Source organism: Marinobacter manganoxydans MnI7-9 (genome assembly GCF_000235625.1).
Taxonomy (GTDB): Bacteria; Pseudomonadota; Gammaproteobacteria; order Pseudomonadales; family Oleiphilaceae; genus Marinobacter; species Marinobacter manganoxydans.
The window spans coordinates 111,596-222,427 of record NZ_AGTR01000053.1 but is presented as its reverse complement, the minus strand read 5'-3'; the positions used below and the strand labels follow the sequence as shown (position 1 = coordinate 222,427).

General features: G+C 57.8%; 100 protein-coding genes and 1 pseudogene (1 of these 101 running past the window's edge). 51 read left to right on the top strand and 50 right to left on the bottom strand.

What is annotated here, in order from left to right:
• Positions 1-144: 144 nt before the first annotated feature.
• A complete protein-coding gene (locus KYE_RS13055) occupies positions 145-1,698 on the bottom strand; it encodes a bifunctional ADP-dependent NAD(P)H-hydrate dehydratase/NAD(P)H-hydrate epimerase (RefSeq protein WP_008174132.1) in 1,554 nt (517 codons plus the stop codon).
• Between the two features lie 147 nt (positions 1,699-1,845).
• Here KYE_RS13055 and queG point away from each other — a divergent pair, with 147 nt between their 5' ends.
• Entirely contained in the window at positions 1,846-2,925 is a 1,080-nt protein-coding gene (queG, locus tag KYE_RS13050) for a tRNA epoxyqueuosine(34) reductase QueG (protein ID WP_008174130.1), read from the top strand.
• Here queG and orn read toward each other — a convergent pair.
• Positions 2,920-3,462 (bottom strand): oligoribonuclease, encoded by a 543-nt coding sequence (orn, locus tag KYE_RS13045; RefSeq protein WP_008174128.1) that lies wholly within the window; start codon positions 3,460-3,462, stop codon positions 2,920-2,922. The genes queG and orn overlap by 6 nt on opposite strands.
• Before the next feature lie 253 nt (positions 3,463-3,715).
• Between orn and rsgA the strand changes: the two are divergent.
• Positions 3,716-4,772, top strand: a pseudogene (rsgA, locus tag KYE_RS13040) (small ribosomal subunit biogenesis GTPase RsgA).
• A 15-nt stretch (positions 4,773-4,787) separates the two neighbouring features.
• Here the strand turns inward: rsgA and KYE_RS13035 are convergent.
• Genes KYE_RS13035 through motA form a run of 3 tightly spaced genes read right to left on the bottom strand, consistent with a single transcriptional unit; the run spans position 4,788 to position 6,629 of the window.
• The gene (locus KYE_RS13035) at positions 4,788-5,480 is read right to left on the bottom strand and encodes an OmpA family protein (protein ID WP_413540229.1); all 693 of its coding nucleotides are present in this window, start codon (positions 5,478-5,480) and stop codon (positions 4,788-4,790) included.
• A complete protein-coding gene (locus KYE_RS22365; RefSeq protein WP_413540228.1) occupies positions 5,384-5,746 on the bottom strand; it encodes a flagellar motor protein MotB in 363 nt (120 codons plus the stop codon). The genes KYE_RS13035 and KYE_RS22365 overlap by 97 nt, the downstream gene beginning before the upstream one ends.
• Before the next feature lie 31 nt (positions 5,747-5,777).
• On the bottom strand, positions 5,778-6,629 hold the full coding sequence (gene motA, locus KYE_RS13030; protein ID WP_008174118.1) for a flagellar motor stator protein MotA: 852 nt from the start codon (positions 6,627-6,629) through the stop codon (positions 5,778-5,780).
• A gap of 174 nt (positions 6,630-6,803) precedes the next feature.
• Between motA and asd the strand changes: the two genes are divergently transcribed.
• Positions 6,804-7,658 (top strand): archaetidylserine decarboxylase, encoded by an 855-nt coding sequence (gene asd, locus KYE_RS13025; RefSeq protein WP_008174116.1) that lies wholly within the window; start codon positions 6,804-6,806, stop codon positions 7,656-7,658.
• 15 nt (positions 7,659-7,673) lie between these two features.
• Here the strand turns inward: asd and epmA are convergent, their stop codons facing one another.
• Together epmA and efp are read right to left on the bottom strand one after the other, a co-directional pair.
• The gene (gene epmA / locus KYE_RS13020) at positions 7,674-8,642 is read right to left on the bottom strand and encodes an EF-P lysine aminoacylase EpmA (protein WP_008174115.1); all 969 of its coding nucleotides are present in this window, start codon (positions 8,640-8,642) and stop codon (positions 7,674-7,676) included.
• Between the two features lie 7 nt (positions 8,643-8,649).
• Positions 8,650-9,225, bottom strand: coding sequence for an elongation factor P (efp, locus tag KYE_RS13015; protein ID WP_008174112.1), 576 nt, complete (start codon positions 9,223-9,225; stop codon positions 8,650-8,652).
• A 45-nt stretch (positions 9,226-9,270) separates the two neighbouring features.
• Here efp and epmB point away from each other — a divergent pair, with 45 nt between their 5' ends.
• From epmB to KYE_RS13000, 3 genes are all read left to right on the top strand, one after another.
• Entirely contained in the window at positions 9,271-10,311 is a 1,041-nt protein-coding gene (epmB, locus tag KYE_RS13010) for an EF-P beta-lysylation protein EpmB (protein ID WP_008174110.1), read from the top strand.
• 222 nt (positions 10,312-10,533) lie between these two features.
• Positions 10,534-12,339 carry a hypothetical protein gene (locus KYE_RS13005; RefSeq protein ID WP_008174108.1) on the top strand — a complete coding sequence of 602 codons (1,806 nt, stop codon included), beginning with the start codon at positions 10,534-10,536 and terminating at the stop codon, positions 12,337-12,339.
• Positions 12,340-12,447: 108 nt separating this feature from the next.
• Positions 12,448-14,532, top strand: coding sequence for an EAL domain-containing protein (locus tag KYE_RS13000; protein WP_008174106.1), 2,085 nt, complete (start codon positions 12,448-12,450; stop codon positions 14,530-14,532).
• A gap of 11 nt (positions 14,533-14,543) precedes the next feature.
• On the opposite strand, the gene serB is transcribed toward KYE_RS13000, so the two are convergent.
• Together serB and parC are read right to left on the bottom strand one after the other, a co-directional pair.
• Positions 14,544-15,776: a phosphoserine phosphatase SerB gene (serB, locus tag KYE_RS12995; RefSeq protein ID WP_008174104.1), complete on the bottom strand. Its 1,233-nt coding sequence runs from the start codon at positions 15,774-15,776 to the stop codon at positions 14,544-14,546.
• On the bottom strand, positions 15,769-18,078 hold the full coding sequence (parC, locus tag KYE_RS12990; protein WP_008174102.1) for a DNA topoisomerase IV subunit A: 2,310 nt from the start codon (positions 18,076-18,078) through the stop codon (positions 15,769-15,771). Before parC ends, serB begins: the two co-directional genes overlap by 8 nt.
• 279 nt (positions 18,079-18,357) lie before the next feature.
• On the opposite strand from parC, the gene KYE_RS12985 reads away from it, so the two are divergent.
• Positions 18,358-18,615, top strand: coding sequence for a hypothetical protein (locus KYE_RS12985; protein ID WP_008174098.1), 258 nt, complete (start codon positions 18,358-18,360; stop codon positions 18,613-18,615).
• Between the two features lie 116 nt (positions 18,616-18,731).
• Here KYE_RS12985 and KYE_RS12980 read toward each other — a convergent pair whose 3' ends face one another.
• Positions 18,732-19,313, bottom strand: coding sequence for a YceI family protein (locus KYE_RS12980; protein WP_008174095.1), 582 nt, complete (start codon positions 19,311-19,313; stop codon positions 18,732-18,734).
• A gap of 66 nt (positions 19,314-19,379) precedes the next feature.
• Positions 19,380-19,925 (bottom strand): cytochrome b, encoded by a 546-nt coding sequence (locus tag KYE_RS12975; RefSeq protein WP_008174094.1) that lies wholly within the window; start codon positions 19,923-19,925, stop codon positions 19,380-19,382.
• Positions 19,926-20,450: 525 nt separating this feature from the next.
• Between KYE_RS12975 and KYE_RS12970 the strand changes: the two genes are divergently transcribed.
• Positions 20,451-21,737 carry an EAL domain-containing protein gene (locus KYE_RS12970; RefSeq protein WP_039882022.1) on the top strand — a complete coding sequence of 429 codons (1,287 nt, stop codon included), beginning with the start codon at positions 20,451-20,453 and terminating at the stop codon, positions 21,735-21,737.
• Here the strand turns inward: KYE_RS12970 and KYE_RS12965 are convergent.
• From KYE_RS12965 to KYE_RS12930, 8 genes are all read right to left on the bottom strand, one after another.
• Complete coding sequence (locus tag KYE_RS12965; RefSeq protein ID WP_008174090.1) at positions 21,732-23,510, bottom strand: SLC13 family permease; 1,779 nt, start codon at positions 23,508-23,510, stop codon at positions 21,732-21,734. The genes KYE_RS12970 and KYE_RS12965 overlap by 6 nt on opposite strands.
• Before the next feature lie 95 nt (positions 23,511-23,605).
• The gene (parE, locus tag KYE_RS12960) at positions 23,606-25,501 is read right to left on the bottom strand and encodes a DNA topoisomerase IV subunit B (RefSeq protein WP_008174087.1); all 1,896 of its coding nucleotides are present in this window, start codon (positions 25,499-25,501) and stop codon (positions 23,606-23,608) included.
• A 100-nt stretch (positions 25,502-25,601) separates the two neighbouring features.
• The gene (locus tag KYE_RS12955; RefSeq protein ID WP_008174084.1) at positions 25,602-25,940 is read right to left on the bottom strand and encodes a protease complex subunit PrcB family protein; all 339 of its coding nucleotides are present in this window, start codon (positions 25,938-25,940) and stop codon (positions 25,602-25,604) included.
• Between the two features lie 149 nt (positions 25,941-26,089).
• Positions 26,090-28,522 carry a S8 family serine peptidase gene (locus KYE_RS12950; protein ID WP_227497833.1) on the bottom strand — a complete coding sequence of 811 codons (2,433 nt, stop codon included), beginning with the start codon at positions 28,520-28,522 and terminating at the stop codon, positions 26,090-26,092.
• Positions 28,523-28,856: 334 nt separating this feature from the next.
• Positions 28,857-30,908: a TRAP transporter large permease subunit gene (locus KYE_RS12945; protein ID WP_008174080.1), complete on the bottom strand. Its 2,052-nt coding sequence runs from the start codon at positions 30,906-30,908 to the stop codon at positions 28,857-28,859.
• Positions 30,909-30,923: 15 nt separating this feature from the next.
• Positions 30,924-31,934, bottom strand: coding sequence for a putative solute-binding protein (locus tag KYE_RS12940; RefSeq protein WP_008174079.1), 1,011 nt, complete (start codon positions 31,932-31,934; stop codon positions 30,924-30,926).
• Positions 31,935-31,992: 58 nt separating this feature from the next.
• Positions 31,993-33,057: a hypothetical protein gene (locus KYE_RS12935; protein ID WP_008174078.1), complete on the bottom strand. Its 1,065-nt coding sequence runs from the start codon at positions 33,055-33,057 to the stop codon at positions 31,993-31,995.
• Between the two features lie 204 nt (positions 33,058-33,261).
• Positions 33,262-33,921 (bottom strand): TetR/AcrR family transcriptional regulator, encoded by a 660-nt coding sequence (locus KYE_RS12930; protein ID WP_008174077.1) that lies wholly within the window; start codon positions 33,919-33,921, stop codon positions 33,262-33,264.
• A gap of 106 nt (positions 33,922-34,027) precedes the next feature.
• Between KYE_RS12930 and KYE_RS12925 the strand changes: the two genes are divergently transcribed.
• The 8 genes from KYE_RS12925 (at position 34,028) to KYE_RS12890 (ending at position 45,688) form a co-directional block, all read left to right on the top strand.
• Complete coding sequence (locus KYE_RS12925; protein ID WP_008174075.1) at positions 34,028-35,824, top strand: acyclic terpene utilization AtuA family protein; 1,797 nt, start codon at positions 34,028-34,030, stop codon at positions 35,822-35,824.
• Between the two features lie 150 nt (positions 35,825-35,974).
• Positions 35,975-36,841, top strand: a complete 867-nt coding sequence (locus KYE_RS12920; RefSeq protein ID WP_008174073.1) for an SDR family oxidoreductase — start codon at positions 35,975-35,977, stop codon at positions 36,839-36,841.
• Between the two features lie 10 nt (positions 36,842-36,851).
• Positions 36,852-38,468 carry an acyl-CoA carboxylase subunit beta gene (locus KYE_RS12915; protein WP_008174071.1) on the top strand — a complete coding sequence of 539 codons (1,617 nt, stop codon included), beginning with the start codon at positions 36,852-36,854 and terminating at the stop codon, positions 38,466-38,468.
• Positions 38,469-38,846: 378 nt separating this feature from the next.
• A complete protein-coding gene (locus KYE_RS12910; protein ID WP_008174068.1) occupies positions 38,847-40,007 on the top strand; it encodes an acyl-CoA dehydrogenase family protein in 1,161 nt (386 codons plus the stop codon).
• Between the two features lie 22 nt (positions 40,008-40,029).
• Positions 40,030-40,851: an enoyl-CoA hydratase/isomerase family protein gene (locus tag KYE_RS12905; RefSeq protein ID WP_008174067.1), complete on the top strand. Its 822-nt coding sequence runs from the start codon at positions 40,030-40,032 to the stop codon at positions 40,849-40,851.
• A gap of 152 nt (positions 40,852-41,003) precedes the next feature.
• Positions 41,004-42,974 carry an acetyl/propionyl/methylcrotonyl-CoA carboxylase subunit alpha gene (locus tag KYE_RS12900; protein ID WP_008174065.1) on the top strand — a complete coding sequence of 657 codons (1,971 nt, stop codon included), beginning with the start codon at positions 41,004-41,006 and terminating at the stop codon, positions 42,972-42,974.
• Complete coding sequence (locus KYE_RS12895; protein ID WP_008174063.1) at positions 42,971-43,798, top strand: SDR family oxidoreductase; 828 nt, start codon at positions 42,971-42,973, stop codon at positions 43,796-43,798. The genes KYE_RS12900 and KYE_RS12895 overlap by 4 nt, the downstream gene beginning before the upstream one ends.
• A 63-nt stretch (positions 43,799-43,861) precedes the next feature.
• The gene (locus KYE_RS12890) at positions 43,862-45,688 is read left to right on the top strand and encodes a long-chain-acyl-CoA synthetase (RefSeq protein ID WP_008174062.1); all 1,827 of its coding nucleotides are present in this window, start codon (positions 43,862-43,864) and stop codon (positions 45,686-45,688) included.
• A 347-nt stretch (positions 45,689-46,035) separates the two neighbouring features.
• Here KYE_RS12890 and KYE_RS12885 read toward each other — a convergent pair whose 3' ends face one another.
• Together KYE_RS12885 and KYE_RS12880 are read right to left on the bottom strand one after the other, a co-directional pair.
• Complete coding sequence (locus KYE_RS12885; protein WP_008174060.1) at positions 46,036-47,016, bottom strand: NADPH:quinone oxidoreductase family protein; 981 nt, start codon at positions 47,014-47,016, stop codon at positions 46,036-46,038.
• A 146-nt stretch (positions 47,017-47,162) separates the two neighbouring features.
• A complete protein-coding gene (locus tag KYE_RS12880) occupies positions 47,163-47,729 on the bottom strand; it encodes a BLUF domain-containing protein (protein ID WP_008174059.1) in 567 nt (188 codons plus the stop codon).
• 193 nt (positions 47,730-47,922) lie between these two features.
• On the opposite strand from KYE_RS12880, the gene KYE_RS12875 reads away from it, so the two are divergent.
• The 5 genes from KYE_RS12875 (at position 47,923) to KYE_RS12855 (ending at position 52,606) form a co-directional block, all read left to right on the top strand.
• The gene (locus KYE_RS12875; RefSeq protein WP_008174057.1) at positions 47,923-48,540 is read left to right on the top strand and encodes a trimeric intracellular cation channel family protein; all 618 of its coding nucleotides are present in this window, start codon (positions 47,923-47,925) and stop codon (positions 48,538-48,540) included.
• A 151-nt stretch (positions 48,541-48,691) separates the two neighbouring features.
• Positions 48,692-49,990, top strand: coding sequence for an NCS2 family permease (locus KYE_RS12870; RefSeq protein WP_008174056.1), 1,299 nt, complete (start codon positions 48,692-48,694; stop codon positions 49,988-49,990).
• A 30-nt stretch (positions 49,991-50,020) separates the two neighbouring features.
• Complete coding sequence (locus KYE_RS12865; RefSeq protein WP_008174054.1) at positions 50,021-50,563, top strand: adenine phosphoribosyltransferase; 543 nt, start codon at positions 50,021-50,023, stop codon at positions 50,561-50,563.
• 23 nt (positions 50,564-50,586) lie between these two features.
• The gene (locus KYE_RS12860) at positions 50,587-51,249 is read left to right on the top strand and encodes a fumarylacetoacetate hydrolase family protein (protein WP_008174051.1); all 663 of its coding nucleotides are present in this window, start codon (positions 50,587-50,589) and stop codon (positions 51,247-51,249) included.
• A gap of 49 nt (positions 51,250-51,298) precedes the next feature.
• Positions 51,299-52,606, top strand: a complete 1,308-nt coding sequence (locus KYE_RS12855) for an ABC1 kinase family protein (RefSeq protein ID WP_008174049.1) — start codon at positions 51,299-51,301, stop codon at positions 52,604-52,606.
• A 3-nt stretch (positions 52,607-52,609) separates the two neighbouring features.
• On the opposite strand, the gene KYE_RS12850 is transcribed toward KYE_RS12855, so the two are convergent.
• Together KYE_RS12850 and KYE_RS12845 are read right to left on the bottom strand one after the other, a co-directional pair.
• Entirely contained in the window at positions 52,610-53,287 is a 678-nt protein-coding gene (locus tag KYE_RS12850) for an SIR2 family NAD-dependent protein deacylase (protein ID WP_008174047.1), read from the bottom strand.
• Entirely contained in the window at positions 53,287-54,690 is a 1,404-nt protein-coding gene (locus KYE_RS12845) for an FAD-binding oxidoreductase (protein ID WP_008174045.1), read from the bottom strand. The genes KYE_RS12850 and KYE_RS12845 overlap by 1 nt, the downstream gene beginning before the upstream one ends.
• Before the next feature lie 190 nt (positions 54,691-54,880).
• Between KYE_RS12845 and serA the strand changes: the two genes are divergently transcribed.
• Positions 54,881-56,110: a phosphoglycerate dehydrogenase gene (gene serA / locus KYE_RS12840; RefSeq protein WP_008174043.1), complete on the top strand. Its 1,230-nt coding sequence runs from the start codon at positions 54,881-54,883 to the stop codon at positions 56,108-56,110.
• Positions 56,111-56,175: 65 nt separating this feature from the next.
• Here the strand turns inward: serA and KYE_RS12835 are convergent, their stop codons facing one another.
• Positions 56,176-56,823 carry an OmpA family protein gene (locus KYE_RS12835; RefSeq protein WP_227497835.1) on the bottom strand — a complete coding sequence of 216 codons (648 nt, stop codon included), beginning with the start codon at positions 56,821-56,823 and terminating at the stop codon, positions 56,176-56,178.
• A gap of 46 nt (positions 56,824-56,869) precedes the next feature.
• Positions 56,870-57,877 carry an alpha/beta hydrolase gene (locus KYE_RS12830; protein ID WP_008174039.1) on the bottom strand — a complete coding sequence of 336 codons (1,008 nt, stop codon included), beginning with the start codon at positions 57,875-57,877 and terminating at the stop codon, positions 56,870-56,872.
• A gap of 94 nt (positions 57,878-57,971) precedes the next feature.
• On the opposite strand from KYE_RS12830, the gene KYE_RS12825 reads away from it, so the two are divergent.
• Positions 57,972-58,865: an alpha/beta hydrolase gene (locus tag KYE_RS12825; RefSeq protein WP_008174037.1), complete on the top strand. Its 894-nt coding sequence runs from the start codon at positions 57,972-57,974 to the stop codon at positions 58,863-58,865.
• Here the strand turns inward: KYE_RS12825 and KYE_RS21185 are convergent.
• The gene (locus KYE_RS21185; protein WP_081467539.1) at positions 58,843-59,097 is read right to left on the bottom strand and encodes a GIY-YIG nuclease family protein; all 255 of its coding nucleotides are present in this window, start codon (positions 59,095-59,097) and stop codon (positions 58,843-58,845) included. The genes KYE_RS12825 and KYE_RS21185 overlap by 23 nt on opposite strands.
• Before the next feature lie 13 nt (positions 59,098-59,110).
• Entirely contained in the window at positions 59,111-60,016 is a 906-nt protein-coding gene (locus KYE_RS12820; protein ID WP_008174034.1) for a DMT family transporter, read from the bottom strand.
• Between the two features lie 171 nt (positions 60,017-60,187).
• Here KYE_RS12820 and dctP point away from each other — a divergent pair, with 171 nt between their 5' ends.
• Positions 60,188-61,291, top strand: a complete 1,104-nt coding sequence (dctP, locus tag KYE_RS12815) for a TRAP transporter substrate-binding protein DctP (protein ID WP_008174031.1) — start codon at positions 60,188-60,190, stop codon at positions 61,289-61,291.
• On the opposite strand, the gene KYE_RS12810 is transcribed toward dctP, so the two are convergent.
• From KYE_RS12810 to KYE_RS12800, 3 genes are read right to left on the bottom strand one after another with little or no spacing between them, the layout of a single operon-like run.
• Positions 61,265-62,068, bottom strand: a complete 804-nt coding sequence (locus tag KYE_RS12810; protein WP_008174028.1) for a mechanosensitive ion channel family protein — start codon at positions 62,066-62,068, stop codon at positions 61,265-61,267. The genes dctP and KYE_RS12810 overlap by 27 nt on opposite strands.
• Positions 62,069-62,078: 10 nt before the next feature.
• Positions 62,079-63,347, bottom strand: a complete 1,269-nt coding sequence (locus KYE_RS12805) for a hypothetical protein (protein WP_227497830.1) — start codon at positions 63,345-63,347, stop codon at positions 62,079-62,081.
• 32 nt (positions 63,348-63,379) lie between these two features.
• Positions 63,380-64,219, bottom strand: a complete 840-nt coding sequence (locus KYE_RS12800; protein ID WP_008174024.1) for a 23S rRNA (adenine(2030)-N(6))-methyltransferase RlmJ — start codon at positions 64,217-64,219, stop codon at positions 63,380-63,382.
• Positions 64,220-64,412: 193 nt separating this feature from the next.
• Between KYE_RS12800 and KYE_RS12795 the strand changes: the two genes are divergently transcribed.
• The 5 genes from KYE_RS12795 (at position 64,413) to KYE_RS12775 (ending at position 70,657) form a co-directional block, all read left to right on the top strand.
• Entirely contained in the window at positions 64,413-65,699 is a 1,287-nt protein-coding gene (locus KYE_RS12795; RefSeq protein WP_008174023.1) for an imelysin family protein, read from the top strand.
• A gap of 2 nt (positions 65,700-65,701) precedes the next feature.
• A complete protein-coding gene (locus KYE_RS12790; RefSeq protein ID WP_008174020.1) occupies positions 65,702-67,108 on the top strand; it encodes a di-heme oxidoredictase family protein in 1,407 nt (468 codons plus the stop codon).
• Between the two features lie 9 nt (positions 67,109-67,117).
• Positions 67,118-68,152 carry an imelysin family protein gene (locus KYE_RS12785; RefSeq protein ID WP_008174018.1) on the top strand — a complete coding sequence of 345 codons (1,035 nt, stop codon included), beginning with the start codon at positions 67,118-67,120 and terminating at the stop codon, positions 68,150-68,152.
• 13 nt (positions 68,153-68,165) lie between these two features.
• Positions 68,166-69,260, top strand: a complete 1,095-nt coding sequence (locus KYE_RS12780) for a DUF1513 domain-containing protein (RefSeq protein ID WP_008174016.1) — start codon at positions 68,166-68,168, stop codon at positions 69,258-69,260.
• 83 nt (positions 69,261-69,343) lie between these two features.
• Positions 69,344-70,657: a hypothetical protein gene (locus KYE_RS12775; RefSeq protein WP_008174013.1), complete on the top strand. Its 1,314-nt coding sequence runs from the start codon at positions 69,344-69,346 to the stop codon at positions 70,655-70,657.
• A gap of 13 nt (positions 70,658-70,670) precedes the next feature.
• Here KYE_RS12775 and KYE_RS12770 read toward each other — a convergent pair whose 3' ends face one another.
• From KYE_RS12770 to KYE_RS12745, 6 genes are all read right to left on the bottom strand, one after another.
• Positions 70,671-71,036 (bottom strand): DUF4870 family protein, encoded by a 366-nt coding sequence (locus KYE_RS12770; RefSeq protein WP_008174011.1) that lies wholly within the window; start codon positions 71,034-71,036, stop codon positions 70,671-70,673.
• 69 nt (positions 71,037-71,105) lie between these two features.
• Complete coding sequence (locus tag KYE_RS12765; RefSeq protein WP_008174009.1) at positions 71,106-72,746, bottom strand: methyl-accepting chemotaxis protein; 1,641 nt, start codon at positions 72,744-72,746, stop codon at positions 71,106-71,108.
• 226 nt (positions 72,747-72,972) lie between these two features.
• Positions 72,973-74,688 carry an alkaline phosphatase gene (locus KYE_RS12760; protein ID WP_008174007.1) on the bottom strand — a complete coding sequence of 572 codons (1,716 nt, stop codon included), beginning with the start codon at positions 74,686-74,688 and terminating at the stop codon, positions 72,973-72,975.
• Between the two features lie 11 nt (positions 74,689-74,699).
• The gene (locus KYE_RS12755) at positions 74,700-76,283 is read right to left on the bottom strand and encodes an alkaline phosphatase (protein ID WP_008174004.1); all 1,584 of its coding nucleotides are present in this window, start codon (positions 76,281-76,283) and stop codon (positions 74,700-74,702) included.
• Between the two features lie 327 nt (positions 76,284-76,610).
• Complete coding sequence (locus KYE_RS12750) at positions 76,611-76,892, bottom strand: hypothetical protein (protein ID WP_008174002.1); 282 nt, start codon at positions 76,890-76,892, stop codon at positions 76,611-76,613.
• Between the two features lie 91 nt (positions 76,893-76,983).
• On the bottom strand, positions 76,984-77,244 hold the full coding sequence (locus KYE_RS12745; RefSeq protein WP_039882020.1) for a hypothetical protein: 261 nt from the start codon (positions 77,242-77,244) through the stop codon (positions 76,984-76,986).
• A 182-nt stretch (positions 77,245-77,426) separates the two neighbouring features.
• On the opposite strand from KYE_RS12745, the gene KYE_RS12740 reads away from it, so the two are divergent.
• A complete protein-coding gene (locus KYE_RS12740; RefSeq protein ID WP_008173998.1) occupies positions 77,427-78,695 on the top strand; it encodes an alkane 1-monooxygenase in 1,269 nt (422 codons plus the stop codon).
• 230 nt (positions 78,696-78,925) lie between these two features.
• Here the strand turns inward: KYE_RS12740 and KYE_RS12735 are convergent, their stop codons facing one another.
• Both KYE_RS12735 and KYE_RS12730 read right to left on the bottom strand, forming a co-directional pair.
• A complete protein-coding gene (locus tag KYE_RS12735) occupies positions 78,926-79,705 on the bottom strand; it encodes a crotonase/enoyl-CoA hydratase family protein (RefSeq protein WP_008173996.1) in 780 nt (259 codons plus the stop codon).
• A complete protein-coding gene (locus KYE_RS12730) occupies positions 79,705-81,507 on the bottom strand; it encodes an acyl-CoA dehydrogenase (protein WP_008173994.1) in 1,803 nt (600 codons plus the stop codon). The genes KYE_RS12735 and KYE_RS12730 overlap by 1 nt, the downstream gene beginning before the upstream one ends.
• A 114-nt stretch (positions 81,508-81,621) precedes the next feature.
• Between KYE_RS12730 and KYE_RS12725 the strand changes: the two genes are divergently transcribed.
• A complete protein-coding gene (locus tag KYE_RS12725) occupies positions 81,622-82,617 on the top strand; it encodes a GlxA family transcriptional regulator (RefSeq protein WP_008173992.1) in 996 nt (331 codons plus the stop codon).
• A gap of 110 nt (positions 82,618-82,727) precedes the next feature.
• A complete protein-coding gene (locus tag KYE_RS21645) occupies positions 82,728-82,892 on the top strand; it encodes a hypothetical protein (protein ID WP_008173988.1) in 165 nt (54 codons plus the stop codon).
• 10 nt (positions 82,893-82,902) lie between these two features.
• Here the strand turns inward: KYE_RS21645 and KYE_RS12720 are convergent, their stop codons facing one another.
• Positions 82,903-83,925 (bottom strand): CNNM domain-containing protein, encoded by a 1,023-nt coding sequence (locus KYE_RS12720; protein ID WP_008173984.1) that lies wholly within the window; start codon positions 83,923-83,925, stop codon positions 82,903-82,905.
• Positions 83,922-85,976: an NADPH-dependent 2,4-dienoyl-CoA reductase gene (locus KYE_RS12715; RefSeq protein ID WP_008173983.1), complete on the bottom strand. Its 2,055-nt coding sequence runs from the start codon at positions 85,974-85,976 to the stop codon at positions 83,922-83,924. Before KYE_RS12715 ends, KYE_RS12720 begins: the two co-directional genes overlap by 4 nt.
• A gap of 353 nt (positions 85,977-86,329) precedes the next feature.
• Between KYE_RS12715 and KYE_RS12710 the strand changes: the two genes are divergently transcribed.
• The 15 genes from KYE_RS12710 to KYE_RS12640 all read left to right on the top strand — a co-directional run bounded on the left by KYE_RS12710 (position 86,330) and on the right by KYE_RS12640 (position 100,191).
• Positions 86,330-89,131 (top strand): monovalent cation/H+ antiporter subunit A, encoded by a 2,802-nt coding sequence (locus KYE_RS12710; protein WP_008173981.1) that lies wholly within the window; start codon positions 86,330-86,332, stop codon positions 89,129-89,131.
• Positions 89,131-89,499, top strand: a complete 369-nt coding sequence (locus KYE_RS12705) for a Na+/H+ antiporter subunit C (RefSeq protein WP_008173979.1) — start codon at positions 89,131-89,133, stop codon at positions 89,497-89,499. The genes KYE_RS12710 and KYE_RS12705 overlap by 1 nt, the downstream gene beginning before the upstream one ends.
• Complete coding sequence (locus tag KYE_RS12700; protein ID WP_008173978.1) at positions 89,496-91,013, top strand: monovalent cation/H+ antiporter subunit D; 1,518 nt, start codon at positions 89,496-89,498, stop codon at positions 91,011-91,013. Before KYE_RS12705 ends, KYE_RS12700 begins: the two co-directional genes overlap by 4 nt.
• Positions 91,013-91,501 carry a Na+/H+ antiporter subunit E gene (locus tag KYE_RS12695; RefSeq protein WP_008173975.1) on the top strand — a complete coding sequence of 163 codons (489 nt, stop codon included), beginning with the start codon at positions 91,013-91,015 and terminating at the stop codon, positions 91,499-91,501. Before KYE_RS12700 ends, KYE_RS12695 begins: the two co-directional genes overlap by 1 nt.
• Entirely contained in the window at positions 91,498-91,767 is a 270-nt protein-coding gene (locus KYE_RS12690; protein WP_008173972.1) for a K+/H+ antiporter subunit F, read from the top strand. The genes KYE_RS12695 and KYE_RS12690 overlap by 4 nt, the downstream gene beginning before the upstream one ends.
• 15 nt (positions 91,768-91,782) lie before the next feature.
• A complete protein-coding gene (locus KYE_RS12685; RefSeq protein ID WP_008173971.1) occupies positions 91,783-92,115 on the top strand; it encodes a Na+/H+ antiporter subunit G in 333 nt (110 codons plus the stop codon).
• Positions 92,116-92,236: 121 nt separating this feature from the next.
• On the top strand, positions 92,237-94,546 hold the full coding sequence (locus tag KYE_RS12680) for a putative monovalent cation/H+ antiporter subunit A (protein ID WP_008173969.1): 2,310 nt from the start codon (positions 92,237-92,239) through the stop codon (positions 94,544-94,546).
• The gene (locus KYE_RS12675) at positions 94,543-94,968 is read left to right on the top strand and encodes a Na+/H+ antiporter subunit B (protein ID WP_008173968.1); all 426 of its coding nucleotides are present in this window, start codon (positions 94,543-94,545) and stop codon (positions 94,966-94,968) included. The genes KYE_RS12680 and KYE_RS12675 overlap by 4 nt, the downstream gene beginning before the upstream one ends.
• 48 nt (positions 94,969-95,016) lie before the next feature.
• Positions 95,017-95,364, top strand: a complete 348-nt coding sequence (locus KYE_RS12670) for a Na+/H+ antiporter subunit C (RefSeq protein ID WP_008173967.1) — start codon at positions 95,017-95,019, stop codon at positions 95,362-95,364.
• Positions 95,361-96,875, top strand: a complete 1,515-nt coding sequence (locus KYE_RS12665) for a Na+/H+ antiporter subunit D (protein ID WP_008173965.1) — start codon at positions 95,361-95,363, stop codon at positions 96,873-96,875. The genes KYE_RS12670 and KYE_RS12665 overlap by 4 nt, the downstream gene beginning before the upstream one ends.
• A complete protein-coding gene (locus KYE_RS12660) occupies positions 96,872-97,345 on the top strand; it encodes a Na+/H+ antiporter subunit E (RefSeq protein ID WP_008173963.1) in 474 nt (157 codons plus the stop codon). Before KYE_RS12665 ends, KYE_RS12660 begins: the two co-directional genes overlap by 4 nt.
• A 9-nt stretch (positions 97,346-97,354) precedes the next feature.
• Positions 97,355-97,627 carry a monovalent cation/H+ antiporter complex subunit F gene (locus KYE_RS12655; protein WP_008173960.1) on the top strand — a complete coding sequence of 91 codons (273 nt, stop codon included), beginning with the start codon at positions 97,355-97,357 and terminating at the stop codon, positions 97,625-97,627.
• On the top strand, positions 97,620-98,030 hold the full coding sequence (mnhG, locus tag KYE_RS12650) for a monovalent cation/H(+) antiporter subunit G (protein ID WP_008173958.1): 411 nt from the start codon (positions 97,620-97,622) through the stop codon (positions 98,028-98,030). The genes KYE_RS12655 and mnhG overlap by 8 nt, the downstream gene beginning before the upstream one ends.
• 66 nt (positions 98,031-98,096) lie before the next feature.
• Positions 98,097-98,378 carry a pyrimidine/purine nucleoside phosphorylase gene (locus KYE_RS12645; protein WP_008173956.1) on the top strand — a complete coding sequence of 94 codons (282 nt, stop codon included), beginning with the start codon at positions 98,097-98,099 and terminating at the stop codon, positions 98,376-98,378.
• 169 nt (positions 98,379-98,547) lie between these two features.
• A complete protein-coding gene (locus KYE_RS12640) occupies positions 98,548-100,191 on the top strand; it encodes a fatty acid--CoA ligase (protein ID WP_008173954.1) in 1,644 nt (547 codons plus the stop codon).
• Positions 100,192-100,244: 53 nt separating this feature from the next.
• On the opposite strand, the gene KYE_RS12635 is transcribed toward KYE_RS12640, so the two are convergent.
• The 4 genes from KYE_RS12635 to KYE_RS12620 form a co-directional block, all read right to left on the bottom strand.
• Complete coding sequence (locus KYE_RS12635; protein WP_008173952.1) at positions 100,245-101,498, bottom strand: D-amino acid dehydrogenase; 1,254 nt, start codon at positions 101,496-101,498, stop codon at positions 100,245-100,247.
• Positions 101,499-101,641: 143 nt separating this feature from the next.
• Positions 101,642-101,998 (bottom strand): translation initiation factor Sui1, encoded by a 357-nt coding sequence (locus KYE_RS12630; RefSeq protein ID WP_008173950.1) that lies wholly within the window; start codon positions 101,996-101,998, stop codon positions 101,642-101,644.
• Positions 101,999-102,032: 34 nt separating this feature from the next.
• The gene (locus tag KYE_RS12625; RefSeq protein ID WP_176443056.1) at positions 102,033-102,560 is read right to left on the bottom strand and encodes a DUF4136 domain-containing protein; all 528 of its coding nucleotides are present in this window, start codon (positions 102,558-102,560) and stop codon (positions 102,033-102,035) included.
• A gap of 81 nt (positions 102,561-102,641) precedes the next feature.
• Positions 102,642-103,247 (bottom strand): YigZ family protein, encoded by a 606-nt coding sequence (locus KYE_RS12620; protein WP_008173946.1) that lies wholly within the window; start codon positions 103,245-103,247, stop codon positions 102,642-102,644.
• Positions 103,248-103,259: 12 nt separating this feature from the next.
• Here KYE_RS12620 and KYE_RS12615 point away from each other — a divergent pair, with 12 nt between their 5' ends.
• Positions 103,260-103,460 (top strand): hypothetical protein, encoded by a 201-nt coding sequence (locus tag KYE_RS12615; protein ID WP_008173944.1) that lies wholly within the window; start codon positions 103,260-103,262, stop codon positions 103,458-103,460.
• Here the strand turns inward: KYE_RS12615 and KYE_RS12610 are convergent.
• Complete coding sequence (locus tag KYE_RS12610; protein WP_008173942.1) at positions 103,416-104,738, bottom strand: sensor histidine kinase; 1,323 nt, start codon at positions 104,736-104,738, stop codon at positions 103,416-103,418. The genes KYE_RS12615 and KYE_RS12610 overlap by 45 nt on opposite strands.
• A complete protein-coding gene (locus KYE_RS12605; protein ID WP_008173941.1) occupies positions 104,735-105,421 on the bottom strand; it encodes a response regulator transcription factor in 687 nt (228 codons plus the stop codon). Before KYE_RS12605 ends, KYE_RS12610 begins: the two co-directional genes overlap by 4 nt.
• Positions 105,422-105,594: 173 nt before the next feature.
• On the opposite strand from KYE_RS12605, the gene KYE_RS12600 reads away from it, so the two are divergent.
• Complete coding sequence (locus KYE_RS12600; RefSeq protein WP_008173939.1) at positions 105,595-106,761, top strand: GNAT family N-acetyltransferase; 1,167 nt, start codon at positions 105,595-105,597, stop codon at positions 106,759-106,761.
• Positions 106,762-106,809: 48 nt separating this feature from the next.
• Positions 106,810-107,475, top strand: a complete 666-nt coding sequence (locus KYE_RS12595; RefSeq protein ID WP_039882019.1) for a hypothetical protein — start codon at positions 106,810-106,812, stop codon at positions 107,473-107,475.
• An 11-nt stretch (positions 107,476-107,486) separates the two neighbouring features.
• Here KYE_RS12595 and KYE_RS12590 read toward each other — a convergent pair whose 3' ends face one another.
• A complete protein-coding gene (locus KYE_RS12590) occupies positions 107,487-107,702 on the bottom strand; it encodes a dodecin (protein ID WP_008173934.1) in 216 nt (71 codons plus the stop codon).
• Between the two features lie 192 nt (positions 107,703-107,894).
• Here KYE_RS12590 and KYE_RS12585 point away from each other — a divergent pair, with 192 nt between their 5' ends.
• The gene (locus tag KYE_RS12585) at positions 107,895-108,668 is read left to right on the top strand and encodes a DUF3750 domain-containing protein (protein ID WP_008173932.1); all 774 of its coding nucleotides are present in this window, start codon (positions 107,895-107,897) and stop codon (positions 108,666-108,668) included.
• A 134-nt stretch (positions 108,669-108,802) separates the two neighbouring features.
• Here the strand turns inward: KYE_RS12585 and KYE_RS12580 are convergent, their stop codons facing one another.
• The 3 genes from KYE_RS12580 to KYE_RS12570 all read right to left on the bottom strand — a co-directional run.
• On the bottom strand, positions 108,803-110,119 hold the full coding sequence (locus KYE_RS12580) for a hypothetical protein (RefSeq protein ID WP_008173930.1): 1,317 nt from the start codon (positions 110,117-110,119) through the stop codon (positions 108,803-108,805).
• Positions 110,120-110,207: 88 nt separating this feature from the next.
• Entirely contained in the window at positions 110,208-110,519 is a 312-nt protein-coding gene (locus KYE_RS12575) for an AzlD family protein (RefSeq protein ID WP_008173928.1), read from the bottom strand.
• Positions 110,509-110,832, bottom strand: the end of a protein-coding gene (locus KYE_RS12570) for an AzlC family ABC transporter permease (protein ID WP_008173926.1). It continues 423 nt past the right edge of the window; the window shows 324 of its 747 coding nt (coding positions 424-747); its start codon lies off the right edge, out of view; the stop codon is at positions 110,509-110,511. The genes KYE_RS12575 and KYE_RS12570 overlap by 11 nt, the downstream gene beginning before the upstream one ends.

Sequence of the window (110,832 nt, the reverse complement as noted above, 5' to 3'; positions counted from 1 at the left end):
TGGTTTTACCCATGCCAAGCTCACCATCCAGATAAACAACCAGGCCATGGCCAGATTCCACGACGGTTCTGGCCAGCTCCCGACCGAGATGCTCGGTTTCGGCCTCGTTCTCCAGAAAAACCCGACGCTCGTTACCCATTATGCTCATAACGATTCAGCCCCCGGACTCCTTTCAGATTCCCGAAACACCAACGGCAGCGCATCGATAACATCGGTCGGTATCAGCCCGATAAACCCCGTGGTTCTCGCAGCACGGTCAGCCGCAGCAAGGTGCACGGATGCACCCAGCACGGCCGCTTTCTGTCCGTCGCCAATCTGAGCCAGAACAGCCGCAACAATACCTGAGAGCACATCTCCCATTCCGCCAGTCGCCATTCCGGGATTGCTGCCACTGATGATATCCAGGCCACCGTCCTCAGACGCGACAACGGTGCCGGCGCCTTTCAAAAGCACCGTGCCGCCATACAGCGCCTGCAGATTTCTGGCGGCGGCCATCCTGTCTGCCTCAACCTCGGGCACCAGGCAATTCAGCAACCTGGCCGCCTCGCCCGGATGAGGAGTCAGGATGTGATTATCCGCTGGGATGGCTACCCGACCAGACAAAAGGTTCAGCGCATCCGCATCCAGCACCCGCGGCTTGCCGCTGGCAACCACCTGCTCGAGCATCTGCTGGCCCCAGGCGCTTCGCCCGATACCCGGGCCACACACGACAACCGAGGCAGCATCAAGCAACGTCGGCAACTCCGAGCCATGGATCAGGCCATGAACCATGACGGATGGACATCTTGCCAGGGCCGCTGTCACATGCTCGGGGCGGGTCGCCAACGACACGAGCCCGGCACCCGATCGCGCCGCAGCCTCTGCCGCCAGCAGACCGGCCCCACCGAATCCGCGATCACCCGCAACCACCAGCACATGCCCGAATCTTCCCTTGTGAGCGTTGGCAGGCCGGGGTGGTAGCCAGGGCATCACAGAACCCCAGTCACGACGGCGGGCGACGGGCTTCTGGCCGCTACCGGCGATACCCTCGTCGGTATCCAGAGATTCGAAAACCACCTCGCCGCACGCTGCTGCACCTTGCCCCGTGAACAAGCCAGCCTTGAGCCCGATAAAGGTCACTGTCCTGGCCGCATTAACCACATCCCCCTCGGCCGCTCCCGTGGTCGCATTAAGCCCGGAGGGCAGATCCACTGCAAGGACAGGCGCTAAAGCGCTGTTACACCGGCTTATCAGAGTCGCAAACGGTTCCCGGGGGGCACCGGACACGCCAGTACCGAGCATGGCATCAACAATCAGGCCCGCGCTGGCAAACAGATCGTCCAGCGATGACTCGCCGAGAGCCTCGAGGTCAAGAACATCTACACCGTCCGCCAGGGCCTTTTGCCAGGCTTTACGGGCGTCGCCGGACAATTTGCCGGTTGGCGCAACCGCGACACAGCTGACGTCCAGATCGTGCCTTTTCGCACTTGCCGCGACCAGGTAACCGTCACCACCGTTGTTACCCGCACCGCACAGGACCAGCACCGAGCCGCAGTTTGGCCAATGCCGTACCAGGCAGCGAAAAGCGGCGTGGGCGGCGGACTGCATCAGTTCAAAACCATCAACACCTTGCTGATCAATCACATAGCGATCGATCTGCCTCACCGCATCGGCGGAAAACAGTGCGTCTGGTAGACTGTGCCCAGCGGACGGCGGCATGAACCTTTGCTCCCGTTACAGAAACCGGTTTAAGAAAATTGGCCAGATACCTGTAAAGCATAGCAAAACAGTAGAAAAGGTCATAACTTAATCAGATTAAATATCCGTACACGGGTTCAGCACCGAATTCCAGCATCGGCAGTCACTATGAGCACCACAGCAACCTGTACCACGACACACCCGGAACTTGCGGATCTGCCGTCGCTCATCCGCCGGTGGGCAGCTGAATTCGGGTTTGCCGATGTGGGCATTACCAACGCGGACACGGGCGAGCACGCCGACCATCTGAAGGACTGGCTTGCGGCAGGTTACCAGGGCGAGATGGATTACATGGCCCACCACGGTGACAAGCGCTATACGCCTGCCTCTCTGGCGCCGGGCACCACGCGGGTTATATCCGTGAGAATGGACTATTTGCCCTCACCAGACAGTCCGAAAGAAGCGCTTACTAACCGGGAGGGTGCTTATGTCACGCGTTATGCGCTGGGTCGGGATTACCATAAACTGATCCGTAAGCGTCTTGCACAGCTGGCAGCGAAGATTGATGAGGCCGTTAGCGGATACGATTACCGGGCTTTTGTAGACAGCGCTCCGGTGCTGGAACGCGCACTGGCGCAGAGAGCAGGCCTCGGCTGGATCGGCAAGAACAATATGCTGATTCACCCGAAGGCCGGCTCGTTCTTTTTCCTCGGGGAAATCTTCACCAGCGCCCCCCTGCCCATTGATGAACCCTTTGAAACGGATCATTGCGGCAGCTGTTCGGCCTGCCTCGACCTTTGCCCGACGGACGCCTTTGTTGGCTCGCACAAGCTTGATGCCCGGCGTTGCATCAGCTATCTAACCATCGAGCTAAAAGGGAGTATCCCAGAGGAACTCCGGCCGCTGATGGGCAACCGGGTTTTCGGTTGCGATGACTGCCAGTTGGTGTGTCCATGGCAGAAGTTCAGCAAACCAACCAGCGAAAAGGACTTTCAACCGAGGCACGGACTGGACAACAGCTCGCTGGCAGAGCTTTTTCTCTGGACCAAGGAGCAATTCCTCAAACGCACCGAGGGCTCTGCAATTCGGCGAACAGGCTACGAGGGCTGGCTCCGCAACCTGGCGGTCGGGCTGGGCAATGCGCCGTCAACCATTCCGGTAATTGAGGCCCTGAAAAAGCGCGCGGACCACCCTTCCGAGATGGTCCGCGAGCACGTCCAGTGGGCTCTGAAGCGGCATGGCCTATAGCTTGAAGAACTGTTCCCGGTAATGACGCAGTTCGTTGATGGAGTCCCGGATGTCGTCGAGTGCAAGGTGGCTACCTTTCTTTTTTACGCCGGCGAGGACATCCGGGCGCCAGCGGCGGGCAAGTTCTTTCACTGTGGATACATCGAGATTCCGGTAATGGAAGAAGTCTTCCAGTTCGGGCATGTATTTGACGAGGAACCGGCGATCCTGGCCAATGCTATTGCCGCACAGGGGTGACTGGCCCTTTTCTACGTGTTTTTTCAGGAATTCGATGGTCTGCTGTTCGGCTTGAGACTCGGAGATATCGCTTTCCTGAACGCGTTTGGTGAGTCCGCTTTCACCATGGGTACGGGTGCACCATTCGTCCATGGAGTCCAGAAAGGATTGTGGCTGATGGACGGCAATAACCGGTCCTTCCGCGACAATATTGAGTTCCGAATCGGTGATGATTGTGGCCATTTCGATGATCCGTTCTTTTTCCGGATCCAGGCCTGTCATTTCCAGATCGATCCATACGAGGCGATTGCTTTCTGCCATTTTGTTACCAGCCTTCTGAGTGCGGTGGTAGTGGTGCTGGGTCCGGCTTTCCGGAAACCGCTACGAGCACATCCATGTGCGCTTGGCGTCGGCCATCCATGGCCGCCGACATTTCCGGAAAGCCGGACCCAGCCCCACTGCGAAATCAGGTGATATACCCTCGACGTCTCGGCATTGCCCAAGCCGAGTAGCTACGATTGCAGTATGATGGCACATCAAAGGCGAAACTTTCATCTGGTTATCCGGGACATAAATGGCAAAACGGCGACTGAATAAACAGCAACAATTCCGTATCAAGAAAGTCCAGGAAGAGCGTACGGCCCGGGCGGCGCGCAAGGAGAAGAAGGTTCAGGAGCAGGCCGACGCCGGCGAGCTCGGGCCAGAGCAGGAAGGGTTGGTCATCGCTCACTATGGGCAACAGCTGGATGTCGAAGCGCTTGAAGGCGACCAGGAAGGCGATGTGGTTCGCTGCTTTGTTCGGGCCAACATTGATAGCCTGGTAACTGGCGACAAGGTTGTCTGGCGGCCGGGTAAGAATGAGACGGGGGTTATCGTTGCCCGCAGTGAGCGCCGCAATCTGCTGCAGCGGCCGGATAATTTTGGTGCCCTGAAGCCGGTGGCCGCAAACATTGATCATATTATTCTTGTGATTGCGCCGGAGCCGGAACCTCACGATAACCTGATTGACCGGTATCTGGTTGCATCCGAGATCACAGACATTCCGGCAGTGATTCTGTTGAACAAGACCGATCTGATCACCGACAGCAACCGGGAGTACATCGACGCGCTTCTGGGCCGGTATGAGGCCCTGGGCTATGAGGTGGTTCGAACGTCTGCGGCTGAGTCCGGTGATAAACCTTCGCCAGAGGTTGAGGCACTGGTGAAGGATCAGACCAGTGTGTTTGTGGGGCAATCCGGGGTGGGCAAGTCATCCATTATCCAGACACTGATGCCCGATGAGGCCATTCGCGTGGGGGCTGTGTCGGAGAGCACCGGCAAGGGGATTCACACGACAACCACGGCTAAGCTGTTCCACCTGCCGCTAGGAGGCGATCTGATTGACTCGCCGGGGATCCGTGAGTTCGGGCTCTGGCATATGACAGCGCAGGAGATCGAGTATGGCTTTTCGGGAAATTCGGGAGGTGATCGGCACCTGCAGGTTCCGCAACTGCCGGCACATGGGTGACCCCGGTTGCGCCATCGACAGAGCTGCGGAGGAAGGGAAAATCAGCCCGGAGCGGCTGAAAAGCTTCCACCGGATTCTTCAGGATATGACGGAGCAGCAGGCCCGCGGGCTGAAGCTGGACTGACAGACCCGAGCGGCCTTACCAGTTGAGTTCGCCAGGGGCCGGCTCTTCTTGTTCCTGCAACCATTCCCCGCTTTCCAGACGCTCACGGGCCGCCTCCTGCTCCGCCTCGGTTGGCTGGGTCAGATCGATCAGGGGCTCATCTGACTGGCCAGCGCTACTCTGGATGTTATCGACGGTTTTCTTGTTGAGGACGATAATGGAGATGCGGCGATTCACCGGCGCGTTCGGGTCTTCGTTGTCGAACAGTACGGAATCACTCAGGCCAACCACGCGAGCAATCTGCTGCTGACGCACACCCCCTGCAACCAGCGCTCTTCGGGCGGTATTTGCCCGGTCTGCCGATAATTCCCAGTTCGTGTAACCCGGCCGGCCGCTAAATGGCGTGGAGTCGGTGTGCCCGGTAATACTGAGCTTGTTGTTCACTGAACCCAGAGTTTTCGCAAGCTCAAACAGAATATCCTGAGAGTAGTACTTCAGCTCGGCCCGGCCGCTGTCGAACATGGGGCGACCGGAGCGATCGACGATCTGGATCCGCAGGCCCTCGTCGGTTATATCGATCAGCAACTGATCCTTGAACTCCTGCAAAGTCTCATCCTGCTTGATTTGCTCCTTCAGCTCCTGAAACAACTCCTGCATACGTCGCTGTTCAAGAGTTTCAGAGAGCTCATCCACCACTTCGTCTTCAATCTGGATCTGGCTCGATTCGATATCCGGACTCGCCTCGTTGACGACCGAGGCACTGCCCTCAAGGTCCACAGGGTTTGGAGAACCACCCTCGGTAAAGCCAACGGGATCCCGGAAGTAACCCTCAACCGCTTTTTTTGCTCCGGCGATGCCGTAGCGGTTAACCACAGAACCAGAAAGAAAGCCATCATGGCGGTGGCGAAATCGGCAAACGCGACCTTCCAGGAGCCACCGTGATGGCCACCTGCAACAACCTTTTTCCGTTTGATGATGATCGGCTGTTCTTCCACGAATCGGCTCCGGGTTCAGATGAGGGCGGTGTTACTTGGAACGAACGTGATCATTAAGCTCCTGGAACCCAGGGCGCTTATCCGTGGGCAACGCCTTGCGGCCAAACTCAATGGCCATCTGGGGTGCTTGCCCGGAAACCGTCGCCACAATCGCTGATTTGACGCACTCGTAAGCCTTCAGCTCATACTTCGCAGCGTGTTCCATGGCGATAGAAGCAGGACCCACAAAACCATACCCCATGAAAATACCCAGAAAAGTACCCACCAGTGCTGCAGCCACACTGAGACCAATTTTTTCCGGGCCTTCAGTGAGAAAGTTCATGGTAATTACGATACCCAGCACCGCAGCGACGATGCCAAGCCCCGGCAGCGCATCGGCGATTTTGTTGACCGCGTGAGCAGGCTCCTCAAGCTCGTGCTGACGACTGTCGATCTCATTCTCCATCATGCCTTCCAGCTCGTGGGTCGCCATATTTCCGGAGCTGATGATGCGAAGGTAGTCCGTGATGAACGCGAGCAGTTCCTTGGACTTCATGACGGCTGGATATCGACTGAAAATCTGGCTTGCCTCGGGATTATCGATGTCCTCCTCGATCGCCATGACGCCTTGTTTACGGGATTTATCGAAGATCTCGTAAAGCAGACTCAGCAGATCCATGTAGAAAGCCTTTTTATAGGGTGAGCCTGTGAGTAACTGGACTCCCTTACCAAAGACTTCTTTGAGCGTATGGACGGGGTTAGCAATGATGAACGAGCCCAGAGCCGCCCCGAAAATGATTAACACTTCGGTTGGCTGCCAGAGCACCATCAGATTGCCGCCGTGGAGAACATAGCCAGTCAATACGCTGGCCAGAACAATAATCGAACCGACGATCAGTAACATAGAATCTACGCACGCCTTATTTTCTTGGTTATCGGCCGGAGCCGGAAGCTGTCACGCAAAAGGTGACACGATAATAGCAAGGCCGCGTCATAACCGCGAAGCCATGAAACAATTTCTATACAGGTAGCAGTCTTTGGTAAACTTCGCGCCTTTGAGCGCAAAGGATCACATCTAATGTTCGACAAGCTTTTTGTTCTTAGCCAGTACATCACGCCGCAACTGGGGGTATCCAACCTCGCCGGCCGTCTGGCGGACAATGACCGCTCCCCTGCGCTCAAGAACCGGGTTATAAAATGGTTTATCGGCCGCTATGGCGTTGACATGAGCGAAGCCGCCGAGCCTAACCCTGAAGCCTACGCCACGTTCAACGATTTCTTCACCCGGGAGCTGAAGCCTGGCATCCGCCCCCTGGCGGACGGCGAAAAAACCCTGGTCAGCCCCGTTGACGGCGCCATCAGCCAGCTCGGCCAGGTCACCGGAGACCGGGTTTTCCAGGCAAAGGGCCAGTCGTTCAGCCTGAGCGAGCTGCTCGGTGGCGAAGAGGCGACCACAGCCCCGTTTGCCGATGGCGAATTTTCTACAATCTACCTCTCGCCCAAGGACTATCACCGGATCCACATGCCGATGGCCGGCACGCTTCGACAGATGATCCATGTTCCCGGCAAGCTTTTTTCGGTCAACCCGGTAACCGCCGAAAATGTCCCGAATCTGTTCGCCCGCAATGAGCGGGTTGTCTGCATCTTCGACACCGCCTCCGGCCCCATGGCCCTGGTACTGGTTGGCGCCATGATTGTCGGCAGCGTGGAAACCCGCTGGGCAGGCGTTGTTGTGCCCGGCAGACGGCAGGTCACATCAACACTGTACGAAGGCGAGCAGGCCATCACCTTCGATAAGGGTGAAGAAATGGGCCGGTTCCGCCTGGGCTCCACTGTGATTGTGGTTATGCCAAAAGGCGCCGTCAGTTGGAACAGCAATCAGGTGGCCGGCAAAACCGTTCGCATGGGCGAGGCGTTCGGCGCCCTGGCGTGATCAAGTTCCGCAGGCTCAAGCCCGCTCGAACGGAAACGCCAAGACCTCACGGATGTCCTGGACTCCCAGCTTGAGCATCAGCAGCCTGTCCAGCCCGAGTGCGACACCGGAGCACTCGGGCAAACCCTGATCAAGCGCAGCGAGAAAAGCCTCATCCAGCTCCATTTCAGGCTTTCCGGATCGGCTGCGAAGCTCGTTATCGGCCTCAAAGCGCAACCTCTGTTCTCTTGGATCGGTCAATTCCCAGTAACCGTTACAAAGCTCCAGACCATCTACATAGAGTTCAAAACGATGCGCGGTCTCATAACCGTTAGACTTCGAAACTCTAGCGAGAGAAGCCTGCGAGGCTGGATATCCCGTTATGAAAACGGGCCTGCCCCGTCCCAGATTCGGCTCCACGGCAAAACTCATCAACAGATCGAGGCAGCCATCCCGACCAAGGTCCGCCAATTGCTCTGGCTCCAGCCACTCCTCACAGCGGCGCATCAGTTCAAGGTCCGTCGCTGCGAACGGGTCAATGTGCGCCCATCGCCTGAGGGCATCGCGATACTGAATGATTTCCGGCCGCTCGCATCCCAGCCAGCCGCAGACAAGGTCCGACACTTCAGCCATGAGCGTCACATCGTCAAAGCCTGTCCGATACCATTCGAGCATGGAGAATTCGGGGTTGTGACGACGCCCCTGTTCGCCATTGCGGAACACCCTGGAGATCTGAAAAATGGATCCACAGCCGGCCGCAAGCAATCGCTTCATGTGGTACTCGGGAGACGTCTGGAGCCACCCGCCTTTGCGTGTGCCGGCAGAAACCTGCGCGGGGATGCCGTCAAGATTGACATCAGTAACGCCACATCGCCCAAGCACCGGGGTTTCGACCTCCAGCACTTCTCGCTTCGCAAAAAAGCCGCGCACAAACGCCAGTTGTTGTGCGCGGCTTTTCAGGGCAGCCTGCGAGGCAGAGGGCTGCCAGACAGGTTCGCGGTTCATGACCGGATCAACTGCTCTTTACCCGGCTCACGTACTCGCCAGAGCGGGTATCCACCTTCAGGACTTCGCCGATGGTGATGAACAGGGGTACGTTGACAACCGCACCGGTAGAGAGTGTTGCCGGCTTGGAACCACCCTGGGCGGTGTCACCTTTCATTCCCGGATCGGTATCGACCACCTCAAGTTCAACGAAGTTGGGGGGCGTTACAGACAGCGGCGAGCCGTTGTAGAGCGTTACCGTATAAACGTCCTGCTCTTTCAGCCACTTCAGCGCGTCGCCAACCGCTTTGGCATCAGCCGGGTACTGCTCGAAGGAACCGTCAGTCAGCATGAAGTGCCAGAATTCACCGTCGGTATAGAGGTATTCCATGTCCTGATCAATGACATCTGCGGCTTCCAGACTTTCGCCGGACTTGAACGTGCGCTCCCAGACCCGGTTGGTCATGAGGTTACGCAGCCTTACCCGGTTGAAGGCCTGACCCTTCCCGGGTTTGACGAACTCATTCTCGAGAATGATGCAGGGGTCGCCATCCAGCAAAACCTTAAGACCGCCGCGAAATTCGTTGGTAGAATATGAAGCCATGAAATGTCCACCTGACAAAATGCTGTTTAGAATTCGAAGGGCGTTATGATACAGCGAACCCCCGCCCGTATAGAAGCCCACCTTTCCGACCACGAACAACGCAGCTGGCAGCAACTGCTGTCGGGCGCTGTTAAGTCGCCGAAGGAGCTGCTCCGCCGCCTGGAGTTGCCCGAGGAACCGTGGCTTGCAGGGGCAGAACAAGGCCACCGGCTTTTTCAGATCCGGGTACCTGAACCCTTCCTCAACCGGATGGAAAAGGGCAATCCGGCCGACCCTTTGCTTAGACAGGTGCTTCCGCTGGCGGACGAAGCCGGCCACGCGCCCGGTTTTGTCAGCGATCCTCTCGAAGAATCCGGCGCCATCGCCACCACCGGGCTCATCCGCAAGTACCGCAGCCGTGCCCTGCTCATGGTGACCGGACAGTGCGCGATCAACTGCCGGTACTGCTTCCGCAGGCACTTTCCCTACGACGAGCAACGCCTGAGCCCTCACGACCGGCAGCGGGTAATTGATACCCTTGGCGCCAGCCCGGAAATCAACGAAGTCATCTTCAGCGGCGGCGATCCCCTGGCCGTCAATGATCGCCTACTCAGTCAGTGGGCAAGCGCTATCAGCGGGATACCCCACATCCGCCGGCTGCGCCTGCATACCCGCTTGCCAGTTGTGATTCCCCAGAGGGTTTGCGACGAGTTACTGAAGTGGCTGTCGACGACTCCGCTCCAGGTAGTGATTGTCCTGCACATCAACCACCCGGCAGAGATCGACGGCCCCACTCGCCGTGCGCTCGGATACCTCCGGGCCGCAGGCGCAACGCTCCTGAACCAGAGCGTGATCCTCAGGGGTGTAAATGATCGAACGGCGGTGCTTGAAGAGTTGAGCGAGACCCTGTTTGATGCGGGCGTCCTGCCCTATTACCTGCATGCATTTGATCCAGTGACAGGCGCTCACCATTTCGACGTATCCGATGATGAGGCCCGAAATCTGGTGCGTGAGCTGCTGGCGCGCCTGCCCGGTTTTCTGGTGCCGAAGCTGGTGAGAGAAGAGCCTGGCAAGGAAAGCAAGACCCCGATCAACCTGTTCCCGTGACCGGTTTCGCAAAAAACGGCCCAAATTCACTTGTCAAAGATTGTCAACTCATGATCTTCTCGCTTTTTACGACTGGTTTGCTACTTTAAAGTCCAGTACCGTTAACGATAAAAACATGTATTTACGGCGTTTTCCTGACAGGCCGGCGGACACCCGGTAACCGCCAGCCAGGCAGGGCCAACCCCGGAATACCACCTGTGGTCCAGACATTGGCATGCATTCATGGAAGGTAAGACCCTGAAACCTGATCTCCGCGTTCCCGAACAGAAAACGGCCAGCCTGTCGTTCTGTGACACGACGCCCAAGGCGTTCCGGGTCTGGATAGACCAATTGCCGATGGCCAATATCGGCGAGGTGTCACGACAGCTTTACCACGCCATTATCGAACTGAACCACCTTTTCCTGGCGCCCCAGCAGCGCATGCAGTTCCTGGAATTGATTCGGGAAAAGATTCATTTTGTCTGTAATGAGCTCTCCCGCCACTACCTCGGTCTTGCCGTGGCGCTGCCCGAAAAACAAAGGAAGATCGCAAATCTGTCCCAGGCGCTCCAATTACATCTGGCCGGCGGCTACAAGCTGTGCGTTCTGGAGTTTATCGACAACGGGGGACTGGACAAGAATCGGCGCCAGATTGCCACAGCCGCACACCGGGCCATTTCCGAGCTGTCGGCAACTATTCTGAGATCGCACCAGCTCTACTGCCCGAGCCCCGCCCAGAGCTGGCTGGAGTGTCACCGTCTATTCCGGTTTGCACACCGCAACAAGCTCTCAGTGGTTCAGGTGGATGACGACACACTTCAGCATCGCCGCAGCAGCTCGGTCGCCGACAGCTACAAGCGTATCCTCCTGCTGGGCTGCGCGCGCCCGAATCAGCTTCGGCAGGCTGAGCTTCTGCACGTCTATGAACTCTTCGAATCCTGGACCGACCATACCCGATGCGGACCGGATGTTGAGGACGACAGCCTCTTTGTAATCAACATGGAACGGGACAACCCGCCGATTTACCGCAGCCTCCTCGAACAGAAGCCAGGTGACGACAGCTTCGGCTTTGATACCCATGACCTCTCGGCGATGCTGTCGGAGACGCTCCATGCCCGTCGCGAGCACAAAGATACCGATCACGAACTTCAGGTGCCGGCAAAGGTAAGCGACACACTGCTCACCCACCTTAGCCAGGCCCTCGGTATTCTCGCGAAGCGGAACTTCAACCGCATCGCGAGCCAGGGTTCACTTGAAGTCTGCGTCGGCCTCACAGCCGCGCACTACTTCATTGCCGGTGAGAAAACCTTTACGGAATTCGTGAATGGCAACGACAACGGCCATCATGAAGAAGAAAACCTGTTCGCACGGTCTTCGCGCCAGAAGCAGGACGCCTGGTCGGGCGCCCACGACGCCAGTCCCAGCGACGAACGGCTTCACGCCGGCGACACGCCGATCAACTTCAAGGGTTCCTACGGCAACTCCAAGGCCCCGTCGACCGACCGGAACCGGCCAAAGTCGCACCACTCTCTGCTGATCAACACCAGCCCAGGTGGTTACTGCGTCGCGTGGGAAAGCAATGTGCCTCCGTCATTGCAGGCCGGCGAGGTTCTGGGCGTTCGTGAGCAAAACTCTCATCCCTGGAGCGTGGCGGTGGTGCGCTGGATTCGACAGATCAAGAACCAGGGCACCCAGGTGGGCATTGAGCTGCTCGCACCGAGCGCTTCACCCTGCGGTGTGCGCCTGATCCAGAAAGTGGGCAATAGCAGTGAATACCTGCGCGGCCTGCTGTTACCGGAAATCAGCGTGGTCAACCAGTCAGCCACACTGATCACGCCTCGCCTGCCATTCCAGTCGGGCAGCCGCATCTCCCTGCTCCATGATGGCCGGGAAGATCAGGGTCAGTTGTCTCGCAAAGTGTCCTCTACTGGCAGCATCAGCCAGTTCGAACTCAAGCTGCAGAACGCGGCAACGCTGAATGCTGGCGCACCGCCTGCATCATCCGGAGCCAGCGAGGACGAATTCGACTCGCTCTGGCCATCTCTGTAAGGTCTCCAAACTGAGACACCGGAAGCCTTCAGAGGGTTGTTATTGATCGGCAACCCCTGCATCATTCAGCGTTAGTGAATGAACCGTGTATCACGAGATGCCCTTCGAATGCAGAAAAAGAACGCGACCGTACACCTGCTGATTCTGGATCCATCGCAAAACGATGCCGAATCACTGGTCAGCCTGCTCCGTAACTCCGGCAAGGCTACCCGAGCCCACAGAATCACCTCGGAAGAAGATCTGGAAGAAACGCTCAAGGCCGGAAACTGGGATTTGCTTCTGGCCCGCGACCTGGAGCAGGAATTTTCGGCCGACGACGCCCTCGCCATGATCCGCCGGATGGACAAGGACATTCCGTTCATTCTCCTGACGGAAGAAGAAAGCCGGGAGCGCACCGTAGGCATGATGAAGGCAGGCGCCCAGGATACGGTGTCGTTCGAGCACACCGATCTTATTGTGCTGAAGGTCAATCGTGAGCTGGCAGCTCTTGACGAACGTCGCCGGCGCCGTGTTCTGGAGTCCCATCTGCGGGAAGCGGAACAGCGGTGCCAGTTGCTGCTGGAAAGCTCCAAGGATGCGATTGCCTACATCAATGATGGCATGCACATCTACGCCAACCAGTCGTACATGGAGTTTCTCGGGTACGATGACATCGACGATCTAATCTGCGTTCCGGTGCTGGACACCCTCACCCCGGAAAGCCAGGAGAAGTACAAGGAATTCATGAAGTCGTTTGCCGAAAAGGGCGAAGACGGCATGACCATGAATTGCACGGCTCGACGCAGCGACGACCACGAACTGAACGTGACCATGTCGGTCTCGGCCGCCACCTACGACGGTGAGGAATGCACGCAGATCGTTCTGCAGCCGGAGCACAGCGACGCAGAGCTGGAAGAAAAGCTGCGCCAGATCAGCAGCCAGGACCTTCTGACCGGGCTGTATAATCGTCAGTACCTGATGGATGCACTCGCTGAAGCAATCGCCAACGCCGGCAAGAAGAATGAAACCGGTGCACTCGCCTACATCGCCCTCGATAACTTCATGAGCATGAAGGGCCAGGTGGGCATTTCCGGCGCCGACCTGCTGCTTGGTGATCTGGCAAACCTGCTCAAAGAGCAGGCCGGTGGCGACCTTGCCCTGGCCCGGTTGAGCGATGATGCCTTCAGTCTGCTCAGCCAGCCCTGCGATGAATCTACCATGGCAGGGCACGCCGAGCGCATCCGCAAGGCGGTTGAGGACCATCTGTTTGATATCAATGGCCGCACGGTCCAGTTGACCGTGAGCATCGGTGTCGCCGCGATTACCGAGAATTCGCCGAAGACCGAGGAACTCATGGCCAGGGCCCATACGGCATCGGCGGAAGTACGAAAGCTCGAAGGTCATGCAGAGGGCAACGGTGTGGTGGTCTACAACCCCGCCGACTTCGAGGCTCTGGATCAAAGCAATTCGGTGGAAGCGATTCAGAAAGCTCTGGAAGAAAACCGCTTCCGGCTGCTGTTCCAGCCGATAATCAACCTGCGTGGCGAAGGCGAGGAACATTACGAGGCCTTCGTGCGCATGCTCGACAAGGACGATGAGGAAGTCTCACCCTATGACTTCCTGCCGCCAACAGGTCCGAGCGACACCGCGATCAAGATTGACCGCTGGGTTATTCTGCAGACCATCAAACAGCTGTCCAGCCATCGCTCACGGGGCCACGATACCCGCCTGTTCCTCAATGTGACGGCCGAAACCCTGCAGGATAAAACCTTCACTCCCTGGCTGAGCGTTGCCCTGAAAGCCGCACGGCTGCCGGGCGATTCCCTGATTTTCCAGATCCGGGAAGGCGATGCCAACAACTACATGAAGCAGGCGAAAGACTTCACCAAGGCGGTGCACGAGCTTCACTGCAAGGTATCCATCTCCCAGTTCGGCTGCGCCCTCAATCCGTTCAACACCCTGAAACACATCGATACGGACTATGTGAAGATCGATGGTTCCTTCACGGAAGAAATCCAGAAGAGCGACGAGGCCAAAGAACAGGTCAAGGAAATGGTCAAGAGCCTGCAGTCCAGCGGCAAGCTCACCATCATCCCGCTTGTGGAGAATGCCGGCGTTCTCGCCACCCTGTGGCAGGCCGGCGTGAACTATATTCAGGGCTACTACCTGCAGGCACCAGTACCTGAAATGAACTACGACTTCGGCGACAACTGAGCCTGAACGGCTCAGAAGTCGGCGTTTTCCAGACTCTGATTGGTTTCGCTCTCACGGAAACCAATCAGGTACAGGATCGCATCCAGCCCCAGCGTCGAAATCGCGTGGCGCGCTGATTCCTTGACCAGGGGCTTGGCGCGGAAAGCCACCCCCAGGCCGGCCTGGCTCAGCATTGGAAGGTCATTGGCGCCATCACCGACGGCAATAACCTGTTCCCGGGAAATATGCTCTTTCTCGGCGATTTCCAAAAGCAGTTCTGCCTTTCGCTTGCCGTCGACAATCTGCCCGGAAACCTTGCCTGTGACCTTGCCATCCTCAATTTCGAGTTCATTGGCGTAGATGTAATCGATACCGAGTTTGCGCTGAAGGTGGCGCGCAAAGTAGGTGAAGCCGCCCGACAGGATTGCGGTGCGATATCCCAGCGCCTTGAGACTGAGGATCAGGTGCTCTGCACCCTCGGTCATCCGCAACCGCGAGGCGATTCCCTCGAGGACCGATTCATCCAGGCCTTTCAGAAGTGCCAGGCGCTCGGCAAAACTCTGGCTGAAATCCAGCTCGCCCTGCATGGCCCTTTCGGTAATCTCTGCCACCTGCTCCCCGACTCCGGCCTCCGCAGCCAGCTCGTCGATCACTTCGGCTTCGATCAACGTGGAATCCATGTCAAAGACCACCAGCCGGCGATTGCGGCGGAAGATGGAATCTTCCTGGAAGGCGATATCCACATTCATTTCGCCAGCGATATGCAGGAAATCCGCCCGAAGTTTCTCAAGATCTGATGGTGTGCCTCTTACCGAGAACTCGACACAGGCGATACGATTGTCTGCGGCATTCAGCGAGGGCCTGGCAGACAGGCGTGAGATGTTATCGATGTTCAGACCATGACGCGCCGTGATGGCGGAAACCCGGGCAATCTGCTCGGCTTTGATATCCCGGGCAAGCAGCGTCACGATGTAGCAGGCCCGGTTCCGGGCCGCGGCCCAGGATTGGTACTCCTCGACGGTGATCGGCGCAAACCTGACCTGCAGATCCAGAGCGTGTAGCCGGAACAGCAAGTCACGAATGACGGGCGAGGATTTGGATTCATCCGGAATCTCGATCAGAATGCCCCACGTCAGGTGGTCGTGGATGACCGCCTGTCCGATATCCAGAATGCGCACATCATAGCGCCCCATGATGCCGGTGATTTCCGACGTCAGGCCGGGCTTGTCACGCCCGGAGACATTAATCAGTACCAGTTCACTCACTGTCGGTACCCTCGCTGTCAGAGCCCACCTCTTCCTGCGCTCGTGCGGCGGAAGGAATCACGTCAATGCCATCAACCCGTTGCAGACCCCTTGGCAGCTTGTGGCCGCGGCGCCCCCGCTCTCCGAGGTAGTGCTCGAGGTCCGCGAACTGCAACCCCATCTTGCGCTTGCCGGCCCGTATTTCCAGCTGGTCATCCTCGGCAAATACTGCTACTGCCACCACATATTCTTCACGGCTCTGAACCCTGGCCGAGGGAATGCTGATGATCTTGTTGCCTTTACCCTTGGCCAGTTCCGGCAATTCGCTAAGCGGGAACACCAGCATCCGTCCCTCGTTGGACACCGCCCCCAGATACAGCGTTTTCTCGGTCGTCGGTATGGTCAGTGGAGGCATGATCCTCGCGCCCTTGGGAACACTGACTACTGCCTTGCCATTGCGGTTCTTGCTGATCATGTCGTTCAGCGATGTAACAAACCCGTAGCCACCGTCGGTAACCAGCAACGCCTTACGGGACGGATCTCCCATCAACAGGCCTGAGAAGCTGGCACCGGAGGGCGGGTTGATGCGCCCCGTCAGCGGCTCACCCTGGCCTCTGGCAGATGGAAAACTGTGAGCCATCAAGGAATAGGCGCGCCCGGTAGAATCCAGGAATATCGCCTGTTGGTTGTTCCGTCCCCGGGCCGCGAGGGAGAAACGGTCACCGGCTTTATAACTCAGACCTTCCGGCTCAATGTCATGCCCCTTGGCGGCGCGAACCCAGCCTTTTTCAGACAGCACAACCGTAACGGGGTCGTTCGAGATCAGGTCCACTTCACTGAATGCCTTGGCCTCCTCACGCTCGACTATCGGTGAGCGGCGATCATCGCCAAAGGTCTGGGCATCCGCTTGCATCTCGCTCTTGATCAGTTCGCGCAGGCGATCCTCGGAACCCAGAATGGATTGGAGCTCATCCCGTTCAGCCGCAAGCTCATCCTGCTCGCCCCGGATTTTCATTTCCTCAAGCTTGGCCAGGTGGCGCAACTTGAGTTCGAGGATGGCTTCCGCCTGGTCCGGGGACAGACCGAACCTGGCCATCAATTCGGCCTTGGGCTTGTCTTCAGTGCGAATGATCTCGATCACCTCATCGATGTTGAGATAGGCGATCAACAGGCCTTCCAGAATGTGCAGGCGTGCAAGCACCTTGTCCAGGCGGTGCTGGAGACGGCGGATGACAGTGGTGCGCCGGAAGGTCAGCCACTCGGTAAGGATCTGGTGCAATCCCTTCACGCCCGGTCTGCCATCGTTGCCGATCACATTGATGTTGACCCGATAGGTTTTCTCCAGATCGGTGCTGGCAAACAGGTGCGCCATCAAACCATCCAGATCAACCCGGTTGGATCGGGGCACGATCACCAGGCGGGTCGGGTTTTCATGATCGGATTCGTCACGAAGGTCCGCCACCATCGGTAGCTTCTTGGTCTGCATCTGATGGGCAATCTGCTCCAGAACCCGGTTGCCAGAGACCTGGTGCGGCAGATCCGTAACCACGATCTCACCACTCTCGCGGATCCAGCGGGCCCGCATCCGCAGCGACCCGCGGCCGGTTTCGTACATCTGCCGGATGTCTTTCCGGGGGGTGATGATTTCTGCCTCAGTCGGAAAATCCGGGCCCTTGATGTGCTCGCAGAGTTCATCAACCGTCGACTCCGGCTGATCCAGCAAGCGTATGCAGGCTGCGGTGACTTCCCGAACGTTATGCGGCGGGATATCCGTGGCCATACCAACGGCGATACCGGTGGTGCCATTAAGCAGAACATGGGGCAACCGGGCCGGAAGCACTGACGGCTCATCCATGGTGCCATCAAAGTTGGGCACCCAGTCCACCGTTCCCTGCCCCAGCTCTCCCAGTAGAACTTCCGCAAACGGCGCCAGGCGAGATTCGGTATAGCGCATGGCAGCAAAGGACTTGGGATCGTCCGGAGAGCCCCAGTTACCCTGCCCGTCTACAAGAGGGTAGCGGTAGGAAAAAGGCTGAGCCATGAGCACCATGGCCTCATAACAGGCGCTGTCGCCATGGGGATGGAATTTACCCAGCACATCACCCACGGTACGAGCAGACTTCTTGTACTTCGAGGTAGATTTGAGCCCCAACTCGGACATGGCATAGACGATTCGCCGCTGAACCGGTTTCAGGCCATCGCCGACATTCGGAAGTGCCCGGTCGAGAATGACGTACATGGAATAATCGAGATAGGCCTTTTCCGTGTAATCCCGGAGCGAAACCCGCTCGAAGCCTTCATCCGTTGTCTGAAACTCTGGCATGGATGCCTCTTTGATTGCCTGTATTGCCTGATTTGAATAGTGTCCGTGATCCTGCTTCCCGGGCCGGGAATAATCAACGCAGAAACGGGAGCGGACATTATATGGAGCACGGCGCCGATACACCAACAACCGGCGAATTTATTGGCCAAAACCGTCACACCCTTGCACAGGCATCTGATTCCAATAGCGGAATTCCCGCATGGAGTGTCCTCAAGGTGAGCCGTATTCTGCCCTCCAGTGAATAGAAGACCGTTTTACTTCTCTAACAAGCGGAACACTATGAAACCCAACATCAAAGCCTGCGGGCAAGCCATGGTGACAGCCCTGGTAAATGCGGTTCTGGCGGTGACGCTGATGCTCCTCGTGGAGTTTGCAATCAGCGGCAGCTTCCAGATTCCCGAGCCCTACCTTTGGGCGGGTTTGCTGATCTGGCTGGTCATCTTCGCGGGACAATTCTGGCGCCAAAGGCACCTGTGCAAATCTTGTGAAACAGACAGGTCATCGTCAGATCATCCACAGAGCGAATCCACGCTCTGAACCAGCCAGAATGCGGCATTTGTATTCACGGACAATCATGATGCATCGTAGAGGGGAATCCTGAAGTGAGGTTCCGGGCCTGCGCCCGGAACCCCCTCTGACAGGGTCAGCCAGTTTTACTGCCGGATACCTTCGACAGAAATGATGATCTCGACAGTCTCGGAGGCCTTGCCGAGATCCATCGGGATGCCAAAGTCTGTCAGGCGAAGCTCGGTTTCCGCTTCAAAACCCATACGGTAGCCACCCCAGGGATCGTCCCCGTGGCCAAGCATTTCGGCATCGAGGGTCACTTCTTTTGTCACACCTCGGAGGGTGAAGTCGCCGATGATATCGGCCTCGCCTTCTTCATCCAGCACCACGCGCTTGCTCTTGAACGTTGCTTGCGGAAATTCGTCCACATACAGGAAATCTTCGCTGCGCAGATGCTTGTCGCGCTCGGCGTGATTGGAATCCACACTCGCGGTATCAATGGTGACGTTAACGGTGCTGTTTTCCGGGTTCTCGGCGTCGTACACGAATTCGCCGTCGAAGTCGTTGAATCGGCCGTAAAGCCAGCTGTAGCCAAGATGAGAAATCTTGAAGGTTATGAACTGATGGGCTCCCTTTTTATCAAACGCATAGGTGCCGCTGTGTTCGTTAGCATTGACTGCACCTACAAGCGCCATCGACACTGCCGAGGCAAGCACAACTTTTTTCATGGTTATCTCCCTTGTTGCATTGGTGCCCGACTTCCGGGCGTTAAACGATAAAAAACGGCCGGCCAGTCACTTCCCTAGCATACGCCGTAACGTGCGGTCGCGATCAAGCAGATGATGTTTGAAGGCGCCAGCCGCGTGAATGGCAGCAAGACCGACAATGGCCCAGGTGGACCAATAGTGAACGGTTCCGGCGGTGTCCTCCATTCCCTTTATCTGGCCAGTGACCGATGGCACTTCAAACCAGCCGAACACGCTGATCGAAGAACCGTCGGCGGTCGATATCAGGTAGCCGCTGACCATGGCGACGAAAATCAGCATGTACAGGAGAAGGTGGGCCGCATGTGCGCTTCGAATCTCCCAGCGCTTGTGCCCGTCCAGCGGATCCGGCGAAACATTCACCGCTCTCCAGACCACCCTGAAAAGCATCAATAAAAATAGCAGTATGCCAATGCTGCGATGTATATCCGGACCGCGGCGGTACCAGTCGTCGTAATAGGACAAATCCACCATCCAGAAGCCGAGCCCGAACAGGCCGAAAACAGCCAGAGCAACGACCCAGTGATTCAAGATGGTTACAAGACCGTAGTTGGCTGAAGTATTCCTGATTTGCATGATGAGAATTCACCCTGTTCCCTGGTTACATCGTTGAAGCCAAGTCTAGAAACTTGGTTGTGCGAAAAAAATCAAAATCTTTTGCAGCGGTACATCAGAAATTCTGACTATTCGCCCGGGCTTTTGCCTTTGGTCGCATAGGGGTTTTACGGATTGTTCAAAATTATAGTAACGATAAGATTGGCCCATACTTGATTGCCCCGTCTGGGGCCTCATTGACCGAGAGGACAGGACATGGAACTCGAATTCGACGAAAGCGTGGTTGTACCCAGCAATAACTGATTTTCTGGCGGTCCGTCCGGACCGCTGGGCTCCCCTCTCTTCTTTCCCCTTGCAGACCCTCAAAGATACAAACCGTTTCCAGTTTCTAAATGAAACAGTGGTAATAAACGCGGTTTTTTGGCAATCTTCCTTCCAACTATCAGTAACTTCCCGATTTTTCAGGCGAAACCTGTACTGATAAAAGACAGTTCAGACGCCAGACTGGGGCGACTGATGCGTTCGTTAAATCAACCAGAATCATCTATGTCGAGACGCCTCCCTGAAAAGCTGACAGCTCCGGAAGTGGACCTGTTGTCTCCTATGCTGAACAGGGACGGTGACACATGGACCGCAGATTTTCGCGGACTGACGTTGAAAACAGCGCTCCAGCCGATCTACAGCATTTCACACAAACGTATCGTCGGCTATGAGGCCCTGATCCGGGCCTTTGATACGGATAACTCCGCGGTACTGCCGCTGCACCTGTTCCAGCTACCGGCTTCCGAGGCGGAGAACCTTCTCCTTGACCGCCTGTGCCGCTATCTGCACATACGCAATTACAGCGGCATCCGCGATCAGCTGAACTGGCTGTTCCTCAACGTTTCGCCCCAGGTGGTAACCAGCGGCAGCCAGGCCGATTCGTTCTTCGGACAGCTTCTGGCCAAAACCGGCCTACCTCCACACCGGATTGTTATGGAAATTGTTGAGCAACCCACAGACGACGCCGAAAGGCTTCGGGAAACGGTTGCCTATTACAAGAAACTGGGCTGTCTGACGGCCATTGATGATTTCGGTGCCGGCCACTCCAATTTCGAGCGGATCTGGAACCTGTCACCCGACATCGTGAAACTGGATCGACAACTGCTTACCCGTGCGACAGATGATCACAAGGCTCGCCAGATTCTGAACGGCATCGTGTCACTGCTGCACCAGTCCGGCTGCCTGGTTCTTCTGGAAGGCGTGGAAACCCGTGATCAGGCAATGATTGCGATCGATGCGGGCGTGGATTTCGTTCAGGGCTTCTATTTCCGCAGACCGAGCACAGACCTCGACCAACTGACCCACTCACCCGCCGATTTCGATCATCTGTTGCAGGAATACAAAACCCGCAACCAGGTTACCCTGGATCCGACCCGGCAACTGGTGGACTTTTTCAGTGGCTTCTTCGACCACGCAATCACGAAGCTTCGCAGCGGGATGAGCATGCAGCAATCCTGTCTGGAATTGTTGAACCACCCAGCCGTTTCCCGCTGCTACCTGGTCGACGACAAGGGCGTTCAGATGGACGACACCCTGGTTTCCGATGCGGGCACACGCAGTATGGACCCGCGTTTCAAACCCCTGGAGAGCACCAGCAGCGCCGACTGGTTTCGCCAGCAGTTCCTTCGCCAGGCGCTGGCTCAACCGGAAAGCCTGCACGTAACCGCCCCCTACCTTTGCGTCACCGGAGCCTATATGTGCGTGACCCTGTCACTGGGGTACTACCAGGACGGCAAGCTTCAGGTGCTGTGCTGCGACATTCTCGCCAACCCGACCGAACAGCGCTCATAGACCGGGAGTGATGTCGTAGACCACGGCAATAACCACAACGGTAACGGCACCAACAAACACGTTCATGGGTAAACCGACCCGCACGAAATCACTGAACCGGTAACCACCAGGCCCGAATACCATCATGTTGGTCTGGTACCCCAGCGGCGTGGCAAAACTGGCGGACGCGGCCATCATCACCGCAATCACAAACGGCTCGGCGGCCACGCCCATACTGTTCGTCATCGACAGAACGATGGGAATGACCAGGACCGCCGCCGCATTGTTGGTAATAACCTCGGTCAGGACCGACACCACGAGATAAACCAGCAGGATCGTTAACAGTACGTCGCCCTGACTGAATTCAAGGATGCCTGCAGCCACAAAGCCTGCCGCGCCGGTCTGTTCCAGAGCCGCGCCCATGGCAAAGGAGGCCGCAATGGTAAGGATCACCGGCACATCCACGGACTTCTGGGCCTGGCCCACCGAGCAGCAGCCAGTCAGAATCATTCCTGCGGCGCCCAGCAGGGCCGCGTTAAGCATGCTCAGGGTGCCACAGGCAGCGAGACCCACCAGCACCAACAGGATTCCCCAGGACAGCCACGCCCGGTCATGCCGGGGTGTCTCGGTTTCCAGGTCATTAATAAGCAGAAAGTCCTTGTTATAGCGCTGTCGGCTGACAAACGCGGGGCGGGCCTCGAGAAGCAGCACATCGCCAGGTTTGAGGCGGATATTCCCAAGGTTGCCGGAAACACGCTCCCCACCCCTGGCAACGGCCAGCACAACCGCACCGTAACGGTCCCGGAACCGGGCGTCGCGAATGGTCAGCCCCAACACATCGGACTGGGGCGACAATGCCGCTTCAACCAGACGCCGTTCCGCCCGATCCTTGCTCAAGCTCGGCTCGTCTTCATGGACTGACGGGACGATACCGTTTATCCGCAGGAGGTCGGAAATGGCCTGGGTATCACCGGCAAACACCAGACGATCGCCACCCCTGAGTCGCTCCTCCGAGGGCACCGCCGTAACCACGCTGCCATCGCGTTCGATCTCAACCAGATACAATCGCTCAAGCTCCCGGAGCCCGGCTTCACCAACAGTCTTGCCGACCAGCGGCCCGTCAAACGACACCGCGACCTCCAGGGTAAACTCCCTCATGGAGCCAAATTTCTGCTGATCCTTACGATCCGGAAGCACACGGGGCATAACAAGCAGCAAAGCGGCCACGCCGATCACCGCCACCGGCAGCCCGACCGCCGTGATCGAGAAAATGGAGAAGCCCTCTTCGCCGGTTAGCTGCTGGTACTGGCCGTTGACGACCAGATTCGTGCTGGTGCCGATCAGTGTCAGGGTACCCCCGAGAATGGCGGAGTAGCTCAGGGGAATCATCAATTTGGACGGTGAGATACCGATCTTGCGGGACCACGCATGCACCGCCGGGATCATGGTGGCGACAACCGGGGTGTTGTTGAGAAAACCACTGAGAAGGGATACCGGGAGGGCAATCCGTGCCTGGGCAGAACGAACGGTCTTGGGATTGCGAAGCAGGTGGTGCACCAGCAGATCGACACCGCCGGAATGATGAATGCCCGCAGCCACCACAAACATGGCAACCACGGTGATCAGACCACTGTTGCTGAACCCGGCGAGCGCCTGGTCCGCGGACACAATCCCGCTGGCACTGAGCACCACGAGCACACCCATCATCACCAGATGGGGCGCAAATCGCCCTGCACTCATCAGTATCAACGCGGTGCCTGCGAGGCCCAGCGCAAACCAGCCCTGCCAGTCCATCAACGGTTCTTCCCGATCAGAAAACTGGCAGGATAACGACTTTGCAGAAGACAGAGAAAGAATAAAGGATGCTTTTTATAGCATCTTATAGAATATTAAACTTCGATGTCCGCCATGTTGCCGTAGGTCTCTAGCCACGCCCTTCGATCGGATGCGCGCTTCTTGCCCAGCAACATGTCCATCCGGCTATCGGTATCATCCCCGTCTTCGATGGTCAGCATGACCAGGCGACGGGTGTCCGGGGCCATGGTGGTCTCACGCAGCTGAAGCGGGTTCATCTCACCCAGACCCTTGAAGCGGGTCACCGAAATCTTGCCCTTGCGCTTCTCCGCGGCAATACGGTCGATAATGCCCTGCTTTTCATGTTCATCCAGGGCGTAGAAGGTTTCCTTGCCCAGATCTACCCGATACAGCGGCGGCATGGCAACGAACACATGGCCGGCGGCAACCACAGGGCGGAAGTGTTTGACGAACAACGCGCACAGCAGCGTGGCAATGTGAAGGCCATCCGAGTCCGCATCAGCAAGGATGCAGATCTTGTTGTACCGAAGGCCATCCAGCTGGTCAGAACCGGGATCTACACCAATCGCAACGGCAATATCGTGAACTTCCTGGGACGCCAGGATCTCGCCCGAATCAACCTCCCAGGTATTGAGGATTTTCCCCCGAAGCGGCATCACCGCCTGGAACTCCCGGTCCCGGGCCTGCTTGGCGGAACCGCCTGCAGAATCACCTTCTACCAGGAACAGCTCGGACCGGGCGGTATCCCCACCGGAACAGTCCGCCAGCTTACCCGGGAGTGCGGGGCCCGAGGTGACTTTCTTGCGGGCCACCTTTTTGCTGGCTCGCAGCCGACGCTGGGCATTGCTGATGAAGAGCTCAGCTAGTGCTTCTGCCACATCGGTGTGCTGGTTGAGCCAAAGGCTGAAGGCATCCTTGACCACGCCGGAGATGAAGGCCGCGGCCTCACGGGAAGACAGACGCTCTTTGGTCTGCCCTGAGAACTGGGGCTCCTGCATCTTGAAGGACAGGACATAGGCTGCCCGTTCCCAGATATCTTCCGGAGAGAGCTTCACGCCACGGGGTAGCAGGTTGCGGAACTCGCAGAACTCGCGCATGGCTTCAAGCAGGCCGGTACGCAGCCCGTTCACATGGGTGCCGCCCTGGGCCGTGGGAATCAGGTTTACGTAGCTTTCCATGATCGCTTCGCCGCCCTCGGGCAGCCACTGGATGGCCCAGTCCACCGCTTCCTTGTTTCCGGAAAAGCTGCCGGTAAACGGCTCAAGCGGCACAACCTCGATATCGGCCAGGGCCGTGCGCAGGTAGTCCCGCAACCCGTCCTCGTAAAACCATTCGTCTTTTTCGCCGGTTTTTTCCTGGAGGAAGGTAACCGTGAGGCCCGGACACAGAACCGCCTTTGCCCTCAGGTTATGGCGCAGCCGGCTAACAGAAAAATTGGGGCTGTCGAAATAGGTTACGTCGGGCTTGAACTTCAGACGGGTACCTGTGTTGCGCTTGCCCACGGTATCGATCACTTCAAGCTCGGACGCTTTGTCGCCATTGGCGAACGTCATCCGGTGCAATTGGCCATCGCGCTTGATGGTTACTTCCAGATGGGTGGACAGTGCGTTGACTACGGATACACCGACACCGTGGAGACCACCGGAAAAGTTGTAGTTGCCCTGAGAGAATTTGCCGCCGGCGTGCAGGCGGGTAAGGATCAGTTCAACGCCAGGCAGGCCTTCCTCTTTGTGCAAATCCACGGGCATGCCGCGGCCGTCATCTTCAACGCTCAGCGAGCCATCGCTGTACAACACCACGTCGATGCGTTTGGCGTGCCCTGCCAGCGCCTCATCCACACTGTTGTCGATAACTTCCTGCGCCAGGTGATTGGGCCGACTGGTGTCTGTATACATCCCCGGCCGCTTGCGCACCGGGTCCAGGCCGCTCAGTACTTCAATAGCATCGGCGTTATATTGTTGCTGGCTCATGGGCAGGAACTGACTCCGCGATTGATATGAAAAGCTGAGCCATAGCTTAGGGATTCGTGAGGAAAGATCAACGGTTGTTTTGTCTGTCCAGCGACCACTTTCACTTCCCGACGATTTTTATCAGAGGTCGATCGGAAAGCCCCGTTACTTCAAGTCTTTGCCATTTGTCTTTGGAAACCGCCAGCACTGCACAGGGTGTGGTAATAACCTGTGCAACCATCGCATCGGGCTCAGGCGTGATAACCGCCATGTCCAGAAGAAGCGTATCACCAGTTGCATTGGCGTCCCGCAGCCCAACACTGAAACCGGCCGTTGGCTGTTGGCCGAGAGTCACAAACACCAACTGTTCCCGATCGAAGCTGACGCTTCTGATCGCCGCTGTGGTCAGGTTCTGTCCGGACACGCCCAGGAATCTGTCGAGTTCATCGGACGATTTCACATAAGCCACACCCGGCCCGCTCAAACCACAATAAGGCGACTGGGTAATTTGGCGAGCCAATGGTGCCGGGGAGGCATTCCTTGCGGGAGATGTGCAAGCCGTCAGAATCAGAACCAGAAAAGCCGTTATCAACCCCGAATTCGATAAGCTCATCGCGTCGTTTTCCTCGTGTATTCGAGAGACTCTCTGCGCTCACCGGCTTCCAGCAGGCGATAACCGGAAAAGTCTGGTCGAGGCAGGATATCTGGAGTTGACGCTGAGATCGTCGGTCGCGAAAAGCTGGTGGTCATGATTACTTCCTCCAGCGACTGCCCTTCTTCAATGGTGATGATCTCTCGAAGCCCGGCTATCGGGTATTCCGCACAGGCCTCGCCTGGCTGGCAAATGATCCCGTCTCCATCGATATCGGTGCCCGCAACGAGGTAATAGGAGCCTGGTGAAACCTCGCTCAACCGTTTCGGTGCCACGCCATCATCCGACTCGAACCGGAACGTGTAATGCCCATTTTCCGGCTCAACCGCCAGTTGTGCCTCCGCCTCATAAAATCCGTCTACCGGGGTAGTGTTCACGAGGAGCACGAAATGGACCCCGGCAGTCCTCGCAAATTCATCTGAAAGTACTTGGGCTACTACGGGAATATCCAGAGACCGAAGCTCACTGCCAGCCTGGTAGTCAACACGTATCACATCGCGATAAGCCACGTTTTCTTCAATTGCCGAGTCAACCAGCGCAACATTCAGAGCGATTGTACTGTCGATGTCGCTGCGGATTACCGTAAACCAGGGAGGCGTATCCGAAATGCTGACGTTGCTGATGGCTCCGTTACCGATCTGATTCAGACGGACAATCTGTTCGCTCCCCGTTTCAGACCCCAGAATAACCTGGGATGGGGAGGGTGAAAGAATAGTGATATCACCACTCAGATTCGCCTGCAGCGCCCCGGAGGCATCAAGAATGCCAAAGCCAAGCTGGTCCGACCGGCTACCAGAGAAGTCGGTTAGCCCGCCGGACTCAAGCAGCGCTCTTAACCCCTCATAGTTCAACGAGCTATCCTGCGTCTTCAGCAAAGCAAGAACTCCCGAGACATGAGGTGCCGCCATGGAGGTGCCCTGGAGCCCGGTATAGCTGGCCTCAAAACCATTGGCACCTGCAACCGCACTGGTACTCCAGACTACATCTGCCCGCCCGTCGTTGTTGCCATCACGGCTGGCATCGCCGCCCGGTCCGGCAAGATCGATCCAGCTGCCAAAATTCGAATACGATGCCAATTGCCCCCCCGCATCCACCGAGCTGACCGCAAGCACATTGGGCGACGCGGCCGGGTATGAGGGTGAAGAAGTGGCCGAGTTGCCCGCGGCACCGACAAAAAGCATATCTCGTTCATTGACGCCGAATTCGATGGCTGCCTCCAACTGGGGAATTTCAGGCAAACCACCGAGGCTAAGATTTACCACCTGAGCTCTCGCGGCAACACCGTCAGTCTCCCCGGTGACCCACCGAATAGCATCAATCAGATCGTCCGAAGACCCGGTTCCGCCCTCGCCAAGCACCCTGACCGGCAGAATACGTCCTCCGAAAGCGACACCGCCGATGCCCTGGCCATTGAGCACAGCACCAATGGTGCCGGCCACGTGGGTGCCATGAAAGACACTGGCAGCAACGCTACTGCCCGGATCCTGGGGAAAATCATCACCGTCCACGAAATCACGGCCCGGGAGCACATTGTCTTCCAGGTCCGGATGCCAGCTTCGGCTCGCCGGATCAGGGCTAAAGAGCCCGCTATCCAGGACCGCCACCGAAACCCCGGCACCTCCGTCCGGTGCCAATTGCCAGGCTTCAGGACCGTTTATGAGATCGTAGTGCCATTGAAGACCATACAATTCCTCGCCCACTGGTGTGTTGGCGCTTGAAAACAGGTAATTGGGCGATACAGATGCGACATCGGTTCGCTTGCGTAACCCTCTGATCCAATCGAGGGTTTCTGTTTTCGTAGCCTCGGTACTGGCAGCCGCAGCTTTCAAAGGCATTTTGATCAGCCAGTCCTCGTTACCCAGATGCCGCCCTGGAGTGGCCGACTGACCGGATAGCCCCGGAGAGCCTGCGCTGTTCATTCTGACAATAGCTTCTCCAGACATGAACTCATGGGCCGGCCAATCGAGGCTGAACGAGCCAAGCTGTCCAGTTGACGCTTTCACCAGAACATAACGTGCTGGAAAACTGCCGGTGGCCTCGACTTCCAGCAGGTAATCGTCTTCGGAAAAGCCATCGCCAAGTGTGACTTCGGCGGGATCTGACTCTCGGTCCGTTGTCGCCGAGGGCGGCATCCCGGATCCATCAAACAATGTGAGCGTGAGTTGGGGATTGCCCGCGCGGCTACCAAGACTGACCAATCGGACGACTTCACCGGGCGCAAGAGGCACTAAAAACTGATCAGAAGCGTCTGCGCTGTAACTGAAGATTTGCCCGCTAATGGCCTCGTAACGGCCCGAATCACCACTGACATAGCCAGCAAGAACAAAGTTCAGTGGCAGAGACTGTGGACTGGTTGCCGGTTGCGCGCCCGACAAACCCAGCTCATCCATGGTGTCCTGATCTATTCGGCTACCGGCCTCAATATTTATTTGGCCCGCGAGCGGGCTGCCCGGTGCTACCGGGAAGGGGTCAGAGCTGGCTTCACCGCCCCCACCTCCGCAGCCGGTCAAAAAGGCTATGCCGGCGGTCAACAGAAGGTGTCTGCAGCGATTTTGAATAATCATTTGAATAGGAACCACCCAAAATTCAGGACAAGTGAGAATAGCTTATAGTCACTTGCCGGCTGTGTCAGTTTCTGTTCAAACTACGTTTCCTCTTGTATTCCAAATGCAAAAAAGCCGCCCGAAGTTTCCCTCAGGCGGCCCTCTTTATCGCACTTCAACATTACAACGCGTAGAACAGCATCGGCACAAAGGCCACGAACAACAGTGTGGGGCCCATCACGGCCAGGGGCAGCAGCAGCCGCTCATAGCGATGCCAGAAGGAACCTGTGCGCTCTGCCGCCAGCACTTCGGTCTCGCCCACCACCTGGCGGGTGAGCAGGTGGTTCAGCGCCACTGGCGGGCTCAGGTAACCGAGCTCAAATGCCACCAGACACACAATCCAGAAGTGCAGCGGATCAATACCCAGCTGGATCGCCGGCTGGGCAATGGTCGCCGACACCAGGATTACCGCGCCGAACGGGTCCATGACCATGCCTATAACTGTGAGCATCACGACGATCACCAGCATGGCGATCCAGGGACTGGTCAGGTCCTCAGGGAAGAGCGCGTGAACGATATTGGAGCGCTCCAGGATTCCCCCCAGGCAGATGGAAAACCCGATCAACGCCAGCAGCGCGCCAATGTGCACTGCCGAATCGCTGGCAGCGGCCGAGCTGCGTGCCCAGAACACCTGGGAACGGGTCTGGCCCTGCTCACCACGACTCCGGCCGGAATCCAGCAACACCAGCGCGAGCATTACCAGGGGCAGGATCAAAGGAGCGCTGTACTCGTTGAACTTCAAGCCGAGAACAACCCAGATCGACAGGATGACCAGAGCTGCCACGGCCACATAAGGCAGCAGGGCCCGGCTTTCCGAGAGAGCCGCACGGAAAGCGCCGGGCGCCGGACGAGGCTTCCAGTTTCCCTGGGTCTTGCAGACAATCAGTGAAAACAGCGTTGCCGACATGATAAAGACCCAGAAACCCCAGCTGTACATCTCAGTGGTTGTCACTTCCTTATTGAGAGCCGCCACAACAACGATCAGCAGGCACGGGTTGAGCACCACGCCGAGGCTTCCGGACATGGCAGTCGTTGCCAGGGAAAGCTGCCGCCCTGCCCCGGCTCGGCGCAGCTCGTCATACACAACACCACCCACGGCCAGGATGAAAATGCCCGATGCGCCGGTGAACGCTGTCGGAAACGCCGTTGCGAAGATAATCACCGAAGCCAGCATCGGCGCTGGCAGATTAAAAGGTTTGATGAGATTGAGCAGGAGCTCGGGAATTCTGGTCTGCTTCAGCATCATGCCCACCAGCACGTAAAGTCCGATATTGATGAACATGGATGACAGGTTGGACATCATTCCAAAGTAGATCGCCAGGCCCGAGGCATACCCGTCTACCAGGAAGAAATAACTTATGGCGATCAGGCCCATGGCACAGTACAGAGGAATCACCAGACCGGACGAAGCGGAAAGACCGCCGGGGCGGATACGTTCCGGAACGTTCAGGAAACGCACTGCATTGATCACTATAAAGAGGCCGAAGACCCCGCCCCAGGCATATTGAAGGCTCATCGTACCCTCCGAACCCGGCGACGTGGCCAGCTTGCCCAGGTAAGCATTCAGCGACAGCACCATCAGACCATTAACCACAAACTGCACACCCTGGCTCAGCCGCCATTCAGCTCGATTGCGGGGCAGGCGCAACGCTATGTGGTCCGTGTCCAGCGCAGCGATTGCCGCAGCCATCGCGAACATCGCAATGAACAGGTACTTGGTCAGCTCAATGTTCTCGAGCAGGAAGTCCGCAAGTCCCTGCTCTACCGTCTTGAACGCCCCTAGGGCTGGCGTAGCGTGGGCCAGGTTCTGTTCATAGACGTCGTATTGCTGCTGGCAGAGTTCCAGATTGCTCTGTAGCGATTTGCGGATGGCATCGGGATTGGGCGGTGAGCTGAACAGGTCATCGGGGTCGGGCTTGTAATTGGCCACCCGGCGAGCCACTTCGGCATCAACATCCATTTCCAACTGACAGGACGGCTCTGTCGCCTCGGGATTCAGCAGATAATAGTTCGGCCAGGTCTGTTCTCCGACCCAGAGCAACCGGGAATGGAGCGAGTTGCCCATCCCCAGCAGCAGGGTAAACAGCAGGAGAAGCAGCAGAACCGCCCCGTAAATGCGATGTACGGGGTAGAGGGTCCGTGCTGCCGGAGCGGTAATTGCTCGCCAGTTCATGATGGTTCCGCCCCGTTATTCGCGGTTGTCCGCGGTGCACTCGGCTGCAGCAGGGTTACTTGCACAGCGGATCTTGCTGAGCAGCCCCATCATTTTCGGGTGATACACATCCGGCGCCCCGTTCAGGCCATCGCGCATCTCGATCCGGTTCTCCCGGAACATCTCCTGATAGCCGCGGATGTCTTTTTCAGGAATGCGCACCCATTTTTCTTCGGGAATGGCTGCTTCCTGGCCTTCAATCAGCCCCATGGCCTGAGGAAACATATTCCAGGCAACTTCACGGGCTTTCTGGGCTGTGTCGTCGTCCAGCACGTCATCACGGGCAACCATCTGAAGCGTCAGCTGTGCCAGCGGATAGTCCACAACCCCACCGCTTTCGCCGATGCCCTTATAGAGTTCCAGAGCTTCGTAAGCAAAGGCCGGCGCATAGGCGGTATCCACCGAACCGTTGTTAAATTTGCCGGCGAAGTTGGTGATGTCAGAGGGCACGACCGTGGCCTTGACGAAGTTCACCATGTGAATCGCGTCTTTCTGATAGTCGAGGGTTGCCATTCGCTTGCCCGCCAGCTCGCCGGCAGTATCAATACTGCGATCATTTACAAACAGGTAACCGGCACCCACCGGTATGATGCCGAGCACTTCGTAACCGTTATCCTTCATCAATGGCGCGGCTTTCGGCTGCGCCAGCGTGGCCAACAAGGTTTTCAGGTTGTCGTAGGTGGGCAGCGCTCCCACAGCGCTGATGCTGCCCGTGAACTTGTTGAATGGACGAATCCGGATGTCTGTGGCGGCAACGGCATCGCATTGTCCGGCGTTAAAATCACCGATCGCCACGCCCTCATCGGTGTAGGGTTTCAGCTCGAAATCCACGCCGTGGCCCTTCATCTCTAGCGCATAGTCTTTGACGAAGTTGTAGAAGTCGCCATTGGCGCCGATTACATCGAACACGCACATGGAAACAGACTGTGCCGATGCCAGCGGAGCGGCGGCCACAAGGGCCATGGCAGCGAGGGATTTGCGGATCATATCGACCTCCGGGTCATTCTTGTGTTTGTCAGTTTTCAGAGGATGTCGGCAACCTGCCTTAGAGCAGGTCGTCCAGATTCATGGTTTCGACGTTGTCGGTTTGCCGCTCAGGGCTCATCCTGCCGAAGAAGGATTGCGGCGTCCGGTAGCCGTAATTGGCGGTCCAGTGTTTGTCAGAAGAGAAGCGCACCACGCCCGCCGCGACTTCATCCACCAGACGATACTCGTCCCAGACCTCCATAGTTGCATCGGCCGCGGCGAAACTGGCGATGGCTTGCTCAAGCTTTTCCGGGCGACCAAAGGTTTCGGCGGCGACCGCTTGAAGCGCGTGCGGAACCCGCATGCCTTTCTCAACCCCCAGTTCCCGGCTGTGCTCAAGCACCTGCCAGGGGTCCGGCGCCAGAGCCGGACGGGTGTCGGGCAGCAGCAGCCAGACCAGGGCCCGGATGGCGTTTGGCATACCACCCCACTTTTCATTGTCCAGACAGGTAGCGGCACGCTCGGCCTGGGGAGCGATATTCCTGGGGACTCCGGCCATGGCGCCGGAATTGGCATCGTTTACGATTGCCTGCATACCGGTCAGCAAGCCCAGCAGGAAGGTGATTTCGTCCTGTTCGGTGAACAGAAAGGGGCACTCGAGGGGTTCAGCAGCGGGATCGAACTCGTAGGCGGCCATTGCTCGCTTAAAGGAGGCATACCGACGTTTCGCGGTCAGCGCATTCAATCGCTTTGCCACTTCCCTGGCGTCCTTTGCCGCTTCCACATCTCCCTCATAATCCGCTCTGAGATAGGCGAGCTCAGCCTCCCAGGCCTTGTACTCCGCACAATTGCCTGCCAGAAGCATCAACAGGGAGCCGGTGGTGTCAGGTGCATCGGTGACCCGCGAGAAGGAATAGAGCAGCGGATCCACGCCCTCGCCCAGCGCACACGCCATCTGGGTGTCGGACATCTGCAACACGTAGGGCGTGGCTTCGCCCTCCGAATAATTGGAGAGCACAACGCCGGTGGTGGTGTAGATGGGGTTGGCCGAGCAACCTGTGAGTATGGCAACGGCTGCCAGCGAGAGAGCCTTGAGGCGAGCCGCAAAGACATGCGGTCCGAGCTTTGCCAGAGAGGAGATCATATTTCACCCTGCATCACGTTGTTTTTGTTTGCCCGATCTGAACTCGGTTTTTGTCAACGGGTGCAAGAATGCGGTGAAAACTGTCCTACAAAAATGGCTCGAATGCCGATTTTGTTATGCCGATCGGGCCAATGGCCCGGAAGGAAAGGAATTTGCCAGAATATTATTGATATAAAACAATGACTTTTGAAAACGCCAATCCGCTTACAGAGCCATCATTGCCATTACCTGATCGGTCAGGCCATCCAGTGTCAGCCCTCCCCGCTCCGGTTTGTACCAGGTTACGGTCCAGCTGAGAGCGCCGGTCAACATCCTTCGAACAACGAAGGGATCCGCCTCCAGCGCGCCCTCGCGCTTCAATGATTCCAGCACATCCAGCCACAGTTTCTCGTAGATGTCCCGAAGTTCCAGCACTTCGCCCTGGGACGGGGCCGACAGACTCCGCCATTCAAATACCAGGACCGCCATCGCTTCGCCGGTCTGGCCATTGATAGATTCAAGTTCCGCGCGGATCAGTCCACGAAGCTTCTGCCTGCTGGTATCGGCGGCCTCCAGAGCCGCCTGCATGAGCGCGGTGTTCAGCCGGATGGTTTCTACCATCACTGCCTTGAGGATCTCTTCCTTGGTTCGAAAGTGGTGGAACAGGCTGCCGGACTGAATACCCACGGCAGCGGCAAGGTCACGAACTGTAGTGCGCTCGTAGCCTTTTTCCCGGAACAGCCGAGCCGCCTCAGTGAGCAGACGGCCGCGAGCGCCTTCGGGGTCTGACACAAGGTTTTCTGCGATCAGGGACTGGAGGATCTGGTTCTGGCTCACTACGGCTACTCGGTTGGCATAAGAGGCCTTTAATTCTACCTGAAACATGCCTGTTTACAAACCAAGCGCTTGCTTGGTATTGTCATCTCCATCGTGTGGCAAAACCGCCACCGCTCCCATTTTCAATCAGCAATCATTTACAGGGCACAGGAAGATGGCTGAATCCCCCAACACTGTTCGCATCGGATGCTCCGCCGCCTTCTGGGGCGACACGGAAACGGCTGCCGCGCAGCTGGTCCACAAGGGCAATATCGACTATCTGGTAGCCGATTATCTGGCCGAAATCACCATGTCGATCATGGCGGGCCAGAAAATGAAGGACCCATCCCAGGGGTATGCGCGGGATTTCGTACAGACGGTCATGGGCCCCTTGCTCGGTGACATCAAGGAAAAGGGCATTCGGGTGCTGGCCAACGCCGGCGGCGTCAACCCGGTGGCCTGTCGTGACGCCCTTCAGGCTCTCTGTGAAAAAGCCGGCGTGGACATGAAGATCGCCCTGGTTCTGGGCGACGACCTTCTGATGAAAAAGAAAAATCTCGCAGATATGGGCGTCAAGGAGATGGGTTCCGGCCAACCGATGCCCGCAATGATGGTCAGCCTGAATGCCTATCTGGGAGCGCCAGGTCTGGTTGCGGCTCTGGAACAGGGCGCGGACATCGTTATTACCGGCCGGGTGGCAGACAGTGCCCTGGTATTGGCACCGCTGGTGCACGAGTTCGGCTGGAGCTGGCAAGACTACGACAAACTGGCGCAGGGCAGCCTGGCCGGGCATCTGCTCGAGTGCGGTGCCCAGGCCACCGGCGGCAACTTCACCGACTGGGAAGCGGTAGCTGGCGGCTACGCCAACATGGGATTCCCGATAGCCGAAGTGAGTGCCAACGGCGACTTTTTTATCACCAAGCCCGAAGACACCGGCGGGCTGGTTAGTCGTGGCACAGTTGCGGAACAGCTGGTCTACGAAATCGGTGACCCAAGGGCCTACCTGCTGCCTGACGTTACCTGCGATTTCACAGGTGTAGAGCTGGAGGAAACCGGTAAAGACCGTGTACAGGTGCGGGGCGCACGGGGGCTACCACCCACCGACAGTTACAAGGTATCGGGCACCTGGCCGGATGGTTTCAAGTGCACGGTTACCTTCCTGCTGGCAGGCATGAATGCCAGGGCCAAGGCCCAGACTGTCGCACAGGCCATTCTGGCCAAGACCTCACGCATGTTCAGCGAACGTGGCCTGCCTGATTACAGCGAAACCAGTATTGAGCTTCTGGGTACGGAAACGACCTACGGTGCTCATGGCCGTGGCGAGGATTGCCGCGAAGTAGTGGTCAAGATCAGCACCGCCCATCCCAAGAAAGAGGCCCTTGTACTGTTTTCCCGCGAGATTGCCCAGGCAGCCACGGGGATGGCACCGGGAATCACCGGGATTGTGGGTGGCCGGCCGACCGTGTGGCCGAAGATCCGGTTGTATTCATGCCTGGTGCCGAAAACGGAAGTTGATGTGTCCGTGGATCTGGGCGGCGAGCGGCAAACCGTTGGAGTCGAAACCAGCGGCGGTTTCGATAACAGCGACCTCCAGCCCCAGTCGTTCACACACGAGACAGACGAAACGGACACCACTGTGCCGCTGGTGAAGCTTGCCTGGGCCCGCAGCGGTGACAAGGGCGACCACACCAACATTGGCGTGATCGCCCGCAAACCGGAATTTTTGCCGTTCATTGAAACCGCGCTGACGGAAGCGGCGGTTGCGGACTGGATGGCCCATACCCTGAATCCGGAAACCGGCCGGGTGACCCGCTGGGCCATGCCCGGGCTGAAGGCCATCAATTTCCTGCTGGAGCACAGCCTTGGCGGCGGTGGCGTGGCCAGCCTGCGGATTGATCCACAAGGGAAGGCGTTTGCGCAGCAGCTATTGGAGTTTCCGGTGCCTGTTCCTTCTGGTCTGGTTAAAGATTGATTTATTGGTGCATGCACTCTGGTTGATAGCGCGTTCCGGGACACGCCGTGAATACATCCATGTAGGCTTGATCGCAGCATCCTTGCTGCTCACAGTCCCGAAACGCGCTACCAACCAGAGCGCCCGAACTTTGAAAGGGTCTTCGTTACTATGAGCTATCAGTCTGTGTTTCATCCCGACTTGTTTAAGGGCCAGGTGTATATTGTTACCGGCGGCGGTTCTGGTATTGGCCGGTGTACGGCCCATGAACTCGCTGCCCTGGGCGCACGGGTTGCCCTGGTCGGCCGCAAGGCCGAGAAAGTGGAATCTGTGAAAGCAGAGATCACCGAGGACGGCGGCATTGCGTCCGCCCATGTCTGTGATATCCGTGAAGAGGACTCGGTCAAGGCCACGGTGAAGGCGATCATTGCCGAACACGGAGGCCTGAATGGTTTGGTGAACAATGCCGGCGGGCAGTTCCAGGCGCCGCTGACCGGGATCAACCAGAAGGGCTGGGAGACGGTGGTTCGAACCAATCTGACCGGCGGCTTCCTGATGGCACGGGAATCCTACACCCAGGCGCTGTCAAAAACCGGGGGCGCTATTGTAAATATCGTGGCCGATATGTGGGGTGGTATGCCCGGCATGGGACACTCCGGCGCCGCCAGGGCCGGCATGGTGAACTTTACCCAGACAGCCGCCGTTGAGTGGGGCGCGTCCGGGGTTCGTGTAAACGCAGTCGCTCCGGGCTGGATTGCCTCCAGTGGCATGGATAACTACCCCGAACACATGAAGCAGTGGATTCGCAGCCTTGGTGATAACGTCCCGATCAAACGCATGGGCACCGAATCCGAAGTCAGCTCGGCCATCTGTTTTTTACTCAGCCCTGGCGCAGCGTTTATCAGCGGGGATTGTCTGCGGATCGACGGCGGTGCGTCACAGGGAGGTCGGGTCTGGCCGCTACCGAAAGCCAAGAACAACGAACCCTACAACGGCTTTCACCGGGCCATCACCCCGAAAGTTCTGAGCGACGACTGAGGAGCCGACCATGCAGGTACTTGAATCCACGGTAAGCTCCACGTCCGAGGACTTCCGCACCAACGCCGAAGCCATGGACGCCCACATCACCACGTTCCGGGACGTTGAGCAAAAGGTTCTGGATTTGGCGGAAGCCGCCCGGGAGAAGTTCATCAAACGGGGCAAGCTGCTCCCGAGGGACCGTATTAACCGGTTGCTGGACCGCGGCACGCCCTTTCTGGAACTCTGCTCCCTGGCAGGCTACAAGATGCACGACGACAAGGACGGCAGCCTCGCCGGCGGCGGGATCATCGCCGGTATCGGTTATGTGAGCGGCATCCGCTGTCTGGTGGTGGCCAGCAACAGCGCCATCAAAGGCGGCACCATTACCCCTGCCGGCCTGGACAAGACGCTGCGCCTGCAGCAGATCGCCATGGAAAACAAGCTGCCGGTGGTATCCCTTTCCGAGAGCGGCGGCGCCAACCTGAACTACGCCACTGATATTTTCGTGCTCGGCGCCCGGGGCTTTGCCAATCAGGCGCGGATGTCGGCTGCGGGCATTCCCCAGGTCACCGTAGTTCACGGCAATGCCACTGCCGGCGGCGCCTACCAGCCGGGTCTGTCCGACTACGTGATCGTGGTGCGCGAACAAGCCAAGATGTTCCTGGCCGGCCCACCACTGCTGAAGGCAGCAACCGGCGAAGTTGCCACCGATGAGGAACTTGGCGGCGCGGAGATGCATGCGACCGTGGCAGGAACGGCAGAGTACCTGGCCGAAGACGACGCCGACGGCATCCGCCAGGCCAGAAACATCCTCGAAGCCCTGCCCTGGAACGAGCAGCTGCCACCCCGGCGCGAACTTCAATGGGAGGAACCGCTCTACCCGGCCGAGGAGCTGTTGGGTGTCATCCCGGCGGATTCCAAAAAGCCCTACGATGTGCGCGAAATCCTCGCCCGCATTGCCGACGGTTCAAAGTTCATGGACTTCAAGAACGAGTTCGACGACCAGACCGTCTGCGGCACCATCCGAATTGAAGGTCATTCAGTCGGCATCATCGGCAACAACGGCCCGATCACCCCGGCTGGATCCGCCAAGGCCGCCCAGTTCATCCAGCTCTGCGACCAGGCCGGAACGCCCCTTTTGTTCCTGCATAACACCACCGGTTTCATGGTGGGTACTCACTCAGAGCAGAACGGCATCATCAAACACGGCTCGAAAATGATCCAGGCTGTGGCCAACTGTCGGGTGCCAAAGGTCGCAATTGTCATCGGCGGTTCCTATGGTGCAGGTAACTACGCCATGTGCGGACGTGGCCTGGACCCGAGGTTCATCTTCGCCTGGCCCAACAGCCGAACCGCGGTTATGGGGCCGGCACAGGCAGGCAAGGTGATGCGTATCGTAGCTGAAGACAAGCAGCGCCGCGGCGGCATGGAGCCGGATCCGAAGACACTGGATTTTCTGGAGCAGGCCACGGCGAAGAAACTGGAGGAAGGCTCAACGGCGCTGTTCGGAACGGCCAGATTGTGGGATGACGGGCTAATCGACCCGCGGGATACGCGGCGCGTTCTGTCCCTGGTTCTGGACGTTTGCCGGGAAGCCGAGGCTCGGCAGTTGCGGCCCAATACCTTTGGTGTGGCCCGCCTGTAGGCCTTCGAGCTTTGGGGCTGGAACCGGGGCGGAGGGCTTCCCAAAAAACGCCCGTAAATACGTCCCTGTAGGGCTCGGTCGCGCCATCCCTGGCGCTCCACGTTTTTGGGAAGCCCTCCGCCCCGGTTCGGGTCAACCACGAGTTATCGTTTTGGAAGAACAAAACTGCCAGCAGGCAGCATCAAATTTACAGACATAGGCAGGTGGGTGGGGCCGCTTCCAGAAAATGTCGGCGGCCAAGGATGGCCGACGCCAAGCGCACATGGATGTGCTCGTAGCGGTTTTCTGGAAGCGGCCCCACCCACCTGCCACCCAAGCTAAAGAACGTGCACCTAACAAAATAAGGCACGAACTCTCTAAAAGCAGGAGAACAAGAACGTGAAATTCACAGCCGAACACGAAGCCCTTCGAAAAACCGTCCGCGATTTCGTCGAGAAGGAAATCAACCCCCATTGCGACGAATGGGAAGCCGCCGGGGAATTCCCGATTCATGAACTGTTCAAAAAGCTCGGAAACCTCGGAATCCTGGGTATCCAGAAGCCCGAAGAATACGGCGGTATGGGGCTGGATTACAGCTACAACCTCGTGGCTGCGGAAGAGCTTGGCATGGCCCATTGTGGTGGTGTGCCGCTGGCCATCGGGGTTCAGACCGATATGTGTACCCCGGCCATTTCCCGGTTTGGTTCCGATGAACTGAAACGCAGTTTCCTCGCGCCGGCCATTGCCGGCGACATGGTGGGATGTATTGGCGTCAGTGAAGTTGGCGCAGGTTCTGATGTAGCGGGAATGAAAACCACTGCCAAGAAAGACGGCGACGACTACATCATCAACGGCTCCAAGATGTGGATTACCAACAGCCCCAAATCCGACTTCATCTGCTTGCTGGCCAACACCTCGGACGACAAGCCCCACAAGAACAAGTCTTTGATCATCGTGCCCACGAAAACGCCGGGCATCTCCTTCAGCCCGCACCTGAACAAGCTCGGCATGCGCTCTTCCGAAACCGCGCAGATTTTCTTTGACGACGTCCGTGTGCCCCAGCGCTACCGGATCGGCGCCGAGGGCACCGGTTTCATGATGCAGATGTTGCAGTTCCAGGAGGAGCGGATCTGGGGTGCGGCGAACGTGATCAAGGCGCTGGAGAACTGCATCACCAAGACCATCGAGTACTGTCGCGAGCGGAAGACCTTCGGCCAGCCACTGATCGACAACCAGGTAATCCACTTCCGCCTGGCCGAACTGCAAACCGAAGTCGAGGCCCTGCGCGCCCTCACCTACCAGGCCTGCGAGCTGCACGTTGAAGGCAAGGATGTCACCCGCCTGGCCTCCATGGCCAAACTCAAGGCCGGACGTCTTGGGCGTGAGGTTACAGATAGCTGCCTGCAGTACTGGGGCGGTAACGGTTACATGTGGGACAACCCGATCTCCCGGGCGCATCGGGATGTTCGGCTGGTCTCCATCGGCGGTGGTGCCGACGAAATCATGCTGGGAATTATCTGCAAGATGATGGGCACCCTTCCGGGCAAGAAGCGCGAATAACAAACGGACGGTGGAGTCACTTATGGACCAGGTACCGCATTGCGAAACACTGCTTCTGGAAAAACAGGGCCCAACCCTGTTTATCACCATCAACCGACCGGACGTGCGCAACGCCATGAGCCTCGAGATGGTGGCGGAACTGTCCGCGGTGTTCACCCAGATTGAAAACGACCTGCACATTCGCGCCGTCGTCATCCGGGGCGCCGGTGGGCACTTCTGCGCCGGTGGTGATATCAAAGACATGGCCGGAGCCCGCGGCCAGAAAGCGGCCGAGGGTGAGGCGGACCCGTTCTATCGTCTGAACCGCGCCTTCGGTCAGATGATTCAACAGGTCAACGAATCCTCGAAAGTGGTCATCGCGATCACCGAAGGCGCCGTCATGGGCGGTGGATTCGGTTTGGCCTGCGTTTCCGACGTCGCCATCGCCGGGCCGAGCGCCAAGTTCGGCATGCCAGAAACCTCTCTCGGCGTGATTCCAGCCCAGATTGCGCCGTTTGTGGTTGAACGAATCGGCCTCACTCAGGCCCGGCGGCTGGCCCTGCTCGGTTTGAGAATCGATGCGAACGAAGCATGCAGTCTTGGCATCGTTCACCAGGCGGCTTCTTCAGAGGATGAACTGGAAGAGATGCTGACAAGCGCTCTGGATCGTGTCCGCCACTGCGCACCGGTTGCCACGGCAGAAACCAAAGCGTTGCTACACAGGGTTGGCCATGAACCCATGAGCGGTTTGCTGGACAGCGCGGCTGAAAAATTTGCGGAAGCCATCCGGGGAAGCGAAGGAACGGAGGGCACCATGGCCTTCATGCAAAAACGTCCACCAGCCTGGGCAAGCGAATCGGACTGATGCGGAGCGAGGGTGAGTGCCGTCTGGCTTCCAGAAAATGTCGGCGGCCATGGATGGCCGACGCCAAGCGCACATGGATGTGCTCGTAGCGGTTTTCTGGAAGCCAGACGGCACTCAGCCTCGCGGCTTACTCCAAAGGAGAGAACAAGAACATGTTAAAGAAACTACTAGTAGCCAACCGCGGCGAAATCGCAGTCCGCGTCATCCGCACCGCGAAAGCCCTTGGTTACCGCACCGTAGCTGTCTACTCCGAGGCCGACGCCAGGGCCATGCACGTGGAACTGGCCGACGAGGCCGTCTGCATTGGCCCGGCACAGGTATCCGCCTCCTACCTGAACAGCGATGCAATTCTTGAAGCCGCCCGCAAAACCGGCGCCGACTGCATCCACCCGGGTTACGGCTTCCTCTCCGAGAATGCCGCCTTCGCCAACGCCTGCAAAGACGCCGGCCTGGTGTTTGTTGGCCCTCCCGCCTCGGCCATCGAACTCATGGGCAGCAAGCGCCGATCCAAAATCGCCATGCAGGAGGCCGGCGTGCCAGTGGTGCCTGGCTATGAAGGCGACAACGCCAACGACGACGAACTGATCACCGCCGCCAAAGACATCGGCTACCCCCTCATGATCAAAGCCTCTGCCGGCGGTGGTGGCCGCGGCATGCGCCTGGTTGAGAGTGAATCCGAACTGGCCGACAACATCAAACGGGCCCGTTCCGAATCAAAACAGGCCTTCGGCGACGACGAACTGATCCTGGAAAAAGCCGTGATTGAGCCCCGCCACGTGGAAATCCAGGTGTTTGCGGATCGCCACGGCAATGCGGTCTACCTCGGCGAACGGGACTGCTCAGTACAGCGCCGACACCAGAAAGTAGTGGAAGAAGCACCCTCCCCCTTTGTCACGCCGGAACTACGACAGGCCATGGGTGAGGCTGCAGTCAAAGCGGCTCTGGCCTGCAACTACGAAGGCACCGGCACCGTCGAGTTCCTGGTCGACAAGCACCGAAACTTCTACTTTCTGGAAATGAACACCCGCCTGCAGGTAGAGCATCCGGTCACCGAACTCATTACCGGCCAGGACTTGGTCGCCTGGCAGCTCAACGTGGCTGAGGGACGCCCGCTGCCGCTCGGCCAGGACGATATTCACCTGAATGGCCATGCCATTGAGGTTCGACTCTATGCAGAAGACCCTGCCCACGGATTCACACCCCAGACCGGACCGCTATACGCCTTTGAACCAGCCGAAGGCGAAGGTTTAAGGTTTGATACCGGGGTACGATCTGGAGATGCTATCACTCCCCACTACGACCCGATGCTGGCAAAAGTAATTGCCTGGGGCCAAAACCGGGATGAAGCCCGCCGGCGGCTGATCCGCTCGCTTGAGGACACAACCGTGTTCGGCGTGACCACCAACCGCCATTTCCTGAGCCGGATTATCGCAGACGAGACTTTCGGGGCCGGCGGGGCGACCACGGCCTTCCTGCAGCAGGCCTTCAAGGACGATCCGTCCCTTCAGCCGCAAAACCTGACCATTCGCCAGTTGGCCCTGGCCGCCTGCGTGCTCGACCATGACATTTCGGGCCAGAGCGCCTGGAGCAATGCGCCGGCCACCATGACCCCCATCAAGCTGGAAACCGGCGACACCACTGTCGAGCTACTGGTGACCCGCAGCGGCAGCCGGTTGTCTGTCAGTATGGGCGAAACCCGGCATTCCCTGGTACTTGAAAGCCAGAGGGATGGCCATTTGTGCATTATCGACAACGGCGTTCGTCAGGCCTGCCAATATCACCGCCAGGGCGATTCCCTATATTTGCAGACGTTCGGGCAATCCTGGTCGGTGCGCGATGTTACCCACCAACCAGCCAGGACTGCTGGCGGCGCGGGCAGCGGTCGCATCCAGGCGACCATGGATGGCGCCATCATTGATGTGTTGGTTGAAGCTGGTCAGAGCGTTCACCGGGGCGATACGCTGGTGATACTGGAAGCCATGAAGATGGAGCATCCGGTAAAAGCAGACCGCGACGGCAGAGTCGCCGAGATTCTTGCGAGCAAGGGCGACCAGGTAAAACGCAGTCAGTTACTGGTCCAGATAACCGCCAACGAGACGGCCGAACAGGAGAACGAGGCATGAGTACCATGCGTGATCGTACCGTTTTTATCACCGGCGCCAGCCGTGGCATCGGCCGGGCCATCGCCCTCGCCGCCGCCCGTCAGGGCGCCAACGTAGTGATTGCTGCCAAATCAGACACGCCTCATCCGAAGCTGCCAGGCACGATCCATACGGTGGCGGAGGAAGTTCGGGATGCTGGAGGCAAAGCGCTACCGCTGGTTCTGGATGTCCGGGATGAAAAGCAGATCCGCCAGCGCATTGATGAGGCCGGCGAGCATTTTGGCGGAATCGACGCACTGGTAAACAACGCAGGCGCCATTCGGCTAACCGGTGTGGAAAACCTCAAGGTCAGCCGGTACGACCTGATGCATCAGGTCAATGCCCGGGCCGTCATGGCCTGCAGCCAGGCCGCACTGCCCTGGCTGAAACAGTCGGACCGGGCTCACATCCTGAGCCTGTCGCCGCCTCTGAATCTGAATACCCGGTGGTTCGCCCAATACGGCCCCTATACCACCACAAAATACGCCATGACCATGCTGAGCCTGGGCATGGCGGAGGAGTTCAGGCGGTACGGCATTGCGGTTAACACGCTGTGGCCGAAAACGCTGATTGCCACGGCAGCCATCGAATTTGAGGTTGGCGGGCCCCAGATGATGGCCCAGGGCAGGAAGCCGGACATCATGGCCGATGCTGCTGTCAGCATCCTCAACCGGTCGTCTGAGACTATGACTGGTCAGACCCTGATCGACGAGGACCTGCTACGGCAGGACGGTATCACCGACTTCGAGCATTACCGGTATGAGCCGGGCGATAAGCCCCTGATGCCGGACCTGTTTCTGGACTGAACCCGAGGCATGCGTTGTTCCGGGTTCAACGTCCACACAATAAAAGGGACCAATGGAAACACCATGAGCCAAGACAACGTATCCGCACTGGACATTGCCCGCAGCCTGCCCGGAATATTCCGGCGTTTGCCGGCCATAACCCGGGGGCTGTATTACTATGCCCTGAAAAACGAGAACCGTGAGCTTACGCTCGGCACACTCATCGAGAACAACGCCCGGAACCTGGGCAGCCGGCCCGCCATTCTGTTTGAAGACCGCTCGATCACATGGAGCGAATTGAATGGCTGGGCTAACCGCATCGCCCGCTACCTGCAGGACCAGGGGCTTGCCAAAGGGGATGCCATTGCGATCTTCCTTGAAAACCGCCCCGAATTGCTGGCCGTGGTAGCCGGCGCAGCCAAACTCGGGGTCGCCTGCGCCATGCTCAACACCTCCCAGAGAGGCAAGGTACTCGAACACAGCATCAACCTGATCGAGCCCAAAATGGTGGTGGTTGGCGAGGAACTGATCGAAGCGTTCGACGGCATAAAGACAGATCTCAAGACCGCCCATCCCCAGCCATTCCAGTTTCTGGCAGACACCAACACGCTGAACGCCTTTGGGGACGCACCGACCGGTTACGCCAACATGGCCGCGCAGGTCAGCACCTTCAACAGCGACGCCCCGGTTCTGAGCGATGCGCCGAAAATGGGCGATACCGCCATCTACCTGTTCACCTCCGGCACCACCGGCCTGCCCAAGGCCGCCCCGGGCTCACACCGCAAATTTATAATGGCCTACGGCGGGTTTGGCCTGATGTCTCTGGCCATGAAGCCGGAGGACGTTCTTTACTGCACGCTCCCCCTTTATCACGGCACCGCTCTGCTGGTCTGCTGGGGGTCCGTCCTGGCCGGCGGCTCCGCCATTGCCCTGCGCCGCAAGTTCTCCGCCAGCGCCTTCTGGGACGACGTTCGCTATTACCACGCCACCACCTTCGGCTACGTCGGCGAACTCTGCCGCTACCTGCTGAACCAGCCACCCAGCGAACAGGACCGGAACCACAGCCTCACCAAAATGATCGGCAACGGCCTCCGCCCCTCCATCTGGAAGGAATTCAAGCAGCGCTTCGGGATAGAGACAGTCGCAGAGCTCTACGCCTCCAGCGAAGGCAACATCGGCTTCAGCAACTTTTTCAATATGGACAACACCGTGGGCTTTTCCACCGCCCCCTACAAGCTGGTGAAATTCCACGACGGCACACGGGATCCAGTTCGTAACGAAAAAGGCTTCATGCAGGAAGTCGCAAAAGGCGAGCCCGGCCTGTTGATCGGCGAGATCACCAAGAAATGGTCGTTCGAGGGTTACACCCAGAAAGAGGCCACGGAAAAATCGATCCTCCGCAACGCTTTCAAGAAGGGGGACGCCTGGTTCAACACTGGCGATGTCCTGAAGGAAATCGGGTGCGGCCACCTGCAGTTCGTCGACCGTATGGGCGATACCTACCGCTGGAAGGGCGAAAACGTCTCAACGACGGAAGTGGAAAACATCATCGACGGCTCGGGGATGGTCGAGGAAGCCATCGTCTACGGCGTCGAGATCCCCGGCTCCAACGGTAAGGCCGGCATGGTGACCCTGGTTCCCCACAGTAATGGCCAAGAGTTCGATGTGAACAGATTATTCGCCTATCTGCGGGACAATCTGCCGGCCTATGCAGTACCGGTGTTTGTGCGCATCACCCACGCCATCGAGAAAACCGGAACCTTCAAATACCGCAAGGTGGATATCCAGAAGCTGGGCTATTCGCTTAGGGACGGCGAGGAAGTCTATGCCTGGTTGCCCGGGACTGATGGGTATACCCTGCTGACGCCGGAGCTGGTTTCGGAGATTGACTCGGGTTCGGTCCGGTTTTGATGATTGGCCTTTTGTCTGGGCCCTAGCCTTATGGATTAGCGGATTGGTGAGGGTGGGCACCTCCTCCCAAAAACCGCTACAAGCACGTCCGTGTGCGCTTGTTTCGGGCCGTCCATGGCCCTCTACATTTTTGGGAGGAGGTGCCCACCCTCACCACCGGGCTATTGCGTTATAGTCTTGATACTCAGAGATACCACTGATTCCAGAAGTTGCCGGTTGGAAGCACTTCCCAAAAATGTCGGCGGCCATGGATGGCCGACGCCAAGCGCACATGGATGTGCTCGTAGCGGTTTTTGGGAGGTGCTTCCAACCGGCAACCTCCCAAAGCTTTCAGGCTTCGATAAAACTCAGGAGCCGACTTTAAGCACAACCTTGCCAGTCGCTTTGCGTTCAGTAAGGGCTCCAAGGGCAGAGGCGTAATCCTCGAAGTCATAGACGGCACTGATCTTCGGATCAATCTTGCCCTCGGCATAGAGCTTCATCAGCTCCATCATGTTCTGGGCGCTGGCTTCCGGCTCGCGTTGAGTGAAACTGCCCCAGAATACGCCAACAACGGAACAACCTTTCAGAAGAGTCAAATTTGCCGGGATTTTCGGAATCTCGCCGGCCGCGAAGCCGATGATCAGGTGGCGGCCATTCCAGGCCATGGCGCGGAGAGCCTGTTCGGTGAAGTCACCGCCTACGGGGTCGTAGATGACATCCACGCCTTTGCTGTGAGTAAGCTTCTTCACCGCGTCTTTAAGAGGCTCTTCGGCATAATTGATCAGCTCATCGGCGCCAGCTTCCTTGGCAACCGCTAGCTTTTCCGCCGAACTGGCGGCTGCAATAACCTTTGCGCCCATGGCCTTGCCGAGCTCAACCGTTGCCAGGCCCACGCCACCGCTGGCGCCCAGAACCAGAAGCGATTCGCCAGGCTGAAGGTTGCCGCGCTGCTTGAGGGCATAATAGGAAGTCCCATAAACCATGGTGAAGGCCGCAGCCTTCTCGTCGGACATGCCATCGGGGACGGGGAGAAGATTCTGCTCCGGCACGATGACTTCTTCGGCAAAGGCGCCATAACCTGTCAGCCCAGCAACACGGTCGCCTACCTTGAAGCGGGTTACCTTGTCGCCAACCTCGATAACCTCACCCGCCATTTCGCCACCCGGGGAAAAAGGCAGGCTTGGCTTCAACTGATATTTGTTCTCGATGATGAGGGTGTCCGGAAAATTCAGGCCGGCGGCTTTAACGCGCACTTTAACACCGCGGCCTTTCACTTCGGGGCTGGGAACTTCTTCGATGACCAGCTTCTCGGCCGGACCATATTCCTTGCAGAGGATGGCTTTCATGAGTGCTCCGTTTTTGTTTGATCGGATTCCAGGCGACAGGCGCCTGTGATTGTTATCCGTCAAGCTAAACAGAGTCTTAACATGAAGCAAATAAAGTTCTTTTATCTAAGCGCATAAGCGGCGCTTATTTCTCAGCGCGAGTCCATTCAGAGCATGGTCCCGCCGATCACGAGAGCGCCAACCAAAACCACCCCGGCCACAATCAGGCCAGTTTTCATTCCTGAGGACAGCACCTGAGGCGCGTCGCCGACAGATTTAGGATCATCACGGGTAGACAGATTCTGTTCCTGGCTGGAGTTGCGAACGAGCTCGATCATTTTCTCACACTGTTCAGAGGTGAACGCGGCCGGATCAAAGGATTCAAGTCCCTGATCATCCAGAAATGCCCGAACGTCCCTCGAAAGCGGCACGTATTTCATGGACCAGTTACTGAACGTTCGGCTCTTGAGGGGCTCTTCTATCAAGGTGACGATGTTGCGGTGGCGGTCATCCTTCAGGATCCTGTCATACGTGCGACGGACGGCGTCCTCTTCACCTTCCAGATACTGGAAAAACCGGTCGTTTCCGTAGTAGAGGCCACCGACCAACTGGTCTTTGGCATTGTTCTTACGGGAGGTCATCAGAATTCGTGCAACGTGGGGTTCAACACCCTTTTCCACCGGTTTGGCTTCAAACGTGGCTTCACTGGCATAGGCCAGGCGCATCAGGGACATAGCAACTCCGTACAACAGGATACAGGTAAGTTGAATGCAAGATACGTTCAGAACTGTCGCTATGGATCACAGTCCGGAGGCCCGCGCTTCCTGACACCTATCTGGCCTCAGGTGAAAGCCATCCGCTTTTTCGCTATCCTGCGCGCTTTGACTTTAGGCATCCGGCCACTCCTGGCCTATCTCGGGGCTCGCCATGATCGACATCATCTACGTGCTTGAAATGGTTGGAATCGTCGCGTTTGCGATTTCCGGCATGATCGTGGCGCGCTCCAAAAATATGGATCCTGTGGGCGTATTTACCATCGGCTTCATCACGGCACTCGGGGGTGGCACCCTGCGCGACCTGATCATGGACAACCACCCTCTTTACTGGATCAAGCACGAAGAGCAACCGATGCTGATTCTGGCCATGGCGGTTGTCTTCAGCTATTGGAAAAAAGCAGAGCGGCTGCGGGAGTCAAGAATTGTGTTCCCCGACGCCATCGGACTCGGCGTTTTTTCCATCCTTGGCGCCCAACTGGCCCTGGATCTGGGACATTCCTGGTTTGTCGCTTCCCTGCTGGGAGTGATGACGGGCACCTTTGGCGGCGCCCTGCGGGATACCCTCTGTAACGAGGTCCCCTATATTTTTCGCAAAGACCAGATCTACGCCTCGATTTCATTTGCCGGATGCTGGCTGTACTTTGTCTGCCAGTGGTTCCTCGACAACGAGGTCCTGCCGCTGACCATTGGCCTGCTTTTTATCGTCATCGTGCGGATGTTGGCGGTCCGCTTCGATATCCGGCTCCAGCGTGACTCTCACAGCAACTAACGCCACATTCGCTTTGACGAACTGTCAATCATCCCTTGGCCTCAGGAGGCTGAGCCGGTAATATTGCCGTTTTTTCACGCAATTCAAGAATTCCGTCCAGACCAGACCCCCAAACACAAACTTTCAGCATCCTGTGAGGCAGACACCCGTCATGCTTGAACGACTGTTCCAACTCCAGGCCCACGGCACCACTGTTCGTAAAGAAGTGGTTGCGGGCATTACCACCTTCCTGACCATGGCGTACATCATCGTGGTCAACCCGAGCATCCTGTCATCGACCGGCATGGATTTCGGGGCTGTCTTTGTTGCTACCTGTCTTGCAGCCGTGATCGGCACCCTGATCATGGGGCTATGGGCCAATTACCCGATCGCCATGGCACCAGGCATGGGGCTCAACGCCTTTTTCTCCTTCACGGTCGTCGGCAGCATGGGCTACAGCTGGCAGATAGCGCTCGGAGCGGTGTTCATTTCCGGCTTCCTGTTCTTCCTGCTGAGCATCTTCAAGGTGCGGGAATGGATCATCAACAGCATTCCCATGTCCCTGCGCTTCGGCATCTCCGCGGGCATTGGCTTCTTCCTGGCCCTGATCGCCCTGAAGAATGCCGGCATTGTTGTGGATCACCCCGCCACGCTTGTGGGGCTGGGTGAAGTGAAAGTGGCAGAGAGCCTGCTGTTTTTCGGCGGCTTCGTGCTGATTTGCGCACTGTCCTTCCGCCAGGTAACCGGCGCCGTCATGATTGGTATTATTGCGGTTACCGGCGTAGCCATGGCACTGGGAATGGTGGAGTACAACGGTCTGGTTTCAGCACCCCCGAGCATAGCGCCGACGTTCATGCAGCTGGACCTGGCGGGCGCCCTGAATATCGGCATGATCAGCGTGATCTTTGCGTTTCTGTTCGTCGATCTGTTTGATACATCCGGCACCCTGATCGGCGCCGCACAGCGCGGTGGCCTCCTCGACAAGGACGGCAAACTGCCGCGCCTCGGCCGGGCCCTGATGTCGGACTCGGTTGCGACCATGTCCGGTGCCGCCCTCGGCACCTCAACCACCACCAGCTACATCGAATCCACCGCGGGCATCTCCGCCGGCGGCCGAACCGGCCTGACCGCTGTCGTGGTTGCCGCGCTGTTTCTTGCTTGTTTGCTGCTGTCACCGATCGCCAGCATCATCCCTGCCTACGCCACCGCACCGGCACTGCTTTACGTGGCGGTTCTGATGGCCAGCGGCCTCAAACTGATTGATTGGGAGGATGTCACTGATGCGGCCCCGGCTGTTGTCACCGCCCTGATGATGCCTTTGACCTTCTCCATTGCCAACGGCATCGCCCTGGGATTCATCACCTACGCCATTCTGAAGGCACTCAGTGGCCGCTGGGCAGATCTGAACGCCAGTGTTGTTATCATTGCGGTTGTGTTTGTTCTGAAATTCATTTTCCTGGATGCGGCCTGATCCGCTTCCAGGGCATTAACCGGAACGTTTATGGATTATTTTTCTGAAAGCATCAAAAAGGCCATTCGCACGGTCCCGGACTGGCCAAAGCCGGGCGTGGCCTTTCGCGATATAACCACGGTACTGCAGGACAAGACTGCCTTCCGTAAACTGATTGATGCCTTCGTACACCGCTACCACGGCCACAAGATTGATGCCGTGGCAGCGGTGGATGCGCGCGGCTTTATCATTGGCTCGGCACTGGCCTATGAGCTCAACGCGTCCCTGGTACTTGTCCGCAAAAAAGGCAAGCTGCCGTTCGATACGCTGGTGGAGGACTACGAGCTTGAATACGGTACCGCCTCCGTGGAGCTACACAAGGACGCGTTCAAGCCGGGCGACAACGTGGTTCTGGTGGATGATCTGATTGCCACTGGCGGCACGATGCTCGCCGCGACCCGTCTGATCCGCAGGATTGGCGCGGAAATTGTGGAAGTGGCAGCCATGATTGATCTGCCCGATCTCGGCGGCTCCCGCAAGCTGCAGGACGAAGGCCTTCAGGTTTATACTGTTTGCTCGTTTGAAGGGGAATAATCAACAGCAATCAGGAGGCGACCATGCCGGATTACCAACACCACTGGAAGGATGGCACACCCGTCCATCTGCCACTGGGAAAGATCGTCTGCATTGGTCGCAACTACGCCGAGCATGCCCGGGAGCTCAATAACCCGGTGCCGGATGAACCGCTGCTGTTCATCAAACCCGCAACCTCGGCGGTGCATATCACCCGTCCCCTGGATTTTCCAAGAGACCAGGGGGCGGTTCACTTCGAGACCGAACTGGCGGTTCTGATCGGTCGCCCCTTGACCCGAGCTTCAGCCAGCGAAGCCAAATCCGCGATACTGGGCTACGGTCTGGCACTGGACCTGACTCTGCGGGATCTACAGGGCAAACTCAAAGAAAAAGGCCAGCCATGGGAAAGAGCGAAGGGGTTCGATGGTGCCTGTCCGCTTTCGCCGTTTGTCGCGGCCGATAAGTTTCCCGATGCCCCCATTCACTTCACAATGGACATTGATGGCAACCGCCAGCAAACCGGCGATACCGGCGATATGCTCAACCCCATCATTCCCCTGATCGCTCACATCAGCAGCCAGTTCACTCTGCTGCCCGGCGATGTGGTGCTGACAGGAACACCAAAAGGCGTGGGCCCGCTGGTTTCTGGCCAGACCCTGTCGCTTGAACTGGAAGACCTGCTGTTCGTGGAGACCAAAGTGGTTTAACGTGCAGGGCCGGCTAAACCCAAATCCGGTCAAAGGCGTACATCTGTTTATGGCAAAGAAACCGGTAACCTCCCGACGTGGTCGCTTCTTCAAACTCGCTGGCATGACTGCCTCTGTGGCAGGGCAATATGCCGGCCAGCGTGCGCGCCGCCTGTTCCGCTCAGAAAATGACGAGGGCGCGCAGAGCGAAAGCTACACACGCATGGCCGACCAGATCGCCGATACCCTGGGCGAGCTGAAAGGGGCGGTCATGAAAGTCGGGCAAATCGCTTCCCAGACCCAGGACTTTCTGCCCAAGGAATTCTCGGACGCGCTCGAGAAGCTTCAGAAAGAAGCCCCGCCCATGCCTTTTGAGGTCATCGTGGGGCAGATCGAATCGGAACTGGGCAAACCGGTCTCCGAGCTTTTCGAGTACCTGCAGGAGACACCCTACGCTGCGGCTTCCATCGGCCAGGTGCATCGCGCCAGACTCCACGATGGCACCGATGTTATTGTGAAAATCCAGTACCCCGGCGTGGACGAATCCTGCGATTCAGATCTCAAGCAACTGCGCATGGCACTGAGATTGGGCGGCCTGCTGAAAATGCCCAAGGAGTCGGTCGACCGGCTGTTCGCCGAAATCCGGGAGCGACTGAAAGAAGAACTGGATTACGAGAACGAAGCACGAAATATCGAACTCTTTCGGGAGTTTCACAAGGATCAGCCCTGGGTGCTCATCCCTTCCGTGGCGAAGAGCCACTCAACCCGACGTGTCCTGACGATGGAACTGGTTGAGGGAGATCACGTCAGCAAGGTTACGAGAGACCGGTACGACCAGGACACCATCAACCTGATAGGTCACCGGATCTTCATGCTCATGGCGGACCAGCTTTTCCGTTTCCAGTGCATCCATGGCGATCCCCACGCCGGCAACTTCGCCTACCGGCCTGATGGCTCCATCGTCATGTACGACTTCGGCTGCGTAAAGAAGCTGAAACCGGAAATCATCGCCGCCTACCGCAACGCCCTGGTTTCTGCCCTCGAGGAAGACTACGAAGCGCTTGACCGTCATCTGATTGACCTGGGCGCGCGTGTCGGAAGCCAGCCAGCCGTGGATGAAGCCTACTACGCTATGTGGCGGGACATTCTGGTGGTGCCCTTTGAGGATCGGGAGGTGCCCTATAACTTCGCAGAAGCCGACATCCACAAGCGCGTGGCCGAGAAAACCAGCACCGTGTTCAAATACCTCGACTACTTCAAGCCGCCGGTGGAAAGCATCTTTATCGACCGGATGATTGCCGGTCATTACTGGATGCTGAAGCGGCTGGGTGTTCAGGCCGCGTTCAGGGAAGAACTGGAAAGGTACCTGAAAGCCTGAACCCTACAGGTAATGGGCAACCCACTCGGCAACACCCTCGACGGCACCCTTGCGAATAAACCGGGCCCGTGACACTGACGCCGGCTCGCCCGGGTCAATCACGGTGATGGGGACATCTCTGTCCACTTCGTAAACCAGTCCTGCAGCCGGGTATACCTGCAGAGACGTTCCCACGATCAGCAGGTGATCGGCCGTGCGGACAACTTCTGCAGCCTTGTCCAGCATGGGCACTTCCTCGCCAAACCAGACAATATGAGGACGAAGCTGGGCGCCACGGTCGCAGGTGTCGCCAGGGTTAATATCACGATAACCGATGTCATAAACCAGCTCCGGATATTTTGAACTGCGCGCCTTGGTAAGCTCACCGTGAAGGTGAATGACGTTGCTCGCGCCACCCCGTTCGTGAAGATCGTCCACGTTCTGGGTGACCACGGTGACCCGGTAGCGCTGCTCAAGCTCCGCCAGCAGCTGATGGGCCCGGTTCGGCTGGGCAGAGGCGAGCTGGCGGCGTCGGTCATTGTAGAACCGCAGCACCAGCTCCTGATTGCGCGCAAACGCCTCGGGCGTAGCCACATCGTAGACGCTGTGCTGCTCCCACAACCCACCGTTGTCCCGGAAGGTGGAGAGACCGCTTTCGGCGCTTATGCCCGCGCCTGTCAGCACTACGATATGATCCTGCATCAGTCGAAAATCTTGCCCGGGTTCATGATTCCGTTGGGATCGAATACCTGCTTGATTCCCCTCAGGTAAGCGATTTCTGCCTCGCTACGGGTGTACTGCAGATAAGGCTTCTTGGTCATACCCACGCCGTGCTCGGCTGACACGCTGCCCTGATAGCGCTCGACAATCTCGAACACCCATTTGTTGACCTGTTGGCACTTCTCGAAGAAATCCTCGTTGGCCATGTCCTCTGGCTTGAGGATATTCAGGTGCAGGTTGCCATCGCCGATGTGCCCGAACCAGATAATCTCGAAATCCGGATAGTGCTCGGTGACCACGGCATCAATTTCCTGCAGGAAGCCCGGCACCTTGGATACGACCACGGAAATATCATTCTTGTAGGGCGTGCGGGGCGCGATGGACTCGGAAATGCGCTCGCGCAGTTGCCAGAGGTTCTGGGCCTGGGTTTCGCTCTGGCTGATCACGCCATCCAGCACCCAACCGTTCTCCACGCATTGTTCAAACAGAGCCATGGCATCGTCCATCACCTGATCGGAGACAGATTCGAACTCCAGCAGCGCATAATACGGCGCCTCGGTTTCAAACGGCGCCTGAACCTGACCGTGGGCCAGCACGTGTCCCATGGCTTGATGGGAGAAAAACTCGTAGGCGGTGAGATCAATCTTTTTCTGGAAAGTCTGCAGCACATCCATGGTGTTGGTCAGGTCATTCAGACCCAGCACCAGCACCGTCAGGTTATCCGGCTTCCGGGACAATTTCATGGTGGCTTCGGTAATAAAGCCCAGTGTGCCCTCAGCGCCGATGAACAGATGACGCAGATCGTAACCCGTGTTGTTCTTCTCCAGATCCTTGTTCAGATCCAGAATATCGCCCTTGCCGGTCACGACCTTGAGGCCGGCAACCCAGTCCCGGCTCATACCATAGCGAATTACCTTGATACCGCCGGCGTTGGTGGAGAGGTTGCCACCGAGCTGGCTGGAACCGGCGGAGGCAAAATCAACCGGATAGTAAAGACCGTTGTCTTCAGCACAATTCTGCAACTGCTCGGTCACAACACCGGCCTCACACCGAACCGTCCTGTCGCTGGCATTGAAGTCCAGAATCTGGTTCATGTTGTCGAACGCCACAACCACCTCACCGTTGGCGGCCACAGCACCGGCACTCAGACCTGTCCGGCCGCCAGAGGGCACCAGCGCCACCTGATTCTCGTTGGCGAACTTCACCAGCGCCTGCACCTGCTCGGTGGTCTTGGGCAATGCGATCGCCAGGGGCTTGGGCGGGTAGATCTTGGTCCAGTCCTTGCCGTAGGTATCCAGATCTGCCGGGTCGGTCAGCACCTTGCCGGGCGCGTCGCCGGTGGCCATCAGGTCTTTGAGAGAAGCAATGATCTGTTCAGAATTCATGAATTTTTCGGTCTCGTCAGGTTTGGGCCGGAGCATCCTGCAACAGGAATCACAGACAGTTGATTCAGGCAAACCGGCGCGCTGTGAAAATCTTTGTTTATGGTATCATACCGCCCCTGTTCTGTGAGCCAGCCCTGACGATCACTGGCCACGGGTCATTTCACGTGACGAAAGGTTCGGAAGCAAGCCCATGTCAAATACGTCTCTTGAGAAGAGCAAAATCCGTATCCTGCTGCTGGAAGGCGTGCATCAATCTGCCATTGATACGCTGAATGCTGCGGGCTATACCAACATTGAGTACCTGTCTCACTCGCTGGCCGAGGAAGAGCTGATCGAGAAGATTGCCGATGCGCACTTCGTCGGCATCCGTTCCCGCACCCAGCTGACCGAGAAAGTATTTGAGGCCGCCAAGAAGCTGGTGGCTGTGGGTTGCTTCTGTATTGGCACCAACCAGGTGGATCTGCAGGCGGCCACCCGGCGCGGTATTGCCGTTTTCAATGCGCCTTTCTCCAACACCCGGAGCGTCGCGGAACTCGTTCTCGCCCAGGCCATTCTGCTCCTGCGCGGTGTCCCGGAGAAAAACGCCAAGGCCCATCGCGGCGAGTGGCTGAAATCCGCCAAGGACAGCTATGAAATCCGTGGCAAAAAACTGGGCATTATCGGCTACGGCAACATCGGCACCCAGTTCAGCGTCCTGGCCGAGGGCCTGGGCATGGATGTGTACTTCTACGATGTCGTCTCAAAACTGTCGATCGGCAACGCCACCCAGGTAGGTACGCTCCAGGAGCTGCTCAACATTGCCGATGTGGTCAGCCTGCACGTACCGGAAACCCCGGCCACCAAGTACATGTTCAAGGCCGAGCAGTTCGCCCAGATGAAACCCGGCAGCATTCTCATGAATGCCTCCCGCGGCACCGTGGTGGACATCGACGCCCTGGCCGATGCTCTGGGCAGCGGTAAACTGCTGGGTGCTGCCATTGACGTATTCCCGGTTGAGCCCAAATCCAACGACGAGGAATTTGTCTCTCCGCTGCGGGAGTTCGACAATGTCATCCTGACCCCGCATGTTGGCGGCTCCACCATCGAAGCCCAGGCAAACATCGGTCGGGAAGTGGCAGAAAAACTGGCCATGTACAGCGACAACGGCACGTCGGTTTCTTCCGTGAACTTCCCGGAAGTCGCTCTGCCGTCACACCCCAATCAGCACCGTCTGCTGCATATCCACGAGAACGTTCCCGGCGTGATGTCAGAGATCAACCAGGTGTTTTCAGAGAATGGCATCAACGTTTGCGGCCAGTATCTGCAGACCAAGGAAGACATCGGCTATGTTGTCGTCGACGTGAACAAAGAGTACGGCGAACTGGCGCAGGAAAAGCTGCTCAAAGTGAAAGGGACCATTCGCTGCCGCGTACTGTTCTGATTAACGGCCAGATATAAAAAACCGGAGCCTGTGCTCCGGTTTTTTTATGGCTGCGAACGCCCTGCTTACTGCATGGGCACCAGCGTCAGCTCAACACGACGGTTCTGCTCACGGCCGGCCGCGGTATCATTTGAGGCAACCGGGTAGCGTTCGCCGTAGCCAACAGCACGGGTACGCTTCGGCTCAATACCCTGGTTCAGGAGGAAGTCACGCACGGATGAGGCGCGACGCTCACTGAGCAGCTGGTTGTAGCTGTCAGAGCCGGAGCTGTCGGTATGCCCCTCAATCTGGATGATGGTCTTGTCATACTCCTTCAGTACCAGAGCCACGGATTCCAGTGTTCCGCTGAATGACGGCTTGATGCTCGATTCATTCAGATCAAAGGTGATATTGCCTGGCATCACCAGTTCAATCTCATCGCCGTTGCGCACCACGCGAACACCAGTGCCCTCCAGCTTGCGACGCAGCTCGGCTTCCTGTTTGTCCATGTAGTAACCAACGCCACCGCCAATGGCCGCGCCGCTGGCCGCACCAATCAGGGCACCTTTTCCGCGGTCACTCTTGCTGGAGGTTGCCGCACCGATAGCCGCACCGCCAATAGCGCCGATGATGCTTCCCTTGGTCGCATTCGAAGTTTTCTCTTCACCGGTGTAGGGGTCGTAGGTCATACAACCGCCGAGACCGAAAGTTGCCACCATAAATACAAGAATCATCTTCTTCACAGCTTTCTCCTGTGCCTGGTTTCTTCAGCCAACCCGTTTAACGGGTCTTTTCCGCCGAGTTCGTGAATGTATCAATAATGGTATTGAATACGGTTGCCTGCAAATCCTGAGCTTCGTTCACAAGATGATGACGTCCGTCAGGGATTTTCCGTTCCTCAACCGAGGAAAATTTATTCCGGATAATACGCAAATTGTGTTGCCAGTCGACTGTCAGATCCTTCTCACCTTGCACGACGGTCACCGGAAAGTCGACCGGCCGCGCAGATTCAATGTGGGGGACCCATTTTCGGAGTGCACTCACCCAGTCGACATGCACTGCCCTCGCCTGAAGCGGGTCGTACTCCCTCAAGAACCTGAGGAAACGACCGTTGCCACTGTTCTCTGCAAATACCCTGCGCCAGCGGGAAATAAACGGCTTCACCATGCTATGCAGTATTTTTGCGCCCAACCAGCCGGCCGGCCTCACCAGGGGCGCCAGAAGCACCACTTTCCGGAAGTCGGAGGTTTGCTGGCTGTGATGGTTGGACAACAGATAATCAATCAGGATCGCTCCACCGGTGCTCTGCCCAACCGCGAACCAGGGCTGACGCAACTTGTCCCTGACCTGAGCCATCACGTCTGACAGAACGCCCTGATACTCAAGAAAACTGCCAATGGCTGCGGGCGTGCCGCTGGAAAGGCCATGGCCGGGCTGATCGTAGGCCAGCACATCAAACCCGGCTCCCAGGCACCGATCGATCAACTGACTGTACAACCCGACGTGGTCGAAATAGCCGTGCAGAATGAACACCGTGCCACGCTCTGTTGACTGGTCCGGCAATCGGAAATAATGCACCATGACTTCATGACCGCAGGCTTTGACGTAACCCTGATGATAAGCAACGTCCGGATGTTCCACCCAGAGATCCAGCCCATAAAAACGACAATAGGCCACCATTTCATCACTAAGATCACGCGAGCGGGTCGGGTCGAAGGGTTCGAGTCTGTCCAGAAGTGAGTGCCTGTCCCAATCCGGTATTTCTATGGTATCCGTTTTCCAGTACACGTAGAGTTAAACGCCTGTCATGAATGAGTTATCTATTTCGGGGTTTCAATCCTAACCTATAGCGGGCCTAACCCATAGCAGGGGAAAGACACAGATGTTGCAACACGTTTTAGAGAGTGCGTTGCGCCAGACCATGAACCGGCTGGTCAGACCGGTTCTCAACCCGGCGGTACCGGTGCCACTTCAGCGACGCATTGTTCGCCAGGCTTATCGGAGTTCGACACCACCGAGAGGCGCGAAATTCGAGAACATAACCATTGGGGGAGTGCCAGCAACCCGGACAACCTTCGGCAATGATCCCCGGGGCGCCGTTCTCTATCTGCACGGCGGAGGCTACATCATCGGGTCCTCGAGTACCCACCGTGGCATAACCGGGCATCTGGCGAAAACAACCGGCTGCGCCATCGTTACGCCGGATTACCGGCTGGCTCCCGAGTTTCCGTTTCCCGCTGCGCTGGATGATGCCGAAGCCTGTTGGAACGGGCTTCTGGAGGCTGGCCTGAAACCGGACCAGATTGCCGTCGCCGGCGATTCCGCTGGCGGGGGGCTCTCTGTTGCCCTGGCGATGCGACTGCGCGATAAGCGCCTGCAGCTTCCGGCATCGCTCACCGCGTTTTCACCCTGGATAGACCTCACCCAGGAGCAGCTTTATGCGCCGGAAATTGAGCCGGTACTTCAGGCCAGCTGGACCAGCAAGGCCGCCAGGCTTTACGCCGGAAAGGAACCCCTTACCAACCCGTTGATCTCGCCGATCTTCGGGGATTTAAGCGGCCTGCCACCCTTGTTGATCCAGGTAGGCAGCCAGGAAATCCTGCTGAACGACGCCGAACGGCTCGCCGAGGCCGCAAGCCGGAACGATGTGGAAACCCGCCTTGAGGTCTATAACAGTCTTTGGCACGTTTTCCAGGTACACAGTGGTCAGCTGGATCGAGCCACTGCCGCGCTGGAAACCGCAGGCGAACACATCAAACGTCATCTGGCAGACTGAGCTCGCCCCGGGCCAGGGCCTCTTTCCTGGGCCGGGGCCATTGTTTGATGCGCCACTCCAACCGTGAAGCCCGGCTTCTGTCTCCGGCTGGCGCGCTGAACACCAGTTCCAGTGGCCCCTTCCCCCTCAGACTACGCGCGCCCCGGGGAGCGCCTCCCTGATGTTCATGGAAACGCCGCTCAACGTCAGTGGTTATGCCGGTATAGAGCGAACCTCTGGCGGTTCGAACCATGTAGACAAACCAGTCAGCCAAGGTTCAGGGCCTCTTCCCGATCCTTCACTTTTTTCTGCTGAATCCATAGCCCCATCATGATCAGAACCAGGCCAATGTATGTGGAGGGCAGGATATGCTCGCCCAGAATAAAGTAGATGAACACCAGCGAAAGGAACGGAGAGATAAAAATCAGGTTGCTGACTTTCGAAGTATTCTCCGCTTTTTTCATGGCATAGGACCAGAGAACGAAAGCGATACCCATCTCGAACACGCCTACATAGAGCGCTGCAGCCAGCGACGTGCCCGGAGCAAAACTGAGCCCCTCTGTCCACCAGCAAATGAGCAGAATCACCGGCAATCCACACAGGAAATTCAGGAACAGGCCAACCACCGGATCTCGGGTATCCCGTGTGGCGATAATCCAGTAGGACGCCCAGACCACTGTGCTTCCGAGGGCGAGAGAAACGCCAAGTGGATCCTCGAAGCTCAGCGAAGTGACAGCCCCGCGGGTGGCAATCACCACGACCCCGGCATAACAGATCAGGCCCGCGACAATATCCAGTTTGCGTAGCCGGTGCCCCAGAAAGGGTACCGACATATAGGCCAGCACCAGAGCCCAGGTGTAGTTCAGCGGTTGCGCTTCCTGGGCGGGTAGTCGGTCAAAGGCACCGAACAACAGGAAATAGTACAGACAGGGATTGATCAGCCCCATGCCAAAAGACTGGGCATACTGTTTGCGACTGAGCGAGAACACCAGGTGCCAGCGCCCCTGAAGCATCAGGATGACGGCCATCACAACCACAGACGCACTGCACGCAATCAGCAGCATCTGAACGGGCGCGAGCTCTCTGAGCGAGAGCTTGAACGCGGTTGCCACGGTAGACCACAACAGCACCGTGCCAAGGCCATAGAGCATCGCCTGCTTCTGGTTTGTCATTCCCGGCCTCCTGCCCAACACTGAAACTCCATGAACTGTCTCCTAGATGCACTTGATCGTCTGGGTCGACAGTGTAATTCAATCCAACCCCGTAACCCACGGCAGTGCGCATTCTTGTGTTACCTTGTATGGCAATATCAACCAAGGATCGAGAAAACTGGAGTTCCCGTTATGCCCACCGTCCGTTTCAGGTTCTGGCCATTGAGCCTGGCATTGGCCATTGCACTGACCGGTTGTTCAGACAGCCAGACCAGCGGTGAGGACGAGACCGCCGATGTCCCGGAACCCCCCGATTACCCGGTTACCTGGCGTTTTGCCCTTGAGGAGATCGAGGGTAGCGTTCAGCATGCTTATGCCGAAGCGTTGAAGGAACGGATTGAGGAGCGTTCCGACGGCAGGATTGAAATCGATATTTTTCCCTACGGTTCTCTGGGAACCTCGGCACAGCTTACTGAACTGGTTCGCAATGGTTCCATAAGCCTGGCGTTCGCCTCCCCCGGGCATCTTGCCAACACCATCCCTGAAGTCGGTCTCTTCACGCTGCACTATGTTCTTCCGGACGACGCCGACGTTACACGAGAGATTCTGGCCAGCGCAGAATTGCTCGAATTGTTTGAATCGCCCTATGCCAACCAGAACATGAAACTGCTGGGTTTCGTGCCTGAAGGCTGGATGGCCTGGACAGCTAACAAGGCGCTGCGGTCGCCGGAAGACTTCACCGGACAGCGAATCCGAACCATGACCTCCGACATGGCGGAAGAAACCTTCCGGGCCTATGGTGCCGAGCCCAGCCAGATCCCCTATTCCCAGGTATACAGTGACCTGCAGCTGCGCAAGATCGATGGCCAGAGCAATCCGGTTTTCGCCATCGAGGAAATGGATTTCTACGAAGTGCAGACCACCATGACCCTGGCGCGACCGGCCCAGTTCGTCGCTTCAGTGGTCTCGAATCTTGAGTGGTACGACGCCTTGCCCGAAAACCAGCAACAATGGCTCGACAACGGACTCAAGGACGTCGCGCAGATCGCCTGGGAGACTCAGGAGGAGCTGAATCAGACCCGGCTCGAGCAGATGCTGGAAGGGGGCCACATGAAAGTGGTCCGCCTGACCGATTCAGAACGCGAGGCGTTTCGGGAAGCCAGCATGCCGGTGCGTGACATTTACCTCGAGCGCACCGGTGAAAGCGGGCAGCGTATTCTCGGCAGGTTGAATCAATTGATTGAGCAAACGGAAACCCGCAAGCAAAGCTCAGGGGTTTCCGGTGACGGGGACTGAGACAAACCTGACGCCCTCTGAAGCCAACGCACTTGCGCCCTTTGCAGTGAGCTCGGAAATAAACCGGAACTGATCCTTCAACTCGATCGGGTATGCCTTCAGCCGATAACACATGCCCCAGGGTTTGTTGGAGACCACCACCACGACAGGCCGGAACGTGCGGGTAAGAGGACAGGTGTAGGCCACATCCCGCAAGAGCGCCATAACCCGGCTGACGTCATGGTGGGGTTCAAGGTTGAACTCCGCCACGCACATCAGGTTATCCGTTCCGTTGTTGGCGTTGGCAATGAGGGACGCCCAGAGTTTGCCGTGGGGTATCACCACCACGGTATCATCCGGCGTAACAAGTTCCGCGGCTCTGGTGCCAATCGAACGGACCTCTCCGTACTGCCCGTCCACCTCGATCCAGTCGCCAGGCCGATACGGCATTTCGTAGAGGGTTACGATTCCGGCAATCAGGCTGTTCGCGTAATCCTTGAAGGCAAACCCGAGAGCCAGTCCCAGGGCTCCGAAAATGGCAACCATGTTCTCGAACGAAGGTTCCACCAGGATCGGAACCACAACGATGATGGTCACCACGATAATGATCAATCGCAGCAAGGGCACCGACGCCAGGATATAAAACCGGGGCTTGCCCCCGAGTTTAACTGCGATTCTCGGAAACAGCTTCTGTATTACGATGATCAGGCCCGTCGCCAGCAGCACAACCATCAACGATTCCAGCAACGCTTCCGACGTGATCGCTGAAAACGCCTCCCGAATGCCAAGATCACCCATCACTCATCTCCTAGAAAGTGTCGACCGGAAATCCCCAGCTCTGCAAATGCCGACGAATCGAGGGGTATCCCTGAGCGGTGACTTGCCAGCGACCACCAGATGACTGCTGCTCAATCAGATCCGCGCGGGCCAGACGTGCCAGCACAAACCCTGCCTCATGTTCCGCGACCCCTGTTACCAACTGCAGATGAGAGGCGTCCAGTCCATCGTGCAACAGCAGGGCGTGCAATAGCAGGCCAATGTTGTCGCCCTGGCTCTGGGGGACCGCTGGCAAACCCAGTTGATCAAAAGGGATAACCCAGGCCCGGGTGACTGAACCGCCGTCTGAAGAACCCGGGCCGGATTCCTCCGTGCCCGCCTCTTCTTCAGGGCGGGCTCTCAGCGCGCGTCGCCATATGGCCAGCGCAACACCGGGATTACCTCTTGCTACTGAGGCGAGATCCCGGAGAAAGCCACTGTGTTTGCGCTTTTTCCCGTCATTTCCTTCCGTCATCGGCAATACCCAAAGGCCATCGTCTGCCATTCGGGCCGTGATTGAGTAATCACTATCACCGGCAGCAAGGGATTCGAACCATTCACCAAGTTCGACTGCTGCCATCGGCGAAGGTGTCATCGGCGAAAAGTGCGCATCCCTGAAGTAAGAGGACCAGAATTGCCAACACCAGCTCGAGCAACCAATAGCACCAGGAGCAGTGCCTCCCGCGGCAACCCGACGGAGTAATTCCCGAACCAGAGCCAGTCCGGACAGATGGCGCAGCCAGAAATCAGCCAGTTCCGGAATCACCCACGGCCTGGAAAGATCCTGCGTGTCCCACCACTCCCTGGCGCCCTGTTCATCAAGAAGCAGATTCTCGGGTGGCAGGATCAGCGACCACCGGCCCGCCTCGCCCTCTTGCTGCAATTCAAACTCGGGAAAACACTCAAGGGCAGAACGAATACCCGAGAACGGTGGAGCCACCAGTAACGCAACTCTCTTGCCGGAATCATGGTTTAGCCCAAGCTCTTCAAGGGCCCTTGATAGCACTTCCGCCAGCACGCTTGGATCTGGCCGCGGTGCAAAGGATTCAAGCCGGGCGGCTGAAAGTTCCGGAAGGTTATCGAGGCTTTCAAACACTTCCTTTTCTGCAACCACGCCCGCCCGAATCTGGGCCAGGGCATGGCGCAACGCATCTTTGAGTGAACGTCTCACGGACGTTTCAGGCACTTTCCACTGCTCAACCGGAATCAGGCCGCCGGGCATCCACACGGATCCTGCCTTGTTTACTGGCTTATCCTTCAACCTCGTTGCTCCCTTGCTTGCCGTCCTTTCAATTACTCAGGAACCAGCCAACCAATATCGTGAGACAAATTCAAAACGTCCGACCCGGCAACATCGCTCATCATTGCGGCAAACCGGGAGTCAAAACCCCAGGGTGGGTTTACCACCAGCATGCCCGATCCGACCATACCTCGCTCCGGCGGATTATTCAGATGCACCTCACTGCAGAGTATCTTGCGCGCATCAGTGCCCCTGACCGCATCTTTCAACTGTTCCTGCAGGCCACTGGTCAGTATCGGGTACCAGACAAGAAAAATGCCATGACGGCACTTATGCCATGCTTTCCCCAAAGTGTGCGCCACTTCAATGTAGTCGGTTTTGACCTCGTAAGAGGGATCAATCAGCGTCAGCAGGCGCGGCTGTCTGGGAGGCAACTGTCTTAGCAGACCTGCCAGGCCGTCCTGTCTGAGCACCCGAATCGGAGCCTCGGAAGCCCATTCCGCCAGTTGCTCGCCCTCAGATGGATGCAGTTCAAACAGCGTCAGCGCATCTCCATCCCGTAGAAAATGCTGAAACCACGCAGGAGAACCGGGGTAAACGGACAGTTCACCACCGCCGGCATTGAATCCTTTCAGCACGTCCAGAAACGGCTTCCAGTCCCCGGACAGCAACCGATCTCTGGCGCCCCAAAGTCTCTGAACTCCGTGGTCGGCTTCTCCAGTCTTGCGGGCCCGCTCACTTCGCAGGTCGTATATGGCACTGCCGGCATGGGTATCGAAACAGGCAATACCGGAGGCCTTCGCCCGCATCATGGTCTGGACCAGTGCCAGGGCTCCATGTTTCTGGACATCGGCGAAATTGCCGGCGTGGAAGGCGTGCAAATAACTCAACATACAAGAATAGCTCCCTGGTGACGGGGCCATTAAGCCCGATCACGGTTGCCCGGGGCAAGAGCACAATCGTCAAACCTGATCGATCGAGTCCGTTTCCCGCTTGCGTTTCGATAAAACGGAACTCATAATATTTAACGCGAATATTTCTCATTATTACTACTATTAACAGAACTTGGGAAAAGGAATGACGCCCATGTTTCGTCCAGCACCCCTGGCATTGACAGTAACCGCTCTGCTCACTGCAGGCTGCGCTAATCATCCCTGGTCCACCAAGGACTATCAGCCAGCAACCAAAGACTCAGTGGTCGATCACTACGCCGATCTGGCTCATGCCAACTACGAAGATGCCCTGATCACCGCCCGCGCGCTGGACGAAGCAACTGACCGCTTGATCGCCAATCCGACCGAAGCCAATCTGGCGACCGCAAAAGAAGCCTGGCTGGCAGCTAGGGTTCCTTATCAGCAAACAGAAGTGTTCCGGTTCGGCAATGCTATTGTCGATGACTGGGAAGGCCAGCTGAACGCCTGGCCGCTTGATGAAGGCCTGATCGATTATGTGAAGGCAGACGGGTACCAGCACGAGCTGGGCAACGCCGGTGCCACCGCAAACATCATCGCAAGCAACAGGATCAATGTGGGTGGTGAGACACTGAATGTGGCATCTCTTTCCCCTGCACTGCTCGCAGATCTGAACGAAGTTGGCGGCTCTGAAGCCAACGTTGCTACCGGCTACCACGCGGTTGAATTCCTGCTTTGGGGTCAGGATCTCCACGGTTTTGAAAGCGGCGCCGGTGAGCGTCCGGTCACGGATTACGCGAAGGGCGCTGATTGCACCAATGGCAATTGTGAGCGTCGTGGCGAATACCTGGATGCGGTAACAGACCTTCTGGTATCCGACCTCGAGTGGATGGTGGCCCAGTGGGCGCCGGGCGCCAGTGACAACTACCGGGCGCAATTGACCGCTGCAGACGCCAATCAGGGTGTTCAGAAAATGCTGTTCGGCATGGGTTCACTGTCTCTGGGCGAGCTGGCCGGCGAGCGAATGAAGGTTGCTCTGGAAGCCAACTCCTATGAGGACGAGCACGACTGCTTCAGCGACAATACCCACAATTCGCACTACTACAACGGCCAGGGTATCCAGAACGTCTACACGGGTACCTATCGTCGCGTGGATGGCAGCCTGGTGACCGGCCCTTCCCTGTCTGATCTGGTTCAGCAGAGCGACCCAGAGCTGGACGCCCGTCTTAACAACCAGCTGGACGCCTCCATGGAAGCCCTGGCGCTAATGAAGGCCCGCGCGGAGAGCAGCGAAAATCCCATGGCTTTTGACACCATGATTGCACCCGGGAATGCCGAGGGCACTCGTATCGTCAACGGCGCTATCATGGCGCTGGTCGCACAGACCGGTTCCATTGAGCAGGCTGCGCGCGACCTGGGCATTGAAGCCCTGTCTCCCGATGATGCCGGCCACGCGTTCTGAGCATGATGAAACCGCTTGCCTTAATCGGGGCGCTGGCGATCGCCAGCGCCCACGTTTGTGCCCAGACTCACGAGGGCTATCCGATCCAGACATCTCCGGCCTCTGGTGGTGAGGGCACCGTACAACAGTCAGACACCAATGCCTACTCGCTTCCCCAGGGCAATCTGTCCATGACCAAACGTCTGGACTTCAGTGTCGGCAACAGTTTCTTCCGGAACCCCTGGGTCGAAGCCCCGGCAAGCACTGACGCCCGTGACGGCCTGGGCCCGCTGTTCAATACCAACTCCTGCCAGGGATGTCATATCAAGGATGGTCGCGGACACCCACCCGGTGTCGACGAGCCGCCGGTCTCCCTGTTTTTGAGACTGGCAGTCCCTGCTGATCCGGAGCTGGACGCGGACATTCTGCGCAAACACGGTTTTAAACCGGCGCCAGTATATGGCAGCCAGCTCCAGACAGCCGCGCTTCCTGCAGCCAAACCAGAGGCTGATTTGATCGTCGAATGGACGCCAGTGAAGGAAACACTCGCGGATGGGACGGTGGTGGAACTGCGCAAGCCCGTGTACCGCATTGAGAACCCAAATTATGGGCCACTGCCCGAGGACCTTCTGGTATCGCCCCGGGTAGCACCGCAGATGATCGGAATGGGTCTGCTGGAAGCCATCCCCATCGAAGATTTGCAAGCCCTCCAAGACACTGATGATGCGGACGGAAACGGCATCTCCGGAAAGCTTAACCAGGTCTGGGATCTGGCAACGGAACAGACAGTGCCCGGTCGATTCGGCTGGAAGGCAGCCGAGCCCGATGTCCACCAGCAAAGCATGGGTGCGTTCGCCGGAGATATGGGACTGACCTCTACTCTGAAACCTAAAACCGACTGCATGCCCGAGCAGAATTGTGAGTGGTTTACCCATGGCGGTGAACCGGAAGTAAGCGACAAGGTCGCCAACTTCGTGACCTTCTACGCCAAGAGTCTGGCAATACCCGCGCGTCGAGATATTGAGTCTGAATCCGTCCGGCAGGGAGCAAGGCTGTTCAACGAAAGTGGCTGCGCTGGCTGCCATACGCCGAGACATCAGACCGGCGAGGTTGCCGATCGCCCGGACCTTAGCAATCAGACTATCTGGCCCTATTCGGATCTGTTGCTGCACGACATGGGTCCTGCCCTGGCCGACGGCCGCGATGAATTCCTGGCCAATGGCAATGAATGGCGAACCCCGCCGCTCTGGGGCATTGGCCTGGCCCAAGTGGTGAATCCGCAAGCCGGGTTCCTGCACGACGGCCGCGCCCGAACTCTGGAAGAAGCCGTGCTCTGGCACGGTGGCGAGGCTCAGGCGGCCGCCGACCGATACCGCCAGATGTCGCCCGAAGATCGATCCGCTCTGATCGATTTCCTGAATTCACTCTGAGGATCAGCCATGCAAGGGATCACCAGACTGCTGTGCACATCTATCCTGACACTAACCTCGCCCCTGGCGTGGGCAAGCGATGCCAACATCCAGGCCCGCCAGCAGTGGTATGAAGGCATTGCGACCGGCTATCAATCGTTGACCACAGAAGCGGGAGAGCTGGCTGAATCCGCCCGTGACTACTGCCAGAATCCAGCCGAGGGAAGCCGGGAACACGTGGAAGCCGCCTGGCTGAATGCCTTCCTGGCCTGGCAGAAGGTGCGCTTAGTCGATTTCGGCCCGGTCGAAAACAACAACCTTTCCTGGCAGTTCCAGTTCTGGCCGGATCCGAAGAATCTGATCGCACGGAAAGCGGCTTACCTGATCGGAAACGACGAACCGATCACCCCGAGCGTGATCAATCAGTCCGGTGTCGCTGTGCAAGGCTTCCCGATGATCGAATATCTGCTGTTCGACCAAGAGTTCAATGCCGGGGAAACTTCACTCCCAGTCGCCCGGACCTGCGAGCTGCTAACGAACGTCGCGGGACACGTGAAAAGCAACAGTGACGCATTGATGGCTGGCTGGCAGGCTTTCAGACCGCACTATCTGGAGACCGAGCAGTACTTCGACACCACTATCCGAGCGGGTATGGCAACACTGGAAATTCTGGAAGAAAGAAGGCTGGCCCAACCCATGGGACTTCGCGGCATTAACAAACGCACCCCTTACATCGCGGACGCCTGGCGCAGCGGCAAAAGCCTGCAGACTGTCGCGGCGACTGTCGACGGCCTGAACCGGTACTTTTTACCAGGGCTCGAAATTTCGCTGGAAGCAAAGGGGGCGTCCGACCTGGCAGACCGCATTCGCAAACAATTCAACGAGGTTCAGCAGAACTTTCCCGGTGCCCACCTGCCCATGGCAACTGCTTTGAAAGAAGAAGACCAGTTCCGGGCTCTGCAGAGCCTTTACGTTGATATTTCCCAGTTGACCACGCTGGTGAATGACCAGGCGGCAATCGCACTTGGCGTAGTAAGAGGCTTCAACTCGAGCGATGGCGACTGAGGAAGCTGATCCTATGCTTTTGAACCGGAGAGCCCTTCTCAAGGTGTCCATTGCCGGCGGCGTTGCCGTGGGCCTGACCGGCTGTTCCCTGCTGCCCCGAAAAGCGTCAGTCCAACCTGATGGCTATGCCGGCGCCGTCCGGTTCCCGGATGGCAGTTTTGGAGTCAGCGCATTCAACCGCAACGGCCGGATAGTGTGGCAGGCGCCTGTCGATTCCCGCTGCCATAGCGGCTGCAACCGACCGCACCAGCAAGAGACCCTGTTTTTCGAGCGCCGCCCGGGTTGGTCATTCTACGTTTTCGATAGCACTACAGGTGCCCGGAAACACCATATTTCAGCCGAGCCGGGCGAACACTTTGTTGGCCACGGTGTGTTCTCGACCGATGGCCGACGCCTCTACGTCACCGCCAGCCGGTACGATCAGGGCGCGGGGATCATCGCAGTCTACGATGCCGAAAAGGGTTATCGGCGGACAAAAACCTTTGATCTGGCGGGAATCGGCCCCCATGAGCTGACCTTGCACCCCGACGGCGAAACCCTGGTGATCGGTCTCGGAGGCATCCTCACTCACCCGGATTACGACCGCATGAAACTGAATCTGGACACCATGGATCCAGCCCTGGTACTTATGAATCGTCACTCCGGCAAAATCGTTGGCCGTTTCAGGCCGCCTCATCATCAGCAAAGCGCCCGCCATGTCAGCGTCAGCGGCGATGGCCGCGTGTATGTGGCCTATCAGCACCAGGGCCCACTCTACGAAACGCCGCCTTTGTTGGCACGTCTTGAAGAGGGAACTTTGCGGGAATACCGGTTCGATGAGGATACCCGGACAGCGTTGGCCAACTACATCTCCAGCGTGGTTGCGCATCCGGAAAACGACCTCGTGGCTGCGGCTTCGCCGATTGGTGGAACGGCCATTATCTTTCGGGGCAAGACCGGTGAGCTGGTCAGCCGCGCGCACATCGCCGATTGCGCGGGCATCCAGACCCTTGCCGGAGGGGATTTTCTTGTTTCCTCCGGACGGGGAAAACTTATCCGGCTCGGCGCCGGCAAACCCGCCAGAGAACTCGCAGATCTATCCGTTCACTGGGACCACCATCTGGTCTGATCGCTCGCAGTTGCCGTAATCCGGACTTAAGGATACCGCGCCACACTGGTATCCTTTCGACACATTTTCCGGAGGATAGCGGTTTGCCTGAGAGCAGAAAGGACACCATCGAACAACTTTATGGCCTGATTGCCAACGAAGAAGATGCCCGGGTCTGCAAGGATATTCCTGAGGAAGCCTGTCGCGAGGTACCCCGCAATTTTTTCCTCATTCTCGCCAGTAACGTACTGACCAAGCTGGGCGATCTGCTGATCAGCCCGAAAACCGTGCTGGCCTGGTTGATGAGTGCCATAGGTGCTCCCGCCCTGGTGGCATGGCTGGTTCCGATCCGCGAATCCGGCTCTCTCGTTCCACAAATGGTCATCGCGGCGTGGGTGCGCCGCAAACCGGTTCGCAAGTGGTTCTGGACTCTGGGCAGTTTCGGACAGGCCGCCAGCGTGGTGGCGATGGCAGCCAGCGTCTGGTTCTTCGAAGGTTATGCAGCCGGCTTCGGGATCATTGCCGCTCTCATTGTGTTTTCCCTGGCCCGCGGCTTTTGCTCCGTCTCCATGAAAGACGTTCAGGGCAAATGCATTCCCAAGACCCGCCGGGGAAGGCTTGGCGGACTGGCGTCCACCATCGGTGGCACGGCAACCGTCGTTTTAACCGGCCTTTTATTCTGGGAACGTGGCGACCCCACGATTGCCTTCTACACCGTGTTGCTGCTTCTGGCAGGGGCACTCTGGGTAATTGCCGGTTTTCTGTTTGCCGGAGTTCAGGAGCATGAAGGTGAAACCGGTGGCGGTGGAAACGCCATCAACGAAGCGTTCCGCAGCCTGTCCCTGCTCCGTGATGACGCCCCCTTTCGCAATTTCGTGATCACCCGGGCCCTGCTTCTCTGCTCTGCCCTGGCATCTCCCTATTTCGTGGTCCTGGCACAAAAGGAGTCGGATATCGGCTGGATGCTGGGCATTTTCCTGCTCGCCAGCAGTCTCGCCAGTTCCCTGAGTGCCAGTTTCTGGGGCTGGGCGGCGGACACGTCCAGCCGGAGGGTAATGATCCGTGGCGCGGCAATGGCCAGTGGCACCTGCCTGATCGTCGGCACTGCAGCGCTTACCCTGGGGCAAGACCTGGGCAGCGTGTGGTTCTATCCGGTGGCATTCTTCGTGCTGAGCATCGCACATGCGGGCGTCAGGCTGGGGCGCAAAACCTATCTGGTGGATATGGCTGGGGGCAACAAGCGCACCGATTACACTGCCGTGAGCAACACGGTCATTGGCGTTTTGCTGCTTGTCACTGGCGGCCTGACCGCTCTGGTATCAATGATCTCCCCAGTCGCGGTCATCATGGTTCTCGGCCTGATGGGCCTCGCCGGGATGTTCAGTGCGATACGACTCAAAGAAGTTACGGAGGACTGATCGAGGCGCGCAATCAGGAGGGCGCCTTGCCATCGTTCAGAGCGAGCGCCCCCTTTACAATCCGGTAGATAATCCAGATCGAAATACCGAGAAGAATAAACCAGCCTATGATCAGTGGCGTGGTAACAATACCGATCACCGTCCAGAGCAGGCCTATCCAGAACGTACGAATCTGCCAGCGGAAGTGCCGCTCCACCCAGGTATTACGGACGTCGTCCAGTTTGACGTAATTGATGATCACGCCCACCAGACCGGTAATGCCTCCTACGAAAAACGACAGCGCCTGAAGGATGTAGACCACCACCGCCAGGTTACGCGCCGGATCACTTCGGCGGGAGGCGGGGTCCGTGTCGGCAGGAATAAACTCCGGTTCAGCCAAGACAAGTCTCCTATTGATCTATTAATCGGAGTCTACCACAGCCCCCGTGGCCGAAAATCCCGCGGGCGGTCAGTGATTGTCCGGACGGTAACCCAAACGGAACCCACCCCAGTGTTTGCCATTCACATAGATTGGTACGGAGAGGTCATGCATGATTTCGCCGGTATCCCGACGGTAGGTTTGCAAGAGCATGGTCTCGGTATGCTGGCCACAGCGAATACCGGTACGGTCGTTGAACAGCCGCTTGCTCCTGCTCTTGACCAGATCCACCTTGGGATCGCCTGTTGGCGCGTGGGCGAAATCGCGGTTGTGGGTAGGCACGTATCCGTCGGGGGCAGCGGCAATGGCAAAGACAATGGCCTCGTGAGCATTTTTCACCTGCTCCTGAATAGCAGGCAGATATTGGTCGGTAAACTTGTCAAAGGTGCTGGAGTACTTTGGCGGATGAGTATTCGGGATCGGCGTACGGGACTTGTCGAACAGCGCGCTTTCGGAGAGTTTGCCGTCGCGGATGGCCTGCTCGAACATCTGACCAATCTGGTCCGCGCCGGCCCGGGCCTGATCGAAGAACGGCCGGTGATAACTGGCTTCGCTGTTCAATGCGAATGACGCGTTAGCTTTCTCTGCAAGCTCCATCAGCGTAGCCGCCTGCTCCGCAAGCGATGAAACGCTGGTATCACTCTCGGAGATCTGGTCGCGCACGGTTTCAATCGCGGAGAAAACCTGGGCCAGACTCTGCTCGTTGTTCTGGTCAATCTCGGCTATCCGTGCAACCTGCTGCTGTACACGTTCCGACTGATCGCTGATCTGTTCCAACCTCTCTCCAACGCTCTCCACAGAAGTCAGCCCCGCCTCGATGCTGCGGGCCAGGTCTTCAATACGGGAAACGATCAGCGTAGTGTCCGAGCGTATTTCCTCCAGGGTTTCTGCAACTTCACCGGTTGCCTGGGCAGTCCGACCAGCGAGCTGGCGTACTTCATCGGCGACGACCGCGAACCCGCGCCCCTGGTCACCAGCCCTCGCCGCCTCAATGGCGGCATTGAGTGCAAGCAGATTGGTCTGTTCAGCGATACCCTGGATGGTGGTGGTCACACCCTGGATCTTGATGGACTTCTCGTTCAGCTCCTGGATCAGCCGCAGGTTTTCCCCGGACTGCTGGTGCACCTCCCTAACACTGTCGATGGCGGAGATCAGGGCTTCACGACCCTCGGTGCTTACCTGTTTGTTCTGCAGCGCCATGGTGGCTGCATCGGTGGCCTGCTCCGAGGATTCCCGCACGGTTTCGGTAATCTGCCCCGCGTAATCGGCCATCTGGGCGGTTTCTTCAACCTGACGGTCCAGCCGGATCTTGAGCTGGTCTGCGGCAAAGGAGACCTGGGCGGCGGAAATAGCGTTCCTGTCAGCGCTTCCGGAGAGGGTTTCCACCAGAGCCCGCCCGGCTTTCGCATCGGAAAGCAGCTGCCGGCAATGGGCCCGGAGCGGATGATCTTCTGCCAGGGTGCCCTTATCCAGAGCCCTGAGACCGCGTTCGGCAGGCTCCAGCACCCGGATGACCAGAAAGCCGGCGGCGGCTGCAAGGCCAACCACCAGTCCAACCAGTATTGATGCCGGTTCAAGGCCTAGCAAAGGCGCCACCACTGCACTGATGACCGCAAGAACAACAGCACTCACCACCCCCAATATTATTGAAGCCCGATCCAGCAACCCCATAGGAACCTCTTCTTTATCGTTGCTTCTACCAATATTTTGTTATTTAAGGCCATCATGGAGACTAATAAATTGATATGAGTTTATAACTCATACTTTAGTGTATGTAACTGGCTTATCGGCAGGAAAAGGGGTTTCTGAAACAAAAAACCGCAAACCCGACTCACTCTGTTACCAAGTGGGCAGGGCTTGCGGTGTTTAGCGCGTTTTTAGCTATTAATCCCGGGATTTATCGCACAGCCAGGTTGGCAGCCCCGCTGATATCCGAGGCATAATCCATTATGTGATAGATCATGTTCTGCTCGTTGGTGCCCGTTACCAGATGGGCACCCGGCCCCCTGGCATAAATGCCCACATCCTCACCGGCATGTGTCTCGCTGCCCAGTGGCACCAATGACTCCTGGTGGAAGCCCGGCGTGGTGGTGTCAACGTTGGTCAGGTCCTTTCGGCCGGCGTTGATGGGGTCGCCATAGGTACGGTCCGCATCGGTCTCGCTTCCATAGTCGCGCATGCCGAGGCCATTGGCATACCCCAGGGTGGTGTATGGCAGATCATCCGACGCCAGTTCAGGCTGCTCCGCCCCAATGCTCACCACCTTACCGAGAATGGGGTTGCCGCGCTTGGGATAACCGGCCATCGTGAACACATGGCTGTGATCAGCGGTGACAATAATCAGGGTATCCTCCGGGTTGGTTTGATCCGCGGCCACTTTTACGGCTTCGGCCAGTTCAATGGTATCGGTTAAGGCGCCATTGGCACTGCCGGCGTGGTGGGCGTGGTCAACGCGGCCCGCTTCGACGGTCAGGAAAAACCCGTCCGGATCGTTATCCAGAATGTCGATGGCCTTGGCAGTCATCTCACTCAGTGACGGCTCACCGGCAACATCATTGCCACGGTCAGCCTCGTACTGCATGTGCGACTCGTTGAACAGGCCGAACAACCTGGACGTGGTTGCGGCGTTGACGCTGTCGAAACCGGCATTGTCATACACGTATACGCCTTGTGGATACTGAGCCTGCCACTCGGTGACCAGGTTGCGGCCATCGGTGCGGTCGCCTTCGACACTGGATCGCGCATCCGGGCTGTTGAACCTGGCATCATTTGGCAGGAAGTGGCGACGGCCGCCGCCCATGACCACATCAAGGCCGTCAATATCCGCGCCGGTGCGTGCTTCGAGGTTTGCTTCAAAGTTCACCAGTTGGTCGGCAATATCCTGGCAGCCGTCGGTAACTGCCTCGGGAGGCATATCGGAGATGTCTTCCCAGTTACGATCTGCCGACTTGGCGTAGGTGGCTGCCGGCGTGGCGTGAGTGATACGGGCAGTCGATACCACCCCGGTGGCCTTGCCAGCAAGTTCCGCCAGCTCCGTCAGTGTCATCAGCTCGTTACCCGTGGCCGAACCACAATCGCCCCGGCTAACGTCTTCGTCCACGCCAAGCACGCCTACATCGGTTTTTACACCAGACACCATGGCTGTCATTGTGCCAGCGGAGTCGGGCACTTGCGCATCTACGTTATAAGTTTTGGCCAAGCCGGCGAACGGAAAACGCTCGAAGCTCAGTTGATGCTCTTCCCCCGGCTTGCCCTGATTCTGGCCATCCAGAATACGCGCCGCTGTGACGGTTGAAACGCCCATGCCATCGCCCACGAACAGGATAACGTTCTTTGCCTTGCCCCGTGCATCGGCGATGGCCGCCTGCAGGGAGCCCGATTGAGTGACAGGGGCCACGGTACCGGTAACCTCGGCCCAGGCCGCTTTCGCCGCTTCGATATCCTGTTGGCCCTGCTGGAACCAGGGGTTGGTCAGCGACGTTTCCAGTTGTTGCGAGGAAAGGCTGGTCACAGCCTCATCGGCTGGCTGCACGGGGCTGTTATCGTCGTCATCCGTGCACCCGGTCAGGACAAACATTGAAGCCGTCAGTGCGCTGTAAAAGAATTTGTTCATTGCCTTGCTCCTTATTCTTCGATTAAGCCCAGAGCCTGGTCGATCAGGTGAAAAACCGTGCTTTGTTCGATGGTTCCCTGCGCCAGATGAGCACCCGGTCCTTTTGCATGCAGACTGACGTCCTCACCGGAATGGGTCTCGCTACCAAGCGGAACCAGCGCCTCCTGGTGATAACCAGTGGTGGTGGTATCCACGCCAGTAAGATTCTGACGTCCGGCGTTAGGTGCCTGGCTGTAGGCCACGTCTGAATCCGTTTCCATACCGAGATTACGGAAACCGAGTCCGTTGGCGTACCCCAGGGTGGTGTAGGGCATGCCATCGGCGGCCAGTGCCGGCTGCGTCTCGCCAACATCAACCACCTTGCCCAGAATCGGGTTGCCCCGCTTCGGATAACCGGCCATCGTGAACACATGGCTGTGATCAGCGGTGACAATAATCAGGGTATCCTCCGGGTTGGTTTGATCCGCGGCCACTTTTACGGCTTCGGCCAGTTCAATGGTATCCGCCAGAGCGCTGGCCGCATTGCCGGCATGGTGGGCGTGGTCAACGCGGCCAGCCTCGACGACCAGCAGATAGCCTTTATCATTGTTATCAAGAATATCAATGGCCTTGGCAGTCATCTCACTCAGTGACGGCTCACCGGCAACATCGTTGCCACGGTCAGCCTCGTACTGCATGTGCGACTCGTTGAACAGGCCGAACAACCTGGACGTGGTTGCGGCGTTGACGCTGTCGAAACCGGCCTTGTCATACACGTATACGCCTTGTGGATACTGAGCCTGCCACTCGGTGACCAGGTTGCGGCCATCGGTGCGGTCGCCTTCGACACTGGATCGCGCATCCGGGCTGTTGAACCTGGCATCATTTGGCAGGAAGTGGCGACGGCCGCCGCCCATGACCACGTCAATCCCATCGGTATCCACGCCAGCGTAACGTTGTTCCAGAAGTTGCTCGAAACTGACCAGCTGATCGGCAATGTCCTTGCAACCGGCCTGAACCGCTTCAGCAGGCATATCCGAAATGTCTTCCCAGTTGCGATCTGCCGATTTGGCATAGGCAGCGGCGGGTGTCGCGTGGGTAATGCGTGCGGTGGAGACCACACCAGTGGATAAACCCTTGATTTCCGCAAGCTCCAGAGCGGTTACTACTTCATTGCCTGCAACCGTGCTGCAATCACCCCGCTGGACATCCTCGTCCACGCCCAGCACGCCCGCATCGGTTTTCAAACCAGACATCATGGCGGTCATGGTGCCAGCTGAGTCCGGAACCTGGGCATCGGTGTTATAGGTTTTCACGAGTGTCGTGAAGGGGAAGCTTTCAAAGCTCAGCAGATTTTCCTCGCCCGGACTGCCCTGCCTCTGGCCTTCCAGAATGCGCGCAGCGGTAAGGGTGGACACCCCCATGCCATCGCCCACAAACAGAATGACGTTTTTCGCCTTATCCGAGGACTTCAGGGAGAGCTTCTGCTGAAGCTGTGCCGCGGCGTTAATAAACCAGGTATTGCCCTTTTGTGAGGTCGGTAGTATCTCTGCGACGACACTGGCGGACAATGCCAGCCCGATCGCCACGGAAATTAACGCTCTTTCCAGATTCATAGCGCATATCCTTTCAACGGTGTTGTTGTCTGCCACTCCGGTACAACCTGTCCATCGAACAGAATTCCGGATCGACTCCGCTAAAAAGATAGGGGCTGGTTATGACGTTAATCCTGCATTTGTGTTACTCAGGCATTAAGGTTGTCTGGCCGCAAAAGATTCGACTCACTTTCCTCCCCGGACGCTGATGACCAGGACCCGCCAGCGCAAACAGAGGCGCGCCGGCGGAAATCGGAGAGTTATCGGAGAGTTATCGGAGAGTTATCGGAGAGTTATCGGAGAGTTATCGGAGAGTTATCGGAGAGTTATCGGAGAGTTATTGGAGAGTTATTGAGTAGCCTCCTCTACCCTGTCACCCGCTTCCTCAGCGGCATCTCCCATCTCCTCAGCTGCGTTTTCCGCTCCTTCCTGTAACTCTCCCATGACGCTTTCGTTCTGGCCAGTAGCATCCTCGTAGGTTTCCTCGACTGAATCGCCAGCCTCTTCCATCATGTTTCCGGCGTTGTCCGCAGCCTGCTCGACATCCACGCCTTCGTTGTCCTCCGAACCGCAGGCAGCAAGGCCCAGTGTCAGAACCACCAAAAGCGCACCCAGCGTGAGCTTGTTCATACCATATCCCTCTGTTGATAAATATTTACAACGCGAAACAGGGTACGGCGAGGCCCGGCCCAAAGGCAATTACCCGGCGATTACCCTTTGGTTAGCCAGTGCTGCCTGCCAGCAGCCGGCCATTAATGGTGATGACATGATCGAGCGGGAGCATGGTGCCTCGTCCGAGCAGCAGGAAATCCTGCCCTGCGCGACTGCAAAGCTCACGAATAACATCGTGCACCGTGCATATCTGGCCGGCGCTGTCCCGGTAAACCACCTCGGTCAGTTGCCCTGAGCCCAGATACTCCTGAAGCATACCCTGAACTGAGTACGAAGCCGTAGTGGAGGGAGTGGAGGGAAAATTTGGCATAGCTGATTCTTCACTACCGTCGAATTCTTGTTTTCCCCGAAGTCTGGCTCAGAAAACGGGATTTCGCCAAAAGAATGATATTTGTCATTTTACGCCAAGCTGCCCCGCTCTGCTGGACGGTCGTTGCATTGCCAGATTGTCCGACATAAATTGACATTACGCGCACCGAACGGGAGAACACAATGAACGCCAAGACCCACGACAACCCGGAATCACATAATGTCGTTTCCCCCGCCGAATCCGGCTCCACTGGCAACTGGAAGGATCCGAAACGCTATATGTGGTTACTCGGCCCTGCCCTGCCGGGCATCGGGCTCGCGGCCCTGACCGGTTACGCCCTGGCCCCCAAAAAACTGAAAGCCCTGGCCTGGACCGGCCCTGCTCTGGTGCACGGCATCATTCCGGCGCTGGACAGGGCCATTGGTGAGGACCAGAGCAACCCGCCGGAATCCGCAGTGGAGACCCTGGAACGGGACAAGTACTACGACCGGATCGTGAAGGCCTTTATTCCGACCCAGTACGCCATGACCCTCATGGGTGCCTGGCTGGCCAGCCGCAAGGATACGCCCCTGGACGATAAAATCGGCCTGACGCTTACCGTTGGTGCCATCAATGGCGTAGGCATCAACACGGCCCATGAGCTGGGTCACAAATCGAACAGACTGAACAAGCTGTTGGCGATGGCGGCTCTGGCGCCCACCGGGTATACCCACTTCGTTGTCGAACACAACTTCGGCCACCATAAGCGGGTGGCCACACCGGAGGATCCGGCCAGCAGCCGCATGGGCGAGAGTTTCTGGAAGTTCCTTCCCCGTACGGTGCTGGGTGGCATCAAATCCTCCATCAGGATTGAGAAGGCGCGGCTTGCCCGCAAAGGCAAGGGCTTCTGGAGCCTGGATAATGAGTTGTTGCAGGGCTGGGCCATGAGCGCCGGGTTCTTTGGCGCGACAACCTTGGTTTGCGGCCCACGGGCAGTACCATTCCTGGCGGCCCAGGCGGTGTATGGCGCAAGCCTGCTGGAGAGTGTGAATTACATTGAGCACTATGGCCTGCTCCGTCAGAAGGACAAGAACGGCAAGTACGAGCGTACCCAGCCGGAGCACAGCTGGAACAGCAATCATATTGTGACCAATCTGTTCCTGTACCAGTTGCAGCGGCATTCGGATCATCATGCCCACCCACAACGCAGCTTCCAGGCCCTGAGGCATTTCGAGAAGGCGCCGCAGTTGCCGGGTGGTTATGCGTCGATGCTGTTGCCGGCTTACCTGCCGCAATGGTGGTATGAAACCATGGATAAGCGGGTGATTGACCACTACGAGGGGGATCTGAGCAAGATCAACTGGGATCCGGACCGGAAAGAGGAGCTGATGGCCAGGTATGCGGACTACGCTGCTGAGGTAGCTGCTGAAGCGAAGGCTCGCCGCGAATCCGCGAATTCCGAGGCTGCCTGAATATAGCCACCTGCCAGCTCGGGCCCCAACCTTCAGGCTCGAGTGCAGGCGGCCGACCGGGGTCTTCCTTCCGGGAGACGCCGTGAACCCATCCATGGGGGCTTGATCGCAGCATCCTTGCTGCTCACACTCCCGGAAGGAGGACCCCGGTCAGCTGCCCTGAGCTCTGGCGATATAGTCAGGTTTCTTTTTAAGCGCTAAAACCCGTGATTTCTGACCAAGTTGAGCCGTTACTTACCTTTGAAAGCGGCCTCTCGACGTTCCAGGAATGACTGAATTCCCTCCTTTACATCCTCACTGGCCATAACCGGCTGAAGGTCCGGGAACAAACGCTGCTTCGCAGCCTCCTGCCCTTCGCTGACAGCAATTTTTGAGGATTTAAGACTGCCCTGGACACCCAATGGCGCCGCCCTGGCAATTTTCTCGGCAATTTCCAACGCGACGTTGAACTGCTCGCCGGGTTCCACCAGTTCCTGAATCAACCCCCACTGATACGCCTGATCGGCGGTCCACTCATCGCCAGTCAGCAGGTAACGCTGGGCATTGCCCCAGCCGATTTCACGCTGGAGGCGGATGGTGGCACCACCGCAGGCAAAGATGCCGCGTTTGACTTCCAGTTGGGCAAAGCGAGTGCCTTTGGCCGCGACGCGCACGTCGGTGTTGAGCATCATCTCAACGCCGCAGGTGAAGCAGATGCCCTGGGCGGCGAAGACCACGGGTTTGGTCAGCGCCTGACCGGTAATGTGGAAGGGATCCAGTTCGCCCTCACCCGGTTCAATGCCCTTGCCGTTGGCAAACACACCCGCCCAGTCGTCCAGTTGCAGGCCGCTGGTGAAGTGGTCGCCCTCGGCGTACATCAGCCCGACCCGTAGCTCCGGGTCGTTTTCCAGCTGGTGGTAGGCCGCCGCAATCTGGTGGTACATCTCGCGGTTCATGGCGTTCATTTTTTCCGGGCGGTTCAGCCCGATCAGCAAGATGTAATTTTTCTTCTCAACATTTACCAGAGCCATCAGAACCACTCCGATTTCATGTTCAGGCAGGTATCGTCCTGATTGCGCAGCAGCACCAGATCCTGAGCCACGGTTGGCAATTCCCAGTGGAAGAAGTATTGGGCCGCCTGCAGTTTGCCCTGGTAGAAATTGCGTTCATCATCGGTATTCGCGGAACCCAGGGCATGGGAGGCGGCATTGGCCTGACGCAGCCACATCCAGGCCACCATAATGTGCCCGAACAGGTGCAGGTAGCAGGAGGCATTGGCCAGGGTTTTGTCGGGATCGCCTTCCATCAGGGATTTACCCAGGCTTTGGGTAACCTTCACTGCCTGCTGCAGGGTTTCACTCAGGGACAGGGCCCATTGCTGGCAACGATCGGTGGTGGCTGCCTGCAGATCTACCTGCATCTCCTGCATGAGCAGCTGCAAACCGTGGCTCTGATCCTGCCAGATCTTACGGCCCAGCAGGTCCATGGCCTGGATACCGTTGGTGCCTTCGTGAATCGGGTTCAGACGGTTGTCACGCCAGCACTGCTCTACCGGATACTCTCGGGTGTAACCCGCACCGCCATATACCTGGATAGCCAGGTCGTTAGCCTTGGGGCCATATTCGGAAGGCCATGCTTTGATCACCGGAGTGAGGAGGTCCAGCAGCTTTCCGGCTTCCTGGCGTTTCTGTTCATCGGGATGGGTGTGCTGGTCATCCATCAACCGGGCGCCGTAGAGGCACAAAGCCAAACCACCCTCACTGTAGGCTTTCTGGGCCAGCAGCATGCGACGGACATCGGCGTGATCAATAATCGGCACCTGTGGGGATTCCGGGTTCTTCTCGCTGGCCCTACGGCCCTGCAGGCGATCTTTGGCGTATTCGAGGCTGTGCATGTAACCGCGATAACCGATCACGGCGGCGCCGAAACCCACACCTACCCGCGCTTCGTTCATCATCTGGAACATATACTTCAGGCCCTGGTGGGGCTCGCCAACCAGATAGCCGTGACAGGGAGCATCATCACCGAAGCTCAGGGCGGTGGAGGTGGTGCCACGGTAGCCCAGCTTGTGAATCAGGCCAGCGAGGCTGACGCCGTTGCGTTCAGTGGGATTGCCTTCATCATCCACCAGAAACTTGGGCACGATAAACAGGGAGATACCTTTCACGCCCGCCGGCGCGCCTTTGATCTTGGCCAGCACCATGTGAACGATGTTGTCAGTGATGGACTGCTCGCCGCCGGAGATATAAATCTTCGCGCCCTTGATCAGATAGTGCCCCTCATCTGTGGGCGACGCCGATGTCCGGATATCCGCAAGGGATGAACCAGCGTGGGGCTCGGTCAGGGCCATGGTGCCGCTGAAACGACCGCTGAGCATGTTCGGAAGAAAGGTGGTTTTCTGCTGTTCGTTGCCGAAAACCCGGATGAGGTTGGCGGCAGCTGTGGTCAGAAACGGGTAACCCGCGGTGCCGGGGTTGGCAGCTGTGAAGAAACCATTGCAGGCGGCCATGACCGATTCAGGCAACTGCATGCCACCCAGTTCATAGTCGTAACGTCCTGCGATAAAGCCGGCCTGCGCATAGGCGTCGAAGGCTTCCTTCACTTGCGGCAGCATCTCGACCTGGCCGTTGACGAACTTTGGTTCGTCCTTGTCGGCGGCGCTGTTATGGGTGGCAAACTTTTCCCGTGCCATCTTGTCGGCGGTTTCAATGACGGCATCGAAGGTGTCGCGGTTGTGTTCGCTGAAGCGCTCGCGGGTGGTGAGGTTTTCGGTATCGAGAACTTCGTAGAGCTGGAACGCCAGGTCGCGGCGGTCGATCAGGGTGTCGGTCATGCTTGGTCTCCTGTTTATTGTCGACAGCCTCTCACAACTGGTTTTTCCTGGAAACCGGCGTTTATGACATAATTATGGTCAACATTGCCACTGATGACCTAATTTGGAGTTTGCATGCGAACGGTCTCTGTTATCGGTTTTGATGGCGCTTTAGCCAGCGCCATCACTGGCATTATTGATCTTTTCCGTCTTGCCGGCGTTACCTGGGCGCGGATTAACGATGAAGCGCCGACACCCCGGTTCACAACCCGGCTTCTGACGAAGGACGGAGCGCCCTGCCGCTGCATTAACGGACTGACCATTCAGCCAGACGGAGCCTGGAACGATTTGTTACCGGGTGGCGACGACAGCGATCTGGTGGTGATACCGACTATTGGTGGTCCTATCGAAGTCGTTCTGGCGGGGAATTCGGAGCTTATTGAATGGCTGAGCGAATTTCGGTCTTCAGACGCCGGGCAGGTGCGGGTAGCCAGTAACTGTACCGGGGCGTTCATGCTGGCCGAGGCGGGGCTGCTGGATGGTCGTCAGGCGACGACGCATTGGGGCTTCAGCCATCAGTTCCGCCAGCGCTTTCCGGCGGTGAACCTTCAGCCGGACAAGCTGGTAACGGTGGACGGCGACATCGCCTGTGCCGGGGGCGGCATGGCCTGGTGGGATCTGGGGATCTATCTGGTCGAACGTTACGCGGGGGCTCAGGTGGCGCGGGAGCTGGCGAAGGCGTTTGTGATTGATGCGGGGCGGACCAGTCAGGCGCCTTATAGTGCCTTGCAGGCTCGCCGTTACCATTCTGATGCCGCCATTCTGAAGCTGCAGGACTGGCTGGACAGTCATTACCGGGACCCTGTTACCCTGCAACGCCTGGCTTCACTCAGCGGACTCACCGAGCGTTCTCTGATTCGCCGATTCAAGGCAGCCACTGGCGACACGCCCACCGGGTATCTACAACTTCTCAGGATTGAGGTGGCACGTCAGCATTTGGAGAAATCGCGGCTACCGATTGATGAAATCACTCAGTTGGTGGGCTACGAAGACGTGAGTTCCTTCACGCGTCTGTTCCGCAAACATACCGGGCTTTCACCGGGTGCCTACCGCTCTCGCTTTGTCAGGTAATGTCTGGTCGGTCCTGACTGGCCCGGGTTATGCATTGGTTTCCAGTGAAGGCCAATGTTCGGCCTGAAACGTAAAGAATACCGACAGGTGTCACTATGGGGAGGTCCGCCATGAATGCACCGATCAGACAAAGCCAGGCAGAGATTCTGAGCAGGCTGTACGACATGAAGCGCAAGCAGATCGAGCAGGCACTGCAGCAGGGAAACAGCCTTCGAAGTCAGGTACTTGAAGCTGAAGCCGAGGCGATTTCAAATGCCTTGAAAGCCTCCCGCTAACCAAACCCTTCTATCCGGAGCCATACTTCTTCAAACGCCGGCTCCAGCGCTGCTTCGCATACCGGCGGAGGTTCGAGACATTATCGGTTTCATCCATGATTTCCGTGCCCAAAAGTGTCTCCAGTATGTCCTCCAGCGTCACTATTCCCAGCCAGGTTCCCAATTCGTCATAGACGACGGCCAGGTGTTGCCGCTCTCGCAGCATGTCCGAAAACAGGAATTCGATGTTGGTGTTGCCTTTCACTCGCTTGATCTTGCGCATGTGGTCGAGCAGGTCGACATCGGAATCGAGGTTGATCAGGTCTGCCCGATGCAGGTACCCGAGCGCCTCGCCTTCCTCATCGATTACAGGGTATCGGGAGAACGGTGATTTGCTGACCTGCTCCCGGAACTGGTCGTAAGTGATTCCCGGATCAACGTATTTGCAGACCGTCCTTGGTGTCATCACGGAACTGACCTTGATCTCGTGGAATCGCAGGACGTTGTGAATCATGCGCCGTTCGTCTTCGTCCAGGGCCTGCTGATCCTTGCCGATCTCCGCCAGGGCGCTGATCTCCGCACGGATATCAACGTCGGCCTCACCAGACCCAATTCGACGGGTGACCTGTTTGGACAACCAGATGAACGGCAGCAGCGCCTTGATCATGAATCCCAGAATAGCTGGCAGCCGTGGCGCAATACTCCGCCAGTATTTGGCGCCAATGGTTTTGGGAATAATTTCCGAGAATATCAGGATAGCCAGGGTCATTACCGCAGAGGCAATTCCGAGCCACGCTTCCCCAAAAACCACCGTCACCTGGGCGCCAACGCCGGTGGCGCCCACGGTGTGGGCAACCGTGTTCAGTGTAAGGATTGCAGACAGGGGATCGTCCACATCGTCTTTCAGTTTTCGCAACCGGGCGAAAAGCTTCGGCTTCTCTTTTTTCAGTGAGGCGATGTAGCTCGGAGTCACCGAAAGCAGGGCCGCCTCTAGAATGGAGCATAAAAAGGAGAAGCCAATCGAGAGCACTGCGAAGGCAATTAGTAATGTCATAATTTGGCTGCGACTTCCGTTCCCTGCCGGATGGCCCGTTTGGCGTCCAGTTCTTCGGCGACGTCTGCACCGCCGATCAGATGCGCGGTCACCCCAGAGTCCGATAACTCGTCGAAAAGTTCCCGATAAGGTTCCTGGCCTGCACAAATAATCACATTGTCCACGGCCAACACCCGGCTCTCCGTGACCTTGCCATCTTTGTCGGTCAGGGAGATATGCAGCCCCTGGTCGTCAATCCGCTCATAGCGACAGCCCCTCAGCATCTCGACTTCACGGTGCTTCAGGCTGTTGCGGTGCACCCAACCCGACGTCTTGCCCAGACCGCCGCCGACCTTGCCGGTTTTTCGCTGCATCAGGTAAATCTTTCGGGGCGACGGTGTTGGCTGGCGCTCGGCCAAGCCTCCGGGGCCATCGAAGTCCGGGTTGACGCCCCATTCCGCCTGCCAGTCGGCAACGCTGACCTGCTCGCCTTCGGGATGGTGGCTGAAGTCATGGGTCAGGAATTCGCTGACATCAAAACCGATGCCGCCGGCGCCGATAACCGCCACATTCTTGCCAACGGGTTTGTTATGGCGAAGTACATCGACGTAGCCGAGCACCTTGGGATGATCAATGCCTTCAATGGACGGAGTTCTCGGCTTCACGCCGGTGGCGATGACGACATCGTCGAAACCCTGCGCCTTAAGTGACTCGGCATCCACACGAGTGCCGAGCTTGAGGTCAATCTCCAGCAGCTCGATCTGGCGCTGGAAATAGCGAAGGGTTTCGTAAAACTCTTCCTTGCCCGGAATGCGCTTGGCGTAGTTGAACTGGCCGCCGATCTGGTCATCCGCTTCGAACAGGGTCACTTTGTGGCCCCGTTTCGCAGCGGTTGTCGCCGCCGCCAGTCCCGCCGGCCCGGCACCTACAACGGCAACCCAACGAACAACAGGCGCTACCGTCAATACCAGCTCGGTTTCGTGGCAGGCTCGCGGGTTCACCAGGCAGGAGGCCCGCTTGGCCTGGAAAGCATGGTCCAGGCAGGCCTGGTTACAGGCAATGCAGGTGTTGATTTCATCACTGCGGCCCTGTTCGGCCTTACGCACGAACTCGCTGTCTGCCAACAGGGGCCGGGCCATGGAAACCATATCGGCCTTGCCCGAGGCGAGGATTTCTTCCCCTTTTTCCGGGGTGTTGATGCGGTTGGTGGTACACACAGGGACATCCACTTCGCCATAGAACTTGGCGGTGACATCGGCGAAGCCGCCACGGGGCACAGAGGTGACAATGGTGGGGACCCGCGCTTCGTGCCAGCCAATACCGGTGTTAATGATGGTGGCGCCGGCCTGTTCGATGGCCTTGCCCAGGGTCACGATCTGATCCCAGGTCTGGCCGCCTTCTACCAGGTCCAGCATGGACAGCCGGTAGATAATGATGAAGTCCGGCCCCACGGCTTCGCGCATGCGCCGGATAATTTCCACCGGCAGGCGCATACGGTTTTCGTAGGGCCCGCCCCATTTGTCGGTTCTCTTATTGGTCCGCTCGCACAGAAACTGGTTGATGAAATAGCCTTCAGAGCCCATCACTTCAACGCCGTCGTAGCCGGCGAACTTTGCGAGTTTCGCGGCACTGACGAAATCGTTGATCTGCCGTTCAACGCCTTTTGAAGAGAGCGCACGAGCCTTGAACGGGCTTATCGGGGCCTTGGTTGCAGATGCCGAGACAATCAACGGCTGATAGCCATAACGCCCTGCGTGCAGGATCTGCATACAGATCTTACCGCCTGCCTCATGCACCGCACCGGTCACATGACGATGCAAAAGAGCCGTTGCCCGATTGTTCATGGTTGAGGCAAGCGGGGCCAGCTGCCCAACCAGATTGGGCGAGAAACCGCCCGTCACCATGAGCCCCACGCCACCTTCTGCGCGCTCGGCAAAGTACCGCGCGAACTTGTGGATGTTCCAGAACCTGTCTTCCAGGCCCGTGTGCATGGACCCCATCAGCACTCGGTTCTTAAGTTCAGTGAAGCCGAGATCCAGGGGTTTCAGAAGGTTGGGATAGATGTCGCTCATGGGACTCTCTCAGTAAATATTTATCGCGAGTATACACTTGATCAATGGCAAGTTGACTTGACCTTCCAGACGGGGCACGTATCATCGGCAATCAAGTTTCATTGACGGAGCAACCATGACCGCAAGGTCCTTCGGCTGCACAAGAGTTACCCGCCCACCTGTGACCGCTGACATAGCGCGGCACCGGGGACGTTTACCGTACTTCCCGGACCCGCCTGTTTTCTGCTGATCCACCCCACCTTCCATGCCGTAAGGGCATCGGTGCTCAATGTGCAGGGTGGCCGGCCGGAGACTAGACTCAGGCAAACATGCCTTCAATACTCACGTAAAAGAAAACCAATAACGAGGTTGCGATGTCGCTACCGCTGGTTGTTTTACTGCCTTTTCTGGGTGCTTTAGCCGCACCGCTGTTCGCCCAGGGCGGCAGAACGGCGATTGCCGTTGCATCTTCTGTACCCGCGTTGATCGCACTCGCTGCCCTTTTCCCCCATTGGGAAACCCTTGCTGACGGCGGCGTTGTGCTGCACAGCTACGAATGGCTCCCCGCGCTCGGCCTCTCCTTCAGTTTTCGTCTGGACGGGCTGTCCCTGCTGTTCGCTCTGCTGATCCTGATCATCGGGCTGCTGATCATTCTTTACGCCCGCTATTACCTGAAAGCCCATGAAAACGTCGGCAAGTTCTACGCCCTGCTGCTGTGCTTCAAGGGATCGATGCTCGGCATCGTGCTCTCAAGCAACCTCCTCCTGATGATGATTTTCTGGGAACTGACCAGCCTGACCTCGTTCCTGCTGATCAGTTTCTGGACCCATAAACAGGACGCCCGCCGTGGCGCCCGGATGGCACTCGCGGTAACCGGCGGCGGCGGCCTTGCACTGCTCGCCGGCATCCTGATCATCGGCAACATTGTTGGCAGCTTCGAGCTTGATGACGTGCTGGCAGCCGGAGACCAGATAAAGGCTCATGCCATGTATCCGGTCGCCCTGACCCTGGTTCTGCTGGGCGCGTTCACCAAATCGGCCCAGTTCCCGTTCCATTTCTGGCTGCCTCACGCCATGCAGGCACCGACACCGGTATCTGCCTACCTGCACTCGGCTACCATGGTCAAAGCCGGCATCTTTCTCATGGCCCGGCTGTATCCGGCCCTGGCAGGTACTGAACAGTGGTTCTACATGGTCAGCTTTACCGGCATGGCCACCATGCTGCTGGGCGCCTACACCGCCATGTTCAAGCACGATCTGAAAGGCCTGCTGGCCTATTCAACGGTGAGTCAACTGGGCCTTATTACCCTGCTGTTCGGCATGGGCACCCAGCTTGCGGCCGTTGCGGCGATTTTCCACGTGATCAACCACGCCACGTTCAAAGCCTCCCTGTTTATGGCCGCCGGTATCATCGACCATGAAACCGGCACCCGGGATATGCGCCGCATTAACGGGCTCTGGCGTTTCATGCCGCACACGGCCACCCTGGCCATGGTTGCTGCCGCATCGAACGCCGGGGTGCCGCTGCTGAACGGCTTTCTGAGCAAGGAAATGTTCTTCGCCGAATCACTGGCGCTGAACCTGCCGGGGCTCTGGGCCTGGCTGCCACCAATCGTGGCGACCCTGGCGGGCGTCTTCACGGTGGCTTACTCCGCACGTTTTATCCACGACGTTTTCTTCAACGGCAAGCCGGTTGATCTTCCGATCTACCCTCCACACGAGCCTCCCCGTTACATGAAGATCCCGGCGGAGATTCTCGTGTTTGCGCTCGTCATGATCGGCATCTTTCCGGCCATCTCGGTCGGCCCGCTGCTTTACATGGCGGCATCCGCCACATTTGGCGGCAATGTGCCGGATTACCAACTCGCGGCGTTCCACGGTTTCAACCTCCCGCTGATGATGAGTTTTTTCGCTTTTGCCGGCGGTTTGCTCATGTACAGCCAACGCCAGCGCTTTTTCGATTTTCACGCACGGTTCCGGGAAATCGATGAAAAGGCCGTATTCGAGAGCGTTGTTCTGCGGATTGTAGACTTTGCCAACAGCGTGACTTCACGGCTGGAGAACGGCTCGCTACAGCGCTACGCTCTGCTGCTGTTTGTCAGTGTGATCGCTGTTGCAGCAATGCCATTGCTTGATCTGGGGGTCTTTGTCGGTGAGAACGGCCTGAGCCCGGTGGATGCGCCAACGGCGATTGCGGCCGCTGTGCTGATACTCTGCGCTTTTGCAACGGCAGGACTGCACCGACAGCGTTTCTATGCACTGGTACTGTTGAGCGTTGTAGGACTGGTCGTAGCTTTGGCCTTCGCCCGCTTTTCGGCACCGGACCTGGCCATGACCCAGCTCTCTGTGGAGGTGGTGACGATTGTTCTGTTGATGCTGGCCATCTACTACATGCATCCCTGGACGCCAGTCGAAACACCTCTCAAACGTCGTCTCCGCGATGTGGCCATTGCGGCGGTCGCAGGTATTGGCATGACACTGGTGACGCTTGCCATGCTGACCCAGCCATTCAGCTCGATCTCCGAGTTCTTCCTGGAGAACAGCAAGCCGGGCGGAGGCGGCACTAACGTGGTCAACGTCATTCTCGTGGACTTCCGGGGCTTCGATACCCTGGGCGAGATCACGGTCCTGGCCATTGCCGCCCTGGGCATCTACGCCATGCTCAAAGACACCGTATTGACGCCACCGCCCAGCGATGGCGCCGGCCACGCATGGGCCCGGGATGCGCACCCGCTGATGTTGAGCCTGATTGCCCGGCCAATGTTACCGCTTGCCCTGATGGTGTCCGCATTCATTTTCCTGCGCGGCCACAACCTGCCGGGCGGCGGGTTTATCGCCGGTCTTATTACCTCGATTGCGCTGATTCTCCAATACATTGCCAGCGGCATGGAGTGGACAGAGGATCGAATCCGTCTGCGCTACCACAACGTCATCGGGCTGGGCCTGCTGTTCGCAACGGTTGCCGGGCTTGGCAGTTTCGCCTTCGGCTACCCGTTCCTCACATCCACCTTCGATTACATCACCTGGCCGGTGGTGGGCAAGTTCGAGGTTGCCTCGGCCCTGATCTTTGATCTCGGCGTCTACCTGGCAGTTATCGGTGCTACCCTTCTGTCGCTGGTGACTGTCGGCCGGTTGTCGCCCCATTCTGCGATTAAACCCAAACAGGAGAGTGCGTAATGGAGCTCGTTTTCGCACTGGTTATTGGCGCACTGACGTCGTCCGGCGTCTATCTGATTCTGCGTGCTCGGACCTTTCCGGTAGTGGTCGGCCTGACGCTTCTTTCTTATGGCGTCAACCTGTTTCTGTTCTCCAGTGGACGCCTGGCGACCGGTCAGCAGCCGATCATCGGCACTGCAGCCAGTTACTCTGACCCTCTACCACAAGCCCTTGTACTTACAGCCATTGTGATTGGCTTTGCAATGACTGCGTTTGTTGTAGTGCTCTCCCTGCGCAACCTGGCGGACAATGAGGACGATCATGTGGATGGGAAGCAGCCTTACAAATCACCCGCACCGGAGGAAGAATCGGAGGTTACCGGTAAATGAACCACTGGCTTACCGCTCCTGTTCTTATTCCCCTGCTCGGCGGCATTCTCCAGGCTTTTATGGGCTACGCGCCTATCCACCTGAGGCGGACGCTGGCGCTGGCCACAACGGTATTGATGCTAGTATCCGCCGTTGTGCTCCTCGTAATGGCAAACGATGGCAGTTATCGGATCTATGCATTCGGTAACTGGCAACCACCTTTCGGGATCGTGCTGGTGCTGGATCGACTGGCCGCCCTGATGCTGATAATGACTGCCATTCTGGCCCTTTTCTGCCACCTCTTCGCCATAGGCGGTGCCGATGAAGGAAACCGTCAGTTCCATGGCCTGTTCCTCTTCCAGCTCATGGGGCTAAACATTGCTTTCCTCACCGGCGACCTGTTCAACCTGTTTGTTGCTTTCGAGGTTCTGCTCATCGCCTCATATGGTCTGCTGATGCATGGCGGCGGGACAGTCAGAACCGTTCCGGGCCTGCACTATGTCGTGCTTAACCTGATCGGCTCTGCCGTGTTCCTGATCAGCGTCGGCATGATCTACAGCGTTACCGGCACTCTGAACATGGCAGATCTCGCGGTCAAGGTTCCGCAAATCTCCGGAGAAGGCCTGAACATCGTCAAGGCCGGAGGCATGATGTTACTGGTGGTCTTCGGCCTTAAAGCAGCCATTCTGCCCCTTTGCTTCTGGCTACCACGGGCCTACTCAAAAGCGACGGCGCCGGTTGCGGCATTGTTTGCGGTTATGACCAAAGTTGGCATCTACGCCATTTTACGGGTCTATCTGCTTATCTTCGGCGACGATGCAGGCGAGCTCGCCAATCTCGGCATGGACTGGCTGTTCCCGATCGCCCTGGCCACCCTGGCCATGGGCGTTATCGGCGCACTGGGCTCCGGCACTCTGAAGACCCTGGTCGCCTGGCAGGTCATCATTTCGGTGGGCACCTTGCTGGCGCCGATTGCACTTGGTTCTCAGGCCGGATTGTCTGCGGCGCTTTTCTACCTGCTAAGCACAACGTGGACGGTGGGCGGCCTGTTCCTTGTTTCTGAGCTGGTCGCTAACCAGCGCGGTTCGGCGAAAGACCGCATTGTTACAGCGCCTAAAATGCAGAGCCGCACCTTCCTCAGTGTCCTCTTCCTGGTGGGTGCCGTGGCAGCGGCCGGCCTGCCGCCCCTGAGCGGTTTCTTTGGCAAGGTGCTGATTTTGCAGTCTGTTGAATCGGGAACCGAGATGGCCTGGCTATGGTCAGTACTGCTGATCGGCAGCTTCCTGACCCTCATTGCCTACAGCCGCGCTGGTAGCATCGTGTTCTGGCGCACCGTGGATGGTCATCTGGAAAAACCGGATCCGCTCAATGGCCGAATTTCCGTGGCAGCGGGAGCACTCACTGCCATGGCCATTGTCATGGTAGTGCTGGCTGGCCCCATTATGAACTATACCGATGCAACTGCAGCGCAATTGCACAACAGCGACGCTTACATCGAAATCTTGCAAACACCCATGGTCAGGGAGGGCAGTTAATGCTCGATCGCCTCAGTTTTCCTCAGCCCTGGCTAAGTCTTACCTTGTTCGCCACCTGGCAGTTTCTGAGTGACGGCATAAGCGGGGGCAGTGTCGTCCTGGGCATTGTACTTGCCTGGGGCATACCCCAACTGACCCGGGGGTTCTGGCCCGACCGCCCCGCTGTAATCAGGGGCTGGCGGGCGCCAGCCTACGCGTTGCGGGTTCTCTGGGATATTATTGTTGCCAGTGTTGAAGTAGCAAAGCTCATACTCAGCCCGCGGCAGCCTCGCCCGATGTTCATCTGTTATCCTCTTGAGCTGGATCACCCACTCGCCATCAGCATACTGGTCAGCACTATTTCATTGACGCCCGGAACGGTCGGCGCCGATGTCAGTGACGACAACAAGCTGATTCTCATCCATTCACTGGACGCCGAGGATGAGCAGGAAGTCATCGACACGATTCGAGCCCGTTATGAGAGGCCACTGCTGGAGATGTTCCGATGATTCTTATTGCGCTCTACATCACCATCGCCATGGTCACGCTGGCAGCCTTACTGAACGTCTATCGCGTGATCAAGGGGCCGGATGCGCCCGATAGAGTGTTGGCACTCGATACTCTTTACGTCAATGCCATCGCACTTATCGTGCTGCTTGGTATAACGCTACAAACACGGATGTACCTCGAGTCCGCCCTGCTCATTGCGGTGATGGGATTCGTCGGAACCGTTGCAATGGCAAAATACCTCAAGCGCGGCAGCGTTATTGAGTAACCCGGAGAAAACCTGATGAGCACCTTCGCCGAATATGCCGTTTCCGCTTTGCTGCTTGTAGGCGGCGCCTTTACCCTGATCGGAGCGATTGGCCTGGCCCGCCTGCCGGATTTTTACACCCGCCTGCATGGCCCGACCAAGGCAACCACGGTCGGCGTGGGCGCCATTGTTGTCAGCTCGGTGATTTATTTCAGTACCCTCGGCAGGGGCATCGGCATTGAAGAGGTTCTGATCACAGCCTTTCTGTTCATGACGGCACCCGTCAGCGCTAATTTCCTGGCCAAAGCCGCCATGCACCTGGAGGTCAAAACCACAGAAAACACCCGCGGCCAGACCTGGGATCAATAAAAGGTTCAACCCAAAGAGTTGTTGAGTCGATTGCCGCTTAACAGCGTATGATCCAAGTGCAAAGGCCGGAATCTGATAACTGCATAACGCTAAGAACTGGGTTCTAACGGAGCACCCTTAAATGATGTTACTGGCTGTACTATCGGGTTTTTTAATGGCATTTGCCGTGCCGGCGCTCCGCCGCTTCGCCGGCCAACACATTGGATGGCTTCTGGCGCTTCTTCCGGCATCGCTTACCGTATACTTTGCCAGCCTTGTTCCCTCAATCAGCCGTGGTGAAATCCTTCTGATTGAGAACCAGTGGATGCCGGGCCTCGGCATAACCCTCGATTTCATGGTAGACGGCCTGTCTCTGGTTTTTGCCCTTCTAATCAGTGGCATCGGTACATTCATCCTGATTTATGCCGGCTCCTATCTGAAAGGCCACAAAGATCTGGGACGATTCTACGTCATCATGCTGTCGTTCATGGCGTCGATGCTGGGGCTGGTTTTATCCGATAACCTCATCGCGTTTTTCGTTTTCTGGGAGTTAACCAGCATCACCTCCTACATGCTGATTGGCTTCAACCACGAGGACGAGGAAGCGCGCAAGTGTGCACTTCAGGGGCTTTTCGTTACCGCCGGGGGCGGGCTCGTCCTGATGGCAGGTTTGATATTGCTCGGCTTCATTACCGGAAGTTACTCGTTTACTGAAATACTTGCTTCCGATCTGCAAATTCAAGAACACGCCTTTTACACCGCAGCGACGATTTGCATTCTCATCGGCGCTTTCACGAAATCAGCTCAAGTGCCTTTCCATTTCTGGTTGCCCAATGCCATGGCGGCCCCTACGCCGGTTTCTGCTTACCTACACTCGGCAACGATGGTCAAAGCGGGCGTTTATCTGTTGGCCCGTCTCAATCCATCCTTGGGCGGAGATGCGCTTTGGAGTGGCTCACTGATGCTTTTCGGTGCTGCAACTATGCTGACCGGTGCTTATCTGGCGTTCAGCAGCACTGGTATCAAAAAGGTACTGGCCTACTCCACGGTCATGGCCCTGGGTACCCTGACCATGCTGATCGGGGTCGGTACAGAGCTGGCTATCACCGCTTTCATCTGTTTCCTCCTTGCCCATTCCCTTTACAAGGGCGCCTTGTTCATGCTCGCCGGTGCACTGGACCATGAGACCGGCACCAAGGACATCACAAAAATGGGAGGTCTCAGGCAAAGCATGCCTCTTACCGCGGCAATCACCTGCCTGGCCGCGCTCTCGCTGGCAGGCTTGCCGCCCCTGTTTGGTTTCGTTGCCAAGGAACTAATGCTCGAATCACTGCTCAAGGCTCCGGCGTGGTCCTTGGGCCTCCTGGTGGTGGCCGTCGCGTCTGCCATGTTGGTGGTTGCGGTCGCAGGGCTGGTTGCCATCAAGCCGTTTTTTGGCGAAGTACTCAAGACCCCGAAGCAGCCCCACGAGGCGCCTTTTGCCATGCTGATTGGCCCCGCCGTGCTGTCGCTCCTGGCATTGATTTTTGGCGTGGTTCCCTTTGTACCAGCTGGCATCCTGCTGGACGCCGCGATTTCGTCAGTTCATGGCGCAGCGGTTGAGACCGCCCTCGCCTTGTGGCACGGGGTGAACGTACCGCTGATTCTTTCAGTGGTCAGTCTGCTGATCGGTTCGCTGCTGCTCTACAAGTGGCAGCGCCTGCAACCCAATCTCTGCGCCCTTAACACCGCCGGCAGCCGCTTTGGTCCGGAGGCTGGCTATTTTCGGTTCATGCTGGGCATCACCCAGGTGGCCGACTGGCAAACCCGGCTTCTGCAGAACGGCGTCCTCGGGATTTACCTGCTGATTCTTGTGCTGGTGACCTTCGGTCTGACCGGCTACACCTTGCTCACGCGTCACGGCTTCGAACTGAGTTTTGATTTCAGCGACGGCTATTTCTATGAATTCGGTATTGCTCTGTTGCTGGTGGTTTCCACGCTCTTCGCCTGCGCCACCAGGTCCCGCCTGGGTTCAGTTGCCTCCGTTGGGGTCACTGGCTTTGGCGTCGCCCTCATCTTCATCCACTTCAGCGCCCCGGACCTGGGTATTACCCAGCTGCTGGTGGAGACCCTGACCGTAATTCTTCTGGTGTTGGTGCTCTTCAAACTGCCGCCTTTCGTCAACCTTTCGTCCCCATTGGAACGCTATCGGGACCTGGCGGTGGCCGTTTTCGCGGGCATAGTGATGACCCTGCTGATTCTGGCTGCAATGGATATACAGTTCTTTGAAAGCATTTCCAGCTACTACATCGAAAACAGCTCGGAACTGGCCTTCGGCAAAAACATTGTGAACGTGATCCTGGTTGACTTCCGACAGCTCGATACACTGGGTGAAATCTTCGTGCTTGGCCTGGCTGCCATCGGCGTCTTTTCCATGATCAAATTTAGGGCGGAGGACCAGCACAGACCATGAGATCCAGCTCCCTGATTCTGAACACAGCCGCCCTGGCTATTGTCCCGCTTCAGTTGATGTTTTCGGTGTTTTTGCTGCTGCGCGGCCATGACGAGCCCGGCGGCGGATTCATCGGTGGGCTGGTTGCGGCCAGCGCCTTCGTGCTCTATGCCTTCGCCTTCGGCGCCCGGTCAACTCTTCGACTGCTGCGCGTCAGTCCCCGAGATATCCTCGCCGCCGGGCTGCTATTTGCCTTGGCGTCCACTATTCCCGCTCTGCTGTCGGGCCAACCACTGCTAACGGCCCACTGGTGGCAGTTTCCCCTACCCGGAGAGAGCTACCTGAAGCTGTCAACGGTGCTGATCTTCGACATTGGCGTGTACCTCGCGGTTTTGGGCACGCTGATGACCTTTGTAATCAGTCTGATGGAGGTCAGAGAATGAGCCTAATCATCTTTCATGTCTGTCCATTGATCCCGGGGAGGCTCTGAGATGGCAACCTTGATGGCCTATGTGATTGGATTGCTGTTCACAGCCAGCATCTACATGATGCTCCGACGGTCCATCGTCAAACTGGTGATTGGTCTGATCATCCTTAGCAACGCAGCCAACCTTCTGATCTTCGTGGTCGCCGGCCTTACCCGCGGCGCTCCGCCGCTGATTGCCGAGGGCGCACAGCAAATCACCGGGACAGTCGCTGACCCATTGCCTCAGGCGCTCATCCTGACCGCCATCGTGATCGCCTTCAGTGTTCTCGCTTTTGCCGTGGTTCTGATACGGCGCGCATACGAGGTGGTTGGCACCGATGACCTGGACCAGATGAAGGATACTGATACTTGAACCTGGCACCTGTTCTCCCGATCCTTATTCCATTGGTCGCCGGCGCGCTGTCACTGGCATGCTGGCGTTCCATCCGGCTCCAGCGGCTGATTGGCGTAGTAGCCACCGGCCTGCTGCTGGCAGCAAGTATCTGGCTGTTGCTGCTCACAGTGGACCAAGGCTTCCTGGTGGTAGAAATGGGCAGTTGGCCCGCACCGTTCAGCATTGTGTTCGTGGCCGACGTACTCAGCGCCATCATGATCGTACTGACCGGTATTATCGGCCTGGCTATTGCCATCTACTCCCTGGCGTCCATTCCCAACGGGCACCAGAGGTTCGGCTACTTTCCCCTGATGCACTTGCTCCTGGCCGGTGTCGGTGGCGCCTTCCTCACCGGCGACATCTTCAATCTGTTCGTCTGGTTCGAGGTAATGCTGCTGGCGTCGTTCGCCCTGCTGACCCTCGGGGGCGAGCGGGCGCAGATGGAAGGTGCCATCAAATATGTCACCCTTAACCTGTTCTCATCGGCCATGTTCCTGTCCGCAGTGGGCCTGCTCTATGGCATGGTGGGCACCCTGAACATGGCCGATATCGCCCAGAAGGTGAGCAGCGTCGACGACCCGGGCATGGTGACCGTGGTCTCGATGATGTTCATGATTTCCTTTGGTATCAAAGCTGCGGCGTTTCCACTTTTTTTCTGGCTCCCAGCGTCCTACCACACGCCCCAGGTGGCCGTCTCCGCCCTGTTTGCCGGACTATTGACCAAGGTGGGCGTATATGCGCTCTACCGGGTGTTTACGCTGATATTTACCCAGGATGTCGGCTATACCCATACGATACTGCTCTGGGGAGCCACGCTGACCATGCTCACCGGGGTTCTGGGAGCGGCCGCGCAGTTCGAATTCCGGCGCATACTATCCTTCCACATCATCAGCCAGATCGGCTACATGATCCTGGGGCTCGCCCTGTTTACACCCCTCGCCCTCATCGGCGGAGTGTTCTATATCATGCACCACATCATTGTTAAGACGAACCTGTTCCTGGTCAGCGGCATTACCTACCGCCTACTGGGCAGCTACGAGCTTAAAGACCTCGGCGGTGTCTACCGCCAGCGCCCCTATCTGGCGTTGCTGTTCCTGATTCCTGCCCTGTCGCTGGCGGGCATTCCGCCACTGTCCGGCTTCTTCGCCAAGTTCATCGTCGTCCGAGCGAGTCTTGAGGCAAGCGAGTATCTGGTTGCGGGGATTGCGCTCCTCGTTGGCTTGCTAACACTGTATTCGATGATCAAGATCTGGGCGGAAGTGTTCTGGAAGAAGCTGCCGGAGCACGTCACCGATGACAGCGCGCTCAAAGGCGAGATGAAGGAGCCGAGAAGCTGGGCCCTGTACCTGCCGGTCGCAGGCCTTGCAGTGTGTACGTTGATTATTGGTTTATATGGCCAGCCGATTTACGTTCTGGCGGAAACGGCGGCGGACCAGCTGATGAATCCACAGCTTTATATTGAAGCAGTGCTTGGAGGGCAGTCACAGTGATTGGTCTGTTCTGGAATTTGCTGCTGGCGCTGGCATGGGTCACCCTCACCGGCAGCGTGACGGCCATGAACCTGTTGGCCGGCCTACTGTTTGGCTACGCTGCACTGATGGTGCTGCAAAAGCAGGTGCCGGCACTGAAAGGCTATTCCCGGAGAATCCCCCGCCTTGCGGCTTTTCTCGTTTTCTTTCTCAAGGAGCTGGTCAAGTCCAATCTTAAGGTGGCCTACGACGTGGCCACACCAGTGTGGCACATGAGGCCAGGCGTGATTGCGTTTCCTCTGAACGCGGAAACCGACATGGAGATCCTGTTTGTCAGCAGCGTGATTTCACTAACACCTGGCACGCTCAGCCTGGATGTCTCCGACGACCGAAAGGTACTGTTCATACACACCATGTTCCTGCACGATGAAGAGCAACTGAGAGATGATCTCAGGGAGCTGGAGCGCCGTGTGCTGAAGGTCATGCGCTAGGGGGTTGCAATGCTTTCCGTATCAATAAACGTTGTCTATTTCATGCTGTCTCTCGCGCTTTTGTTCGCGTTTATTCGCCTGACCCGAGGGCCTTCGTTGCCGGACCGTGTGGTAGCGCTGGAGCTGATCACCTCAATTGTGGTTGGCTACGTGGGCGTTCATGCGATAGAAACAGGCGTCGCCAGCCTTCTGGACGTGGCCATTGTGATTGCGCTGACAGCCTTTCTGGCGGCTATTGGTTTCGCCCGGTTTGTCGAACGTGGAGGGGTTAAGGATGAGTGAGCTGCTGGTTTCCTTCCTGTTGATCCTGGGCGCTGCGTTCATGGTTCTGGCCTCCATCGGGGTCCTGAGGCTACCGGACCTGCCCACCCGCATGCACGCCACCACCAAAGCCGGTGCGCTGGGCGCCATGCTGATCATGGCTAGCGCGGCGTTCCACTTCGGCGACAGTACCGTGGCGGCCAGGGCAATTGCCATTGTGGTCTTCATTTTCCTGACAGCGCCGATTGCCGCCCACGTGATAGGGCGTGCCGGGTACTTTACCGGCATTGAGCTTTGGGAAGGCACGGTCAAGGATGAGCTTAGGGAGCGCTACGATACTCACCTGCACACGTTGGAAAGCGGTCTTGAGAATCAGGACAAACCGGACGGGTCAAGCAAGGAGTCAGATCGAATCGATTCGTGATTTGTCATTGGAAGTGCATGAAATTCCCGTATAGTAGCCTCCCCATCAATTAACGGAGCTCAGCCAATGCTGAAAGTGAACGAATATTTCGACGGCAAGGCAAAATCCATCTCCTTCCAGACCTCGACTCTGCCAGCCACCGTTGGTGTGATCAGCCCGGGCGAGTACGAGTTCGGTACCAGCAAGAAAGAAACCATGACCGTCATCAGCGGAGCCCTCACTGTGCTGCTCCCAGGCATGGAAGAGTGGATGACCTACGGTGCCGGCGAGAGTTTTGATGTAGCGGGCCAGGCCAGCTTCAAGGCAAAGACCGACATCGACACGGCTTACCTCTGCACCTACGAGTAATATCCCCGCCCCTGACGGGCGCGTCCGCAGAGCGAAACGGACTTCGCACCTAAGCCACCGTTCGCTCTGCATTTTTTCACTATTACCGGTTCCTGTTTCAGCCAAACTGTGTCAGATTTATCCCTGTTTCTCGCGATAACACCAACAACTGGGAAAGAGGACACACGTAATGGCACAGACACGCATTCTACCCCCGGCTGAAAACGCCTATGAGTACCCGCTGCTGATCAAACGACTCCTGCTCTCGGGCCCCAGGTACAATCCAGACCAGGAAATTGTCTACTCCAACCGCAGCAAGTACACCTATACGGATCTCGTCGAACGCATTCACCGCCTGGCAAACGCATTGACCGATGCCGGCGTGAAACCGGGCGATACCGTTGCGGTCATGGACTGGGATACCCCCCGGTACCTGGAGTGCTTCTTTGCCATTCCGATGATTGGCGCCATTCTGCACACCGTCAACATCCGGTTGTCGCCGGACCAGATCGTTTACACCATGAACCACGCCGAAGACGATGTGGTTCTGGTTCACGACGACTTCCTCCCGATCATTGAGGCGGTCAAAGACGAGATCAAAACGGTCAAGACCTGGATTCAGCTCACCGACAGCAATACCGCACAACAGGCACCTGTTGAGGCTGTCGGGGAGTATGAGGACCTTCTCGCCAGGGCCAATGACAAGTTCGACTTCCCCGATTTCGACGAAAACAGTGTAGCGACCACCTTCTACACCACGGGCACAACCGGCAATCCCAAAGGCGTCTACTTTAGCCACCGCCAGCTGGTGCTGCACACGCTGGCCATGACGGGCACCGTTGCGTCATTCGACGAGATGCCGCTGATGCGTTCCTCGTCGGTCTACATGCCAGTGACGCCCATGTTCCATGTGCATGCCTGGGGCGTGCCCTATGCCGCCACCATGATGGGCATCAAGCAAGTATATCCGGGCCGCTATGAGCCGGAGCTGCTGGTGGATCTGCTCAAGGAACACAAAGTGACTTTCTCTCACTGCGTGCCCACCATCATGCAGATGATGATGGCCACCGAATCCATCAAGACGGCTGATCTGAGCAACTGGCACGTCTTGATTGGCGGCAGCGCGCTTACCAAAGGGCTTTGCGACGCCGGGGCCAAGCTCGGCATCAAACTTTACACCGCCTACGGCATGTCTGAGACCTGTCCGCTGCTCTGCGCGTCGCACCTGAAACCCGAAGACCTGGAACTGCCTCTTGAGCAGCAAACTGCGATCCGGGTGAAGACCGGTATTGCGACGCCCATGGTTGAGCTGGAAATTGTGGACCCCGAAGGCAATCCGGTCCCCCATGATGGCGAGGCCAAGGGAGAGATCGTGGCCCGCGCGCCATGGCTGACCCAGGGTTACTTCAAGGAGCCCGAGAAAGGCGAACAGCTCTGGGAAGGTGGCTGGCTACACACCGGCGACGTAGCTTCCATGGAGCCGGACAACACCATCACCATCAAGGATCGCATCAAGGACGTGATCAAGACCGGTGGTGAGTGGCTGTCTTCACTGGATCTGGAAAACCTGATCAGCCAGCATTCCGCTGTCGCCGGTGCTGCGGTCGTTGGCGTGCCCGATGAGAAATGGGGCGAACGCCCGCATGCTCTGGTCACCCTGAAGCCGGGCGAGCAAGCCAGTGCCGAGGATATCCAGAACCATCTGAAGCAGTTTGTGGAAAGCGGCGAGATCAATAAATGGGCGATCCCGGAGCATATTGATTTCGTGGAAGATATTCCGAAGACCAGTGTTGGCAAGATCAACAAGAAACTGATTCGGGATCAGTTGCAGTAATCAGTGAGGCGTTTGGGAAGGGGCCAGATGACACACCTCATCTGGCCCCTTTTTTATAGCCCGGAAAACGTAAAATCCACTTCAGGCTTGCGGCCGTCAATAATGTCCGCAAGGGCCGCGGCGGAACCACAGGAATGGGTCCATCCAAGGGTGCCGTGTCCGGTATTCAGGTAGAGGTTGGCGAAGTGGCTTTTTCCGATGTACGGCACGTTGGAAGGCGTCGCAGGCCGTAAGCCGGTCCAGAACTCCGCCTGATCCCAGTAACCTGCTTCGGGCATGACTTCCGCTGTGCGGCGCACGATAGCGCGGCAGCGGGTATAGTTCAGTTTCCGGCTGTAGCCGTTCAGTTCGGCCGTGCCCGCCACGCGCATGCGATCACCCAGGCGGGAATAAACCAGCTTGTACTCGTCGTCAGTGAGGCTGACATTGAACGCCGCCTCCTCGTTCTTCACCGGTACCGTAATCGAATAGCCTTTGGCCGGATAGATGTTGAGGAAAATACCGAGCTGACTGGCGAGCGCCGCACTGAAGCTGCCCATGCTCAGCACGTAGGCATCCGCGCGCAGCGTCTCATGATGGCCGTCCCGGAGCGTCTGGATACCGAGTACCCGCTCGCCGGCGCGTTCGAAGCCCAGGATTTCAGTGCCGTACCGGAACTCTACGCCGGCCTCCGCGCAGCGTTTTGCAAGGTTCTGGGTAAACATCCGGGCATCACCGGATTCGTCTTCCGAGGTGTAGGTTGCCCCGGCAATCCGGTTGCGGATCGGCTTGAGTGCCGGCTCCAACTCTACCGCCCGGTCTGCATCGATAATCTGACGGTCACACCCCAGATCCTGCATGATCCGGGTCGGCTCCATGGCACCATCAAACTCCGCAGGATTGGTGTAGAAGTGCAGGATACCCTTCTCGAGATGGTTGTACTCGATGCCCGCTTCGTTACGCAGAGCCTGCAACTGGCTGCGGCTGTAGGTGCCGAGATTCACCATCTGGCGGATGTTGTGGGCAGCCCGGGCCGAGGTGCACTGTCCCAGAAAAGAGAGCGCCCAGCGCCACTGGGCGGGATCCAGTCTTGGCCGGAACAGCAGGGGCGCGTCGGGCTGGAACAGCCATTTCATGACTTTCAGAGGGGCGGACGGGTTGGCCCACGGCTCCGCATGGGAAACGGAGATCTGACCGCCGTTGGCATAACTGGTTTCCAGGCCGGCCTGGTTCTGGCGATCAACCACAGTTACCTGGTGCCCCTGCTTCTGCAGATACCAGGCCGTGGTAGTACCCACAACGCCTGCGCCCAAAACCAGTATATGCATGCTTGCCTCCGGTCGAACAGAATCCGCCATCCAACGGCATAATTGCAGGGATTTCTGGGCAGATTCCGGTTGGTATGAAACTCGGGATTTGTTAACGCGGGCTCTATTGTAACGTGAGCGTGGGGGATTTGCGTGTTATACCATCAGCCACCGGCGCGCTTAACCGTCCACCCCTTCTGCTCAAGCAGCGGAACCAGAAGATCCCGCTGGTCGCCCTGGATTTCGACCACACCATCTTTTACCGTGCCACCGGTGCCGCATTTGGCTTTCAACACCTTGGCATAGGCTTTCAGTTCTTTGTCGTCCAGTGGAATGCCGGTAATCAGGGTGACACCCTTACCCTTGCGACCCTTGGTCTCCCGGCTCACTCTGACAATGCCATCCCCGGCAGGCCGTGATGATGTAACGCAGGTACATTCATTCACGGGGTTACGGCAATCCGGGCACATACGCCCCTGCTCGGTCGAAAAAACCAGACCGCCCTCAGATCGCTTCTTCATTCTGTCTCCGTGCTATTCCTGTCTTGTAACGCCTTCAATCGAGACCAGGAGGATACTTGGTAAACATTTCGGCCACGACCTCGTCGATCAGTTCTCTTCGGGTCTCGGGTGACTGGTTTTCATTGAGATAGCGCCGACTGGCGGCGCGCCAGACAACTTCTTTCGACTTGCTGTCTGCCAGCTCTACAACCAGCTTTCCCTCTTCAATTTCACGTACGGGTGGCGGCGCAGACAGGGCCCAGCCGAAATTCCCGCTACCAAAACCAAATCCGAGTCCCAGCCCCGTCTGCTCAAGACGCTCCTCGGGCACGATCTGCCAGCTCACCAGCAAGTCGGCCTCTGCTTCAGGGACCTGTTTCAGCGCTTTGCGATTCAACTCTCGCTCAACGGCACTGCGCACCCGAGTGCCGTCGAGTGAGGTAAAGGAAGACGAATCGGTGCCACCGGCAAACGCCCAGGAGGCATAATTACCGAAAACCACGGAAGAGTTGTAGTCGGTCACCACGTTGCTGGCACAACCGGTCATGGCCAGTGCAACAACCGCTAACATCAGAAAACGCATCATGATTCCTGTCCTCGATTGAGACTCAGATTTACGAACAGTATACGCCTCGCAGACGCACAACGATGCCCCCGGGATCCGTCACCTTTCTAAACTGTAATCCAGTTTATGGGCATCGCAGAAGGCTCCGAATGCCTCGACCTGATCCTCGGGGACCAGAACACCAGCCCGTACCGAGGCCCCGTAATCCACCGATTCCACCGATGCCCCGTTCATCTCACACCAGTGCCGCAGCGGTTGCTCGTCAGCAAATGACAGGAGCACCAGCACGTCCACCATGGGCTTCTGGACCACCCGATCAACAGCCGACAGCACGCTCTCTGCAGCTCCGGCATAGGCTCGCACCAGGCCACCTGCGCCCAGTTTGATGCCACCAAAGTACCGGACCACCATCACCAGCACATCCCCCATATCCTTGTGCTGAATCACGTTGAGAATCGGCTTTCCGGCCGTTCCGGACGGTTCACCATCATCGTTCATACCAGCTTCGGCGGCAGAACCGGGACGCCCGATCTGGTAGGCCCAGCAGATATGCCGGGCGTCCGGGTGGTCCTGGTGGGCCTGTTCCAGCCAGTCCTTCACCTCCTCCCGCGAACTCACCGGGGCTACCCGGGCAATGAACCGGCTTTTCTTCACTTCCGTTTCACGCTCAAGGTATCCTGCCGGAACGGGGTAATCTTTTTTCATGGACAACGACCTATGGCCTCTGAAGACGAATACAACAACCCGGGCACGGCAAAGCCCGCGAAGATTCGGAAAGCGGCCTGCGGAATCCGCTTTGACGAAGACGAGCTGCAGGAGGGTATCGACTTTTCCGGCGCCGAAAAACTGAAACCTTCCGACCCGGAGCCGGAGTCAGCCGCCCCCGAAAAACACCGGAAGGCGAAGCGTCACCCGTAAGCCGCCAGTTTCTCCCGCTGCTGCCCCGATCACGCCATCGTGGGCCGCTACGATGTCTCTGGCAATGGCCAGGCCAAGCCCCCAGCCCGTGCCCCCGCGAGACTTGTCTGCGCGGAAGAACGGCTCGAAAAGCTGGCCGATCAGCTCATCCGGAACGCCCGGCCCCTCGTCATCAACCGTTAGCGTCAACCAGTCATCGGCCACCGTCACGGCCAGATGAACAGCCCTGCCAGGTGGCGTGTGGTCGAGGGCATTCTGCAGGATGTTGTCGATGGCTCGCTGTAAAAGCCCTTCATCACCCAGCACCGACGCCCTTGAACTTTCCGGCGACACCACGAGTTTGCAGTCCACACCCTGGTGTTCGGCATAGTCCGCTGCATCCTTGAGAACCTGATTGATCACATGCACCAGCCGGAGGGGCTCGCGCTCGATATCGCCGCCGGCTTCGGTAACCCGGTATAACGTCAGTATCTGACCGGTCATGGTTTCAAGCCGTTCGTTCTGGCGCAGAATGCTGGCCATCAGCTCTTCATCTGCACCGGCCTCGTTTGCCAGCTCAATGGCTATACGCTGGCGGGTGAGCGGCGTTCGCAAATCGTGGGAAATATCCCGAAGCAGATGTTTCTGGCGTTCCAGCAGACTGCAGAGCTGTTCGGTCATGGCATTGAAAGCCGTGGCCAGTTGCCCCACCTCATCCCGGCGTTGGGCGATCTTTTCGCTGACTCTCAGAGAATTATCACCGGCCGCAATCGCCTGGGCGGTGCTTTCCATGTGTTTCAACGGTCGCGATACCAGGCGGGCGATCCACCAGCACGCCAGTGAAATCATCAGCAGGGCCAGCCCGAGCTCGATGGCCCTGAAGAATCTCGGGTTGAGCCAGCCGGCGCCCTGCACCCGTGGCCAGGCCACCAACCGGTAACCGCCGCCAACGTCCAGTACCGCGGGTTTCTGCGGGTACCAGCCGGATTTCATGCGGTCGCGGATGAACGAGGGCAGCTTGCCATCGTTTTCATCCTGTTCGAGCAACACCAGAAACAGTTCAAGACGCTCGCCTTCGTCCCGCAGAAAACGCCACGCTTCGCCACGGTCGCCGGCCTCGCGAATTGCGATAGCTTCTTCGGCCAGATCCCTTAGACCTGCCTGGCGCTCGATGGCTTCCCGCTCCCGGTCCAGAAGCATCCTGGTTGCAAGGTTACTGGCCACCACGGTGACCGCCATAGCCAGCCAGATCGACAGGAAGATCCGCCAGAACAGAGGGAACATGGGCCGCTGTTTCATTCTGGCACCCGATAGCTGTACCCCAGCCCCCTAACGGTTTCGATACGGGGCGGGTCGTCGTTGCCCAGTTTTTTGCGAAGGTTACTGATGTGCATATCAAGGGTGCGGTCGTAAGCTTCAAGGCGCCGGCCCAGCGCCCATTGCATGAGATCGGTTTTGCGGACCACGCTGCCTGCGTGTGCCAGAAGAACCTGCAGAACCTCGTACTCGGTGGCGGTCAACTCCATCGCCACATCATTCTGGTAAATTCGGCGATGGCCCGGCTCGACACGTAGGTCGCCATAGGTCCGGGCCGCATTGACTTCGGTTTTCTGGTCCCAGGCAATCCGCCGCAAAAGCGCCTGCAGCCGGGCCACCAGCTCGCGCGGATTACAGGGTTTGGGAATATAGTCATCGGCACCAACCTCGAAACCGACGATTCGATCCGTTTCGTCGCCCCGGGCGGTCAGTAATACCACGGGCAGATGGGTCTCTGCCCTCAGTTCCCGCAACACCTCGAGGCCACTGATATCCGGCAGCATGATGTCCAGCACGACAATATCGCAGTCCTGACCCAGCGCCAGGGCGAGGCCGTCCCGGCCATTGGCAGCTTCCCGAATGGTAAATCCCTGATTGGTCAGGTAACGGGCAAGCAATTCCCGCAATTCATCATCGTCCTCGACCAGTAACACCCTGTTCTGCATGTCGCTTCTCCACCTGTCGTGCCGACCACAGTTGCTGCTGAAGTCTAACACGCTACCCGCAAACCACTGATTCGGGCCAGGCCACTTTGCAGAACCTTTACACTGACCCCGGGGTGATCAAAAGCCGTCTTCTGACGTATGGTATCGGGTACATAAAGGAGTTTTCCCTCACCATGTCAGAACCCGGACCAGCGACTCTCACACTGGAAACCTGCACCAGCATCAATGATATTCCCGCCCCTGAGTGGGAGCGGCTGGCTGGGCATAGCAATCCATTTCTTCGTTACGAGTTTTTCCAGGCACTGGAAGCGTCCGGATGCACATCCCCGGAGACCGGGTGGTCGCCACGTCACCTCGTGTTCCGAAAGGCTGGCAGAATCGTCGGCCTTGCGCCGGCTTTTCTGAAGAGCCACTCCATGGGGGAATATGTGTTTGACTGGGCCTGGGCCGATGCATACCAGCGGCATGGGCTGGCGTACTATCCAAAATTACTGATCGCCATTCCCTTCACGCCATCCTCAGGCCCAAGGCTGCTGCTGGATCCGGACATTCGACAACAGCTGGTACCGGAACAGGTTCATCACCTGTTGGACAGGCTGACCGATGAACTGGGAGCCCACTCCTGGCACCTGCTGTTTCCCGGCAAAGAGGACCAGGAGCTGCTTCAACACGAGCAGGCCTTACATCGCATCGGATGCCAGTTCCACTGGCATAACCATGATTACCGTAATTTCGAGGACTTCCTGGCGGCGCTGACTTCCCGCAAGCGCAAGTCCATCCGCAAGGAACGTCGCCAGGTTGCGGACCAGGGAATTTCCTTTACACGCTTTCATGGCCGGGATATTCCGGAGCACGTGCTTTCCGCGTTCTATGTGTTTTACCAGGCGACTTATCTGAAACGGGGCCAACGACCTTACCTCAACAAGCGATTCTTTGAGCTGCTTCTGGAACAGCTACCCGAACACGTACATCTGGTGATGGCAGTGCGCGAGGGCGAAATGATTGCCGGTGCCCTGTTCCTGGCGGGCAAAACCACCCTCTACGGGCGTTACTGGGGTTGCCTTGACGAATATAACCACCTGCACTTTGAAACCTGCTACTACCAGGGCATCGAACTGGCGATGGACCTCGGCCTCAGCCATATTGATGCCGGCGCCCAGGGCGAACACAAACTGGTACGTGGCTTTGAGCCGGTAATCACCCACTCCTGGCATGGCGTTCTGCACCCCGGCTTCCGCGAAGCCATAGAAAACTTCACCCGAGAGGAGGCGGACCACGTGCGTGCTTATTTCAGCGATGCGGAATCCGCCCTGCCCTTCCGACAGCAGACGCCGGATTAACTTCTATACTGATAGACCCAGACTGGATTTACGCGGGGGTCAGACACCATGGATACAGACCCATTGTGGAGCATGTTATCGGCAGGCGGCCTGCCGCTTCTGCTTTCAGCGGCCGCCCTGGGCCTGGCCGTGATTGCCCTGTTCATCGGATCGGGCGCTCGCCGGCGTAGCGAGGACCAGTTGACCGCATTACGGGAGCATTCCGATACGCTGTGGCGGGAAGTTGACGACATACGGGTAGCACAATTCAATCGTCCGGGTGAGTCCGGCAATGGCGCTTCAGGCTCCCCAGTTGAAGAAGCCCGCTATCAGAAAGAAGTGGAAGCCTACGCCAGGATCTGGCCACAGGTATGGAATCTTCATGAACGCCTGGGCATGTTCCTGAGGGCGGTTGAAGGCGGCGAAGCGGCCGGCGAACTCAGACTGGAAGCTCGCAATGCGGCCCTGGAGGCCCGAGAGCTGCTTAACCGGAACCGCCCCTTCTGCACAGAGTCCGTCGATGAACTGGTTACCCGGCTGATTGATGCCGAGATCAAGGCGCACCTTGCGGCCTGCCAGTATCTGGACCTGCTAAAAGATGTCCCTAGCGACTCATCCAATCACGATCGCCGGGTCTTGCAGGACAAATGCCACAGCCTGCACGAGGGCGAGGCCCGGGAGCTGATGAACCAGCTGGTCTCGTCCATTCGGCACCGGGCAATTCGCAGTAACTAGGGAGCGCCTGTTCAGCTGTTGGCGATACGGAAACCGACTTTCATTACGACCTGATAATGGCCCACCTTGCCATCAACGATATGGCCGCGGGTTTCGGTTACCTCAAACCACTCCATGTTGCGAACGCTTTTACCACATTCCTCAAGTGCATTCTCAATGGCGTCTTCAATGCTTTTCTTGGAAGACCCGACAATTTCCACTTTTTTGTACACGTGATGGTCAGACATTAAAGCCTCCTGGGAATTGCGATTTGTATGTCTGAGCCTAGAAGACAAGCGTCCTCACGGCAAACCACAGACCGGTACAAGCCTCATCCGCCAACCCACGGCTGGCGTATCTGTCCCCTATAATCCAGGTAGTCGTGAGGAACTTTCTGTCACTCAGAGGGTCCCGTCTACCCCACGCTTCGGACTGAGTTCATGAAACGATTTTTCAGATACACCGGCTGGTTCTTCGGCGCCGTGCTCCTGCTGCTGGCTGGCCCGATTCTGCTGGCCACCAGTGGCAGCCTGCAGGGAGCCGAGAGCTGGCAAACAGCCACCCGGGAAAGCGCCCGAATTGCCCCTCTGCCAGAACAGGCCGAGGAAGCCATCGTTCAGGTATACGGCGCCCGGGCCTGGAGTTGGCGAGGTTACTTTGCTGTCCATACCTGGATAGCCACCAAGGAAAAAGGGGCCAGCCATTATCGGGTTCATGAGGTGACTGGCTGGCGCAGCTACGTGGTAAATTCACGGCCCGGTGAGCCCGACAGACACTGGTACGGTGCAAAGCCGGACCTCTATGCCGATATCCGCGGCGAAGAAGCCGAAAAGCTGATTCCCGACATCTACCAGGCAGTGGCGTCCTACCCCTACCCGACCGAATACGAAGCCTGGCCCGGCCCCAACAGCAACACCTTCGTGGCCTGGGTAATCAGGGAGGTTGAGGGTCTCGATGTGGCTCTGCCGAACCACGCGATCGGCAAGGACTACCTCGGCGACCGTATTATCGCAGAGGTTCCGGGTGGCGCGGGTTATCAGGTCTCGCTGGGCGGGTATTTTGGCGTATTGGCAGGCATTCGCGAGGGACTGGAATTGAACCTTCTAGGCCTCTCTTTCGGTATTAACCCGTTGGCGTTGGGGGTAAAACTACCCGGCATTGGAGAGCTGGCCCTGATAAATACCAATCCAATGACCAAGCCCTCCATGGAGTAAACAGACGGCGCGGCCGGGGGCAAGGCTCCCAAAAAACGCTGTGAATACGTCCGTGTACGCTTGGCTCCGCCATCCCTGGCTCCGCACATTTTTGGGAGCCTTGCCCCCGACCGGACCTGCCTCGGAGTCAATCCCTACAAGCTGGCAAACTCCAGATACCGGCTCGCCGCCTGCTTCTTCTCATCCTGGCTGTTCAGCATCTCCAAGCGCATCTTGTCGATCAGTTTCAGGTAATCGACGATGGGAGATTCCGGCTTACCGGAATCCTTTGACTCTTCGATAAATGCCTTCTGCTTCTCGCGGATTTCATTGAGCTTCTCAAGCGCGGAGCGGATCGCTTCCACCCGGGCCTCAACCAGACCGTTACCACCGCGATCCGGCGAGCCACTGTCGCGACTCAGTACCGTCTCGGCGGCCGGCGCGTCGGCGGTGTTCTGCTCGGCAAGATCAATTTCTTCCAGGGTGCGAACCTCACCGTCGGTCGTCAGATAGATTCCCGAACCCTTGATCTGGCCCAGCGGCACACCTTGACTGTTGGCCAGCGTGAAGCGGTCTTCTACATTGTCCACGTACAGCGCCTGAACCCCGACTTCCTCCAGGGATTTCAAAGCCTGGGAGCCGTCCGCGGTTTGCACCCACACGGACAGCGATTTAAAGATCTCATCACTGGCATCAATCCAGCGGTTACCGTCGTCATCGAACCGGGCCAGCTCGCCAAAGCCGGAGCCGCTCCGGGGACCAAACAGTTCGGAGCCGTCGTCCACCTTGCCGTTGCCATTTCGGTCCAGCACCAGGTAGCCGCTACCGCTGCCCAGGGTGGCAAACTGCCCGGTTTCACCGTTACCGTTCAGGTCGAACTCGAAGAGGGTATCGGTCAGGCGGGCTGTGGCAGTGCCGAAGTTGATCACCAGAGGGTCGGTGAGTGGCCGTTCCTGAATCTGCACCAGTTCCGAGTACTCGTAGGTCCGGGACTGGGACTGTCGCAGTGAGAGGGTGAAGTCGATGGTCTCGCCATTCTCCAATGCGATGGTGCCAGTGGAGGCAAAGCTTCTGGATTCGCTCTCCGAGTAAAACATATAGCGTCCGGCAGAAACCGAGAGACTGCCCCGACCCTCGACACCCGCATCACCACCGAGCGCGGCACGGCTAACGCTCAGTGCCTGCTGGCCCATCAGAAACAACTCTGAAGTTTTCTCGGCAAGCTGCGCACTGGTAAAGACGCTCTGCTGACCGCCATCCGTCACGGTGCTGCTGCCGCTGAAGGCGAGCTGCTCCTGGCTGCTGTAACGATAGGCAGCCTGGCGCATGAGCGTTAACTCTGAGCCAACCGCGTTCTCATTGGCCTGCGGCGCAGCGGCAGATTGCCGGTTGATGCGGAGCTGCGTGCTGTCGAAAGCCGATACCTGGCGGGAACTGTCCTGGAAAAGCGAAATCTGGCTGGAGGAAATCATGGCTTTGGGCACCTGTAATTACTACACAGGTATATCGGCCGCAGCCCCCCGGACTTGAGCACTTTTTAATCACTTCAGATTCGAGAGGTTAGGCCAGAAACCGCACGATTCCGGCAGCGGCAATCCCGGCGGCAATGGCCGGGAGAGGTTTACGCAACGCCAGCATGGTAACCGCCGTCGTGGTCAGGGCCGCCAGCGCACCAGCGTCCCCCGTCACGGCCATGGGCACAATGATGGCAATCAGGACCGAGCTGGCCATGGTGTTGATAAAGCTCTCGATACGAGGATTGATCTTCACGAACGACATGATGAACACGCCGCCAAAACGGGTTACCAGTGTAACGGCGGTCATGATCGCAATCAGGAACAGAATACCGGCTGTGGTGGTCTCAACGGTCATGGGTGCTGTCCTCCGCGTCAGAAGCAGGCGCAGGCTTTCGCTCGAGCCAGAAGAACCCGATCGCACCACCGGCGAGCGCGCCCACGACGACGTGGGTATTCGCCGGCAACCATTTCCAGGCCGCCAATGAAGCCAGCGCTGTGACGGTCCAGGCCACGAGCACTCTCGGGGATTTCTTGCCGCCCAGTGCCATGGCCAGGAGGAAGCAGCCGAGAACCATGTCCAGGCCCAGGGATTTGGGATCCTGCAGAAGGCCACCAAAATAGACGCCCAGACCGGTCCCGATGATCCAGGCCAGCCAAAGAGCCAACCC

Excerpts from the sequence above, each read along its gene's own strand:
- KYE_RS12690 (WP_008173972.1), top strand. The coding sequence starts at position 91,498 with ATGATTCTTATTGCGCTCTACATCACCATCGCCATGGTCACGCTGGCA.
- parE (WP_008174087.1), bottom strand. The coding sequence starts at position 25,501 with ATGAGCCAGCAACAATATAACGCCGATGCTATTGAAGTACTGAGCGGC.
- KYE_RS12875 (WP_008174057.1), top strand. The coding sequence starts at position 47,923 with ATGATCGACATCATCTACGTGCTTGAAATGGTTGGAATCGTCGCGTTT.
- efp (WP_008174112.1), bottom strand. The coding sequence starts at position 9,225 with ATGGCTTCATATTCTACCAACGAATTTCGCGGCGGTCTTAAGGTTTTG.
- KYE_RS12740 (WP_008173998.1), top strand. The coding sequence starts at position 77,427 with ATGAACGCCAAGACCCACGACAACCCGGAATCACATAATGTCGTTTCC.
- KYE_RS12620 (WP_008173946.1), bottom strand. The coding sequence starts at position 103,247 with ATGAAAAAAGATTACCCCGTTCCGGCAGGATACCTTGAGCGTGAAACG.
- KYE_RS12735 (WP_008173996.1), bottom strand. The coding sequence starts at position 79,705 with ATGGCTCTGGTAAATGTTGAGAAGAAAAATTACATCTTGCTGATCGGG.
- KYE_RS12750 (WP_008174002.1), bottom strand. The coding sequence starts at position 76,892 with ATGAACAAGCTCACGCTGGGTGCGCTTTTGGTGGTTCTGACACTGGGC.
- serA (WP_008174043.1), top strand. The coding sequence starts at position 54,881 with ATGTCAAATACGTCTCTTGAGAAGAGCAAAATCCGTATCCTGCTGCTG.
- KYE_RS12625 (WP_176443056.1), bottom strand. The coding sequence starts at position 102,560 with ATGCGTTTTCTGATGTTAGCGGTTGTTGCACTGGCCATGACCGGTTGT.
- KYE_RS12795 (WP_008174023.1), top strand. The coding sequence starts at position 64,413 with ATGTTTCGTCCAGCACCCCTGGCATTGACAGTAACCGCTCTGCTCACT.
- KYE_RS12880 (WP_008174059.1), bottom strand. The coding sequence starts at position 47,729 with ATGTCCCTGATGCGCCTGGCCTATGCCAGTGAAGCCACGTTTGAAGCC.
- epmB (WP_008174110.1), top strand. The coding sequence starts at position 9,271 with ATGATACAGCGAACCCCCGCCCGTATAGAAGCCCACCTTTCCGACCAC.
- KYE_RS13000 (WP_008174106.1), top strand. The coding sequence starts at position 12,448 with ATGCAGAAAAAGAACGCGACCGTACACCTGCTGATTCTGGATCCATCG.
- KYE_RS12600 (WP_008173939.1), top strand. The coding sequence starts at position 105,595 with ATGTCAGAACCCGGACCAGCGACTCTCACACTGGAAACCTGCACCAGC.
- KYE_RS12615 (WP_008173944.1), top strand. The coding sequence starts at position 103,260 with ATGGCCTCTGAAGACGAATACAACAACCCGGGCACGGCAAAGCCCGCG.
- KYE_RS12920 (WP_008174073.1), top strand. The coding sequence starts at position 35,975 with ATGAGCTATCAGTCTGTGTTTCATCCCGACTTGTTTAAGGGCCAGGTG.
- KYE_RS12935 (WP_008174078.1), bottom strand. The coding sequence starts at position 33,057 with ATGATCTCCTCTCTGGCAAAGCTCGGACCGCATGTCTTTGCGGCTCGC.
- KYE_RS12940 (WP_008174079.1), bottom strand. The coding sequence starts at position 31,934 with ATGATCCGCAAATCCCTCGCTGCCATGGCCCTTGTGGCCGCCGCTCCG.
- KYE_RS12810 (WP_008174028.1), bottom strand. The coding sequence starts at position 62,068 with ATGGGTGATCTTGGCATTCGGGAGGCGTTTTCAGCGATCACGTCGGAA.
- KYE_RS12635 (WP_008173952.1), bottom strand. The coding sequence starts at position 101,498 with ATGCATATACTGGTTTTGGGCGCAGGCGTTGTGGGTACTACCACGGCC.
- KYE_RS21645 (WP_008173988.1), top strand. The coding sequence starts at position 82,728 with ATGAATGCACCGATCAGACAAAGCCAGGCAGAGATTCTGAGCAGGCTG.
- KYE_RS13055 (WP_008174132.1), bottom strand. The coding sequence starts at position 1,698 with ATGCCGCCGTCCGCTGGGCACAGTCTACCAGACGCACTGTTTTCCGCC.
- KYE_RS12575 (WP_008173928.1), bottom strand. The coding sequence starts at position 110,519 with ATGACCGTTGAGACCACCACAGCCGGTATTCTGTTCCTGATTGCGATC.
- KYE_RS12585 (WP_008173932.1), top strand. The coding sequence starts at position 107,895 with ATGAAACGATTTTTCAGATACACCGGCTGGTTCTTCGGCGCCGTGCTC.
- KYE_RS12595 (WP_039882019.1), top strand. The coding sequence starts at position 106,810 with ATGGATACAGACCCATTGTGGAGCATGTTATCGGCAGGCGGCCTGCCG.
- KYE_RS12645 (WP_008173956.1), top strand. The coding sequence starts at position 98,097 with ATGCTGAAAGTGAACGAATATTTCGACGGCAAGGCAAAATCCATCTCC.
- KYE_RS12985 (WP_008174098.1), top strand. The coding sequence starts at position 18,358 with ATGAAACCCAACATCAAAGCCTGCGGGCAAGCCATGGTGACAGCCCTG.
- KYE_RS12745 (WP_039882020.1), bottom strand. The coding sequence starts at position 77,244 with ATGCCAAATTTTCCCTCCACTCCCTCCACTACGGCTTCGTACTCAGTT.
- parC (WP_008174102.1), bottom strand. The coding sequence starts at position 18,078 with ATGCCAGAGTTTCAGACAACGGATGAAGGCTTCGAGCGGGTTTCGCTC.
- KYE_RS12695 (WP_008173975.1), top strand. The coding sequence starts at position 91,013 with ATGCTCGATCGCCTCAGTTTTCCTCAGCCCTGGCTAAGTCTTACCTTG.
- KYE_RS12870 (WP_008174056.1), top strand. The coding sequence starts at position 48,692 with ATGCTTGAACGACTGTTCCAACTCCAGGCCCACGGCACCACTGTTCGT.
- KYE_RS12605 (WP_008173941.1), bottom strand. The coding sequence starts at position 105,421 with ATGCAGAACAGGGTGTTACTGGTCGAGGACGATGATGAATTGCGGGAA.
- KYE_RS12950 (WP_227497833.1), bottom strand. The coding sequence starts at position 28,522 with ATGGATGAGCTGGGTTTGTCGGGCGCGCAACCGGCAACCAGTCCACAG.
- epmA (WP_008174115.1), bottom strand. The coding sequence starts at position 8,642 with ATGAACCGCGAACCTGTCTGGCAGCCCTCTGCCTCGCAGGCTGCCCTG.
- KYE_RS12850 (WP_008174047.1), bottom strand. The coding sequence starts at position 53,287 with ATGCAGGATCATATCGTAGTGCTGACAGGCGCGGGCATAAGCGCCGAA.
- KYE_RS12755 (WP_008174004.1), bottom strand. The coding sequence starts at position 76,283 with ATGAATCTGGAAAGAGCGTTAATTTCCGTGGCGATCGGGCTGGCATTG.
- KYE_RS12590 (WP_008173934.1), bottom strand. The coding sequence starts at position 107,702 with ATGTCTGACCATCACGTGTACAAAAAAGTGGAAATTGTCGGGTCTTCC.
- KYE_RS12610 (WP_008173942.1), bottom strand. The coding sequence starts at position 104,738 with ATGAAACAGCGGCCCATGTTCCCTCTGTTCTGGCGGATCTTCCTGTCG.
- KYE_RS12680 (WP_008173969.1), top strand. The coding sequence starts at position 92,237 with ATGATGTTACTGGCTGTACTATCGGGTTTTTTAATGGCATTTGCCGTG.
- KYE_RS12930 (WP_008174077.1), bottom strand. The coding sequence starts at position 33,921 with ATGTTTCAGGTAGAATTAAAGGCCTCTTATGCCAACCGAGTAGCCGTA.
- KYE_RS12905 (WP_008174067.1), top strand. The coding sequence starts at position 40,030 with ATGGACCAGGTACCGCATTGCGAAACACTGCTTCTGGAAAAACAGGGC.
- KYE_RS12855 (WP_008174049.1), top strand. The coding sequence starts at position 51,299 with ATGGCAAAGAAACCGGTAACCTCCCGACGTGGTCGCTTCTTCAAACTC.
- KYE_RS12860 (WP_008174051.1), top strand. The coding sequence starts at position 50,587 with ATGCCGGATTACCAACACCACTGGAAGGATGGCACACCCGTCCATCTG.
- KYE_RS12790 (WP_008174020.1), top strand. The coding sequence starts at position 65,702 with ATGATGAAACCGCTTGCCTTAATCGGGGCGCTGGCGATCGCCAGCGCC.
- orn (WP_008174128.1), bottom strand. The coding sequence starts at position 3,462 with ATGGCAGAAAGCAATCGCCTCGTATGGATCGATCTGGAAATGACAGGC.
- KYE_RS13005 (WP_008174108.1), top strand. The coding sequence starts at position 10,534 with ATGGAAGGTAAGACCCTGAAACCTGATCTCCGCGTTCCCGAACAGAAA.
- KYE_RS12890 (WP_008174062.1), top strand. The coding sequence starts at position 43,862 with ATGAGCCAAGACAACGTATCCGCACTGGACATTGCCCGCAGCCTGCCC.
- KYE_RS12730 (WP_008173994.1), bottom strand. The coding sequence starts at position 81,507 with ATGACCGACACCCTGATCGACCGCCGCGACCTGGCGTTCCAGCTCTAC.
- KYE_RS12915 (WP_008174071.1), top strand. The coding sequence starts at position 36,852 with ATGCAGGTACTTGAATCCACGGTAAGCTCCACGTCCGAGGACTTCCGC.
- motA (WP_008174118.1), bottom strand. The coding sequence starts at position 6,629 with ATGTTACTGATCGTCGGTTCGATTATTGTTCTGGCCAGCGTATTGACT.
- KYE_RS12825 (WP_008174037.1), top strand. The coding sequence starts at position 57,972 with ATGTTGCAACACGTTTTAGAGAGTGCGTTGCGCCAGACCATGAACCGG.
- KYE_RS12885 (WP_008174060.1), bottom strand. The coding sequence starts at position 47,016 with ATGAAAGCCATCCTCTGCAAGGAATATGGTCCGGCCGAGAAGCTGGTC.
- KYE_RS12670 (WP_008173967.1), top strand. The coding sequence starts at position 95,017 with ATGGCAACCTTGATGGCCTATGTGATTGGATTGCTGTTCACAGCCAGC.
- KYE_RS12765 (WP_008174009.1), bottom strand. The coding sequence starts at position 72,746 with ATGGGGTTGCTGGATCGGGCTTCAATAATATTGGGGGTGGTGAGTGCT.
- KYE_RS12685 (WP_008173971.1), top strand. The coding sequence starts at position 91,783 with ATGAGCACCTTCGCCGAATATGCCGTTTCCGCTTTGCTGCTTGTAGGC.
- KYE_RS12865 (WP_008174054.1), top strand. The coding sequence starts at position 50,021 with ATGGATTATTTTTCTGAAAGCATCAAAAAGGCCATTCGCACGGTCCCG.
- KYE_RS12720 (WP_008173984.1), bottom strand. The coding sequence starts at position 83,925 with ATGACATTACTAATTGCCTTCGCAGTGCTCTCGATTGGCTTCTCCTTT.
- KYE_RS12835 (WP_227497835.1), bottom strand. The coding sequence starts at position 56,823 with ATGATTCTTGTATTTATGGTGGCAACTTTCGGTCTCGGCGGTTGTATG.
- KYE_RS12800 (WP_008174024.1), bottom strand. The coding sequence starts at position 64,219 with ATGTTGAGTTATTTGCACGCCTTCCACGCCGGCAATTTCGCCGATGTC.
- KYE_RS12710 (WP_008173981.1), top strand. The coding sequence starts at position 86,330 with ATGTCGCTACCGCTGGTTGTTTTACTGCCTTTTCTGGGTGCTTTAGCC.
- mnhG (WP_008173958.1), top strand. The coding sequence starts at position 97,620 with ATGAGTGAGCTGCTGGTTTCCTTCCTGTTGATCCTGGGCGCTGCGTTC.
- KYE_RS12945 (WP_008174080.1), bottom strand. The coding sequence starts at position 30,908 with ATGAACTGGCGAGCAATTACCGCTCCGGCAGCACGGACCCTCTACCCC.
- KYE_RS12975 (WP_008174094.1), bottom strand. The coding sequence starts at position 19,925 with ATGCAAATCAGGAATACTTCAGCCAACTACGGTCTTGTAACCATCTTG.
- KYE_RS12700 (WP_008173978.1), top strand. The coding sequence starts at position 89,496 with ATGAACCACTGGCTTACCGCTCCTGTTCTTATTCCCCTGCTCGGCGGC.
- KYE_RS12655 (WP_008173960.1), top strand. The coding sequence starts at position 97,355 with ATGCTTTCCGTATCAATAAACGTTGTCTATTTCATGCTGTCTCTCGCG.
- KYE_RS12630 (WP_008173950.1), bottom strand. The coding sequence starts at position 101,998 with ATGAAGAAGCGATCTGAGGGCGGTCTGGTTTTTTCGACCGAGCAGGGG.
- KYE_RS12725 (WP_008173992.1), top strand. The coding sequence starts at position 81,622 with ATGCGAACGGTCTCTGTTATCGGTTTTGATGGCGCTTTAGCCAGCGCC.
- KYE_RS12705 (WP_008173979.1), top strand. The coding sequence starts at position 89,131 with ATGGAGCTCGTTTTCGCACTGGTTATTGGCGCACTGACGTCGTCCGGC.
- KYE_RS12715 (WP_008173983.1), bottom strand. The coding sequence starts at position 85,976 with ATGAGCGACATCTATCCCAACCTTCTGAAACCCCTGGATCTCGGCTTC.
- KYE_RS12820 (WP_008174034.1), bottom strand. The coding sequence starts at position 60,016 with ATGACAAACCAGAAGCAGGCGATGCTCTATGGCCTTGGCACGGTGCTG.
- KYE_RS12640 (WP_008173954.1), top strand. The coding sequence starts at position 98,548 with ATGGCACAGACACGCATTCTACCCCCGGCTGAAAACGCCTATGAGTAC.
- KYE_RS12675 (WP_008173968.1), top strand. The coding sequence starts at position 94,543 with ATGAGATCCAGCTCCCTGATTCTGAACACAGCCGCCCTGGCTATTGTC.
- dctP (WP_008174031.1), top strand. The coding sequence starts at position 60,188 with ATGCCCACCGTCCGTTTCAGGTTCTGGCCATTGAGCCTGGCATTGGCC.
- KYE_RS12980 (WP_008174095.1), bottom strand. The coding sequence starts at position 19,313 with ATGAAAAAAGTTGTGCTTGCCTCGGCAGTGTCGATGGCGCTTGTAGGT.
- KYE_RS21185 (WP_081467539.1), bottom strand. The coding sequence starts at position 59,097 with ATGGTTCGAACCGCCAGAGGTTCGCTCTATACCGGCATAACCACTGAC.
- KYE_RS12760 (WP_008174007.1), bottom strand. The coding sequence starts at position 74,688 with ATGAACAAATTCTTTTACAGCGCACTGACGGCTTCAATGTTTGTCCTG.
- KYE_RS12785 (WP_008174018.1), top strand. The coding sequence starts at position 67,118 with ATGCAAGGGATCACCAGACTGCTGTGCACATCTATCCTGACACTAACC.
- queG (WP_008174130.1), top strand. The coding sequence starts at position 1,846 with ATGAGCACCACAGCAACCTGTACCACGACACACCCGGAACTTGCGGAT.
- KYE_RS12895 (WP_008174063.1), top strand. The coding sequence starts at position 42,971 with ATGAGTACCATGCGTGATCGTACCGTTTTTATCACCGGCGCCAGCCGT.
- KYE_RS12900 (WP_008174065.1), top strand. The coding sequence starts at position 41,004 with ATGTTAAAGAAACTACTAGTAGCCAACCGCGGCGAAATCGCAGTCCGC.
- KYE_RS12580 (WP_008173930.1), bottom strand. The coding sequence starts at position 110,119 with ATGATTTCCTCCAGCCAGATTTCGCTTTTCCAGGACAGTTCCCGCCAG.
- asd (WP_008174116.1), top strand. The coding sequence starts at position 6,804 with ATGTTCGACAAGCTTTTTGTTCTTAGCCAGTACATCACGCCGCAACTG.
- KYE_RS12780 (WP_008174016.1), top strand. The coding sequence starts at position 68,166 with ATGCTTTTGAACCGGAGAGCCCTTCTCAAGGTGTCCATTGCCGGCGGC.
- KYE_RS12925 (WP_008174075.1), top strand. The coding sequence starts at position 34,028 with ATGGCTGAATCCCCCAACACTGTTCGCATCGGATGCTCCGCCGCCTTC.
- KYE_RS12845 (WP_008174045.1), bottom strand. The coding sequence starts at position 54,690 with ATGAATTCTGAACAGATCATTGCTTCTCTCAAAGACCTGATGGCCACC.
- KYE_RS12965 (WP_008174090.1), bottom strand. The coding sequence starts at position 23,510 with ATGGACTGGCAGGGCTGGTTTGCGCTGGGCCTCGCAGGCACCGCGTTG.
- KYE_RS12970 (WP_039882022.1), top strand. The coding sequence starts at position 20,451 with ATGTCGAGACGCCTCCCTGAAAAGCTGACAGCTCCGGAAGTGGACCTG.